The following is a 115343-nucleotide window of genomic DNA, read 5'->3' on the forward strand; positions in this document are numbered from 1 at the left end:
TCCAAGCCCTTGGCTACAGCGTCACTGTCGAACCCGCCAACTGACCACGCATCACCCCGAAACGCCCGACCCTGCTGGCGTTCGCTGCCGCTTGCCCACTGAACCACCGATTTTCGGATCAGCATCCCGGGCCGGTCCCCGGACACTCCCCGCGGGCCTGTGCGCTCCCGCCCGGTCCGTCAAACGGTATTTTTGGGCTCGTGACTGCTATTGATCCCACCTCGACCGGCGCGTTCGGCGTCGGGCTCGCGACCATCGCCGCCGACGGCACCGTCCTCGACACCTGGTTCCCCGCCCCCGAGCTGGGCGACGCGCCCACGACGGGCACCGAGCGGCTGTCCGCCGGCGAGGCTCCCGAGCTGGCCGAGCTCGCGGGTCCCGACGCGGCGCGGGGCGTGGAGGTGGTGGCGGTGCGCACCGGCATCGCCAAGCTCTCCGAGGCGCCGGTGGACGCGCACGACGTCTACCTGCGGCTGCACCTGATCTCGGCCCGGCTGGTCAGGCCGCACGGGGTGAACCTGGACGGCATCTTCGGCCTGCTCGCCAACGTCGTGTGGACGAACTTCGGGCCCTGCCCGGTGCCGGACTTCGAGCGGACGCGGCTGCGGCTGCGAGCGCGGGGCGCGGTGACGGTGTACGGGGTGGACAAGTTCCCGCGGATGGTGGACTACGTGCTGCCCTCCGGCGTGCGGATCGCCGACGCCGACCGCGTGCGCCTCGGCGCCCATCTGGCCACCGGCACCACGGTCATGCACGAGGGCTTCGTGAACTTCAACGCCGGCACGCTGGGCGCCTCCATGGTCGAGGGGCGCATCTCGGCCGGCGTGGTGGTCGGCGACGGCTCCGACGTGGGCGGCGGCGCCTCGATCATGGGTACGCTCTCGGGCGGCGGCAAGCAGGTCATCTCGATCGGCGAGCGCTGCCTGCTGGGCGCCAACGCGGGGATCGGCATCTCGCTGGGCGACGACTGCGTGGTGGAGGCGGGCCTCTACGTGACGGCCGGCACGAAGGTCGCCCTCCCGGACGGGACGGTGGTGAAGGCCGCCGAGCTGTCCGGCTCGAACGGCATCCTGCTGCGCCGCAACTCACAGTCGGGCGCGGTGGAGGCGGTGCCCCGCACGGGCGACGGCATCGAGCTCAACGCCGCCCTCCACTCCAACTGACCCACTCCCCCGGCCGCTCCCGGGACGGGCGGCACGTCGCCGCCCGTCTCCCGGTCCTGGGTTCCCCCGCCCTCTGGTGACCCTGGCGTGACGAGCGCCATTCGTGACAGGCCCACCCGGACACCACCGAACCGGCCGACGATTCGCCGTGACGGTGGTGCGGCGGTGAGGCGGGTGAGCGTCTCCCTGGAGGGCCCTCAGCCACGGTCGGCGGGTGGCGCCCACCGTGCGAAGCCGTACGACCCCTTGGTCTTAATGGGCGTGGGAGACCGCAGAGCCGATGGTGTGGACGCGGAGGGCGTTGGTGGAGCCCGGCGTGCCGGGAGGGGACCCGGCCACGATGACCACCTTGTCGCCCTTCTCCAGCCGCCCCGACGACAGCAGCGACGCCTCCACCTGCCGCACCATGTCGTCCGTGTGGTGCACGAACGGCACGTGGAACGTCTCCACCCCCCACGTCAGCGACAGCTGCCCCCGCACGTGCGGCGACGACGTGAAGGCCAGCAGCGGGATCGGCGAGCGGTAGCGGGCCAGGCGGCGGGCCGTCTCCCCCGACATCGTGAACGCGATCAGCGCCTTGGCCCCCACGATGGCGCCCACCTCGGCCGCGGCGCGCGCGATGGCGCCGCCGGTGGTCTCCGGCATGCGCTCCAGCGTGTGCGTGGCGTGCAGGGACGTCTCCTCGGAGGCGCAGGCGATGCGGTCCATCGTGGAGACGGCCTCGACCGGGTAGTTGCCGACCGAGGTCTCGCCGGACAGCATGACGGCGTCGGCGCCGTCCATGACCGCGTAGGCCACGTCGGAGGCCTCCGCGCGGGTGGGGCGCGGGGAGCTCATCATCGAGTCGAGCATCTGGGTGGCGACGATGACCGGGTGGGCCTTCTCGCGGCACAGCTCGATGATGCGCCGCTGCACGATCGGCACCTGCTCCAGCGGCAGCTCGACGCCGAGGTCGCCGCGGGCCACCATGACGCCGTCGAAGGCGTCGACGATCTCGGGGAGCCGGTCGACGGCCTGCGGCTTCTCGATCTTGGCGAGCAGGGGGAGGCGGACGGCCTCCTGCTCCATGATGTTGCGCACCACGTCGGCGTCGGACGGGCGGCGCACGAAGGACAGGGCGATCATGTCGAAGCCGGTGCGCAGCGCCCAGCGCAGGTCGGCCTCGTCCTTGTCGGTCAGGGCGGGGGCGCTGACGTTGACGCCGGGCAGGTTGAGGCCCTTGTTGTCGGAGATCATGCCGCCGATGACGACGCGGGTGATGATGCGGTCGCCCTCGACGCGGGTGGCCTCCAGCACGAGGCGGCCGTCGTCGACGAGGATCGTGTCTCCGGGGCGGACGTCGTTGGGCAGGCCCTTGTAGGTGGTGGAGACCTGCTCGCGGTCGCCGGGCACGTCCTCGGTGGTGATGGCGAAGACGTCGCCGAAGCCGAGCCGGACCGGGCCTTCCTCGAAGGTGCCGACGCGGATCTTGGGGCCCTGCAGGTCGGCGAGCACGCCTACACCGCGGCCGAGGTCGGCCGCCACCTCCCTGACCCGGTCGTAGATCTCTCTGTGCAGATCATGGGTGCCATGGCTGAGGTTGAACCGTGCCACGTCCATGCCGGCGGCGATCAACTCGCGCAGGCGTTCCTTGGACGATGTGGCGGGGCCTAGGGTGCAGACTATTTTCGCGCGACGAGTCACGAGTCCTACCTTAATTGGTACAGACCACTTGGCAGTCACTGACGACGGAGAACGTAACCGACGTAAGAGAACAGAACGAGAACAGCGACCCCCAGACGCGCCACGTTCGTGTATTCGCCCGGGTAGACGACACCCTCGATGTAGTTGTCGATGAACCCGCCGGGAGACAGCCCGTTCATCCCGGCGCGTCGGCGCGCCCAGTTCTCGAGCACCGTCAGCGGGCACTCGACCCCGCTGAGGATCGAGATCACGCCCCAGGCGGCGACGGCCAGGTGTGCCCCTATCGTACGCCGCCATCGCCACGCCACGAACCCGCCCACGGCGAGGTAGGCGAGAAACGCGAAGTGCAGCACCATCGCGGCGTCCGCGATGATGCGATACATCATGGTTCGACGGTAGCCGCGTTCCAGGCGTTGACGACACCGTGGCCGAAGAAGCCGTTGTCGTCCTGGCCGCCTTCGCAGTCCTGGGTCACGGTCTGGCCGTACGCCTTGTACACGTACTCGCGGGGTGACGGGCACGCCTTGCGGGTGGCCGTCTTGTACAGCAGCTCCTCGACGGTGGCGGGGGCGAGTTCGAGCCCGCCCTTGCCGGGCTTGCCGAAGCGGCTGACGAGGATGGCGGCCACGCCGGCGGCGTGCGGGGCGGCCATGGAGGTGCCGTCGAGGTACTGGTAGTAGGAGCAGGTGCCGCGGGTGCAGTCCTTGACGACGTCGGAGCCCTTGGGGTTGCCGTCGGCGTCGATCCGCCCTGCGGCGCGCAGCACGCGCTCGGGCGCGGCGGCCAGGATCGACCTGGTGGCCTTGGCCCCGGTGCCGTCCAGCGCGTCCCCGCCGGGCGCGGCGATGTCGGTCTGCTCGACCCCGTAGTCGCTGTAGATCGCCTTGCGGCCCGAGGGGCCGACCGCGGAGACGGAGATGACGCCGCCCGACTCGGCGGGCACGTCCACGCACGCGTTGTCGACCTGGCGGACCTTCTTCTCGCCCGGCGGGAAGCCGGGGCTCTCCTTGTCGACCTTGGGGTGGCCGAGGTCGGTGGAGCCGTTGCCGAGGGCGGAGATGAGCGTGACGCCGCGCTCGCGGGCGTAGTCGAGCGCCCGCTGCATGCCGGTGATGATGGCCCGCTGTTCGAGCTGCTGTTCCTTGGTGTCGGACTTGTTGGACTTGCAGTTGAACAGCCAGGGGTCGACGTAGTAGCTCATGTTCACGACGTCCACGCCGATGTCGGCGGCGTAGGTGAGGGCGTCGAGGCTCGGCTTGAGGAAGAAGTACCCGGAGTCCTGGCCGGCCCTGATGTTCACGATCTGCACGTCGGGTGCGACGCCGGCGACCCCGATGCCGTTGACGGGCGAGGCGATGGTGCTGGCCACGTGGGTGCCGTGGCCGTCGTCGTCCTCGTCCACGGGGTCCTTGCAGCCGGCGGCCTCGCAGGGGCCGTCGAGGGTGTCGCCGTTCTTGTCCTTGGGGATGTCGGTGACGAAGTTGCGGCTGAGCTCGCGGTTGAAGTTGGGGGCGATGTCGGGGTGCTTGCCGTCCACGCCGGTGTCGATGACGCCGACCAGCACCTTCCTGCTGCCGGGGGCCTTGGCGTGGGCGCGGTCGGCCCCGATCATCCGCATGTCCCACTGGCGGCCGGCCAGCGGCTCTCCTGCGCGTGGCCCGGTGAGCGACTCGGCGTCGGGGAAGGCGGCCGCGCTCGACGTAGATTCCGTACGGGTGCTCGACGTCGAGCCCGTACGGCGGGCGGCCGTCTCGGTGGTGGGGCCGGTCGTGGGGTCGGCGGCGGGGTCGGTGACGAAGCCGATGCTCCTGTCGGGGGACACCCCGACGATGGAGCCGTCCGCCCCCACCTTCTCCACGAACCCGTCGCCGCCCGAGGCCATCAGGTAGCCGAGCCTGGCGTCCTCCCCCACCATGGTGCCGCCGGCCGTGCGGACGGCCTCCCGTGCCTGGCGCTGCCGCCCGTCGGCGTAGAAGACGAGGTACGCGGGGCCCGCGGGGGCGGCGGAGCGCTGCGGTGCCGCGGCAGGGGTCGCCGGCGAGGCCGCGGGCGGGGCCGCCGGGGCCGAGCAGGCGGTGAACACGGCCATGGCGGCCAGCGCCATCCCCCCAGAGGCGACTCGCCGCATGCTTCCCCCATCCACCCAGTGCCGCAGAATATGCATGTTCCCGTCAGTAAACAGCCAATGCAGCTAAGCAGTGAAATTTCGGATGGGAAGTGGTGAAGCGGACCCCACCTGGGAGCCCGCCTCACCTGGCGTTCAGAGCGCATCACACGGGGGTGGATTCCCGCTCGGAGGCGGCCACGAGCTCGGGCGCGTGCGACAGCCGCAGGTCCTTCAGGAACGCCATCAGGATGGCCGCGGCCAGCAGGATCGGCCCCACCCACACGAACACCCCGGTGATCGCGTCGGAGAAGGCGAGCTGCGCGGCGTGCCGCGCGGCCCCGGGCAGCGCCTGGATCGTCTCGGGGGTGAGGGCGGCCTGCCCGGCGGCGAGCCGGCCGCTGAAGACGCCGCCCAGCACGGCCACGCCCACGGCCCCGCCGATGCCCCTGGCGAACGTGACGGCGGAGGTCGCCGCTCCCCTGTCGGCCGCCGGCGTGGTGGTCTGCACGGCGAGCATCACGTTCGGCAGGACCATGCCGAGCCCGGTCCCGAAGAGCACCATGTACGCGCCCGCTGGTCCCGAGGTCCATGGTGGCAAACAGCAGCCCGGCGATCCCGGCGAGCGCCGCCCCGATCACCATGAACCACTTGTACCGGCCGAACCGGTGCACGAGCTGCCCCACCAGCGTGGACGAGACGGCCATCCCGCCCATCAGCGGGAGCAGCAGCAGCCCGGAGTCCGCGGCGCTCGCCCCGCCGGCCAGCTGCAGGAACATGGGCAGGAACGTGGCCGCGCCGAGCATCGCGGTGGCCAGCAGCACGACGGCCGCCACGGGGATCGTGAACGTCCCGTCGCGGAAGAGCCGCAGCGGCAGCACCGGCTCGGCCGCCGCCCGTTCCACCAGCACGAACAGCACGGCCAGCAGCACCGACCCGGCGCCGAGCGCGAGGATGACCGGCGAGGACCAGGCGTGGACGGTGCCGCCCCAGGAGGCGAGCAGCGTCAGGCAGGTCAGCAGCCCGGAGATCAGCACGGCGCCGGACCAGTCGATCCGGTGCGGGGAGACCCGCTTGGGCAGCTTGAGCACGGCGAACGCGACGGCCAGCGCGATCGCGCCGAGCGGCAGGTTGATGTAGAAGATCCAGCGCCAGGAGACGTGCTCGGTGAGGTAGCCGCCGAGGATCGGCCCGGCGACCGTGGCCAGGGTGAAGACCGCGCCGAAGATGCCCTGGAACCTGGCGCGCTCGCGGGGCGTGACCAGGTCGCCGACGATCGTCATGTTGAGGACCATGAGGCCGCCCGCCCCGATGCCCTGCAGGGCGCGGAAGGCGACGAGCTGGCCCATCGACTGCGCGAGCCCGCACAGGGCCGACCCGGCGACGAACACGACGATGGCCGACAGGTAGAGGTTCTTGCGGCCGTACATGTCGCTGAGCTTGCCGTAGAGGGGCGTGGCGATGGCGGACGTCAGCGCGAACGCGGTGACCAGCCACGACACGCTGTCGAGGCCGTGCAGCTCGCCCACGATGGTCGGCATGGCGGTCGCCACGACCGTCTGGTCGATGGCGGCCAGGAACATGGTCAGGATGAGTGAGCCCATGCTCGCCCACAGTGACCCGCGGGATGGGGATAGCATTGAGTGATCTCCTTGCTTCTTTCGCGAGGGCAGGAGCGATCCGCGGCGATCGGGGGTGCCACCCCGGTCGCCGCTTCTCCCTGTGAGGTCAGAGTCCCTTTTCCAGCAGCGCGAACGCCTCGTCGAGCAGCCGTTCCACCGGCTCGCCCGACTCCTGTGACTCCTGGATGGCCGAGATCGTCGCGCCGAACGACGCGACGACGAGCACCCTGGCGTGGATCCTGCCGGTGACACCCGGACGGCTCCTGACGACCTCGAAGACCGTGTCCATGAGCTTGGTCTCGTCGGCCGCCCTGGCCTTGGCCGCCAGCTCTGGATGGCGGCTGCGCAGCTCGATGAACGGCTTCATGTCGCCCCAGATCCCGTTGATCCGGACGGCGAGATCGCGCGTCACGGCCCGCAGCGACTGGAAGGCCGGCTCGTCGGCGGGCCGTGCGGCGAGCAGGTCGATGAGCTCCTCGGGCCGCCAGAGCGGCTCCATGACGAGCGCCTCTTCCTTGGACGCGAAGTAGTTGAAGAAGGTGCGCGGCGAGATGTCGGCCGCCGCGCTGATCGCCTCCACGGTCGCGGCCTCGATCCCCTCGTCGAGCGCGATCCGCACGGCGGCCATCCTGATGGCCCGCCGCTTCTCGGCCCGGCGACGGTCTCGCCGCTGCTGGGGACTCTCCATGCCTTGCACTCTACGCAACACTTGCAGGCCGTGCAAGCTTTACAGACTGTGCAATTCCCCGGACATGCGAAAGCGCCCGCCGTACGGAGGGCGCTCTCTCGGAGAAGGGGTCAGGACCCCCAGGTCACACCAGCGGTCGCGCGGTCGGCAGGATCGGGTACGGCAGCGCCGTGTCCCCGCTCAGATACCGGTCCACGCCCGAGGCGGCGGCCCGCCCCTCGGCGATGGCCCACACGATGAGCGACTGCCCGCGCCCCATGTCTCCGGCCACGAAGACGCCGTCCACCCTGGACATGTACGTCTTGTCGCGCGAGACGTTGCCCCGGGCGTCGTAGAAGCCGTCACCGCCGGCCTCGGCCAGATCCTCCAGCAGCGCGCCCTTCTCGGGCCCGAGGAAGCCCATGGACAGCGTCACCAGCTCGGCCGGGATCTCCCGCTCGGAGCCCGGGATCGGCTTGAACCCGCTCTGCGGCCCCTCGACGTCGACCAGCCGCAGCGCCCGCAGGTTGCCGTCGGCGTCGCCGACGAACTCGGTGGTGGACACGGCGTAGACCCGCGCTCCTCCGCCGTCCTCGAGCTCCTCGTGGGCGCTCTCCATCTTGAACAGCATGGGGTACGTCGGCCAGGGCTGGCTGCCCGGCCTGGTCGCGGGCGGCCTGGGCATGATCTCCAGCTGGGTCACCGACGCGGCGCCCTGCCGGATGGCCGTGCCGATGCAGTCGGCGCCGGTGTCGCCGCCGCCGATCACCACGACGTGCTTGCCCTCGGCCGAGACGGGCGAGCGGTCGTAGTCGCCCTCCTGGACCTTGTTGGACAGCGGCAGGTATTCCATCGCCTGGTAGACGCCCTTGAGCTCGCGCCCGGCCACCGGCAGGTCGCGCCACTGGGTGGCCCCGCCGGCCAGCACCACGGCGTCGAACTGCTCGCGCAGCTCGGCCGCGGTGATGTCGACGCCGACGTTCACGCCGGTGCGGAACTCGGTGCCCTCGGCCCGCATCTGCTCCAGGCGGCGTTCGATGTGCCGCTTCTCCATCTTGAACTCGGGGATGCCGTAGCGCAGCAGCCCGCCGATCCTGTCGGCCCGCTCGAACACGACCACGTCGTGCCCGGCCCTGGTCAGCTGCTGCGCGGCGGCCAGCCCCGCCGGGCCCGAGCCGACGACCGCGACCTTCTTGCCGGTCCTGACGGACGGGGGCTGCGGGGTCACCCAGCCCTCGGCGAACGCCCGGTCGATGATCTCGACCTCAACCCGCTTGATCGCCACCGGGTCGGAGTTGATGCCGAGCACGCACGCCGCCTCGCACGGCGCCGGGCAGAGCCGGCCCGTGAACTCGGGGAAGTTGTTGGTGGCGTGCAGCCGCTCGATCGCCTCGCGCCAGTCGTGGCGGAAGACGAGGTCGTTCCACTCGGGGATGAGGTTCCCGAGCGGGCAGCCGTTGTGGCAGAACGGGATGCCGCAGTCCATGCAGCGCGACGCCTGCTTGGTCAGCTTCTCGCGCGAGAAGTCCTCGTAGACCTCGCGCCAGTCGCTGATGCGGACGTCCACGGGGCGGCGCGCCGGCAGCTCCCGGTCGTGCGTGAGAAAACCCTTGGGGTCAGCCATTCGGTACGCCTCCCTTAACCCTGAACAGCAGCCGCCATGACGGCCTCGTCGATGTCCCTGCCTTCGATGCGGGCGGCCTCGGCGGCGGCCAGCACCCGCTTGTAGTCGGTCGGCATGATCTTGCCGAACCGGCCGAGCGCCGCGTCCCAGTCGGCCAGCAGCTCCTTGGCGACCGGCGAGCCGGTCTCCGCGAAGTGCTTCTCGACCGTCTCCTTGAGGAACTCGCCGTCCTGCTCGGTGAGCGGCTCGATGGCGACCATCTCGCGGTTGACCCGCTCGGGCCTGAGGTCGAGCAGGTAGGCGATGCCGCCCGACATGCCGGCCGCGAAGTTGCGCCCGGTCGGGCCGAGCACGACGGCCCGGCCGCCGGTCATGTACTCGCAGCCGTGGTCGCCCACGCCCTCGACGACCGCCGTGGCGCCGGAGTTGCGCACGCAGAACCGCTCGCCGACGACGCCGCGGACGAACACCTCTCCGGACGTGGCGCCGTACAGGGCGACGTTTCCGGCGATGATCTGGCCGTCCAGCGGGGCCTCGTCGTGCGGCCGGACGGTGATCCGCCCGCCGGACAGGCCCTTGCCGAGGTAGTCGTTGGCGTCGCCGGTCAGCCGCAGCGTGATCCCGCGCGGCACGAACGCGCCGAACGAGTTGCCCGCCGAGCCGGTGAACGAGATGTCGATCGTGTTGTCGGGCAGGCCCTGGCCGCCGTAGCGCCTGGTCACCTGGTGGCCCAGCATGGTGCCGACCGTGCGGTTGACGTTGCGGATCGGCAGCTCCAGCGTCACCGGGGTGCCCTCGTTGAGCGCGCCCTCGGCGAGCTGGATCAGCGTGTTGTCCAGCGCGTGCCGCAGCCCGTGGTCCTGCTCGGCGGTCCTGCGCAGCGCGGTGCCCTCGGGCAGCTCGGGCCGGTGCAGGATCGGCGACAGGTCGAGCCCGCCGGCCTTCCAGTGGTTCTCGGCCGCCGTCATGTCGAGCATCTCGACGTGCCCGATCGCCTCGTCGAGCGAGCGGAAGCCCAGCTCGGCCAGGTATTCGCGGATCTCCTCGGCGATGAACTCGAAGAAGTTGACCACGAACTCCGGCTTGCCGGTGAAGCGCTTGCGCAGCTCAGGGTTCTGCGTGGCGACGCCCACGGGGCAGGTGTCGAGGTGGCAGACCCGCATCATGACGCAGCCGCTGACGACGAGGGGCGCGGTGGCGAAGCCGTACTCCTCGGCGCCGAGCAGCGCGGCGATGACGACGTCGCGGCCGGTCTTGAGCTGGCCGTCGACCTGGACGACGATGCGGTCGCGCAGGCCGTTGAGCAGGAGCGTCTGCTGGGTCTCGGCCAGGCCGAGCTCCCACGGCGCGCCCGCGTGCTTGAGCGATGTGAGCGGCGAGGCGCCGGTGCCGCCGTCGTGCCCGGAGATGAGCACCACGTCGGCGTGCGCCTTGGACACGCCCGCCGCGACCGTGCCGACGCCGACCTCGGCCACGAGCTTGACGTGCACGCGGGAGTCGGGGTTGGCGTTCTTCAGGTCGTGGATGAGCTGGGCGAGGTCCTCGATCGAGTAGATGTCGTGGTGCGGCGGCGGCGAGATGAGGCCGACGCCGGGCGTGGAGTGCCGGGTCTTGGCGATCCACGGGTAGACCTTGTGGCCGGGCAGCTGGCCGCCCTCGCCGGGCTTGGCGCCCTGGGCCATCTTGATCTGCAGGTCGGCCGCGTTCACCAGGTATTCGCTGGTGACGCCGAACCGGCCGCTGGCGACCTGCTTGATGGCACTGCGGCGCTGGGCGTCGTAGAGCCGCTCGGGGTCCTCGCCGCCCTCGCCGGTGTTGGACTTGCCGCCGAGCCGGTTCATCGCGATGGCGAGCGTCTCGTGCGCCTCCATCGAGATCGAGCCGTACGACATCGCGCCCGTCGAGAACCGCTTGACGATGCTCTCGACCGGTTCGACCTCCTCGATCGGGATCGGGTTGCCCGCGCGCAGCTTGAACAGGCCGCGCAGGGTCATCAGCCGCTCCGACTGGGAGTCGACGAGGTTCGTGTACTCCTTGAAGATCTCGTAGCGGCGGGTCCTGGTGGCGTGCTGCAGCTTGAAGACGGTCTCGGGGTTGAACAGGTGCGGCTCGCCCTCGCGCCGCCACTGGTACTCGCCGCCGACCCGGAGCCTGCGGTGGGCGTTCTCCGCGCGCGGGTAGGCGTGGCGGTGGCGCTGCCCGACCTCCTCGGCCAGCACGCCGAACCCGACGCCGCCGAGGCGCGAAGTGGTGCCGGCGAAGCAGGAGTCGATGACCTCCTGGCTCAGGCCGAGCGCCTCGAAGATCTGCGCGCCGGTGTAGGAGGCCACCGTGGACACGCCCATCTTGGACATGACCTTGATGACACCCTTGCCGTACGCCTTGATCAGGTTGCGCACGGCCTTGCGCTTGTCGAGCTGGAGCGCCCCGGTGTCGACGAGGTCCTCGATGGTCTCGATCGCGAGGTACGGGTTGATCGCGCCGGCGCCGTAGCCGATGAGCAGCGCCATGTGGTGGCACTCGCGGGCCTCGCCGGTCTCGATGACCAGGCCGATCTTGGTGCGGGTCTTCTCCTGGATCAGGTGGTGGTGCACCGCGCCGGTCAGCAGCAGCGACGGGATCGGCGCCAGCGTCTCGGACGAGCCGCGGTCGGTCAGCACGATGATCCGCGCGCCGCCCGCGATGGCCCTGGACGCCTCGGCCCTGATCTCCTCCAGGCGGCGCAGCATCGCCTCGCCGCCGCCGGCGACCTCGTAAAGGCCGCTGATGACGTACGGGTGGAAGCCCGGCAGGTCGTGCTCGTCGTTGATGTGGATGATCTTGGCGAGCTCGTCGTTGTCGATCACCGGGTACGGCAGCACGAGCTGGCGGCACGACGAGGGGCCCGGGTCGAGCAAGTTGCCCTCGGGGCCGATGGTGCTGGCCAGCGAGGTGACCAGCTCCTCGCGGATGGCGTCCAGCGGCGGGTTGGTGACCTGCGCGAACAGCTGCGTGAAGTAGTCGAACAGCAGCCGCGGCTTCTCGCTCAGCACGGCGACCGGCGTGTCGGTGCCCATGGAGCCGATCGGCTCCTGGCCCGCCCTCGCCATCGGCGACAGGATGACGCGCAGCTCCTCCTCGGTGTAGCCGAAGGTCTGCTGCCGCTTGACCAGCGCCTCGTGCGTGGGGATCTCGCGCTGCCGCGCGGGAAGCTCCTCGAAGCGGACGAGCCCCGCGTGCAGCCAGTCGGCGTACGGCAGCTCGGCGGCCAGCTCGGCCTTGATCTCGTCGTCCTCGATGATCTTGCCGCGGGCGGTGTCGATGAGGAACATGCGGCCGGGCTGCAGGCGGCCCTTCCTGACCACGTCCTCCGGCCTGAAGTCGAGCACGCCGGCCTCGGAGGCCAGCACGACCAGGCCGTCGGCGGTCACCCAGAAGCGGCCGGGGCGCAGGCCGTTGCGGTCGAGCACGGCGCCGGCCAGGGTGCCGTCGGTGAACGTGATCGACGCGGGGCCGTCCCAGGCCTCCATCATCGAGGAGTGGAACTCGTAGAAGGCCCGGCGCGCGGGGTCCATCTCGGTGTGGTTCTCCCACGCCTCCGGGATCATCATCAGCACGGCGTGGGGCAGGCTCCGGCCGCCGATGTGCAGCAGCTCCAGGACCTCGTCGAAGCTGGCGGTGTCGCTGCCATCCGGGTCACAGATGGGGAAAAGTCGCGAGATATCGCCCGGGATCTGGGCGGACTCCAGCATCGCCTCACGGGCCCGCATCCAGTTGCGGTTGCCCTTGACCGTGTTGATCTCGCCGTTGTGGGCGATGTAGCGGTAGGGGTGGGCCAGCGGCCAGCTCGGGAACGTGTTGGTGGAGAAGCGCGAGTGCACCAGCGCGATCGCCGTCTCGTAACGCTCGTCGCTCAGGTCGGGGAAGAACGGCTCGACCTGGTCGGGGGTGAGCATCCCCTTGTAGACGACCGTCCTGGCGGACAGCGACGGGAAGTAGACGTCGGCCTCGTGCTCGGCCCGCTTGCGCAGGCAGTAGGCCAGCCGGTCGAGCTCCACGCCCTCGCGGCCCTCGGGGTCGGCGACGAACAGCTGGGCGAAGTGCGGCATGACGGCCCTGGCGCTCGGCCCGGGCAGCGCGCGGTCGACCGGCAGCTCGCGCCAGCCGAGCACGGTCAGGCCCTCCTCGGCCGCGATCTCCTCGATCAGGCCGGTGGCGACGCCCCTGGCCTGCTCGTCGGACGGCAGGAAGGCGATGCCGGTCGCGTACGCGCCGGCGGCGGGAAGCGTGAACGGCACGCTCTCGCGGTAGAACCCGTCGGGAATCTGCGTCAGGATCCCGGCTCCGTCACCGGTGTCCGGCTCGCTACCCTTGGCCCCCCGATGATCAAGATTGCACAGCGCCGTCAGCGCCTTGACCACGATCCCGTGCCCCCGGCGCCCCGCGACGTCGGCGACCATGGCGACACCGCAGGCATCATGCTCGTTGGCGGGGTGGTACAGGCCCTGAGGCTCGGGGAACCCGAGGTGGGCAGCAGGCATTTAATCCCTCCCGTCGTCATCGTCTGTCATGAACTGCTCTACAGGCGGGGACGACGTTGGCCCTGCTGCATATCGTGGGTAGAGGTTACCGCAACCTGCCGGAATGGTGCCCGCCACGTCCGCATTGCGAACATTCGGCCTCGCCCGGCATCCGAACTCTCTATCCCAAACCCCGTATGAGGCCTGCGAAATTCCCCCTGGACAGGCTAGATTTCCGGCACGAAGTGCGAGCCCGCTCACCCCGCCCCGGACGGGGATCGGCGGGCCGCGAGCCCTCGATAAGGTTGCCTCCATGGAGCGTGACGGGGTGGAGCGCCTGCTCGACGAGGCCGGGGCCGACAGCAGGCGGCTGCGGCACGCCCTGGCCCTCGTGTGCGACGGCCAGTGGTGGACGCTGGCCGGCCTGGTCAGGGAGACCGCCACGTCCAGGCGTACCGTCGAGGCCCTGCTGCGGGAGCTCACGCTGGAGCGCAAGGGCGACGCCTTCCGCGTCCCCCTCACCCACACCCCCGACTACCAGCACCTCATCGCGCTGGCCCCGCCGCCCGAGGACCCGGTGGCCCACCTGCTCCCCCACTACGCGGCGGTGCTCGACCGGCTGGAGGGCCTGGTCGCCGGGGCGCCGCGCGCCCGCCACACGCTCGACCACGTCGCGGCCACGCCGGAGACGGTGCTGCGCCGGGCGCTGCTGCTGGGCGCCCGGTTCTGGCTGCCCGGCTCGCGGCTGCTGTGCGTGGGCGACCACGACCTGACCTCCCTGGCCGTCAAGCTGGTCCACCCCGAGACCGACGTCACGGTGGCCGACGTCGACGAGCGCATCCTGGCCTACATCGACGAGCAGGGGCTCGGCGTCCGCACCCACTGGGCGGACCTGCGCCTCGGCCTGCCCTCCTCCGTCCGCGACCACGACCTGGCGCTCACCGACCCGCCGTACACGCCGGAGGGGGTGGGCCTGTTCGTGGCGCGCGCCGCCGAGGCCGTCAAGGACGGCGGCCGCATCCTGCTCGCGTACGGCGCGGGCGAGCGCACCCCGATGCTGGCGCTCAAGGTGCAGCGGGCCCTGATGGACCTCAACCTCACGTACGAGGCCATCTATCCCGATTTCAACCGCTATTTCGGGGCAGAAGCCATCGGTTCGGCCGCCGACCTGTACATCCTCCGGCCCACCACCAAGACACGTCCGGCCGTCACGTCGCGCCTGAGCCGCCAGACGACCGCCATCTACACCCAGGGCCCGCAGTCGGTGGAAAGCGCTCAGAGCACGCCCTCGGCGCCGGTGGAGGCGCTCCAGGGGTTCGAGCCCGACCTGCTGGTGGGCGACTGGCCCAAGGAGCTCGGCCAGTCCAGGGTGCGGCTGTCCACCTGGCTGTCGAAGCCGTACGCCGCCGCGCCCGGCCGCGTGGCGATCGCCCTGTCGCCCGGCCTGGAGGCCGCCCTGCCGCGCGTCCTCCTGGCGACCCGCGCCTCCCACGTCCGCGTCGTGGGCTCCGGCCTGCCGCCCCTGCCCGGCGTGCTGGCCGCCGTCTACGAGCCGGGCGCCGGGGGCGACGTCCTGGACGCCGTACGCCTGCCCCAGCCGGACGGCGAGGCGGCCTCGGTGCTGCGCAGGATCCTGGACAACGGGCACGCCAAGCTGGCCAACACGTGGCGCGAGGCTCTGATCGCGGTGGCCCGGGAGCAGGGCACGACCCTGACCAAGAACGAGGCCCGCGCCCTGATCGCCGAGGCCGCGCCGTGGGCCGAGGGCCTGACCCCGCTGGACGCCCCGCTCCACCGCCTGTCCAGCCTCCCGGAGGCCGTCGCGCGAACGGTCACGTCCCTGACCACCACCACCTGACCGGCGCCACCATCCCGTCCCCAAGTTTCCGCAAGGATCGGGCCGGCGGCACGTACGATCTCGGCCGCGCAGACCAGAGGAACGGCCCACACCCGGACCAGGGGCCACCGACCCGTCGCGGAGCCCGCTGAACTCGGCTTTCGGCTGCGGGGTCGCGGGCTGGGTCAGAGCATGGGCTGAGGTCAAGTCGCAGGCTGGAGCCGGTCGCGAGGCGGAGTCAGGTCCCGAGAGGGCGCCAGGTCGCGAGACGGAGTCAGGTGCCGAGGCGGGGCCAGACCGCGAGGCGGAGTCAGGTCGCGAGACGGGGGTCAGGCCGGGAGACGGGGTCAGGCCGGGAGACGGGGTCAGGCCGGGAGGCGGGGTCAGGCCGGGAGGCGGAGTCAGGTCCCGAGGCGGAGTCAGCCTGGAAGGTGCCTGGAAGGTGGGGTCAGGTCGCGGCGACGAGGCGGCCCTGGACCACCCGTCCCAGCCCGTCGAGCGCCACGAGGGCGGCGACCATGTCCTGGGCGGGGGCCGTCCCGCCGACCCAGCTCACGGTCACGTAATGGCCCATGGCACGGGCCTGGGCCCGGCTGTGGGCGGCCTCGAAGGCGGCGTCCTGACGTACGAACCCGTCCTTGCCCAGCGCCGCCACCAGCGCGTCGGCCGCGCGCCCGTCGCCCAGGTTGAAGATCACGAACTGCCCCGCCATCCCACCGCCGGTGTAGATGGCCTGGAGCGCCTGCGTGCAGCCCGTGGCGGAGGTGCCCCAGAGGATCTCGTCGCAGTCGGCGAACTGCCGCGTGGAGCTCACCCGCATGCCGCCGAGAGTCTGGGTGGCAGGGGTGAAGACCTCGTCCGGGGTGAGGGGCGCGGCGTCGTTCTGGCGCGTGTCGATGGCGGCGTAGAAGGCGGAGGTGGGCTCGGCGTGGAAGCCGGCTGGCCTGGGCTCGTCGCCGCGCAACCACAACCAGCCGCCGACGGCGATGATCGCGCAGGCGACCACCGCGGAGAAGGCTACTCGGCGCGACCCCATCAGGACGGCGGTCCCGTGATCGAGACGACGCGGCGGTAGACCGCCTTCTCGGCGCCGCGCAGGGCGAGCGTCAGGGAGACGAAGTCCTCGCCGGGGCCAGGCTCCGCGCCGTCCGCCCGGCCGAGCCACACCAGGCCGACGTAGTGGCCGAGCGCGTAGCCGCCCGCCTCGGAGTAGCCGCCCGAGGGGAAGGCCGCCTTGGAGGATGCGAGGGGGCGCGTCCACCCGGCGCGGTAAAGAGTCTTCAACGACTCGACCAGGTCGGCGGCGGACCGGCCGTCCTTGAGGTTGAGCAGCGTGTACTGGCCGATGTAGCGGCCGTCGGAGCTGGCGTAGAGGCCGCGGGCGGCCTGGGTGCAGCCGGCGTCCGACACCTGGTCGAGCAGCTCCGTACCCCACAGGGCCGTGGCGCAGTCGGCGTCGAGCTTCTTGGCGACCAGCTTCAGCTTGAGCTTCTTGCTGACGGACAACTCGCTCTGGCCGAACACCTCCTTCTCGGTGAGCGCCCGCTTGTCCTTCGCCCTGTCCATGACGGCATCGAACAGCTTGGGAGAGCTCCAGCCCCTGAACTCGTGCGGCAGCGTCGTGTCGGGCGCGACCGCGGCGGCCTCGGCCCGGCGTTCCGGGGTGTAGTCGCCTATGGAGTTGATCGCGACGACCAGCCCTCCCATGCCCGCCAGGACCCCGACGACGGAGGCGATGACGACGATCAGGCGCTGCTGCTTCGGGCGCAGGCCCAGGCCGGTGAGGATGGGGAGCTGCCAGTCGGAACGCGGGGTCCGCCGCCGCTTACGCCCGAACCGCCCACCACCGTCCGTCTCGCCGGCGATCCGCCCGTCATCGACGCCAGGCCCGCCCTCACCCGCAGGCCCACCATCGAGGCCGAGCTCATCATCAGCGCCATACCAGTCATCGATGGCAGGCCCGCCCTCGGCGCCCCGCGCCGCAGCCTCGTCTGCCTGCCCGCGACCACGAGCCCCGGCCTCGGAACGGCCGCCGCCCTTCGCCCTGCCGGACGACCGCCGCCCGCGGGGCCGCTCAACCGCCTCGAACCCCCCGCTCACCACCGAGCGGTCTAACACTTCAGCGTCACTCACGAACGACCGGTCGAGCGGCCCGGCGTCGCCTCCCCCTGCACGGCCATGCGCCTCGCCGTCACCATCGAACCACCGGGCAAGCGCCTCCGGATCGCCGCCTACCGAGCGGTTACGTCCTTCGCGGCCCCCACTCGCCGATGCGCCGCGCGTGTCCGGGGCGACGTCATCCGCGCCCGCCGCCGCGCGCCCGCGACGCATGCGCGCCCTCCGCCCACCACGGGACCCGGCCGAACGCCCATCACCCTCGCTTCCGGCCGCCGACTGACCGCCGCCGGGCCCCTGAGCCGACCAACCACCACTCTCCAGACCCGACGCGGCATACCCACCCCCTTCCACGCCCGGCGCCGCGAAACCACCCCCGGCAACGCCCCCCGACAGGCCACCACCACCCGGCCCCTGAGCCGACCAACCACCACTCTCCAGACCCGAGGCGGCATACCCACCGCCATCCACGCCCGGCGCCGCGAAACCGCCCCCGGCAGCGCCGGACCCGGCACCACCGGTTGTGTCGCCGAAGCCACCCCTGCCGGCTCCAGGCCCGGCAATCCCGCCACCGCTGGGGCCGTAGCCGGGCCGCCCGTTACCACTCGAGCCGCCATCGGACCAGCCACCACCATCGGGGCCACGGTCGGACCAGCTGCCACCATCCGCGCCCTGGCCGGCCCAGCCACCATCATGACCTTGCCCGAACCAGCCGCCATCCGCCCCCGGTGCCGACCCGCGTCCGTCACCACCGTCGGCGGCGGCGTGGCGGCTACCCCGCGTGCGGCCCGGACTGTCCATCCCACGCATGCCGCCCGCAGCGTCCATGCCGCGCATGCCGTCCATAGCATCCGTGCCACGTGCACGGCCCGCGCCTTCTACGCCGCGCGTGCCGCCCATAACGTCCATGCCGTCCATGTCGCGTGCACGGCCCGCGCCCTCCACGCCTCGCGCGCGGCGCCTGCCGTCCATGCGGCCGGCGCCGTCGGCGCCTCGCACGCCGCGCCCGCCGTCCATGCGTTCGGGGCCGTCCGTACCTGGCGCGCCCCTCCTGCCTCGGGTGCGGCCCGTACTCTGCGTGTCACCGGAGCCCCGGCCGCCCGCTGTGCTGCCCCAAGCGTCGAAGCCGACTCCATCGTCGCCGCGCCCTCCGGCGTCAGCGAGGCCCCATGAGTCGATCTGGCCGCTTGCGTCGCCGCGCCCCATGAGGTCGCCGCGCCCTCTGGCGTCGGTACGGCCCCTGCTGTCGGTGCGGCCCCTGGCGTCGCCGCCCAGACCGTCGCTGCGGCCCCACGCGTCGGTGCTGCCCAGGCCCTCCGTTCCGCCCCGGCCCTCCGTTCCGCCCCGGTCCTCGGTTCTGCCTCGGCCCTCGGTACGGCCCCGGGCGTCGGTGCGGGCATCCGGGTCGGTGTGGGGTGAAGGGCGGCCGTGCGAGCCCGAGCCACCTCGTCTGCGGGCCATCACACTCCCGCCGCGCCGATCAGGTTGCCGACGCCGAACGTGACCGCCGCGGCGACCCCGCCCACCACCAGCTGCCGCAGCCCCGAGAACCACCAGGTGCGCGCCGTCACGGCGGAGACCAGCGCGCCCGCCGCGAACAGCGCCAGGCAGGACACCACCGCGGACGCCAGCAGGTCACGGGCGCCGAACAGGTACGGCAGCAGCGGCAGCACCGCCCCCACGCTGAACGACAGGAACGACGACACCGCGGCCACCAGCGGTGACGGCAGCTCGCCGGGCGCCACGCCCAGCTCGTTGCGGGCGTGCACCTCCAGCGCGCGGTCGGGGTTGCGGGAGATCTGGCCGGCCACCTCGGCGGCCAGGTCGGGCGACACGCCCTTGTCGACGAAGCTCTGCGCCAGCTCCGCCTGCTCGTCCTCGGGGTGGCGGGCCAGCTCGCGGCGCTCCACGGCGATCTCGGCCTGGGCCAGCTCGCGCTGGCTGGCCACCGACACGTATTCGCCGCCCGCCATGGACAGCGCCCCGGCCGCGAGCCCGGCGACGCCGCTCAGGGCGATGACCTTCGTGTCGGCCGTGCCGCCCGCGACACCGGCGATGAGCGCGAAGTTCGACACCAGGCCGTCCATCGCGCCGAACACCGATGGCCGCAACCAGCCTCCGGTGACGTCGCGGTGCTGGTGGTGCATCTCCGCGCGACCGCTCATCGAGGGTTCTTCCCCTTGGTCACGACCTCGCCCTCGGCGCCGGAGAGGTCGCTCTCGGAGGTGTCCGCGACGTCGCGCGCCTCGGCCTCGGAGGCCGTCTCCACCTCCGAAGTCGTCTCCGCCTCAGAGGCCCCCGCCTCGGACACCTCCGCTTCGGAGGTCTCCTCCTCGGAGGTTTCGGTGGCGGTGCTGGCCGAGGCGGGCTTGTCCGGGTCTCCCGGCCCGGTGGATGTCACGGAGCTCGCTGTGGAGCCCTCGGACTGGTCCGCGGCCGGCTCGGTGTCTCCCTCCCCGGCCGTCTCGGCGGCCGCGTCGGCCTGGTCGGCCTGGTGGGCCGGGTCGGCCGCGTCCGGTGGCAGCACGACCTCCACGCTGTCGCGCTTCCTGGCCAGCCAGAAGTACGCCAGCGCGCCGACGAACACCACGATCGACGTCCACTGGTTGAGCCGCAGCCCGAGGAAGGTCACCGCGTGGTCCACCCCGCCCACGGGGTCGATGCGCAGGCCCTCGATCCAGAAGCGGCCCAGGGTGTAGCCCGCGACGTAGAGGGCGAACAGCCGCCCGTGGTGCAGCAGCAGGCGCCGGCCTGCGAAGAGCAGCGCGAAGCCGAGCGCCAGGTCCCACACCGACTCGTACAGGAAGGTCGGGTGGTAGAGGACCCCCGGCTCGCCGCCGTGGTCGGCGTCGATCTCCAGGCCCCACGGCAGCGTGGTCGGCGAGCCGTAGAGCTCCTGGTTGAACCAGTTTCCCCAGCGGCCGATGGCCTGGGCGAAGGCGATGCCGGGCGCGACCGTGTCGGCGACGGCGCTCATGGAGATGCCGCGCCGGCGCACGGCCCACCAGACGCCGAGCGCGCCCAGCGCGATCGCGCCCCAGATGCCGAGGCCGCCCTCCCAGATGAACAGCGCCTGGATGGGCTCCTTGATCGCGCGGCTGCCGAAGTAGGTCTGCCAGTCGGTGATGACGTGGTAGAGGCGGCCGCCGATCAGCCCGAAGATGACCGCGGGGACGGCGATGTCGACGATCGTCCCCTTCTGGCCGCCACGGGCGCGCCAGCGCCGATCGCTCAGCCATACGGCGACGATGACGCCGAGCACGATGCATAGCGCATAAGCCCGGATCGGGATGATTCCGAGATACCAGACCCCCTGAGAAGGGCTGGGAATCGAGGCAAGGGGCATGTCAGGTGAGGGTAGCGGAAGTGAGGCTACTTGGCCGCCCCCGTAATCTCCTCTCGCAATTGCTGCGGGGTGAAGAGTACGGAATTGTCGATTTCCGTGCCGTTCAGTTTCACCGTCGGCGTATGCTCCAGCTTCTGCTCGTCAGCGATCTTCTTGCTGTACGAGAGCTGCGCGTCGGCGTTCTTCCCGCTGGTCACGCACTGGTCGAAGCCCGGCGAGGTCACCCCCGCGTCCTTGCCCCAGCTCTTCAGCTGGTCGGGCGTGAAGCCCGCCTCCGTCTCGGAGGGCTGGTTCTGGTAGAGCAGGTCGTGGAAGGCCATCCACTGCTTGCCGTCGGCCACGCAGCGGGCGGCGCTGCCCGCGCGTACGGAGTTGGACTTGGTCGGCTCCTGCGAGAAGATCGTGATCGGGTGGTAGACGACCTTCGCCTTGCCTTCGGCGGCGAGGTTCTTGAACGTCTGGCCGCTGACCCGTTCGAGCTCCTTGCAGGCCGGGCACTGGAAGTCCTCGTAGATGTCCACCACGGGCGAGGTGACGCCCTGCTTGGCCATCACGACCGAGCCGTCGGACTGCACGGTGATCGGTGCCAGCGAGCCGGAGGCCACCTCCGACTGGGACGCACTCGCCAGATACCACCAGCCGAACCCCACCGCCGCCACCGCGACCACGCCCGCGGTCGAGTAGGTGGCGATCCGCCTGCGCCTGTCACGGGCACGGGCGGCGGCCTGCTGTTCCTTGATCTTCTCGCGCGCCGTCTTGGTCTTGGTGCGCTCAGCTTTGCTCATCGTCGTACTCCCCCTCACTACGATTGTCGCCTCCGAGGCCGAGTGCACCGTCCAGCGCGTAACGGCCCGGCGGGAAACGCACCGCCCAGATTCCGAGCAGGGCGAGCCCGAAGTCCCGCAGGATGTCCAGCAGGTAGGTCGGCTCCTGCCCCACCCCGAGCTGGCCGCCGCCGCCGAAGCAGCCGCAGTCGATCCGCAGGCCGTGCGCCCACGCCCAGGCGATGCCGAACACGAAGGCGAGCATGAGCAGCCCGGCGATCACCGCCGCCACCCTGGTCAACAGGCCGACGACCAGCAGCAGACCGACGACGATCTCGAGGATCGGCAGGGCGTAGCCCACCGAGACCGCGACCGACTCGGGCAGCAGTTGGTACGCCTTGACCGCCAGGACCGAGTCGGCCGGGTTGCCGATCTTCAGCGCGCCCGCCGCGATCAGCACCCCACCCAGGACCAGCCGGGCGACCGTCGTCACCCAGGGTATCGCGGCGAAGGCCCTCGGTGACGATAGTGACGCGTCCACGGGTCATCTCCTCTTTCTCTGCGCCTGACGCGGGCCGGAAGCGCCCGCGACCGGCCGGGACCGGCTGGGAACGAACCAGGGCCGGTCGGGAACGGGCCGGGAATGGGCACAGTACCGGGAACCCATATGACCACGTGCCGGATAAGCGCCGGCTAAGCCGTGTCTCGCCCGGTCACGCCGCGGGCGCGCGACCGAAGGGGCTCGCGCGCACGGCGGCGAGCCCGGTGGCGTAAGGGCTGTTAGCGGCGCACGCCCTGGGCCATGTCGCCGGCCAGCTGGGCGATGGAGGCGCGGCCCGCGGCCTCGTCGGGCGCGTCGAGGATGCGGCGGATGAACGCCGACCCCACGATCACGCCGTCGGCGTAGCGCGCCACCTCGCCGGCCTGCGCTCCCGTGCCGACGCCCAGACCCACGCAGACCGGAAGGTCGGTGTGCTGCCGGGTCCGCTCGACCAGGCCCTCGGCGGCGACGTTGACCGTCTCCCTGGCGCCCGTGACGCCCATCAGGGAGGCCGCGTACACGAAGCCCGTGCAGCAGTCGACGACCGCCTTGATGCGGTGCTCCGTCGAGCTGGGCGCCACCAGGAACACCGTGTCGATGCCCGCCCCGGCGGAGGCGGCGCGCCACGGCTCGGACTCCTCCGGCGTCAGGTCGGGCGTGATCGTGCCCGTGCCGCCGGCGTTGGCCAGGTCGCGGGCGAACCGCTCGGCGCCGTACTTGTCGATCGGGTTCCAGTACGTCATGACGAGCGTGGCGGCACCGGTGGCGGCGACCCCCTCGACCGTGCGCAGCACGTCGGCGATGCGGGTGCCGTTGGTCAGCGACCTGTGCACCGCGTCCTGGATCGTCGGCCCGTCCATGAGCGGGTCGGAGTAGGGCAGGCCGATCTCGATGACGTCGCAGCCGGCCTCCACCAGGGCCGCGGCGGCGGCGACGTCACCGCCCTTGGAGGGGAAGCCCGCGGGCAGGTAGCCGACGAGCGCGGCCCGGTTGTCCGCCTTGGCCTTGGCGAAAACCGTCTGAAGAGTCGTCATGTCTGTCCGTTTCGAAGCTCGAGTCACGTCATGGTGTCCCCGCCACGCGGGGGTGGCGACTCGTCAGAGGTTGAAGTATTTCATCGCCGTGCCCATGTCTTTGTCGCCGCGGCCGGAGAGGTTGACCAGGATGGTCGCCTCCGGGCCGAGCTCGCGGCCCAGCTCCAGCGCGCCAGCGAGGGCGTGGGAGGACTCGATGGCCGGGATGATGCCCTCGGTCCTGGCCAGCAGCGAGAACGCGGTCATCGCCTGGTCGTCGGTGACGCCGTGGTAGGTGGCGCGGCCGGAGTCCTTCAGCCAGGCGTGCTCGGGGCCGACGCCGGGGTAGTCGAGCCCGGCCGAGATCGAGTGGGACTCGATGGTCTGGCCCTCGTCGTCCTGCAGCACGTACGTGCGCGAGCCGTGCAGCACGCCGACCGAGCCCGCCGTGAGCGTCAGCGCGTGCTCGCCGCTCTCCAGGCCGTGCCCGGCCGCTTCGTAGCCGTGCAGCTGGACGTCCTGGTCGCCGATGAAGGCGTGGAAGACGCCGATCGCGTTGCTGCCGCCGCCGACCGCCGCGCACACCGCGTCGGGCAGCCTGCCGGTCAGCTCCTGGATCTGGCGGCGGGCCTCGACGCCGATGATGCGGGCGAAGTCGCGCACGATCTCGGGGAACGGGTGGGGCCCCGCGACGGTGCCGAACAGGTAGTGGGTGGTGTCGACGTTGGTCACCCAGTCGCGGAACGCCTCGTTGATGGCGTCCTTCAGCGTCTGGGAGCCGTTGGTCACCGGCACCACGGTGGCGCCGAGCAGCTTCATCCGCGCGACGTTGAGCGCCTGGCGCTCGCAGTCGACCGCGCCCATGTAGATCACGCACTCGAGGCCGAGCAGGGCGGCCGCGGTGGCCGTGGCCACGCCGTGCTGGCCCGCGCCGGTCTCGGCGATCACGCGCTTCTTGCCGAGCCGCTTGGTCAGCAGCGCCTGGCCCAGCACGTTGTTGATCTTGTGGGCGCCGGTGTGGGTGAGGTCCTCCCGCTTGAGCACGATCCGCGCGCCGCCGGCGTGCTCGCTGAAGCGCGGCACGTCGGTGAGCGTGGTGGGCCGCCCCGCGTAGGTGCGCAGCAGGTGGTCGAACTCGCGCAGGAACTCCGCGTCGTTCTTGGCCTTCTCGTAGACCGCGGCCACCTCGTCGAGCGCCGGGATGAGCGCCTCGGGGACGAACCGGCCCCCGAAGATGCCGAACTTGCCGCGCACGTCGGGGTCGTCGCCGTGCGGGCCGTTGCCCGCCAGGTCGGCGGCGGTCAGGATGGAGCCTTCGTGTGCCACTGCTATCCCTCTGCTGAGTGGTCGGGGCGCGTCGATGGGTGAGCGCCGGCGGTCACCAGCGCCTCCACCGCCTTGCGCGGGTCCTTGCCGGTGACCAGGCTCTCCCCCACCAGGACGGCGTCGGCGCCGGCCCTGGCGTAGGCGAGCAGGTCGTGCGGGCCGCGCACGCCCGACTCGGCAATCTTGAGCACATTATCGGGGATCTTCGGCGCCAGCTTCGTGAAGACCTCGCGATCGACCTCGAGTGTCTTGAGGTTGCGGGCGTTGATCCCGATGACCCGGGCGCCGGCGGCGACCGCGCGGTCGAGCTCCTCCTCGGTGTGCACCTCGACCAGCGGGGTGAGCCCGATGGACTCGGCCCGCTCGATCAGCGACACGAGGGCCTCCTGCTCGAGGCAGACGACCATCAGCAGCGCCAGGTCGGCGCCGTGGGCCCTGGCCTCCCACAGCTGGTAGGAGGTCAGGATGAAGTCCTTGCGCAGGATCGGGATGTCGACGCGGGTGCGGACGGCCGCGAGATCCTCGAGGCTGCCGCCGAACTTGCGCCGCTCGGTCAGCACGCTGATGACGTGGGCGCCGCCCTCTTCGTAGTCGGCCGCCAGGCCCGCCGGGTCGGCGATCGCGGCCAGCGCCCCCTTGGAGGGGCTCGACCGCTTCACCTCCGCGATGACCGAGATCCTGTCGCCCCCGAGCGCGGCCATCGCGTCCCTGGGGGCCTGGGCCCGCTGCGCCTGCCGCTTGAGCTCGTCGATGGACACGGCCTGCTGACGTGCGGCGAGGTCGGCCCGCACTCCGTCGAGGATGCCGTCGAGGACACTCGGCCCTTCCGTCCGCTCAGTCACGCGCTTGAGGTCCCTCCGGTCGACAGTTGGGGGCGGCGGAGAGTTCGCATCGCGTCCGCTCTCTGCCTTGTCCTGCGATGGTATCGGCCTGGGTGGGGTCACCTCACCACAGGCCCCTGACTACGGAGCTAGGAACGCTCCGAAAGGCAGGTTTCGGACGACCCAGTAGACCATGACGACGCCGATGAACGCCCACAGCCACGCCGGATGGGCGAGCGTGGTGCGCCTGGGCCGGCCCTGCCAGGCGCGCACGACCCATCTGCCCCACCAGAAGAGCAGGAACGGGATCGTGACCACGGCCAGGGGGTTGAGCCCGAGCGCGGTGACCGGGTCGAAGTGCGCGAGGGCGTGGATGGTGCGCAGCGTGCCGCAGCCCGGGCAGAAGAGCCCCGGCCCGCCGCTGATCTCGGCGGTGATCCACAGGAACGGGCAGGTCGGATAGTGGCCGGGCTGGTTGGGGTCGACCAGGCCGACGAACGCGAACACGGCGCCGGTCGCGCCCGCAACACCGAGCGGCGCGAGCAGCCCCTTGAACCGGGTCGTGCCGCGCCACTCGGTGGTTGCCATGCTCATGCTTCCAGTATCCCTCTCCCGATCAGTACGACGAGCTCGGGACGCTGGACGCCAGGAGCACGAACACCACGACGTAGAAGAGAATGATCAGCACCCACCAGATGATGCCCGCGATCAGGGTCCGCTTCCACCAGGTCTTGGCCTCCTCCGAGGCCTGCACGGCGCCCTGGTAGTCGCCGATCTGCCACTTCGAGTTGACCTGCGAGGACTTGACGATCGCCACGATGCCGAGCGGCAGGCAGCAGAACAGCGTGGTCAGGATGGCCGGGACCAGGTGGTTGTCCGGCGGGTTGCCGCCGGGGGGCTGGCCGTAGCCGCCGCCGGGGGGCTGCTGGCCGTAACCGCCGTAGCCGCCGCCGGAGGGGGGCTGCTGCCCGTAGTCGCCGTAGCCGCCGCCGGAGGGAGGCTGCTGACCATAGCCGCCGCCGCTCGGGGGCTGCTGGCCGTAGCCACCACCGGAAGGAGGCTGCTGACCGTAACCGCCACCGCTCGGGGGCTGCTGGCCGTACCCGCCGCCACCGCTCGGGGGCTGCTGCCCGTACCCGCCGCCGGGCGGCTGCTGGCCGTAGCCGCCGCCGGGGGGCTGGGAGCCGTAGCCTCCGTCGCCCTGGTTTCCGTAAGTCATGCTAATGACCCCTCATGTCATCATCTGTACCGAGTTGCGCGTGGCAGCGTAGCGACAATGCGACATCTACGTTGAAAAACGACCACTTTGCGGACGATTCGTGATCGGACCGCAAGCGGCCCGTCACTGTCCGCCTACGGCGGCCGCTCCTATCACTCGTACGAGGACGCGGCGGCGCCGAAGGTGAGGACCGACAGCAGCATCCCGCCGAAGATCAACCAGCACAGCACCCAGATCACCACGGTGATGTACGACGTGACGAGGCCGCCGATGGCCATGCCCGAGCCCTCCTCGCCGGTCTTCTTGATCCGGTTGAGGGCGATGTGGCCGAGGATCACGCCGGGGATGCTGGTCAGGCCGCAGAAGACCAGCCCGATGATGCCCAGCACGAGCGAGGCCACCGCCATGCCGTTGGTGGACCTGGGCGGGGCGTAGCCGTAACCTGGCTGCCCGTACGCCTGGCCGTAGCCCTGCCCGTAGCCCTGCTGCGCGTAGCCGCCGTAGCTCGGCGGCTGCTGGCCGTAGCCTCCGGCGCTCGGCGGCTGCTGGCCGTAGCCGAGCGGCTGCTCCTGCGAATAGCCGGGCGGCTGCTCCCCGTATCCGCCCTGACCGTAGCCGCCGCCGCTCGGTGGCTGCTGCCCATAGCCCTCGGACGGCTGGCCCCCGTATCCCGCCCCGGACGGGGGCTGCTGGCCGTAGCCGCCGCCGGGTGGCTGCGCGCCGTACCCGCCGTTGCCGCCCTGATCCCCGTAGCTCATGCGCCTGGCTCCTCAACTGTTCGTGGCGAGTTGCAACGGCAGCTTATTGAGGAAACGATTGCCAAGCGGACAGAGGACTCAGAACAGTGAAGAAATCGTCATAGCCCGGAGGTCAGCGCCGATCCGTGGGGTCGTCTCCGCGGTCGAGCGCGTCCCACAGGGCCCGGTCCTCCGTGACCTGGGCGCGGGCCCTGTCACCGGCCCTGCCGCCGGCCCTGTCGTAGCGGGCCGACATGCCCGCCCACCTGCCGCCGCGCACGACGGCCAGGACACCGCCGGCGATCATGAGGACCGCTCCGGCGGCGGCGACGGCCGGCCACAGCGGCGCGGCCTCCCAGGGCAGACCGGTCGCGCCGTGCAGCACGTTGTGCTCGCCCAGCCAGCCGGCCACGGTGTCGTCGCCCAGCGCCGTCCACGTCCCGGCCGCCGCGCCGGCCCCGCACAGGGCGATCAGCGCTCCGACGGCGCGCCGCCCGAGGCCCTTGGTGGCGAGCACGGCGACGATCCCGGCCAGCCCGGCCAGGGCCACGGGCGTCAGCACCGGGCTGAGGTCGCCGCCGGTGGGCGCGGCCACGCCGGACGGCTCCTGCACGCGTACCCAGACCTGGCCACCGGCCAGCAGCACGAGCGCGCATCCCAGCGCGGTCGCCCCGACCCAGGCCCACAGCTCTCTGTGCCCCATGTGAACCGCTAACCCAGCGCGATCTCGAGCCGGTCGGCGTCGAAGCACGTGCGGTCACCGGTGTGGCAGGCGCCGCCGACCTGGTCGACCTTGACGAGGAGGGTGTCGCCGTCGCAGTCGAGCGCTACCGACTTGACGTGCTGGACGTGGCCCGAGGTGTCGCCCTTGACCCAGAGCTCGTCGCGGCTGCGCGACCAGTAGGTGGCCCTGCCGGTGGTGAGCGTGCGATGCAGCGCCTCGTCGTTCATCCACGCCAGCATGAGCACCTCACCGGTGTCGTGCTGCTGCACGATCGCGGCGACGAGGCCGTCGGGGTTGCGCTTCAGCCGCGCCGCCACCTTGGGATCGAGGGACATGCCTCCATTCAACCAGCCCGCCCCGCCGCCCCTGCCACCGCCGCACCGCCTCAGGCGAGGGCTTGGGAGAGGGTGTCGTAAATCGGGAACAACGGCGCCAGGTTCGTACGGCGCAGCCGCCGCAGCACCTGGCCGTCCGGCGCCACCAGGGCCATCGTGCCGTCACGGTCGCGCAGCGTGGCCAACTGGCGCACCAGGACCCCGAGCCCGGTCGTGTCGATGAAGGTCAGCCCCGTCAGATCGACCACCAGCCGCGGCCTGACCGCGGACGCCGCCTCGTCGAGGCACGCCCGGACCTGCGACACGTTGTCGACGTCGACCTCTCCCGCCAGGCTGACGACCACGAGATCGCCGTGCTGACGCCGCGTCATCCGCAGGATATCCACGCCCATGCTCCTCATGACCCCTCCCGTGGGCGGCCCCCGCCGAAAAGGTACACCGGTCTGCGGTGCGTCACGGTAGGTTTTGCTGAGAATGCGGTACGTGATGACGCCGGACGGAGTAGCTTCGGGGGCGCGACACGCGCAGGGAGGACACCATCGTGGTGCAGGGCTCCGTCCTCGATCCCGATCTGGGAGATCACGTGTGCCTGCCGTTCGACGGAGAGCGCGAGCGGATGGCGGCCACGAGGGCCTTCACGCTGAACGGGCTGCGCCGCCGCACCAGGGTGATCATCATCACGCACTCCGACAGCCCCGAGCGGACGCGGACGTGGCTGGCGCCGCTCGTGCCGGGGTTCGCCGACGCCGAGTCGGCGGGCCAGGTCGAGATCCTGGCCTGCGCCGACACCCACTTCACCGACGGCTGCCTCGACCCCGAGCGGGTCAGGTGCGGGCTGGCCAGCGCGCACGCGCGGGCCCGCAGGCACGGCCAGCACGGCGTGTACGCCCTGATCGACGCCTCGTGGGGGCTGCGCGACGCGCCCGCGCAGGCGGCGTTCGAGGCGGCGGTCAACGAGCTGTTCGGCGAGCGATGGCTGGCGGCGGTGTGCCAGTACGACCGCGCCCTGTTCCCGCGCGAGGCCATCGACCGGGCCACGTCCGTGCATCCGATCACGCCGGAGCAGGCGCTGCTGCGCTTCGCCACCGAGCCCGGCGGCCTGCGCCTGTGGGGCGACATCGACCTGACCAACCGGCCGGCGTTCGCGTCGCTGCTGGCGCGGCTGGAGAGGGACCCCGCCGAGGTGGTGATCGACGCGTCCGGGCTCGACTTCATCGACGCCGGCTCGGCGCAGCTGCTGACGGTCACCGCCATGGCCAGGCCGCGCGGGTCCACCGTGGTGGTGTGCGGCGAGTCCACGGCCAGGGTGCTGCGGCTGATCAGGGCGGACGAGTTCGTCACCGTCCGCCGGGTGGCCGATGGGTAGACAGGTGCTGCGCGCGAGCTTCGCGCGCGGGCGCATCACGCTGCTTCGCCGGGTGGTCGCCGAGCACGCCGCCCACGAAGGGCTGAGCGGCAGGCGGCTGGAGGACTTCGTGCTGGCGGTCAACGAGATCACCACCAACGCGGTCATCCACGGCGGGGGGTACGGCCGGCTGCGGCTGTGGTCGCACGACGGGCGGCTGTGGTGCGAGGTGACCGACGAGGGGCCGGGGCTGTCGCCGGGGTGGATGAGCGACATGCGCCCGCCCGCGGGGCTGGAGTTCCGCGGGCGGGGGCTGTGGCTGACCCGGATGCTGTGCGCCGACATCATGATCGTCTCGGGGCCGGGCGGCACGACGGTGACCTTCGCCGCCGTGGACCGCTGACCATGAACCGCCACCGACCGCTGACCATGAACCGCCGCCGACGGCTGACCATGAACCGCCGCGCACGGCTGATCAGGAGCCGCCGCGAACAGGCTGGTCAGGAGTGCGCGGCCGAGACCCAGGAGGCGTGCAGGTCGGCGTACACGCCTTCCTGCGTGACCAGCTCGGCATGCGGCCCGCGCTGCACCAGGCGGCCCGCGTCGAAGACCAGCACCTCGTCGGCGTTCTCCGCGGTCGACAGGCGGTGGGCGATCGAGATGGCCGTGCGTCCGCGCGTGACGCCCTCCAGCGCCCGCGCGATCCGTACCTCCGTGGCCGGGTCCACCGCGGAGGTGGCCTCGTCCAGCAGGAGCAGGTCGGGATCGGCGAGGTAGGCGCGGGCGAGCGCGACGAGCTGGCGCTCGCCCGCCGACAGCGACTCGCCGCGCTGGCCCACGGGCGTGTCGAGTGCGGCGGGCAGGCCCTCCAGCCAGTCGGCCAGGCCGAGCTCGGTCATCGCCAGCCCGATCTCCTCGGTGGTGGCCGACGGCTTGCCGTAGCGGATGTTCTCCTCCAGCGTCCCGTCGAACAGGAAGCCGTCCTGCGGCACCATGACGATCCGCTCGCGCAGCGAGGAGAAGCGCACGTCGCGCAGGTCGTGGCCGTCCACCGTGACCCGCCCCGAGACCGGGTCCATGAGGCGGGTCAGGAGCTTGGCGAACGTGGTCTTGCCCGATCCCGTCTCCCCCACCACGGCGACCCGGGAGCGCGGCGGGATCTCCAGCGTGATCTCGCGCAGCACGGGCGTGCCGCCGGGATAGGAGAAGTGGACGTCGTCGAAGGAGACCGAGATGGGGCCGCGGGGCAGCTCCACGCCATCGTCGCCGGGGTCGGCCACGTCGGGCGGGGTGTCGATCACGCCGAGGATGCGCCGCCAGCCCGCGACCGCGTTCTGCGCCTCGTTCAGCACCTCGGTGGCGGTCTGCAGCGGCGAGACGAACAGCGTGACCAGGAACAGGAACGCCACCAGCTCGCCCTGCGTGATCTCGCCCGACAGGCCGAGCCGCACGCCGAGCAGCACGATCCCGGCGATGGCGAGGGCGGCCACGATCTCGGTCAGCGGGAAGACGAAGCCGACGATGGTCTGGGCCCTGACCTGGGCGCTGCGGTTGGCGTTCACGGCCTTGTCGATGCGCTCGGCGGTGCGGCGCTCGGAGGCGTACGCCCTGATGACGGCGGCCCCGACGACGGACTCGCTGACCGCCGCCAGCATGTCGCCGGTGCGCTCGCGCACCACCGTGTACGCCCGGGACAGCAGCCGCTGGAAGCGCGGCAGAGCGATGATCAGCGGGACGAAGCAGGCCCAGACCAGCAGGGTGAGCTGCCAGGAGTAGACGAACATCAGGACGGTGGCCACGAACAGCTGGCCGAACGCCACGATGATCATCAGCCCGCCCCATTGCATGAAGTTGCTGATCTGGTCGATGTCGTTGGTGACCCGCGAGACCAGGGCGCCGCGCCGCTCGCTGTTCTGGGTGAGCACCGACAGGTCGTGCACGTGGCGGAAGCCGCGCACGCGCAGGGTCGCCAGGGACGACTCGGTCGCCTTGTAGAGGCGCACGTTCATGATGTACGCGGCCAGCGCCGTCAGCACCACGGCGGCGGCGCACACCAGGACGGCCCGGGTGATGTACGGGATGTCCGGGGAGCCGCCCTTGAGCCCGGTGTCGATCGTCTGCTGCACCGCGATCGGCACGATGATCTTGCCGGCGGTGGCGACGACGGCCAGCGCCAGCGTGCCCGCGAGCCCCTTGCGGAACTCGGGGGTCAGCGCGAGCCCCCGCTTGATCGTGGCCAGCGCGGAGCGCTCCGCGTTGGTCTGGATGCCCTGCGCCTGGATGCCCTGCGCCGTCACGCGCTGACCCCTTCCTCTTCCACCGGCAGCTCCATGGCGGCCCGCTCGGCCTCCTCGCGCTCGTAGGCGGTCACCAGGTTGCGGTAGCCGGCGCAGCGCAGGAGGAGTTCGTCGTGCGTGCCGCGGTCCACGATGCGGCCGTGGTCGAGGTAGACGACCTCGTCGGCCAGGGCGATCGTGGCCATCCGGTAGGCGACGACCACGACGGTCGACGCCTCGGCGGCGTCCCGCAGCCCGTACAGGATCTTGGCCTCGACCTGCGGGTCCACGCTGGAGGTGGCGTCGTCGAGGATGAGCAGGCGCGGCCGGCGCACGACCGCGCGGGCCAGCGCGAGCCGCTGGCGCTGGCCGCCGGACAGCGACGCGCCGCGCTCGCCGACCCGGGTGTCGAGCCCGTCGGCGAGCCGGGCGACGAAGCCCTCCGCCTGCGCCAGGCGCAGCGCGGCCCACACATCCTCGTCGGCGGCGTCCAGCCCGAGCGCGATGTTGCCGCGCACGCTGTCGTCGAACAGGAACGTCTGCTGCGGCACGAGCGCCACCGACTCGGCGATGCCGCCGTAGGCCAGCTCGCGCAGGTCCACGCCGTCGAGCAGCACCTGCCCCGCGTCGGGGTCCACGAGCCGGACCAGCAGCTGCACGAGCGTGGACTTGCCCGATCCGGTGGGGCCCACCAGGGCGACGGTACGGCCGGCGGGCACGTCGAAGGTGACGTCGTGCAGCACTTCCGCCTCGCCGTACGCGTACGAGACGCCGCTGACCTCCAGCGCGGCGGGGGTGGTCGAGCCGGCCGAGGCGCGGCCGTACTCCATCGAGCCGGTCGCGTCCAGCACGGCCTGCACCCGCTGCCAGCCGACGACGCTGCGCGGCAGCTCGGCCAGCACCCAGCCGAGCGCCCTGATGGGGAAGGCCAGCAACGTGAACAGGTACGCCACCTGCACCAGGTCGCCGGAGTCGATGGAGCCGCCCGACAGCCGCATCGCGCCGACGGCGAGCACCGCGAGCACGCCGATCGTGGGCAGCGCCTCCAGCAGCGGGTCGAACAGCCCGCGCACGCGCCCGACGGCGATGTTGGCGTCGCGCAGCTCGTGGGCGCGCCGCCGGAACCGGTCGGTCTCCAGCTCCTCCCTGCCGAGGGTCTTGACGACGAGCGCGCCGTCGAAGCTCTCGTGGGCGATCTCGCTGACCTCGGCGCGCAGCTGCTGGGCGCGGGTGGCGAGCGGGCTGAGCTTGCGCTGATAGATCAGGTTAAGTACGGCGATCGCCGGAAAAATCAGGAAACCCACCAGGGCGAGCACGAGGTCCGTGAACAGCATCGCGACCGCCGCGGTGACCAGCATGACGATGACGCCCACGGCCATCGGCAGCGGCGCGAGCGGCGCCCAGGCGGCCTCGGCGTCGGCGCTGGCGTTCGACAGCAGCTGCCCGGTGGGGTGCTGGTGGTGCCACGACAGCGGCAGCCGCAGGTACTGCTTGGTCACGTCCCTGCGCGACCTGGCCTGCATGCGGTACTGGATGACGCCGGCCAGGATGCGCCGCCCCGCCACGCCGAAAGCCTTGAGCAGGGCCGCGCCGAGGATGAGGAACGTTCCCGTCCACATCGCCCCCGAGGCGACGTCGCCCTGGGCGAACGCGGGCTGCACCACGTACTGCGTGGCCCAGCCGAGCGCCCAGGCGGACGCCACGGTCATGCCGCCGTAGACGGCGCTGGCGAGCACCGCCAGCGTGAACACGGCCTTCTCCGTGCGAACGGCCACCCCAAGGACGCGGAGCCCTTGACGCATCACGGCCGAGGTGACCTTGGTCGCCACGCGGATATGATCCCTTCAATCTGCCATATCTACCTAAGTCCCTATCACTCCAGATCCTGCCGTTATTCCCGCGGGTAGGGTTGCCCATGTGACTCATGCTCGTGACGAACGCTCCGCGCTCTGCGACCTGTTCGACCGGCTCGGCCCCGACGCGCCGACCCTGTGCACGGGCTGGAGCACCTACGACCTGGCCGCGCACCTGGTGCTGCGCGAGCGCCGGCCCGACGCCATGCCCGGCATCGCCGTCAAGGCCCTGGCCGGCCACACCGCCTCCGTGCAGAACGCGCTCAAGGCCCGGCACCCCTACCCCGAGCTGGTCGGGCTCGTACGCCGGCCGGGCGGCGTCTACGGGCTGCTGCCCTTCCTCGACGACGCCGTCAACACGATGGAGTTCTTCGTCCACCACGAGGACGTCCGCCGCGCCCAGCCCGGCTGGTCGCCCCGGGAGCTGCCGGCGGACCTGGAACGGATCATCTGGAAGAGGGTCGCCTCCGGCGCCCGGCTGATGCTGCGCAAGGCTCCGGTGGGCGTGGTGCTGCGCCGCTCCGGCGGCGGCGTGGCGCTCGGAGGCCCCCGGGGAGGCGCCCGGGTGGAGGTCACGGGACCCGCCGCCGAGCTGCTGATGTTCTGCTTCGGCCGGCAGCGGCACGCCCGGGTGGAGCTGACCGGCGACCCCGAGGCCGCCGAGCGGCTGCGCGGCGCCCCGCTGGGGATGTAGCCCTGATCTAGAGAAATCCCGGTGTCATAGGGGCTCGCGGCCGACGTCTAGCCCTTACCATGGCAGAGGAAAGAAGCCCCCCGGTTATGATCATGAACATCTTCACAGAAGATGCCGATGATCGCCCAGATCCGGGTATATACGGCTGGGAATGGACTGCAGGAGGCCCCCATGCAGGTCAAGAAGGTGATCACCTACGTGGCTGTCGCGTTCGTGGTGTTCTACCTGTTCACCAAGCCGGCAGAGGCCGCGTCGGCGGTCAACGGAGTGTTTGATGGAATTCTCCAGGGAGCCAATCAACTGGCTGTCTTCTTTACCAATGTTCTGACCTGATGTGAGGCTTCTGTCTGCGCCAGGTGCTTCCCCGGGCTCCCGGATCGTGTTACGCAGGCAGAATGAGAGATCGCCCGAGCGGCACCAAGATCAATCAGCTCGATCCTCACGCGCGGCGGATCCTCGAGCGAGCCGAGCTCGAGGGCATCGAGCTGATCCGTTTTCTCTACGCCGACCACGGTGGCGTGATCCGGGGTAAGGCGGCGTCCCGGTCCCGGTTGGCCGAACGGCTCACCACGGGCATCGGGCACACGGTGGCCATGATGGCGATGAACATGCTCGACCAGCTCCAGGACGTCGAGCACATGGGTCCGGTGGGCGAGGTGCGCATCCTTCCCGACCCCACCACCTACGTGCCGCTCCCCCACGCGCCAGGGGCCGCCGCGATGCTGTCGGACCTGGTCCGGCCGGACGGCACGCCGTGGGCGGCCTGCCCGCGCACCTTCCTCAAGGACGCGGTCGCCGAGCTCGCCGCCGAGGGCTACACGCTGCTGGCGGCCTTCGAGCCCGAGTTCACGCTCGGCCGCCGCCTGCCCGACCCGGCCGGCGGCCCCGACCGGCTCGTGCCGCTCGACGACTCGCTCTGCTACGCCAACGCCGGGTTCGACACCGCCCACGACTACACGATCAAGCTCATCCGCGCCCTCGAACAGCAGGGGCTGCGGGTCGAGCACTACCACCCCGAGCTGGGGCCGGGGCAGCAGGAGCTGTCCGTACGCCACGCGCCCGCGCTGCGCGCCGCCGACAACCACGTCCTCTACCGCGAGACCGTGCGCGGGGTCGCCCACCGCATGCAGCTGTGGGCCACGCTCGCCCCCAAGCCCCTGGCCGACCAGGCCGGCAACGGCGCCCACCTGCATCTGTCGCTGTGGAGCGACGGCCGCAACCTGTTCGCCGAGGACGGCGGCGTGCGCGACGCCTTCATCGGCGGCCTGCTCGCCCACCTGCCCGCCCTGACCGCGCTGACCTGCGGCAGCGTCAACGGTTTCCGGCGGCTGGCGCCCCGCACGTGGGCAAGCGCGTACGCCGTCTACGGGCCCGACAACCGCGAGGCGGCGGTACGGGTGTGTTCCCCGCTCGGCGAGACCGGCGAGCCCAACCTGGAGTTCAAGCCCTCCGATTCGGCGGCCAACCCGTACCTGTCGCTCGGGGCCGTCATCCACGCCGGCCTGGACGGCGTCCGGCGCCGGCTCGACCCCGGCGCCGCCGTGGACGTCGACCCGGACACTAGGCCCGGCCGGTATCCGCGCCTGCCGGCGTCCCTGGACGAGGCGCTGGACGCGCTGGAGTCGGACGAGCTGCTGATGGAGGCGCTCGGGCCGCTGCGGCGCACGGCGTATCTGGCGGTGAAGCGCTCGGAGGCGACGGCGTTCGCCGGCAAGGACGTCGCCTACGAGCTCTTCCACCACCTGCGGGTCTTCTGACCGCCGGCCGCCCGCGAACTCGCGCGGGCAGCCGTGTGGGCAACCGTGCGGATCAGCGGACCGGGTGGCCGGCCAGGCGGAGGGTGTCCTTCACCTCGGCGATCTTGAGCGTGCCGAAGTGGAACACCGAGGCCGCGAGCACCGCGTCGGCGCCCGCCGCCACCGCGGGCGGGAAGTCCTCCAGGCGCCCGGCGCCGCCGCTGGCGATCACCGGGACCCGGACCGCGGCTCGCACCGCGCGCAGCATCTCGAGGTCGTAGCCGTCGAGCGTGCCGTCGCCGTCCATCGAGTTGAGCAGGATCTCGCCGACACCGAGCTCCTCGCCGCGCGCCGCCCACGCGACGGCGTCGATCCCGGTGCCGCGCCGCCCGCCGTGCGTGGTCACCTCGAACCCGCTGGGGGTGCCGGGCGCGCGGCGGGCGTCCACGGACAGCACGACGCACTGGGCGCCGAAGCGCCGGGACGCCTCGGTGAGCAGTTCGGGACGGGCGATGGCGGCGGTGTTGAGCGCCACCTTGTCGGCCCCGGCCCGCAGCAGCCGGTCGACGTCCTCGACGGCGCGCACGCCGCCGCCGACGGTGAGCGGGATGAAGACCTGCTCGGCCGTCCGGCGCACGACGTCGAGCATGGTCTCGCGCTCGCCGGACGAGGCGGTGATGTCGAGGAAGGTCAGCTCGTCGGCGCCCTCCTCGTCGTAGCGCCTGGCCAGCTCGACGGGGTCGCCGGCGTCGCGCAGGTTCTCGAAGTTGACGCCCTTGACCACGCGCCCGGCGTCGACGTCGAGACAGGGGATGACTCTCACTGCAACGGTCATGCTCGGTGTGCCTCGATTTCGATCTCGACCAGCATTCTCGGATCGACCAGGCCGGCCACCCGGACGCCCGTGCAGGCGGGGCGCACCTTGCCGAAGACCTCGCCGATGGCGCGGCCGACGACGTCGAAGTGGCGCTGCTCCACCACATAGTAACGGACCATGACCACGTCATCGCAGGTCAGGCCGCCTGTCACGACGGCCTCCAGCGCGATGTCCATCGCGGTCAGGCTCTGCTTGTAGGCGTCGCCGACGTGGCGCACCTCTCCGTCGACCGTGGCTGTGCAGCCGGACACGATCACTCGGTCTCCTGCGATGACGGCGCGGGCGTAGCCGTACCTCTCCTCCCAGACGCCGCCGGAAAACACCCTTCGCCCGGTGCTTTCCATGCCGAAGATGCCAACGCTCATCTCGCCCCCTCCCGGCAAGAACTACACGCGTACCGCGGCAAGCGCGTTTTCCAGTGTGAACGCGTGAGCGTAGAGGGCACTGCCCACGATGGCGCCCTCCAGTCCGCTCGGCACCAGCGAGGCGAGTGCGACCAGGTCATCCAGGGAGGACACGCCGCCGCTGGCGACCACGGGCCGGTCGGTACGGGCCAGGATCCGGCGGTAGAGATCGAGGTTCGGCCCCTTCAGCATGCCGTCCTTGGTCACGTCGGTGACGACGTAGCGGGGGCAGCCGTCGGCCTCCAGCCGGTCGAGCACCTCCCACAGGTCTCCGCCCTCCTCGGTCCAGCCGCGGGCGGCCAGCGTGGTGCCGCGCACGTCGAGCCCGACCGCGATCCTGTCGCCGTGCTCGGCGATGACCTTGCGGCACCAGTCGGGCTTCTCCAGCGCGGCGGTGCCGATGTTGACCCGGCGGCAGCCGGTGGCCAGCGCGGCGGCCAGCGACTCGTCGTCACGAATGCCGCCGGACAGCTCCACGTTCACGTCGAGGCGCCCGATGACGCCGGCGATCAGCTCGCGGTTGCCGCCCCGGCCGAACGCCGCGTCGAGGTCGACCATGTGGATCCACTCGGCACCCGCCTCCTGCCAGGCCAGCGCGGCGGCGAGCGGCTCGCCGTACCCCTTCTCGGTGCCGGCCACCCCCTGCACCAGTTGCACGGCCTGGCCGTCGATGATGTCGACGGCGGGCAGCAATACGAGCGACATTCAGGTCCTCCGGTCGAAAGCGAGGGTCACGACAACAGGCGCGAGCAGCAGCGAGAAGACGAACACGCCGAAGCTGAGGAACAGCGAGCCCCACAGCATCCAGACGATCGCCTGGACGATGACGAAGCCCAGCGCGACCGCGAGGTTCTGGGCGCGGCGGCGGCGGGCGATCAGGCCGCCCTGGCGGTAGAAGCGCACCGGGCGCGGGACCAGCCCGGCCAGGAGGGCGCGGCGGCGCGATCGGCGGGCCTGCCGCTCCTCGTTGGCCTGGATCGCGCGCGCCCGCTCGGCCTCCCGCTCGGCTCTGCGGCGCGCGCGCTCCTTGCTCACGGGGCCCCGGACCGGGCGGTCGAGGCCGTCACAGCGTGCCGAGCCAGTTCGTCAGGAGGGCGGATCCGGCGTCGCCGGACTTCTCCGGGTGGAACTGGGTGGCCATGAGCGGGCCGTTCTCCACGGCGGCCACGAACGGCACGCCGTGCTCGGCCCAGGTGACGAGCGGCTGCCTGAACCCCTCGCCGGCCTGCAGCTCCCACTCGCGCACGCCGTAGGAGTGCACGAAGTAGAAGCGGGTCGCGGCGTCGAGCCCGGCGAACAGCACGCTCTCGGCGGGCGCCTTGACCGTGTTCCAGCCCATGTGGGGCAGCACGGGCGCGTCGAGCCGCTCGACCGTGCCGGGCCACTCGCCGCAGCCCTCGGTCTCCACGCCGTGCTCGACGCCCCTGGCGAACAGGATCTGCATGCCGACGCAGATGCCCAGCACCGGGCGGCCGCCGGCCAGGCGGCGGCCGATGATCTGCTCGCCGCGGACGCTCCTGAGCCCCGTCATGCACGCCGCGAACGCCCCGACCCCCGGCACCACGAGCCCGTCGGCGGCGAGCGCGGCGTCGAAGTCGGGCGTGACGGTCACGTCGGCGCCGGCCCTGGCCAGCGCCCGCTCGGCCGAGCGCAGGTTGCCCGAGCCGTAGTCGAGAACGACGATGTTCGGCTTCACCACCACAGCACCCCCGCCGTGATCGCCATCGCGGCGCCCACCGCGCAGAGGGCCGCTCCGATCTTGATGCCCTGCTTGGCCAGGGAGAACACGCCGCCGATGAGGAAGAGCCCGAGGAAGACCATCACCCCGGCGATGAGGTTGTCGGTCATAGGACGCCCTTGGTGCTGGGCACCCCGGTGGCGCGCGGGTCGAGCTCTGACGCCTCGCGCAGCGCCCTGGCCAGGGCCTTGAACTGGGCCTCCACGATGTGGTGGGCGTTGCGCCCGTACGGGACGTGGACGTGCAGGCAGATCGCGGCCTGCGCGACGAGCGACTCGAGGATGTGGCGGGTCATCGTGGTGTCGTAGTCGGGGCCGATCATCGGCGCCATGCCCTCGGGCTCGGTGTGCACGAGGTAGGGGCGGCCGGACAGGTCGACCGTAACCTGGGCCAGCGACTCGTCCAGCGGGCACGACGCGCTGCCGAACCGCCGGATGCCCGACTTGTCGCCCAACGCCTCGCGGAACGCGGCACCGAGCGCCAGCGCGGTGTCCTCGATCGTGTGGTGGGAGTCGATGTGCAGGTCGCCCTCGGTCTTGACCGTCAGGTCGAACAGCCCGTGCTTGCCGAGCTGGGCCAGCATGTGGTCGAAGAAGCCGACCCCGGTCGACACCTCGACCCGTCCGGTGCCGTCGAGGCCGACCTCCACCAGGACCGAGGTCTCCTTCGTGACGCGCTCGACGCGGCCTACGCGACTCACAGGACTCCTTCCAGGGCGGCGCGGAAGGCCGCCATCTCCTCACCGGTGCCGATCGACACCCGCAGCCATTGTGGCGGGCCCACCTCGCGGATGAGCACCCCTCGCTCCAGCAGCCCCTCCCACACGGCGCGCCGGTCGGGGAAGCGCCCGAACAGCACGAAGTTCGCGTCGGAGTCGGCCACCGCCAGCCCCTTGGAACGCAGCCACGCGACCGTGTCGTCACGCTCGCGCCGCAGCGCGTCGACCGTGCCCAGCAGCTCGGCGCGGTGCCGCAGCGCCACGCGCGCCGCCGCCTGGGTGAGCGTCGACAGATGGTACGGCAGCCGCACCAGCAGCAGCGCCTCCACCACGGCCGGGTGGGCGGCGAGGTAGCCGAGCCGGGTGCCCGCCATGGCGAACGCCTTGGACATCGTCCTCGTGACGATCAGCCTCGGGTGCGCCGGCAGCAGGGTGAGCGCCGAAGGCGTGCCCTGCCGGGCGAACTCGGCGTAGGCCTCGTCGACCACGACCATGCCGCGCGCGGCGGCCAGCACGGCCTCGATGGTCTCGATCGGCTGGGCGGTGCCGGTCGGGTTGTTGGGCGAGGCCAGGAACACGATGTCGGGCTGGTGCTCCTCGATGGCCGCCGTCGCCTTGCCGGGGTCGATCGAGAAGTCGTCCTCGCGGCTCGCCGCGATCCACTCGGTGCTGGTGCCGCTGGTGATGATCGGGTGCATCGAGTAGGACGGCTCGAACCCGATGGCCGTGCGGCCGTGGCCGCCGAACGCCTGCAGGATCTGCTGGAGCACCTCGTTGGAGCCGTTGGCGGCCCACACCTGTTCGGTGGTCAGGCCGTGGCCGAGATAGGCGGCCAGGTCGGCGCGCAGCGCCGTGGCGTCCCTGTCGGGATAGCGGTTGAGCTCCCCGGCGCTCGCCCGGACCGCCTCGGCCAGGTCGGCGACCAGCTCAGGCGAGGGCGGGTAGGGGTTCTCGTTGGTGTTGAGCCGGACGGGGACGTCGATCTGGGGCGCGCCGTACGGCGACTTACCCCGCAGATCGTCCCTGATGGGCAGGTCGTCGAGGTTCACGCGCCCTCCGAGGAAACGTTCGAGGGAACCTGCCAGTCGAACCGGGCACGGACGGCGGCGCCGTGGGCCGGCAGGTCTTCGGCGTCGGCCAGGACCGACACGTGGGCCGCCGCGCCCGCGAGCGCGTCGCGGGAGTAGTCGACGACGTGGATGCCGCGCAGGAACGACTGCACCGACAGGCCGCTGGAGTGGCAGGCACAGCCGCCCGTGGGCAGCACGTGGTTGGAGCCGGCGAGGTAGTCGCCGAGCGAGACCGGGGCGTAGGGGCCCACGAAGATCGCCCCGGCGTTGCGGATCCTCCCGGCGACCTCCGCGGCGTCCGCGGTGTGGATCTCCAGGTGCTCGGCGGCGTAGGCGTCGACGACCTTGACGCCGTCGTCGAGCGAGTCGACCAGCACGATGCCCGACTGTCGCCCGCCCAGGGCCTCGGCGATGCGCTCGGAGTGGCGGGTGGCCGAGACCTGCCCGGGCAGCTCCTTCTCGACCGCGTCGGCCAGTTCGGCGCTGGTGGTCACCAGCACGGCGGCGGCGATCACGTCGTGCTCGGCCTGGCTGATCAGGTCGGCGGCCACGTGGACCGGGTCGGCCGTCTCGTCGGCCAGGATGGCGATCTCGGTGGGGCCCGCCTCGGAGTCGATGCCGACGCGGCCCTTGAGCAGCCGCTTGGCCGCCGCCACCCAGATGTTGCCGGGGCCGGTCACCATCGTGGCGGGCGGGCACTCCTCCGTGCCGTAGGCGAACATGGCCACCGCCTGCGCCCCGCCCACCGAGTAGACCTCGTCGACGCCGAGCAGCGCGCACGCGGCCAGGATCGTGGGGTGCGGGAGCCCGCCGTGCTCCTTCTGCGCCGGGCTGGTCACGGCCAGCGACCCGACGCCGGCCTCCTGCGCCGGCACGACGTTCATCACCACGCTGGACGGGTAGACCGCGCGGCCGCCGGGGACGTAGAGGCCCACCCGATCGACCGGCACCCACCGCTCGGTCACGGTGCCGCCGGGCACGACCTGGGTGGTGACGTCGGCGCGCCGCTGGTCGCGGTGGACCAGCCTGGCCCGCCTGATCGACTCCTCCAGCGCCGCCCTGACCTCGGGGCCGAGCTCGCGCAGGGCCTTCTCCAGGGCCTCGGCGGGCACGCGGGCGGTGGCGATCTCGACGCCGTCGAACCTGGCGGTCAGCTCCCGTACGGCTGCCGCCCCGCGATGGCGCACGTCGTCGCAGATGGGCCGCACCTTCTCCAGGGCGGCCTCGACGTCGAGCTCGGCGCGGGGCAGCACGTCGCGCAGGTTCGCCGGCAGGGAACCGCGCAAGTCGATACGGGAAATCACCCTGACAGTCTACGGAGTCCGCCTGCTGAATCCGGTTCTGTCCACTATCCGGGACGCCGCGCCGGGAGCCGGCCGCGCGGAGAAGGGCCCCTCGAAGATGAGGCGGCCGTGGGCGACGCTCGCCGACGTCGTTGCCCACGGCCGCCGCGACCCCGGACCGGGCCTGCCGGGGCAGCCGCCGTGACCGTTACGGGGGTACGGCCACGGCCGGGAAAGCTCCGAGGCAACTCCACTGCCCATGGACGGCCGCCCCTAACGCGTAACACCAGAAAAACACCAAGTTCTTTTTGCCCGCCGGGCGGGGACGCGTGTCGCCGCCGGCCATCACCACCCGGCCATCGATGGCATCTGAGTTACTTTCACATTACGTGTCCATTATGTCCGGCCCCTTACTCTTGCCGGGTGGGACAGTGGCGGGGCCCTGACGGCATCCTCGTGGAGGCGATCATCTTGGACGATCGCCCCGTGCTGCGTGTCTCCCACCAGGTCAACGGCAGGACGTACCTGCGCGGCTACTGCGCCACCGTCTCCGAGCTGTCCACCCACGGCGTGGACCTGGCCGAGCTCGTCGAAGACAGCGCCCTTGACCATCTGTAGACCCCGTCCCGCCACTGTCGATCAACCGGGCGGGGTACGGCCAGCACCATGGCCAGGCTGCCCGCCTACACGCCGATGCTGGCCCAGCTCGGCTCCCTCGCCTCCGTCCAGGGCGCGGACTGGGCCGTCGAGATGAAGTGGGACGGCGTGCGCGCCCTCGCCTACGTGCAGGAGGGCACCGTCCGCCTGATGTCGCGCAACAACAAGGACGTCACCCCCGCCTACCCCGAGCTCCAGCTCATGGCGGGCGCCGCCGGCGGGCACGCGGCCGTGATCGACGGGGAGATCGTGGCCTTCGACGAGGCGGGGCGGCCCAGCTTCGAGCAGCTGCAGGCCCGGATGCACCAGCGCAACCAGGCGGCGATCGCGCAGCTGACCCGATCGGTGCCGGTGACGTTCATGGCGTTCGACATCCTGCACCTCGACGACGACAGCACCGTCTCCCGGTCGTACCTCGAACGCAGGGAGCTGCTGGAGACCACCTTCACGCCCGGCTACCGGTGGGAGGTGCCGGTCTGGTTCGCCGACAACGCCGAACTCGCCCTCGACTCCTCCAGGCAGCTGGGGCTCGAAGGGATCATGTGCAAGCGGACCCGCTCCCCCTACCGGCCGGGGCGGCGCAGCTCCGACTGGACGAAGGTCAAGAACGTGCGCACCGTCGAGGTCGTGGTCGGCGGGTGGAAGCCCGGGGGCGGGCGGCGCTCGGGGATGATCGGGTCGCTCCTGCTCGGCGCCCACGACCCGCGCGGGCGGCTGCGGTACGTCGGCCACGTCGGCACCGGCTTCTCCGAGGCCGTGCTGCGCGACCTGGGCGAGCGCCTGGCGCCGCTGGAGCGCCCTGACCCGCCGTTCGACGAGGCGGTGCCGCGCGAGCACCTCAGGGACGCGCGCTGGGTGGAGCCGTGCCTGGTCGGAGAGGTGCAGTACGCCGAGGTCACCGGCGACGGACGGCTGCGCCACCCCTCGTGGCGCGGGCTGCGGCCCGACCGCGAGCCGTACGAGGTCACCACGGCGGAGATCCTCCCTGACCACGGCACCGCGACCGGCTGATCCCCGCCCATGGGCGACACGCAACGCCAAACTACACTAGGTCTCTATATCGTGACTTAGAGTGATCGAGAAGCTGTCGATCCGCGCAAAGGGGACACCGTGTCGAAGGCTCTGGTCACCACCCTCACCACGCTGGCCGGCGTCGTGCTGACGGCGCCGGCCTCCGCCGTCGAGCCGCCGCGGCCCGCGGCGCCCGTCGCGGACGAGGACTGGGGTGCCGAGTCGTCCCCCCTGATGCACCCGGCCCGCGCCGTGCGCTACTGGACCGCCGGCAAGCAGGCCAAGGCCAGCACCGCGGAGCTGCCGGAGATCCGGCTCCAGCCCGTCATGGGCGCCGGGCGGCGCAGCGTGCCCACCAGCAAGCGGATCACCCCGGGCGGGGACGCCAACGGCTACGCCCGGGTGCGCCGCCCGTACACCGGCGCCGCGACCAGCAGGATCACCGGCCGGCTCTTCTACGTCAACGCGAGTGGGCGCGACGACTCCTGCAGCGCCTCCGTCGTCCGCTCCGCCGCCGAACTGCTCGTCGTCACCGCCGCCCACTGCGTGTACGGGGTGCCGCCCGGCTCCGCGACCGGCCAGTGGCACACCAACTTCGCCTTCGTCCCCGCCTACGACGGGCGGGCCGACACCGTGCGGCAGCGCGAGCCGTACGGACGGTGGGGCGCCCGGCGCGCGTGGAAGCCCGACGGCTACACCGGCCTGAGCGGCGGCGACTGGAACTCCCCCTACGACATCGCCCTCATCGAGGTCGGCAAGAAGAACGACCGCACGCTCCAGGACGCCGTCGGCGCCTTCACCCCCATGCTCAACGAAGGCGGCCGGCACACCATCACCACCACGGGCTACCCCGGCATCGCCGGTCGGACCCCGTACGACGGCAGGGACCAGCTCTGGTGCCTCGGCCACACCGAACCCGCCGGCGGGCTCATGGAGATCGGCGGACTGCAGTCCTCCGGCCTCCGCGCCACGTCGAGCGGCGGCCGGATGGAGACCCACAACTGCCACCTGTTCAAAGGGCACAGCGGCGGCCCGTGGCTGCTCAAGGACACCCATGACCTGGTCGGCGTACTGTCGGCCGGCACCGAGGACGGCATCGAGGTCGGCTACTCCGTCGCCACCGCCCTCAACGCCGAGGGCTACGGCGCCATCGTCGCGCACGCTGACCCGCGCGGCGTCTACGACGCGCTGTCCGTCAAGGCCGCGGGCCCGAGGCGCGCGGTCAAGCGCGGCGGCACGGCCACCGTCACCGCCACCGTGACCATGCGCGGGCTGATGTCCGCGGCGCAGGTGCCCGTCACGTTCACCCTGCCGGAGGGGACGAGCCTGACGTCCGTCCACGGGGCGCCCTGCAAGCGCACGTCCAGGCAGGCCACCTGCACGATCGCCGCCGTCCGCCCGGGACGCCCGGTGCGGCTCACGGCGCGGGTCCGCGTGGGGCGCGGCGCCGGGCGCTCACCGCGCGTCACCGCGCACGTCGACTCCACCCGCCTCGACCCGTCCCCGTCCGACAACACCAGCGCCGTCCGCCTCCCCACCCGATGAGCGCCCCTCGCGGGTGACTGTCCTTTTCGTGTTTTACGGCGCATTCATCTTTACGGCGAAGCACGGGAGGGCGCCTCCCGCCGCCGTCACGACCGGCCCTCACTTCAACGCCACCCGGCCGCGCGGGCGCGGACCGTGACGTCGCACCCTTGACCGACCGGGTGGTGAAAAGCGCGCCGGCCCGTCCGGGTGGCGGACCCGTCACGCGGGCTCCAGAGCGGGCTCCTTCAGCGTCCGCACCAGCAGCCAGGCCAGGGCCGGGAAGGCGATCAGGAACGCCAGCGCCGTCCTCAGCGTCATGGCCTCCGCCAGCGCGCCCACCACCGGGCTGGTCAGTCCGCCCACGCTCACCGCCAGCCCCAGCGTCACGCCCCCGGCCGTGCCCACCCGCGTGGGCAGGAAGTCCTGCCCCAGCGTGACGTGCAGCGAGAACGGGATGTACAGCGCGATCGACGAGGCCGCGACGAAGACGTACGCGAGCGGGCCGGAGACCAGCACCACGCCCGCGACCGCCACGATCGCCAGCGCGTACGCCACCCGCATCGTGCGCACCCGCCCCCACCGGACCGCCAGCCTGCCGCCCAGCACCGTCCCCACCGCGCCGCCACCGAACAGCACGAACAGCGCCACCGCGCCGGCCGCCCCGCCGCCCATCAGCAGGGCCACGAACGTGCTCAGCCCGACGTACACGACCGAGCGGAAGACGATCACCATCGTCAGCCTGAGGAACGACGGCCAGTCGTCCCGGCCGGACACCGGCGCCGCGGCCCGCGCCGTGCCCTTTCCCCCGGCCAGCGCCAGGACCGTCGGCAGCGTCACCACCGCCCCCAGCACGGCCGGCACCGCCAGGAACGGCGAGGCGTCCAGGCCCCAGCGCGCCAGCAGCGGCGTCACCAGCACGGGCGCCGACGCGAACCCCAGCGTCCCGCCCAGCGAGAACCAGCTCATCCGCACATGCCCGCCCTCGCTCGCGATCCTCGCCAGCCGCGCGGACTCCGGATGGTAGGCCGCGACCCCCAGCCCGGACAGCGCCATGGCCAGCCAGGTCAGCACGTAGGAGTCCGTCACGCCCCCGAGCGCCACCCCGGCGCCCGCCACGACCATGCTCAACGGGATCAGCCACGGCATCCGCCACCGGTCGGTCAGCAGGCCGAACAGCGGCTGCACGATCGACGACAGCAACGTCGCGGCCAGCACGATGCCGGAGACCGCGACGTACCCGTAGCCGCGCCCGGTCACCAGGAACGGCACGAGCGCGGGCACGGCGCCCTGGTAGAAGTCCACGGCCGCGTGACCGGCCGCGAGCATGGGGATCCTCTTCACGCACCGATCATCGCCCGGCGGCGGGCTGGCTCGCTTCCGATAAAATGCCAACCCATGCCGGAAATCCGCCACGTCCCCGACGCCCCCACCGGGCGCCGGCCGCTCGCCCCCGGCGCCGGCATCGACGCGCACCGGCACGAGACCCACCAGATCGTGTACGCCTGCCGCGGAGTGGTGTCCGTCACCACCCGCGCGGGCACCTGGGTGGCGCCGGCGAACCGGGCCATCTGGATCCCGGCCGGCACCGTCCACGAGCACCGCGCCCACGGCGACACCGACCTGCGCCTGGTGGGCCTGAGGGACAATCCCCTGGGCCTCGGCCGCCCCGCCGTCCTCGCCGTCGGCCCCCTGCTGCGCGAGCTGATCATCGCCTACACGGCCGACGACCCCGGCCACCTCCCGGCCGAGCGGTGGGAGGCGGGCGACGGGGGCGAGCGGGCGCGGTTGTGGGCGGTGCTGCTCGACCGGCTCAGGCGGGCGCCCCAGCAGCAGCTCCACCTGCCCACCGCCGGGGATCCCCGGCTGGCCGCCGTCTGCGCGATCCTGCACCGCGACCCCGCCGACGGCAGGACGCTCGCCCAGCTGGCCGTCGAAGCGGGCACCAGCGACCGTACGCTCGCCCGGTTGTGCCGTCGCGAGCTCGGCATGAGCTTCCCGCAGTGGCGCACGCAGCTGCGCCTGCACCACGCGCTCCTGATGCTCGCCGACGGCGTCCCCGTGACCACGGTCGCCCACAGGTGCGGGTGGGCGTCGGCGAGCGCGTTCATCGACGTGTTCGGGCGGGCGTTCGGGTACACCCCGGGCAAGGCCTTTACAATGTAGATTCGCTACAATGGGCTCCCGTGAGCAAATCGAAAGGCAAGGAAGGCAAGGGCGGCGGCACTCCGGCCACAGTGGCGCTGACCAGGGCCAAGGCCGACTTCACGCTCCACCCCTACGAGCACGACGCCTCCGCGCAGGCCTACGGTGAGGAGGCGGCGGACGCGCTCGGCGTGCCGTACGAACGGATCTTCAAGACGCTGGTGGCCGAGGTGGAGAGCGGCCTCGCGGTCGCGGTCGTGCCCGTGGCGGGCAAGCTCGACCTCAAGGCCCTGGCGGGGGCGCTCGACAGCAAGCGGGCCGCGATGGCCGACGCGGCCAAGGTCGAGCGGGTGACCGGCTATGTCGTGGGCGGCATCAGCCCGCTGGGCCAGCGCAAGCAGCTGCCCACCGTGGTCGACTCCTCGGCGCTCGACTTCGAGACGATCTACTTCTCGGCCGGCAAGCGCGGGCTGCAGATCGAGACCGCGCCCGACAACCTCATCACCCTCACCAGAGCCGTCACCGCCCCCATCGGCCGCCGGGACTCGTAGCAGGCACGGGTCCGGCGGGTCTCGTCAGTTCCGGTGGCGGTGGCGGCGATGCTGGCGGCCGAAGGGCTGGTCCAGAGGCGACTGGCCCAGCAGCCACTCGAACAGGCGCCGGTGCCGGCGCAGGAACGGGCGGTCGCCGCGGCGGCCGTGGCGGCCCTGGAGGGCCTCGCGCCGCTTCTCCTTCTCCAGCGCCTTCTCCAGCCCGGGCGTGTGCCCGCCGCCGAAGCGCGCCATGTCGGGCCCGGGGAAGCCCCTGGGCTCGACGCGCCGCAGCGCGGGACCCATCGAGTCCACCCAGATCGGCCCCGGCAGCGACGCGCCCTGCACCGACCCGTAGTACTGGTCGCCGATCTGCACGTCCTGCAGCGGGAACTTGTACGACCCCCGGATGTCCCCGACGCTGACGGCCGCCGCGAGCGCGGGCGTGTAACCGGCGAACCAGGCCGAGGTGTAGCCGTTGTTGGTGCCGGTCTTCCCGGCGGCCGGCCGGTCGATGCCCTGGCCGCGCATGGTGCCCTGGGTGAAGACGCCCTCCAGCACGTAGTTGACCGCGTCCGCGACCTCCTCCTCCAGGGCCCGCTCGCACGACGGCGGCACGTGGGTGCGCCGCCCGTCCCGGCCGACGATCTCCACGATGGCCAGCGGCCGGCAGTACATCCCCCTGGCCGCGAACGTCGCGAAGGCCGCCGCCACCGTCACCGGGTCCATCTCGTTGACGCCCAGCGTGAAGGTGGGCACCTCCTTCAGCGGCTTGCCGTCGGCACGGGCGATGCCGAGCGCCTTGGCGGTGCGCACCACGTTGCAGAGCCCGACCTTGCGCTCCAGCATCATGTAGAAGATGTTCACCGACTTCCAGGTGCCGGTCTCGATGCTGTGCGGGCCGCCCTCGCCCTCGCCGCTGGCGTTGAGTATGCGGGTGCCGGGGTCGTTGACGGGTTTGCCGGAGCAGTCGCGGTAGCCCTGCGCGGGCACGAGCGCCCCCGGCGTGTTGAAGCCGTCGTTGAAGCGCCAGCCCTGTTTGAGCGCGGTGGCCAGGGTGAACGCCTTGAACGTCGACCCGGCCTGGAAGCCCTGGCCGCCTCCGTGCGCGACGTCCGCTGCCAGGTTGAAGGTGGTCTTGGGGCCGTTCTTCTTGTTGCCGGGGTTGCGGCCGAAGCGCTTGCTGGCGGCCATCGCCCTGATCCGGCCGGTCCGCGGCTCGACCATGGCCTCGGCGGCGACCTCGGTGTCCTGCGGGGAGACGTGGCTGCGGATGGCCCGCTCGGCGGCGCGCTGCGCGATCGGGTCGAGGCTCGTCCTGATCGTCAGGCCGCCCCTCGCCATCCGGGTCCGCCGCTCGGCCTCGGTGTTGCCGAAGACCGGGTTGGAGAGCAGCTCGCGCTGCACGTACAGGCAGTAGAACGGGAACTCGCTCTGCTCGCAGCCGCCGGGCTCGGGCCGCAGCCGGATCCCGAGCGGCGCCGCCTTGGCGCTCGACGCCCGCTGCTGGGTGATCATCTTCAGCCCGGCCATGCGGTCCAGTACGAGGTCGCGCCGCTCCTTCAGGCGCGCCCGGTGGGCCTTGCCGAGCGAGGGGTCGGTCGAGTACGGCATGCGCACCGCCCCCGCCAGCGTGGCCGCCTGGCCGAGCGTCAGCTTGGCGGCCGAGGTGGAGAAGAAGCGCCGGGCCGCCGCCTCGACGCCGTGGGCGCCGGCGCCGAAGTAGGCGATGTTCAGGTAGCGCTCGAGGATCTCGTCCTTGCGGTACTTCTTCTCCAGGGCCAGCGCGAGCCGCAGCTCGGTGATCTTGCGGGCCAGGTTCGGGGCGCGGGCCCGGTCGCGTTCGGCCTCGGTACGCGCGCTCTCGACCAGGATGTTCTTGACGAGCTGCTGCGTCAGGGACGAGCCGCCCTGCCTGATGCCGCCGGCCTGGGTGTTGGCCAGCAGCGCCCGGAAGGTGCCGCGCACGTCGAGGCCGCCGTGCTCGTAGAAGCGGGCGTCCTCGATGGCCACGATCGCCTTGCGCATCATCGGCGCGACGGCGCGGAGCGGGACGGCTGTCCTGTTCGCCTCGTAGAACTGGGCGAACGTCCGGCCGTCCTTGTCCAGCAGCCTGGTCACCTGCGCGAGCGGTTCCTCGCGCGGCGCGGGCGGCAGGTCGGTGAACGTGTGGGCGACGTTCTTGGCGGCCAGGCCGCCGCCGCTCACCAGGGGCGCGGCCAGAGCCGCGATCAGCACCCCGCTGAGCGCCCCCGCCAGCCCGAGCCCGCCGACGGATCTGAGTACGGTCACGTCACTTGATCTGCGACGTCCTGATCCGTGCCAAACGCCCGCTTGTCACCTGTTTACCGTTGCCTGCGGCGACTCTTACCGCTGGCGGCGGATGTGCAACCCGAGCGAGGCGAACTGCTCGAACGGCCGGTGGTAGCCGCGTTCGATGTGGTGCACGCCGCGCAGCGTGGACGTGCCGTCGGCGACCGCCGCCGCCAGCACGGCCGAGAACCCCGCCCTGATGTCGGGCAGCGTCACGTCGGCGCCCTTGAGCTGGGACACGCCGCGCACGACGGCCGAGTGCCTGGCGTTGGTGTCGTGGTAGCGGCAGGCCGGGCCGCCCAGGCACTGGTCGAACACCTCGATCTCGCAGCCCATCTTCTGCAGCGCCGGCACGTACACCAGGCGGTTCTCGAAGACGGTTTCGTGCAGCACCGACATGCCCTGGCTCTGCGTGAACAGCACCATGAGCGGCGTCTGCCAGTCCGTCATGAACCCGGGATGGGTGTCGGTCTGCACGGCCGCCGCGCGCAGCCCCTCGGGCGGCGCGGTGGCGCACAGGTACTCGTCGTTGATGTCGAACCGGGCGCCCATCCTGGCCAGCGTGGTGATCGCGGTGACCAGGCGGTCCTGCGGGCACCCGTGCACCCGCACCTCTCCCCCGGTGACCAGCCCTGCCGCCAGGTACGAGAACGCCTCGATGCGGTCGCCGGTCAGCCAGGTGGAGGCGCCGCGCAGCCGGTCGACGCCCTCGATGACGATCCTGCGGTCGGGCGAGAGCTCGATCCTGGCGCCCATGCGCTGCAGGAACAGCGCCAGCTCCACCACCTCGGGCTCCATCGCGGCGTTCTTCAGCACCGTCTTGCCCTCGGCCAGCACCGCCGACATCAGGACCGTCTCCGTGGCGCCCACGCTGGGGTAGGGCAGCTCGATCCGGGTGCCGGTCAGCCGGCCCGCCTTGGCGAAGATGCCCGTGTCGCCCACCTCGACCTCGGCGCCCATCGCCCGCAGGGCCTCGACGTGGAAGTTCACCGGCCGCCGGCCGATCGGGTCGCCGCCGACCAGCGGGACGAACGCCTCCCCCGCCAGGTGCAGCAGCGGGCCCAGCATGAGGATGGGGATGCGGTTCAGGCCGGTGAACGCGTCGGGCACCCTCGGCTCGATGGCCGGCCCGCGCTCGATCCTGATCTCCGTACGGGAGATCTCGACGTCGATCCCCAGCGCCCGCAGCATGGCGGCCGTGATCTCCACCTCGCCCACCTCGGGCGCGTTGTGGATGCTGCTCTCGCCGTCGCCCAGCATGGCGGCGACCATGTGCTTGGAGACCCCGTTCTTGGACCCGCGGACCTCGACGTCACCCCGGAGCGGGCCGGAGGGTTCTATCAGCCACACCTCTTCTGCAATCACGAAGCGAGCCTAGCCGGGGGATACCATCGAGCTGGTTCGGACATACATGTGAGGGGGAGTGGCGTGACGAGGGAAGTACGCGCTTTTGCGGTAACTGTCCTCACACTCGCCACTCTCGGAGCCGCCGCCGGGCTGCTCTGGTCGGGCCTGACGCCCCGCGCTCCGTACCAGGTCACCGCGCAGGGCGCGGTGCTGGCCGACCCGACCACGCAGGCGCTGATCGCGGCCGACGGCTGGTTCGCGGTGATCACCGGCGGCCTGGGCCTGGCGTGCGGCGGCGTCGGCTGGTTCGTGGGGCGGCGCTGGATGCTGCCGGTGGTGCTCGGGCTCTGCGCGGGCGGGGTGCTGGCCGCGATGCTGACCCTGTGGGTCGGCTCGACGGTCACCATCGGCGGGGTCGTCGTGGAGGCCGCCGCGCCGCCCGGGGTCACGATCGTGCCCGGGGCGCTGAAGCTGACCGCCTCGGGGGTGCTGGTGGCCTGGCCGCTGCTCTCCGTCGGCTTCTTCGGGCTGCTGGAGGGCATGCACGGCTACCGTGAGTCGCCGCTGCGCCACCCGTACGGCGAGCCGGCCGACCCGCTCTGACCGGCACCGATGTTCGCTCCGGCCCCGGCGCTCAGAGCGGCGGGCGGCGCAGGCCGTGGCCGGTGGCCTGCTCGAACGCGCGGGCCACGCGCAGCACCCTGGCGTCCTCGAACGGCCGGCCCACGATCTGCACCCCCACCGGCAGCCCGTCGGAGGTGAACCCGGCGGGCACGGACGCGGCCGGGGCGTGCAGCACGCTGATCCAGTAGGCCGAGCGCATCCAGGACAGGTAGTCGGGCAGCCTCTCCCCGTTGATCTCGTCGACGTAGCGCTGCTCGATCGGGAACGGCGGCACCTGGCTGACGGGCGCGATCAGCACGTCGTAGGTGTCGAAGAACGCCGCCATCCGCTGGTAGAGGCGGCTGCGCGCCCGCTCGGCCCTGGCCAGGTCGGCGCCGGTCACCTTGCGGCCCTGCTCGACGTTCCAGGCGGTGTTGGGTCCTAGCCCGTCGATGTCGTCGAAGGACAGCGCGTAGTTCCACGCCCGGTAGGTCCTGAACGCGTCGTCCGCCCCCTCCAGGTCCAGCTCCACCTGCTCGACGCGGGCACCCAGCCGCTCGAACACCGGCGGCGCCGTCGCGGTGACCTCCGCCGTGCGCGGGTCCACCGGCAGCCCGCCCAGGTCGGGGCTCCACGCCACGCGCAGCCCCGCCACGCCCTCCTCGGGCTCGGGGGCGAACACCTCCTTGATCGAGTACGGGGAGCGCCGGTCGAACCCGGCGATGACCCCGAACATCAGCGTGACGTCCTCGACCGTCCGCGCCATCGGCCCCGAGACCCCGAGGGTGTACCAGGCGTTGGTGTCGGAGATCTCGGGGACCCGCCCGGGCGTGGGGCGCAGGCCGACCACGTTGCAGAACGAGGCGGGGTTGCGCAGCGAGCCGCCCATGTCGGAGCCGTCGGCCAGCGGCACCATCCCGGTCGCCAGGGCCACCGCCGCGCCGCCGCTGCTGCCCCCGGCGGACTTGGACGGGTCGTAGGGGTTCCTGGTGGCGCCGAACACCTCGTTGACCGTGTGGGAGCCGGTGCCGAACTCCGGGGTGTTGGTCTTGCCCACGGTGATGGCCCCCGCCGCGCGCAGCCGCCGCACGATCAGGGCGTCCTCGTCCGGGACGTGGTGGGCGAACAGCGGCGAGCCGTACGTCGTGCGGATGCCGGCGGTGTCGACGAGGTCCTTGTGCGCGACGGGCAGACCGTGCAGCGGCCCGTCCGGCTCCCGCGCGTCGGCCGCCTCGGCGGCGTCGAGCGCCTGCTCGGCGACCAGCGTCACGATGGCGTTGACGTGCGGGTTGACCTGCTCGATGCGGTCGAGATGGGCCTGGACGACCTCGACGGCGCTCACCTGCCGGGCTCTGATCAGCCGGGCCAGCTCGGTCGCGCTCAGATGGTGGAGTTCGCTCACCCTTGCGATCCTGCCCCACGAGCCGCGGCCCGGCGACGGCGAGGGTCGCCCAACCACCCGGACGGCCCACTGTGCGCGCGTCACGGCGGCCCGCCGGAGCCGCCCGGTGAGCGTCGCCCTGGACGGGGCCCGGCCACGTGCGGCGGGTGGGGCCGCCCGTGCGGAGCCGTAAGAAATGAAGAGCGGAGAGCCCGCGGCGCCGGCGGGTCAGGCGCCGAGGCAGGCGGGGCCGAGGAGCTGTTTCAGGTCGCCCATCAGCGCCGGGGACGGCGTGACGCGCAGCCGGTCGCCCACCCGCATGACCGTCGTCCTCGGCCCGTTGTGGACCTGCAGGTGCACCTCCGAGGTGCCCGGATGCGTGCGGAGGATCTCCTTGAGCCGCGCCACCACCGGCGGCGTGCAGCGGGTCAGCGGCAGGCTCACCAGCAGCGGCCCGCCCGCCTCCTGCGTCAGGTCGGGCGCCGTCACCTCCATGGCGATGATCTTCGCTACGTCCTCCCGCTTGTCGACGCGCCCCTTGACGAACACGATCGCGTCCTCGGCCAGGATCGTCGAGCACAGCTGGTAGGCCGACGGGAAGATCATCACCTCGATCGAGCCCGCGAGGTCCTCCAGCTGGGTCAGCACCCAGGTGTCGCCCTTCTTGGTGACCTTGCGCTGCACCCCGCTCAGGATGCCGCCCACGGTCACCACCTGCCCGTCGGGCCGGCTCTCGTCCTGGACGGCCGCGATCGAGCAGTCGGCGCCCGCCGCCAGGATGTGCTCGACGCCGAACAGCGGGTGGTCGGACACGTAGAGGCCGAGCATCTCCCGCTCGAACTGCAGCAGCGTGTTCTTGTCCCACTCCCCCAGCGGGATCTGCACGTCGAAGGTCTGGTCCTCGCCGCCGTCGATCGCCCCGAACAGGGAGTCCTGGCCGATGGCCTCGTTCCGCTTGATGTCGATGATCGCGTCCACGGCCTGCTCGTGCACCATCACCAGGCCCTTGCGGACGTGGCCGAGGGAGTCGAACGCGCCCGCCTTGATCAGCGACTCGATCACGCGCTTGTTGCAGACGACGGCGGGCACCTTGCGCAGGAAGTCCTTGAAGTCGCCGAAGCGGCCCTTCTCCTTGCGTGCCTTGAGGATGCCGGCGACGACGTTGCCGCCGACGTTGCGGACGGCCGACAGGCCGAAGCGGATGTCGGTGCCGCGCGGCGTGAAGTCGAAGTCGGAGTCGTTGACGTCCGGCGGGAACACCTTGATGCCCATGCGGCGGCACTCGTTGAGGTAGAGGGCCGACTTGTCCTTGTCGTCCTTGACGCTGGACAGCAGCGCGGCCATGTAGGCGGCCGGGTGGTTGGCCTTGAGGTAGGCGGTCCAGTAGGCGATGAGGCCGTAGGCGGCGGTGTGGGCCTTGTTGAAGGCGTAGTCGGAGAACGGCAGCAGGATGTCCCACAGCGCCTTGACGGCCTCGGGCGGGTAGCCCCTGTCGAGCATGCCCTGCTCGAAGCCGGCGTACTGCTTGTCCAGCTCGGCCTTCTTCTTCTTGCCCATCGCGCGGCGCAGCAGGTCGGCGGCGCCGAGGGTGAAGCCGGCCACCTTCTGCGCGATGGCCATGACCTGCTCCTGGTAGATGATCAGGCCGTAGGTCGTGTCGAGGATGTCCTTGAGCGGCTCCGCCAGCGACGGGTGGATCGGCGTGATCTCCTGCTGGCCGTTCTTGCGCAGCGCGTAGTTGGTGTGGGAGTTGGCGCCCATCGGGCCGGGACGGTAGAGCGCGAGGGCCGCGGAGATGTCCTCGAAGTTGTCGGGGCGCATGAGGCGCAGCAGCGAGCGCATGCCGCCGCCGTCGAGCTGGAACACGCCCAGCGTGTCGCCCTTGGCCAGCAGCTCGTACGACTTCCGGTCGTCGAGCGGCAGCGAGAGCAGGTCGACCCTCTCCCCCGTGGTCGCCTCGATCATCTTGAGGCAGTCGTCCATGATGGTGAGGTTGCGCAGGCCCAGGAAGTCCATCTTGAGCAGGCCGAGCGTCTCGCAGGTCGGGTAGTCGAACTGCGTGATGATGGCGCCGTCGGAGTCGCGCCGCATGATCGGGACGTGGTCGGTCAGCACCTCGGCCGACATGATCACGCCGGCGGCGTGCACGCCGGTCTGCCTGATCAGGCCCTCCAGGCCCCTGCCGAGGTCCATCGTCGCCTTGACGTCGGCGTCCTCCTCGTAGAGCCTGCGCAGATCGCCCGCCTCGTTGTAGCGCGGGTGGTCCTTGTCGAAGATGCCGGCGAGCGGGATGTCCTTGCCCATGACGGCGGGCGGGAACGCCTTGGAGACCCGGTCGCCGAGCGCGTAGGGGTAGCCCAGGACGCGGCCGGCGTCCTTGATGGCGGCCTTCGCCTTGATGGTGCCGAACGTGGCGATCATGGCGACCTTGTCGGCGCCCCACTTCTCGGTCACGTAGCGGATCACGTCACCGCGCCTGCGCTCGTCGAAGTCGATGTCGACGTCGGGCATGGAGACGCGCTCGGGGTTGAGGAACCGCTCGAAGATCAGGCCGTGCGTGATCGGGTCGAGGTCGGTGATGCCCATCGCGTACGCCACCAGCGACCCCGCCGCCGAGCCGCGCCCGGGGCCGACCGGGATGCCGTTCTGCTTGGCCCACATGATGAAGTCGGCGACCACGAGGAAGTAGCTCGGGAAGCCCATCTGCTCGATGATCCCGATCTCGTACTCGGCCTGCTTCCTGTGCTGCTCGTCGTAGCCCTCCGGCCAGCGCCGGTCCATGCCCTCCCAGACGGTCTTGCGGAAGAACTCGCTCTCCGTCATGCCGCCGGGGATGGGGTAGGTCGGCATGAGGTTCTTGAACTCGAAGAACCCGGCCGGGTCGACCTTCTCCGCCACCAGCAGGGTGTTGCGGCAGCCCTCGGCCCACAGGCCGGAGGAGTCGACCGCGCGCATCTCGTCGGCGGTCTTGATGTAGTAGCCGCTGCCGTCGAAGCGGAAGCGGTCGGGGTCGGACAGCTGCTTGCCGGTCTGGATGCACAGCAGGGCGTCGTGGGAGGCGGCGTCGGACTCGTAGGTGTAGTGGGAGTCGTTGGTGACCAGCGGCGGGATGCCGAGCTCCCTGCTGATCGCGACCAGCCCGTCGCGGACGCGGCGCTCGATGTCGAGGCCGTGGTCCATGATCTCCAGGTAGAAGTCGTCCTTGCCGAAGATCTCCTGGTATTTCGCGGCGGCCTTGAGCGCCTCGTCGTACTGGCCGAGCCGCAGCCGGGTCTGCACCTCGCCCGACGGGCAGCCGGTGGTGGCCATCAGGCCGTCGGCGTGCTCGGCCAGGAGCTCGGCGTCCATTCGCGGCCATTTGCGGACGAAACCCTCGGTGTAGGCGCGCGAGGACAGGCGCATCAGGTTGTGCAGGCCCGTCTTGTTACGCGCCCAGATCGTCATATGGGTGTAGTGGCCGCCCGCCGAGACGTCGTCCCTCCTCTGGTGCGGCTCGCCCCAGAGCACCGGCTTCTTGTTGTGGCGCAGGTCCGGCGCGACATAGGCCTCGATGCCGATGACCGGCTTGACGCCGGCGGCCGTGGCCTGCCTGTAGAAGTCGTACGCGCCGTGCATGTTGCCGTGGTCGGTGATCGCGATCGCCGGCATGCCCAGCTCGCCGACCTTCGTGAACATCTGCCTGAGGCGGGCCGCGCCGTCCAGCATCGAGTATTCGGTGTGCACGTGCAGGTGGACGAACGACTCGCCGGACGGCATGGGGCGGCACCTCCCGGTCTCGGTGCGGTTGTGCGCTCCGACTCTAGTGCGCCCCACCGACATCTCCGGGCCCCGGGCGGGCGGCGCGACGACCGGCGTGCCGGGGTCCGCGCGGTGGTCGGCACCGATATCGTCGTAACTACTTTACGTAGTTGAGGAGACACTCGGTGCGCACGCAGACCGACGAGGGCTACCGGCACGCGCTCGGCAATCGCCAGGTCCAGATGATCGCCATCGGCGGGGCGATCGGGGTCGGGTTGTTCCTCGGTTCGGGAGGCCGGCTGGCCGCCACGGGGCCCGCCCTGGTGCTCTCCTACGCCGCCGCCGGGGTGGCCGCGTTCTTCGTCATGCGGGCGCTCGGCGAGCTGGTGCTCTACCGCCCGGCGTCGGGGTCGTTCGTCGAGTACGCGGGCGAGTTCATCGGCCCGTGGGCGGCGTTCGCCAGCGGCTGGATGTACTGGATCAACTGGGCCTTCACCGGCATCGCCGAGCTGACCGCCATCGCCGCCTACATCCATTACTGGGCGCCGGCGTTCCCGCAGTGGCTCACGGCGCTCATCGCCCTCGGCTTCGTCCTGTCGGTCAACCTGCTGTCGGTGCGGCTGTTCGGCGAGCTGGAGTTCTGGTTCGCGCTGCTCAAGGTGCTGGCGATCACGGTCTTCCTGGTGATCGCGCTGGCCCTGGTGGTCCTCACGGTCGGCCAGGCGGGGCCGCAGAACCTGGTGTCCCACGGCGGTTTCATGCCGAAGGGCTTCCCGATGGTGCTGATGAGCCTGCAGTCGGTGGTGTTCGCGTACTCGGCGATCGAGATGGTCGGCATCGCGGCGGGCGAGACGGCCCGGCCGCACCAGGTCATGCCGAAGGCGATCAACGGCGTGGTGTGGCGCATCGCGATCTTCTACGTGGGCTCGGTGATCCTGCTGGCGATGGTCCTGCCCTGGACCGCCTACCGCGCGGACATCTCGCCGTTCGTGACGTTCTTCTCCGGCCTCGGCGTCCCGTGGGCCGCCGACGCCATGAACCTCGTCGTGATCACCGCCGCGCTCTCGTCCTGCAACTCCGGCCTGTACGCCACGGGCCGCATCCTGCGCTCGATGGCGACCAAGCACGAGGCGCCCCGGTTCGCGGGCACCCTCAGCTCCCGGCACGTCCCGATGGGCGGCATCCTCTTCACCGCGATCATGTTCCTGGCCGGGGTGGCGCTCTTCTACTACCTGCCCGAGCGCGCCTTCAACATCGCCACCGCCGTCGCCTCGCTGGGCGTGATCACGACCTGGGGCACGCTGGTCCTCTGCCAGCTGCGGCTGCGCCGCTCGGGGCATCTGTCGACGTTCCCGATGCCCGGCTCTCCCTACACGAACTGGCTCACGCTGGCGTTCCTGGTGCTCGTCGTGCTGCTGATGCCGTTCGCCGACCGCGATCAGCGGGTGGCGTTCTTCCTCATCCCGGCGCTGGTCGCGGCCATCGCGCTCGGCTGGCGCCTGGTCAGCCGCCGCCGCACGCGCGGTCGCGGTGACCCGACGATCAGCTGACTGGGTAGTCTCGATGTCGCCAGCACGCAGCAGCAGCCGCCGGGGAGGCCGCACTGGACGAGGCGACACGACAGGCACCGAAGCAGACGACGCGCGCCTCCGGGGCCCCACGCGGCCTCTGGCCCTTCCGCTCCTTCCGGACGCGGCACGGCACACGGTCGACGCATGACGCCCAGGCCGCACAGGGCACGTCGGCCACGCCGGACCTTGAGGTCACGCAAGGCGTACCGCCCACGCGGGACCATGAGGTCACGCCAGGCACGCCACCCACGCCGGACCTTCCGGGCCTGAAGGCCGGGCAAGGCACGCCTGCCACATCCGATCTAGAGGCGGCCACGAAAGGCACCTCGGCAACGCCCGATTCCTGGGTGGGGGGCGACGATCCGGGGGAACGCGGCGCTCAAGGAGCTCGCGACACCCGGGTGGCGCGCCACCGTGCCAGGGTCGCCGTGGCGGCCGCCGTCGGCATCGCGCTCGCTCTGGCGTGCGTGCCCCTCGGCGTCATCCCGAAGCTGGCCTGCGCCGCGCTGGACGCCGGCTGCCCGGTCACCGGGGAGCCGGGCGGGCGGCTGCCGCAGGCGGTCCGCCTGACGCCCGTACAGGTGGCCCAGAGCGGCGCGTACGTGGCGCTCGGCGACTCCTACTCCTCGGGCGAGGGCGTCTACGACCTGGACCGGCAGCCGGTCAACGACGGCGCCGACCGCTGCCACCGGGCCTCGGGCTCGTACGTGCCGCTGGTGTCGGGAGCCTTCCACTTCGGCGGCGGCACCGCCTTCTACGCCTGCAGCGGCGCCACCACGGCCCAGCTCCTGTCGGGCCAGCACGGCCAGCAGCCCCAGATCTCCCGCGTCGGCCCGTCCGCCAGCCTCGTGACGCTGAGCATCGGCGGCAACGACGCCGGCTTCACGAAGGTGCTCACGGGGTGCATCGTCAAGCTGCCGTGGTCGTCCGCCTGCGTCGAGCAGGACGCCGCCGTCGAGCGCCGCATCCAGCAGTTACGGCCCAGCATGCTGAAGGTGCTGCGCGAGCTGCGCACCCGGGCGCCCGACGCGCGCGTCATCGTCCTCGGCTACCCCCGCCCGTTCCCGGAGCCGCCCACCGACGGCGTCGACAACCTCAGCGTGGCGGACCAGAGGTGGCTCAACGCGGTGACGCGGCGGCTCAACGACACGGTGGCGTCGGTGGTGGCCGACTTCGACCGGGCGATCGCGGCGTTCGGGGCGCCGGGGAGCATGGAGTACGTGGACGCGTACGAGGCGTTCGCGGGGCACGAGGTGGGGCGGCCGCAACCGTACCTGAACGGGCTGGAGGTGGACGTGGAGGATCTGACGGTCAACGCCCGCAGCTTCCACCCGACGGCCGACGGCTACCGCCGCTTCGCGGAGCTCATCACCCAGCAGATCGCCGCCGGCCCGGGCCGCCCCATGAACAATTTCCACCTCTCCGCTTCCTGACCGGCCGTGGGGCTGGCGGCGTCCCCCGGCTCGCCTGCCCGCCGGCCGCCGCTCTCGGCCAGGACCCGACGAACCGTCGAGGAGGTGGCCGGCCCTTCAGCGCATCGGCATGGCCGGCGCCGCATCCTGCGCCGCTGCCCGGACATGCCGGATCCGGCCCGCAGCGTGGACCGGACGCATGCCGGGGTTAGCGGGCCGCGCGTTCCTCGGCCAGATGGAGGCCCGCCTCGATGACGGCGTTCATGATGGGCGCGAGGCGTGCCTCGCCCAGCGACGGCGCGCGCAACGCCATCCGGGCCACGAGCGCGCGCTCCCGTGCGAGGTCGCGCCCCGCGAACCCGCCCACCGGCTTGATGCGCTGCACGATCCCCGCCAGCGCCGCCCGCCGTTCGAGCAGCGTGGCCAGCGCGGCGTCCACCCGGTCGATCGCCTGCCTGCACTCCGGCAACGTGGCGGGCGCCTCGGGCCTGAGCAGCGCCCCGACGACCGTCACGGCCTCCTCCGCCACCCGAAGCGCCGCCGCCCCCGACAACGCCCTGGCCGCCGCTCCGGACGCCGCCCCGGATGCCGCGCCCGGCGCCTTCCCAGGCCCGTCATCCGCCGCTCTGCCCGGAAGCACGCCAGGAACGGCCTCCGGCGCGAGCCCGGCCTCCCCGCCCGCAGCCGGCCCCGCGGGCGTCTTGCGATCGTCGCGCCCTTCCGGGCGTGACTCCTCACGGCTTTCGGTCCCGGCGGCGACGAACTCCAGGACCCCCTCCTTGGTGAGGTCCACCACCTTGGCGCCCTTGTACGTCCCCAGTTTGGCCCCAGCTCCCGACGCGTCGAGGACGAGGCCGTCCGCGCCCGCGGCCACCGCCGCGGCCGACAGCCCCACGTCGCCCGACACGTCGGCCAGCACGGGCCGCCCCGAGGCGGCGCGGGCGGCGCGCATGAGCCCCAGGTCCAGGCGCCCCCTCTCGCACAGGAGAACCCGCCCGTCCCCCTCCGCGGCGCAGTAGTCGGCCAGCCCCAGCCACTCCTCCATGGAGGCCGACGGCCGCCGCTCCACCACGACGGGCAGCCCGAGCCCGGCCGCCGCGCGGACGAGCGGGATGTCGCGCGTCCACGACGACCCCACCACCACGGCGTCCGCGCGGGCGGCGATCGCCGGCAGGTCGGCGGCGGAGTGCGGCTCCACCAGCGTGGCGTGCTCCCCCAGCACCTCGTGCGCGTCGGCCTGCCCGTGGTAGGCGCGCAGGTCGACCCGGCCGCCGATCACCACGGCGGGTCCCTCGCCCACGAGCAGCCCGCCCACCGCCACGGCGTGCCGTTCCAACGTCGATGACATCCTCGACTCCCCAACTCGGGCCGGCCCCGAAGCCGGCGGGAAAACAAAAAGGCAGAGACGGGTGTCTCTGCCTCGTGCCGGCTCCAGGTGGTCGCTAGCTGACGACCGGCTCTCCCGGAGCCGGCTCGGTAAACGCGTAGCGACAAGTCATGTCCGAAACCCTACACCCTGCTCCCACCTGCTGCGCGGCACCCCGCGCAGGACGGAGTGGCCTTCAGGCGAGTCGCCGTTGATCCCTCGCTATGGGAGTATTTCTTGGCCTAGAGGAGGGTTTGAGGCCGTTGATGTCGGATCGCAAGCAGGACGGACGCCGCATCGCCGGCCGGTACCAGCTGCAGGAACCCATCGGCAGGGGCGGTATGGGCATCGTGTGGCGCGCCCACGACGAGCTCCTCGACCGCACGGTCGCGGTCAAGGAGGTCAGGTACGCCGCCGCCCTGGGCGAGGAGGTGCAGCTGCTGAACCGGCGCACGATGCGCGAGGCGAGGGCCGCGGCCAGGTTCGAGCATCCCAACGTGATCGTCGTGCACGACGTGATCGAGGAGGATGACCGGCCGTGGATCGTCATGCAACTCGTCCCGTCGCGCTCCCTGGGCGCCGTGATCAAGCAGGACGGGCCGCTGCCGCCCAAGAGGGTGGCCGAGATCGGCCTGGCCGTGCTGGACGCTCTGCACCGCGCCCACGAGGCGGGTGTCCTGCACCGCGACGTCAAACCCGAGAACGTGCTGCTGGCCGACGACGGCCGGGTGGTGCTCACCGACTTCGGCATCGCCACGCTGGAGACCGAGACGCAGCTCACCGTGACGGGCCTGGCGGGCACGCCGGCGTTCATCGCGCCGGAACGCCTCAAGGGGCTGCCGGCGCGGCGCGAGTCGGACCTGTGGTCGTTAGGAGCCACGCTCTACACGGCCGTGGAGGGGCGCTCCCCGCACGAGCGGGGGATGGCCCTGGCGACCATGCACGCGGTCCTCACGGACGAGCCCGACCCCATGCCGCACGCGGGCCCGCTCGCCGGCGTGATCAGCGGGCTGCTGAACAAGGAGCCGGTGCAGCGGCTCACCTATGAGGAGGCGCAGCGGCTGCTGCGCCAGGTCATCGCGCAGGCGAGCGCGCCCCCGACGGCGCAGTTCCCCGCGACCCGGCCGCTGCCCGCCTCGTCGCCCGCGCGGCCGCCCGCCGCGCCGCCCCGCCAGTCGCCCGCCGGGCCGTCCGGCCACGACCCGGCGGAGATCCAGGGCCGGTTCCGGCCGCTGAGGAAGGCGCGTCCCGCTCCCGCGGTGGACGACACGCCGACCGACCCGAACCTCGTCCCTGCGCCGGTCCCCGGCCCGTCCCTGCCCGAGACCGGCGCGCGGATCACCCCCGCGCCGACGGCCGACCCGGCGCCCGCCGCCGAGTCCACGGTGGACGCGGCCAGGACGGACCAGCGGCGGACCGGGCCCGTCGTCGCGGCGGCGCTCGCGGTCGTCCTCGTCGCCGGGATCGGCGGCTACCTGGGCCTGCGCTCGGCTCCGGATGACACTCCAACCGACCGCACCTCGGGGGCAGCGGCCGCCACGACGAGCCCCTCCCAGGACTCCTCCGATCCGAAGGCGTCCGAGTCGGGCACGTCCGAGCCGAGCGCCTCCGCGTCGCCCTCGCCCACGGAGTCGGCGAGCGAGAGCCCGAGCCCCAGCCCGACGCCCGAGAAGACGGAGAACCCTCTCCCGGCGGGCTGGAAGATGTACAAGGACAAGAAGCTGGGCTTCTCCATCGGCCTGCCCAAGGGCTGGGACGTGTGGGACCGCGGCGGCATGCAGGTGAAGTTCAAGGGTCCCGGCGCGGCCTCCAACGCGTACCTCATGATCGAGGAGGCGGCGAAGCCCGGCAAGGACCCGTACAAGGACTGGAAGCGGCAGGAGCCGATCCTCAAGCACAACTTCGGCGGGTACCACAAGCTCGACATCAAGCGGGTCGACTACCAGAAGGCCGCGGCCGACTGGGACTTCACCTGGAACACCAACACCGGCAAGACGCGCGTGCGCAACAGGGGCTTCATCACCGACAACGGGCGGGCGTACGCGATCTACTGGCACACCCTGAACAGCCACTGGAAGGACGACTACCACTTCTTCGAGGGGTTCTGCGCGACGTTCAAACCGGCGAAGTAGGCTTCGCTGCGTGGAAAGCCAGGTCAGCAACCGCTACCGCCTCATCGAGCCTCTCGGCGAGGGCGGCATGGGCGTGGTCTGGCGGGCCTATGACGAGCTGCTCGACCGTACGGTGGCCATCAAGGAGGTCCGCTACACGGGCGTCGGCGACGCCAAGCGGGCCGAGCTCAACCGCAGGACGATCAGGGAGGCCAGGGCGGCGGGCCGGCTCGACCACCCGTCGGTGATCGTCATCCACGACGTCGTCGAGCAGGACGGCCGGCCGTGGATCGTGATGCAGCTGGTGCGCTCGCGCTCGCTGGCGGAGGTGCTGCGCGAGCGGGGGCCGCTGGCGGTGGAGCAGGCCGCCGCGATCGGCGGGCGGGTGCTCGACGCGCTGCGCGCCGCGCACGCCACCGGGGTGCTGCACCGCGACGTGAAGCCGGAGAACGTCCTGCTGGCCGACGACGGCAGGGTCGTGCTGACCGACTTCGGCATCGCCTCGCTGGAGGCCGAGGCGGGGCTGACGGCGACCGGCGGGCTGGTGGGCACGCCCGCGTACATGCCTCCCGAGCGGCTGAACGGCGAGCCCGCCACGCCCGAGTCCGACCTGTGGTCCCTGGGCGCGACGCTGTACGCGGCGGTCGAGGGCGAGCCGCCGTTCCAGCGCGGTTCGTGGGCGGCGACGGTGGCGGCGGTGCTGCGCGACGAGCCCAGGCGGCCCGCGCGGGCGGGCGCGCTCGAGCCGGTGATCATGGGCCTGCTGCGCAGGGACCCGGCCGAGCGGATGCCCGCCGCCGAGGCCGCCGCCCTGCTGGGCCGCATCGCCGCCGCCCCTCCGGCGGCCGGCACCGGCCACGCGACCGCCTGGCGGTCCACGGGCGAGACTTCGCATGACACGGTTCCGAGGAGGCGCGGCAGGGCGCTGTGGCTCGGGCTGCCCGTCGCGGTGGCCGCAGTCGTGCTGCTCGGCGCCGGCGGCCTGCTGCTGGTCCACTTCTCGACGCGTACGCAGGACCCCGCCCCCACCCCCACAGCCGCACCCACCACGACGGCAGAGCCCACCGCGACGGCAGGGCCCACCCGGACCGGCGAGCCCACGCGAAGCGGGGAGCCGACCGAGACCGCCGAGCCCACCAGGAGCGGCGAGCCGACCGCCACGGCGCGGCCCGTACCGGCCGGGTGGCGGCCGTTCACCAGCGCGGCGGGCCGCTTCTCGATCGCGATGCCCCAGGGCTGGCGGGCCGCCAAGAACCCGACCAGGGACAGCATCAGTTTCAAGGGCCCCGGCAGCTCGGGAGCGATGATCGTCGAGTGGACGGTTCCCGACATCGTCTGGAAGGACCCGGTCCGGCACTGGCAGGCGCTGGAGAAGGAGATCCTCTCCAAGGGCGAGTTCGAGGGCTACGACCGCATCGGCATCACCCCCACCACCTACCTCGGCCGTGACGCCGCCGACTGGGAGTTCACCAGGATGCGCCGGGGCGTGCTGATCCACGTGGTCAACCGCGGCTTCCGCACCGCCGACGGCCGCCCGTACGCCCTCTACTGGGAGACCCCCGACTCCCGCTGGGCCGCCGACCGGCACTTCTTCGAGACGTTCGTCAAGACCTTCAGGCCCCGATGAGCGACGCTGCGAAGGAGCGGGCGCACTTCTGGCGGCACCCGGCGGTGCCGGGCACCGACCTGCTCAGGGCCCGCTACGTCACCCACCGCTTCACCCGGCACGTGCACGACGGGTACGCCATCGGGGTGATCGTCAGGGGCGTCGAGGAGTTCGACTACCGCGGCACGCTGCTGCGGGCCGGCGCGGGCGAGCTGGTGCTGGTCAATCCCGACGCCTCGCACACCGGCCAGGCAGGGACGCCCGACGGCTGGTCGTACCGCATGCTCTACCCGTCGATCGACGCGCTGGCCGGGGTCGCCGCCGAGCTGGGCGTCCCCTACTCGACGCCGCACTTCCCCGAGCAGGTGGTGCGCGACACCGAGGTGGCGGCGCTGCTGTGCAGGGCGCACCTGGCGGCCGAGCGCGGCGACGCGCTGGCGGCCTCCACGCTGAGCCGCACGCTGTTCGCCCGGCTGGTGACCCGGCACGCGACCCCCCGCCCGGCGGCCGTCCTGCCCGCCGAGGGCCGCCGCGCCGTGCGGGATGCGCTCGACCTGCTGCACGGCAGCCTCGTCGACCCGCCGACGCTCGACGACCTGGCCGGCGCGGTGGGTGCGCGGCCGTTCGCGCTGCTGCGGGCCTTCAAGGCCGCGACGGGGCTGCCGCCGCACGCCTACCTCACCTCGCTGCGGGTCCGCCAGGCGCGCCACCTCCTGCTGTCCGGGGTACGCCCGGCGCAGGTGGCCGCCGAGGTCGGCTTCACGGACCAGGCCCACCTGAACCGGCATTTCAAGCGCATCGTGGGCGTGCCGCCTGCCGCGTACCAGCGGGCCGCAGGAACGTACAAGACGGGCGCTTCCAACGCCTCTTAGCCTCTTGCGGCATGGAACAGACAACTCACCGTTCCGCCGCCATCCGGGACGGTCTCGGCGTGGGCGTGGCCGTGGGGCTGTCGGGCGTCGCGTTCGGCGCCGCGGCGATCACCGCGGGCCTCAGCGTGCCGCAGGCGTGCGTGCTCAGCCTGCTGACGTTCACCGGCGCCTCGCAGTTCGCGCTGACCGGCGCGGTGGGCGCGGGCGGCGACCTGGTGGCCGCCACGCTGGGCGCGCTGCTGCTGGGCGGCCGCAACACGCTGTACGGCCTGCGCCTGGCCGACCTGCTACGAGTACGCGGGCCGCGCCGGCTGCTGGCCGCCCACGGCGTGATCGACGAGTCCACCGCCGTCACGCTGGCCCAGCCGACCCCCGAGGCGGCGCGCACGGGCTTCACCACCACGTTCGCCAGCCTCTACCTCACCTGGAACCTGACCACGCTGGCGGGCGCGTACGGCGCGTCGGCCCTGGGCGACCCCGGCGTCTTCGGACTCGACGTGGTGGGTCCGGCCGCGTTCCTCGCCATCCTGTGGCCGCGCCTGGCGGCCAGTGCCGAGCTGCGCCGGCTGGCCGTGGCCGGCGCGGCGGTCGCGCTGTGCGCCACCCCGTTCCTGCCGTCCGGCGTCCCCGTGCTGCTGGCCGCCGGCGCCGTGCTGGTGGTGATGGTCCGATGACGTTGTGGTGGGCCATCGCGGCGCTCTGCGCGGGCTGCTACGCGCTCAAGCTGGCCGGTCTGGCGGCGCCGCGGCGGGTGCTGGAGCATCCGGTGGTGAGCCGGTTCGCCGAGCTGGTGCCGGTGGCGCTGCTGGCGGCGCTGATCGCGGTGCAGGTGTTCACGGAGGAGGGCGCGCTGCGCTTCGACCCGGCCCGTACGGCGGGACTCGGCGCCGCCGTGGTCGCGCTGCTGCTGCGGGCCCCCTTCCTGGTCACTTTGGCGGCGGCGGCCGTCGTGACCGCGCTTGTCCGGTATTTTCTGGGGTAGTCGCCGTGCATGTCCGATTCAGCGGTGATGGTCGGCGGGCGCTACCGGCTGCTCAGGACGATCGGCCGGGGCGGCATGGGCACGGTCTGGCAGGCACACGACGAGGTCCTGGGCAGGGACGTGGCCGTCAAGCAGGTCCTGCCGCCACCTGACCTGACCGATCCCGAGCGCGACGGATTCGCCGTGCGGACCTTCAGGGAGGCCCGGGCGGCCGGCCGGGTGGCGCACCCGGGCGTGGCCGCCGTGTACGACGTCCTGGAGGAGCGCGGCCATCCCTGGATCGTCATGCAGCTCGTGCACTCGCGCACCTTAGGCGAGCTGATCCGCGACGACGGGCCGATGACCCCGGTGGAGGCCGCCGGCATCGGGCTGCAGCTCCTCTCGGCGCTGCGGGCCGCGCACGCGGCGGGCGTGCTGCACCGCGACGTGAAGCCGGACAACGTGCTGCTCGCCGAGGACGGCAGGGCGGTGCTCACCGACTTCGGCATCGCCACCACCGAGGACGACGCGCCGCTGACCCGTACCGGCGTCCTGATCGGCACCCCCGCCTTCATGGCGCCGGAACGCGCGGCGGGCGGCCAGGCAAGGCCCGCCTCGGACCTGTGGTCCCTCGGCGTGACGCTCTACCTGGCCGTCGAGGGCCGCTCCCCCTTCCAGCGGGACAACCCGCTGGCCACGCTGGGCGCGGTCATGCACGCCGAGCCCGAGCCGCTGTCCCGGGCGGGCGTGCTCGGCCCCGTGCTGCTCGGGCTGCTGCGCAAGAACCCGGGCGAGCGCATGTCGCTGGAGGAGGCCGAGTGGCGGCTGGCGGCGATCACCTCGGGCGGCGCGCCCGAGCCGACCGGCCCCGTCCCTCTGCCGTCCGCCGCGCCTCCCTCGACCGCATCTTCCGGGCCCCCGCTCCCGACGGGACCGTCGCCCGCGTCCCCGCCGCCGTCGCGGCGGCGCGCGCTGCCGCTGGCCGCCGTCGCCGCGGCCACGGTGGTCGTCGGGGTGGTCACGGGCGGCGCGGCCTGGTGGTCCAGCCAGGGCGGTCAGGTGCCCGGTCCGCCAAGCCAGGTCCCGTCCGTCGTGACGGTCACCCCGTCCGCCTCCCCGTCCCCGGAGAACACCGCGTCCGGCCCTCCGCGTGATGAGAGCTCGCCGCCCCGCTCGGACGACGGGCCCGGCACGCCGTACGGCGAGCGCCGCGCCGAACAGGCCCCGTCCCGGCAGCGGCCGTCCGACGACCGGCCGTCCGGTGAACGCTCGCCGGACCGGCGCCCCTCACGGGAGCCGACGCCCCGCGAGACCGGCCAGGGCAAGGACAAGCAGGACGAGAAGCGCGGAAACAAGGACCAGGCGCCCTCGCACACCCCCGGCGCGGTGGAGCCGTCAGGCGGGGCCAAGGGGAGCCAGGGCAGGAAGAAGCCCAAGGCACGCCACTGACCGCCCCGGGCCCGGCGTGGTCAGGACTCGTCGCGTACGGTGTCCAGCGCCTTCTGCAGGTCCTCCGGGTAGTCGGTGCTGAACGACATCCACTCCCCGCCGGTCGGATGCTCGAACCCGAGCGCCACCGCGTGCAGCCACTGCCGGGTCACCCCCAGGCGGGCCGCGAGCGTGGGGTCGGCGCCGTACAGCATGTCGCCGACGCAGGGGTGGCGCAGGGCCGCCATGTGCACCCTGATCTGGTGCGTACGCCCGGTCTCCAGCTTGATGTCCAGCAGCGAGGCCGCCCGGAACGCCTCGACGGTGTCGTAGTGGGTGACCGACGGCTTGCCCCCCGCCACCACCGCGAACCGCCCGTCGCCCGACGGGTGCCGGTCGATGGGCGCGTCGACCGTGCCCCTGAACGGGTCGGGATGCCCCTGCACCAGCGCGTGGTAGCGCTTGTCGACCGTGCGCTCCTTGAAGGCCCGCTTGAGCCGGGAGTAGGCCACCTCGCTCTTGGCCACCACCATCGCGCCCGTGGTGTTGGCGTCGAGCCGGTGCACGATGCCCTGCCGCTCGGCCGCCCCGCTGGTGGCGATCGTGTGGCCGGCGCCCAGCAGCCCGCCGATCACGGTGGGGCCCGTCCAGCCGACGGTCGGGTGGGCGGCCACCCCGATCGGCTTGTTGACCACGATGATGTCGTCGTCCTCGTAGACGATCGTCATGCCCGGAACCGGCTCGGCGACCGGCATCGGCGTGGTGACGGGCGGCGGCATGGTCACGTCGAGCCAGGCGCCCGCGCGTACGCGGTCGGACTTGGCGGGCTGCCGGCCGTCCACCAGCACCTCGCCCGCGCCGATCAGCTCGGCGGCGCGGGTGCGGGAGAAGCCGAACAGCCGCGAGAGCGCGGCGTCCAGCCGCTCGCCCTCCAGCCCGTCGGGAACGGGCAGGCTGCGCTGGTCAGGCATCCTGGCCGCCCTCCTTGGCGGGCCTCGACCCGTCGATCTGCACGTTGCGCCAGGCCAGGAGCACCGCGAGGATGCCGCCGCAGACGATGGCCGAGTCGGCGACGTTGAACACGGGGAAGTAGTCGATCACGGGGAAATGCCCGGGGAGGACCTCGATGAAGTCGACGACGTGACCCTGGAGCTGGGTGGGGCGGCCGATTCCCGAGGGATAGCGCAGCAGCCGGTCGGTGAGGTTGCCGAGCGCCCCGCCGAGCAGCAGGCCCAGCGTGACGGCCCAGGCCCGGCTGCCGAGCTTGCGGGCGGTGCGCACGATGGCGACGACGACGCCCGCGGCGATGAGCGTGAAGATGAAGGTCATTCCGGTGCCGATGCTGAACGCGGCACCGGAGTTGAAGATCACCCGGAACTGCAGGACGTCCGGGATGACGATGAGCGGTCCCTTGCCCTCAAGTGTTCTCAGCATCACCGTCTTGGTGATGAGGTCGGCCGCGTAGATCACGGCCGCCAGCACGACGAGGGCGGCGAAGAGCCGCCCGCGGGCCCTGCCCGCGGGCGCCGCTACCGGCGCTCCTCCTTCTGCTTGCAGGCCACGCACAGCGTCGCCCTCGGGAACGCTTGAAGGCGTTCCTTGCCGATCGGCTTGTGGCACGATTCGCACACTCCATAGGTCCCTGCGTCGATCCGGGCGATCGCACGTTCGTTCTGCGCGACCAGATCGCGCGCATTCAGGGTAAGGGCGATCTCGCGTTCGCGCTCGTACGTCTTGGCGCCGGCGTCCGCCTGGTCGTCGCCGGCTCCCTGGGTGACGTCTCCAGAGGCTATCTCCGACTCGTGGCGGTGAATGTCCGCGTTGAGCTCGTCGATCTCGCTCTGCAGCCTGCCGCGTACCTCGGCCAGCTCTTCTTCCGACCACATCGACGGTGTGGCTGTGGTCTGCGTGACTGCCGCCATGGCTGCCTCCATTGCTGATCAAGGCCGTGAATGGTGCGGGCAGCTTAGGATCCTGATAACGGAACGGCAAACGACCCGCCGGACGGTTTACCTCCCCCGTACTATCCCGCCTCGCGCATTCAACTCCTCCGCAGGCGTGTCCATTCCCACAACTTTGTCCGTTGCGTACCGATGCGCTCTCGGTGCCTCGGAAACCAGGAAGCCTTTGCCTCCACTCTGCGTTATGGTTTGGTACTGCAAGGCGTTGATGGGGCCCGACTGTGAGGGATATCACCCCGGAGCCGCCGGAAGAACGGCTCATCCGAGCTCATTAGACCCGGCAGCAGACATAAAGAAGAGGGTCCCGCTCCGAGCGGGATCAAGAAGGGTGGTACCGCGGAGCCGTACGGCTTCGTCCCTTCACGCAAGCCCTACCGGCCGATGAAGCGTGGAGGTCACGCCCGAGATGTCTTCCCCATCATTCCGCTCTCTTCCCGCGCAGGTCGACCTGCCCGCGCTCGAGCGTGAGGTCTTGGACCGCTGGCGGGACGGGAAGATCTTCGAGCGCTCCGTGGAGCAGAACTCCGGCAACGCCTCCTGGGTCTTCTACGAGGGTCCGCCCACCGCGAACGGCCTGCCGGGCGTGCACCACGTCGAGGCGCGGGTGTTCAAGGACCTGTTCCCCCGCTACAAGTCCATGCGCGGGTTCAGCGTTCCGCGTAAGGCCGGCTGGGACTGCCACGGCCTGCCGGTCGAGGTCGGCGTCGAGCGCGAGCTGGGCCTGACCGGCAAGAAGGACATCGAGGACTACGGCATCGCCGAGTTCAACGCCAAGTGCCGCGAGTCCGTGCTGCGCCACGTCGACGCGTTCGAGCAGATGACCGAGCGCATGGGCTACTGGATCGACCTGTCCCAGGCGTACCGCACGATGGACCCGTCCTACGTCGAGTCGGTGTGGTGGTCGCTGAAGGTCGTGTGGGACAAGGGGCTGCTGTTCCGCGACTTCCGCATCACCCCCTACTGCCCGCGCTGCGGCACAGGGCTGTCCGACCACGAGCTCGGCCAGCCGGGCGGCTACGAGAACGTCTCCAGCCCGTCGGTCTACGTCCGCATGCCGGTGACGTCCGGGCCGCTGGCCGAGCTGGGCGCAGCGCTGCTCATCTGGACGACCACGCCGTGGACCCTGGTCTCCAACACGGCGGTCGCCGTGCACCCCGACGTGACGTACGTCGCGGCCCGCACGGCCGGCGGCGAGGTCCTCGTCGTCGCCGAGCCGCTGCTGTCCGTCCTCGGCGAGGGCGCGACCGAGGTCGCCCGCTACACCGGGCGCGAGCTGGAGCACATCACCTACTCCCGCCCGTTCGACCTGGTCGACATCCCGGACGCCCACTACGTCGTGCTCGGCGACTACGTCACGGTCGAGGACGGCACCGGCCTGGTCCACCAGGCCCCCGCCTTCGGCGCGGACGACCTGGCCGTGATCAAGCGCTACGACATGCCCGTCGTCAACCCGATCGGCCCGGACGGCCGCTTCCTCGACGACGTCCCCATGGTCGGCGGGCGGTTCTTCAAGGACGCCGACGAGGAGCTGACCGACGACCTGCGCGCCCGCGGGCTGCTCTACCGCGGCGGCCACTTCGAGCACGCCTACCCCCACTGCTGGCGCTGCCACACGCCGCTGCTCTACTACGCCCTCCCGTCGTGGTACATCCGCACCACCGCGGTCAAGGACCAGATGCTGGCCGAGAACGCCGGCACCAACTGGTACCCCGAGACGATCAAGTGGGGCCGCTTCGGCGAGTGGCTGCGCAACAACGTCGACTGGTCGCTGTCGCGCTCGCGCTACTGGGGCACGCCGCTGCCGCTGTGGGTGTGCGCCGAGGACGAGTCCCACGTGACGTGCGTCGGCTCGCTGGAGGAGCTGGGCACCCTCGCGGGCCGCGACGTCTCCGCGCTCGACCCGCACCGCCCCTACGTCGACGACGTGACCTTCGACTGCCCCTCGTGCGGCGGCCTGGCCCGCCGCGTGCCCGACGTCATCGACGCCTGGTACGACTCCGGCTCCATGCCGTTCGCCCAGTGGGGCGAGCGCGGCAAGCCGGAGGGCGTCTACCCGGCGCAGTTCATCTGCGAGGCCACCGACCAGACGCGCGGCTGGTTCTACTCGCTGATGGCCGTCGGCACGCTCGTCTTCGGCCAGTCCTCCTACGAGAACGTGCTCTGCCTCGGCCTCATCCTGGCCGAGGACGGCCGCAAGATGAGCAAGCACCTGGGCAACATCCTGGAGCCGATCCCGCTGATGGACCAGCACGGCGCCGACGCGCTGCGCTGGTTCATGGCCTGCTCAGGCTCGCCCTGGGCGGCGCGCCGGGTGGGGCACAACGCGCTGGAGGAGATCGTCCGCAAGGTGCTCCTGACGCTCTGGAACACCACGTCGTTCTTCACCCTCTACGCCAACGCCGAGTCCTGGTCGCCGGCCATGCTCGCCGAGGCCACGCCGGCGGCCGAGCGCCCGCTGCTCGACCGCTGGGCGCTGGCCGAGCTGCACCGCACGGTGGCCGAGGTCACGGCGTCCCTCGACGAGTACGACACGCAGCGCGCCGGCCGCCGCCTGGCCGACTTCCTCGACGACCTGTCCAACTGGTACGTCCGCCGCTCGCGCCGCCGGTTCTGGCAGGGGTCGCGGGAGGCGTTCGCGACGCTGTACGAGTGCCTGGAGACGGTGATGCGGCTGATGGCGCCCATCACGCCGTTCGTCACCGACTACCTGTGGGACGTCCTGCGCTCCCCTGAGGCGCCCTCCTCGGTGCACCTGGCCTCCTGGCCCGCGGTGCGGGAGGACCTCCTCGACCCGGCGCTGTCCGACCAGATGGCGCTGGTGCGGCGGCTGGTGGAGCTGGGCCGCTCGGCCCGCGCCTCCTCGGGCGTCAAGACCCGCCAGCCGCTGGGCCGTGCCCTGGTGGGCGCGCACGGCTGGCCGTCCCTGCCGGAGGAGCTGCGCGGCCTGGTTGCCGACGAGCTCAACGTCCACGCGCTCGAGGACATGTCCGGGTTCAGCGCCGACCTCGTGTCCTACTCCGTCAAGCCCAACTTCCGGGCCCTGGGCAAGCGGTTCGGTCCCCGTACGAAGCTGGTGGCCGCCGCGGTGACCGCCGCCGACCCCACCCGCGTGGCCCGCGCCCTGCGCTCCGGCTCCACGGTCATGGTCGAGGCGGACGAACTGGGCGAGATCACGCTCGGGCCCGACGACGTGATCGTCAACGAGCAGCCCCGGGCGGGCTGGGCCGTCGAGACCGGCGCCATCGGCACCGGCACCGGCGAGACCGTCGCCCTGGACCTCCAGCTCACCGACGACCTGCGCCGCGCCGGCCTGCTGCGCGAGGTGATCCGCCTGGTCCAGGACGCCCGCAAGTCGACCGGCCTGTCCATCACCGACCGGATCGACCTGTGGTGGACCACCTCCTCGGCCGACCTCGCCGCGGCGCTGCGCGCCGACGGGCATGTGGTGGCGGAGGAAGTGCTGGCCGCCACGGTCACGGAGGGCACGGCGGCGGACCTCCCGTCCCACACGGACGAGGACCTGGCCCTGACCTTCCAGCTCCGCCGCGCCTGACGCTCGCACGGCGGTGGGCCGGGCTTCCCAACGCCCGGCCCACCGGTTCGACGAGCACCATCCCGCATCGACCGAGCGGGATGGCTTCCCGGTAACCCGCCCTCCACCGAACGGGGCCGGGGCCACGGAAACCCGGGCCGACGTACCGAGGCTCGGCGCGACCCACGAGGCTGGCCCTGACCACGAGGCTCGGCCCGACCATACGGCCAGCCGTAACCATGGGGCTCAGCCCGAGCGTATGGGCGGGCCCTAACGACGAGCCTCGGTCTGAATCAAGAGCCTCAAGCTGATCACCGGCCTCGACTGATCAAGAGCATCAGCCTGATCACGAGCCTCGACCTCATCACGAGACTCGGCCTGATCACGAGGCTCGGCTAGATCACGAGGCTCGGCTAGATCACGAGGGTGAGCCTGATCGCGAAGTGAGCCTGATCACGAGGCTGCATTGCCTTGGCTCTTGGCCATGGGCCCGTCTCGCGATGGCGTCTCGCGATGGCCTAGGTGGCCGCCTCGCGATCGTGCTGGCAGACCGAGCAACTCGTCAGACCGGCGGCCTCGGCTTCGGCCTGCGTCATCGTCTCGACGCCCGTCTCCCCCGCACCTCTGATCAGCGGGCAGGCGGTGCTGTGGTAGCGGCGGGTGCCGACGATCACCTTCACCGTGCCCTTGCCACCGGTGGGCTTGCCACCGCCCCCGACGGATCCGCTCTCCCCCGCCTTGGAGCCGCCACCCTTGGAACCGCCGGCCTCAGCCTTGGAGGCACCGTCACCGGGCTTGGAGGCTCCTGTCTTGGGGGCTTCATCGCCCCCGGACTTGGACGTGGCACCGGGCCTGGACGTGGACGCGGGCCTGGGGGCAGCGCCGGAGCCTGGTGCCGCGCTGGCGGTGGGTGCGGCGGCGGCGCTGGACTTCTCGCCGGTGCCCTGTCCCCTGGGAGCGTCTCCCTTGCCGGGCGCGTCTTCTCCCTTGGGAGCCGTCGCAGGGGCAGCCGGCCTGGTGCCACCGGTCCCGGACGGGCTGCCGGCTGCGGCCGGGCGGCCAGTCCCCGTGGCGGGGCGACCTTCAGACCCAGGTGCCGGTGAGCGGCCAGTCCCCGCGGCGGACGGGCGTTCGGAGCCGGTGGCCGGTGGGCGGTCAGGGCCGGTCTTGCCGGGTGCCGACGGTCCGGCGCCCGAACCCGTACCGGAGGGACGTCCCTCGGGTGACCTGGTGACCGCGCCAGGAGGCAACGGCCCCTTGGGCTTGGCCTCCGACTCGGCCGAGGAGGCGGGCCGCTCGGGCACCGCCGACGCGGGTGTCTTGGAGGCCCCGGAAGGACGTTGTGACGGCCCCGCGGCACCACCGGAAGGGCCGCCCGGGCGGGACGGGGTCACCGACGAGGGCACGCGCGGTTGCGGTGCCGTGGCAGGCCCCGAGGAGTCGTCGTCGGTGTCGGCTGCGGGCCGGCCCGGCTTCGGCTCGGACGTGCCACCCGGTTGGCCGGCCTTCGTACCGGAAGGCCGGGTTGCGCCGGAAGGCTGAGGCGCTCCGGAAGGCTGAGGCGTTCCGGAGGACTGACGTGCGCCAGAGGGCTGGGAGGCGCCGGAGCGCTGCGGGGCGCCGGAGGGCTGGCCGGTGGCGCCGGAGGGCTGGCCGGTCTTGCCTGCGGGCTGCTCCGGCGTCGCGGCGCGCTGCGACGGCTTGCCCGTCGGCGCTTCCGTCTTGCCCCGATCAGGCGCGCCCGGCGTGGCCCTGTCCGGAGATGGCGCACCCGCGCCCGGCCTGCCAGACGGCTGCGTGCCCGGTGACTGCGTGCCCGGCCTGGCCGAGGGCGACGTGCCTGAGGGCGGCGTGCTCTTGGAAGGGGCGGCAGGGGAGGCGGCGCTGGAAGAAGGGGGTGCGCTCTTGGCGGGGCCGCCCGGTGTGGAGGGCCCGGATGCGGGGCGGGGCGGCGGGGAGTCGGGCCTGCGCGTGGACGGCGGCCGGAAGTAGGAAGTCTGCGTGTCCGCCTGATCATCGTCCGGGTCGGAGGAGGCGGCGGAGGAGGCGGGGGAACGGCCGAACCACCCGGTGGCGCCTTCCTCATGGGCGGCGGCGGGCTCCGGGGTGGGGGTGGAAGCCTTCGTGTCGGGCTTCGGCGGGGCGACCGGCGGACGTACGTCGCGGGTCTCCGCGGAGTTCTCCGCCCGGCTCTCCGTCGTGACGGTGGGGCCGGGTGCGACGGCGGGCTCGGGGTCGGCGGCAGGCGGCAGCTGCCGTCCGCCGAGCGCGGCGTCAGGCAGGCACGTCGTGCAGGGCGTGAAGCCCTCCTCGCGTGCCTCCTCGTACGTGAGCTCCTCGCTGTTCCGACCGCTCAGCTGTCGGCAGCCGGACACGTGGTAGCGCTTGCGTCCGGGGATCACCAGCACGATCGCATCCGGCGCGATGCCGCGGGCCGCGGGGCGGCGCGAAGCGGCGGCGGGAACGGTCGCCGTCCGCTGCGGCGTCTGCGGATGCGGTTGGGGTCGTGGCGGTGGCTGCCGGTGAACCGTGGGGCCGGTCTGGGTGTGCGGCAAGCCCGGCGGCATGAGCCCTTTCGGTGGGGTGGCCGGCGCAGCGGCCTGCCCGCCACCGGGAAAAAGCTCGTTTCGCCGCAGGAACGCCCCGATCACGAGGAACAGCGCGGAGAGAACGCTGACCACGATGGACCACATGATCAGGAACGGCTTAGCCAGTACGAAGCCCGCGATCAGCAGCACGACCGCCGCGAGCACCAAACCAGCACTGATAAGGATCACAGGGAGCTCTTTCGAGTGACAGGTCCTAGCGACCCGCTACTTTACCGGCGGTCGTTGTGGGGACCGTCACCGCCGGGGAAAGCGCCCTGCGGAGCCTCGCCGCCGAACGGGTTGGGGCCGCCGGGAAGGGGCTGCTGGCCGCTCTGCGACACCGCGTGGGACATGGCGGGAGCCTGAGCCTGGGGACCACCCGACATCACCGGGAATCCGCCACTGCCCTCGGCGGAGACGTTGAGCTCGGCGAGCTGGTTCTCCAGGTAGAGCTTGAGCCTGCTGCGGTATTCGCGCTCGAAGCTGCGCAGCTCCTCGACCTTGCGCTCGAGCTCGTCGCGGGTCTGCACCAGCGAGCCCATGGCCTGGCGGTGGCGCTCCTGCGCGTCGCGCTCGAGCGTCTCGGCGCGGGCGCGGGCGTCGCCGATGACCTGCTCGGCCTGGCGGCGGGCCTTGTTGAGGATCTCGTCGGCCTCGCGCCTGGCGCGGGTGACCGTCTCGTCCGCCTCCCGGCGGGCGTCGGAGATCGCCTGGTCGGCCGTCTGCTGGGCGAGCGCGAGAACGCGGGCCGCGGTGTCCATGTTGTCCTCGGCGGGAGGCATGTTCATGGCCACGGGGACCGGCTGCTGCTGCACGGGCGGCGGCTCCGGGGCCCGCATGGGCTCGGGCTGCGGCGGTGCCATCATCTCGGGCTTGGGCTGCTCCTGCACGGGGGCGGAAGCCATGGGCATGTTCATGCCGCCCGGCACCTTCCCGCGCAGGCACTCCGCCAGCTTCGCACGGAGCTCTTCGTTCTCTTGGATCAGACGGTCGAGCTCAGCCTCCACCTCGTCGAGGAAGGCGTCGACCTCTTCCTCGTCGTAGCCCGGCCGCAGCCGGGTGGTACTGAACTGCTTGTTCCGCACATCAGCGGGCGTCAGCGGCATTTTTTGGTCTCCTTGGCGCGCTTTGGAGTCTGTCCGGAGGGGACGGTAACCCGAATCACTTCAGCGCGGACACGAGTTGGATCACGACCGGCGCCACTCCGGCCCGGTCATCGCAGCATCCCGACTATGTTGATCAACAGCAGGACGACGATGAACAGGACAGTGAAGCTTAGGTCAAAGGCCACCGTACCCAACCGGAGCGGGGGAATGAAACGGCGGAGGAACTTGAGTGGTGGGTCGGTTGCGGTGTAAGTGGCCTCGGCCAGCACCAGGATGACACCCGACGGGTGCCAATGACGGGCGAAGGCCTGCACCGTCTCAAAGATCATCCTGCCGATGAGCAACACCAGGTAGAGAGACAGGACTACGACCAAGATCTGACTGACGATCCCCACGGCCCGGCCGCCCCTCCACTTCTCGTGTGCCCTCCCGGTCTCGGCGAGACCCGGTTGGGTGCGATAGACATACAGAGACTCTAACTCTGATTGAAGAACCCGCGTTCCGCGATTCGGGCCTTGTCCTCGGCGGTCACCTCGACATTGGCAGGGGACAACAGGAACACCTTGTTGGTAACACGTTCAATGCTGCCATGTAGGCCAAAGACCAGACCTGCCGCGAAATCAACAAGGCGCTTTGCGTCGCTGTCGACCATCTCGGTCAGGTTCATGATGACCGGGGTGCCGTCCCGGAAGTGCTCTCCAATGGTACGCGCCTCGTTGTACGTGCGCGGATGGAGGGTCGTGATGCGCGCCAGATCGGTCGTGCGGCGCTCCAGGATGGTCGTGGCGGGCCTGGGTGCGGGCACGCCCGCGTCGGGCTCCTCGTCGCGGTCCTGGACCGCCACGGGCCGCTCCTCGCCGGTCCGCTGAGGCTCGTCCTCGTACGCGTACTCGTCCGGGTAGCTCTCATACCTCTCGTAGCGGTCGTCCTCCACGAGACCGAGGTAGACCGCCATCTTGCGCATCGCGCCGGCCATCGCTCCGTCGTCCTCCTGCTCATGGTCGCACTCGCTCGGGCCCGTCGCCGGCGCCCGAGGCGGTAGCCGTACCCCCGTGGAACTCACCGCTGATCGACCTCTATCTGATCGTGAGCCTGAAGACCCACTTGAGGGGACATTACCTGACGAAGGGCTTGCGACGACCGAGCAACGCCGTACCGACGCGCACGTGTGTCGCGCCGTACGCGACGGCCTCGGCGAGGTCTTCGCTCATACCGGCCGAAATCATCCTGGCGCGGGGGTGCTGCTCCTCCAGGCGGGTGGCCACGTCGCGCAGCGTGGCGAACGCCTTGGCCGGCTCCTCCCCCAGCGGCGCCACCGCCATGACCCCGCCCAGCCACAGGCCCTCGGCCAGGGCCACCTCGTCGGCCAGCTCCAGCACGTCGGCGGGCCGGGCGCCGCCCCTGCCAGGGTCGTCGTCGAGCGCGACCTGGATCAGGCAGCCGATCCTGCGGCCCTGCCGCACCGCCTCCCTGCTGATCGCCTCGACCAGGCGCAGGCGGTCGACGGAGTGGATCACGTCGGCGTACGAGACGACGGAGCGCACCTTGTTGGTCTGCAGCTGGCCGACGAAGTGCCAGGTCAGCGACAGGTCGGCGAGCTCGCTCGCCTTGGCGGCGGCCTCCTGGTCGCGGTTCTCGCCGATGTCGCGCACGCCCAGCTCGGCCAGGATCCGCACGTCCTCGGCCGGACGGGTCTTGGTGACGGCGATCAGCGTGACCTCGCCCCGGTCGCGGCCCACCGCGCGGCAGGCCGCCCCGATGCGCGCGTCGACCTCGGCGAGCCCGGCCGCGATCTCGTCCCTTCTCACGTCACTCTCCCTTTCACTCCGGACCGGCTCAGGGTACGCCGTCGCGCACACGACGGCGCCGCTCCCGGATCCCTTCCGGGGAGCGGCGTCGGGCAAGCTGGGGTGTCGGGCCGGGCTATTTGAGGAAGTCGGGGACGTCGAGCTCCTCCTCCTGCTCCTCGAAGACCACCCTGGGACGTTTGGCGGGCTCCGGCATGCGGGAGGTGATGGGCGTGGGCGGGTTGGCGGGCTCGGGCGTGGGCCGAGGGATCGAGACGGGGCCGGACGGCTCGTCGGCGGCGGCCTCGTCGACCGCGGGCTCGGGCGCCGGCTCCACCGGCCGCACCGGTTCGGGTCGCAGCGCCTCGGGGCGGGGCTCGGGCCGGGGGTCGGGGCGCGCTTCCGGACGGGGCTCGGCCCTGAACTCGGCACGGGGCTCGGGGCGCGACTCGGCCCTGAAGTCCCCGCGCGGCTCGGGGCGCGGCTCCGGCCTGAACTCCGCGCGCGGCTCGGGACGGAACTCCGTCCGAGGCTCCGGGCGAAACTCGGCGCGCGATTCGGGCCTGAAGTCCCCGCGCGGCTCGGGGCGCGTCTCGGCGCGCGGCTCAGGGCGCGGCGGGGGCGGCTCCGACTTCACGCTCGGGGAGGCGACGCTCGGCCGCACGGGCGCGGACGCCGGCGGCTGGGCCGCGGGACGGCCGGCCGGGCGGGGCGCCTGCTTCTCCGCCACCGTGGGCACGTCGTCGAACCCGGCCGCGATCACCGTCACCCGCACCTCGTCGCCGAGCGCGTCGTCGATGACCGTGCCGAAGATGATGTTGGCGTCGGGGGCGGCCGCCATGGACACGAGCTGCGCCGCCTCGTTGATCTCGAACAGGCCCAGGTCGGAGCCGCCCGCGATCGACAGCAGCACGCCGTGGGCGCCGTCGATGCTGGCCTCCAGCAGCGGGCTGGAGACCGCCATCTCGGCCGCGGCCACCGAACGGTCGTCGCCGCGGGCGTGGCCGATGCCCATGAGCGCGGAGCCGGCGCCCGACATGACCGACTTGACGTCGGCGAAGTCGAGGTTGATCAGGCCGGGAGTGGTGATCAGGTCGGTGATGCCCTGGACACCCGACAGGAGCACCTGGTCGGCCGCCTTGAAGGCGTCGAGCACGCTCACCTGCCGGTCGGAGATCGACAGCAGCCGGTCGTTGGGGATCACGATCAGCGTGTCGACCTCGTCGCGCAGCGTCTCGATGCCGGCCTCGGCCTGCATGGCCCTGCGCCGGCCCTCGAAACTGAACGGCCGGGTCACGACACCGATGGTGAGCGCGCCGAGCGACCTCGCGATGTTGGCCACGACGGGCGCGCCGCCCGTGCCGGTGCCGCCGCCCTCCCCTGCCGTGACGAAGACCATGTCGGCCCCCTTGAGGACCTCCTCGATCTCCTCCCGGTGGTCCTCGGCCGCCTTGCGCCCCACGTCGGGGTTGGCGCCCGCGCCCAGACCGCGCGTGAGCTCCCGGCCCACGTCGAGTTTCACATCGGCGTCACTCATCAGCAGCGCCTGGGCGTCGGTGTTTATCGCGATGAACTCGACGCCCTTGAGTCCCTCCTCGATCATCCGGTTGACGGCGTTGACTCCGCCGCCGCCGATGCCGACGACCTTGATGACCGCGAGGTAGTTCTGCGGTGCTGCCACGACGAGGGGCCTTTCCGCTCGTTGACTTGCCATTTCGGTGCGGATTGTCTCCGCTTTTTGTCACTTCGGATAACTCTCAACCTCAGGTTGAGATTTAGATTTATGTCAACCTGAGGATTGATACGGACAGTAGGAGTCCCCTACCTGGCGGGTCAACTAACCGCGCCGCAAGCACGTCCGGCGTGTCGCGGGCTGTCCGTTTCGCTCCGAAGTCGCGCCTGGTCGGGGACTCCACTGCCCGACGTACGACTTAAGGCTCTCACGCCGCGGCCCCCACCTCGCACAGGCTCGGCGATGCCCTTGCCGCGGACTTGCCCACTCTTGATCACTTCAACGTCACCACGTCAGGAGAGCTGACGTCGTAGACGCCGGCCCTCTCGTGTTTGAGCAGCGAGGTGAGGATGCGCGCCTTCTCCTTGGGCCGGTCGGCGCCGCCCCAGACGACGGTACGGCCGTCGGACAGCTCCAAGGTCACCGCCTCGGCCGTGTCGGCGCGCACCTGCCTGATCTTGGGCGCCAGCGCGTCGGGGACCGCGTCGATGACCTTGAGCGCGGCCATCATGGCCGGATCGCCCTGCGCCGGGTTGCCGACCTTGAGCACCGGCAGCATGGCCGGCGCCGCGGGCTTGATCTCGATCACCACGCCCTGCTTGTCGACGATCGCGAACTTGCCGCCCGCGGGGATCGCCGCGACCGGCTCGCGCTCGACCACCTCGATCTTGAGCGTGCCGGGCCACACGCGGTCCACCTTGGCGGTGGCGAGCTGTCTGATGCCGAGGACGCGGCTCTCGACGTCAGCGAGGTTCACGGTGGCGAGCGGATGCAGCTCGGCCACCCCGGCCTGCTGTTTGATGTGCTCGCTGGGCACTGTGAGATTTCCCACGATCTCGATCGAGCGCACGCCGAGGACCGGCGAGAAGAACACCAGCCAGGCGGCCGAGCCGACCACTCCCGCCGTCAGCAGGACCAGGAACGCCGTGCGAGCCTTCATCGCCAGCCCTCCGGCCGTCAGGAGAGGCGGGCCACGATCTGCGGGCCGAGCTCCGTCACGTCTCCCGCCCCCATGGTGAGCACGATGTCGCCGGGCCGCGCCCGCTCGGCCACCAGCGCGGGCACCGCGGCCCGGTCGGGCGCGTAGGCCACCCGCTCCGGCGGCAGCGGCACCCGCCCGGCCACCATCGCGCCGGAGACGCCCGGCTCGGGGTCCTCGCGGGCTCCGTAGACGTCGAGCACGATGGCCTCGTCGGCCAGCCCGAGCGCCGCGCCGAACTCGTCGGCGAAGAACCGGGTGCGGGAGTAGAGGTGCGGCTGGAAGACCGCGATGACCCGGCCGCTGCCGGAGTAGGAGGCGACCACGTCGCGGGCGGCCTTGAGGTCGGCGGTCAGCTCGGTCGGGTGGTGGGCGTAGCTGTCGAAGACGGCGATGCCGCCGGCCTCGCCCTTGGCCTCGAAGCGCCGCTTGGCCCCCGTGAAGGCCCCGAGGCCCTGCCTGATCTCCTCGAACGGCAGGCCCAGCTCGTCGGCCACGGCGATCACCGCAGTGGCGTTGAGCGCGTTGTGGGCCCCGGGGACGGCCAGCCGGACGTCGCCCCTGCCCTCGATGTCGAAGACCGTGCCGAACCCGTCGGGCCTGACCCCTCTCACGTGGTAGTCGTCGCCCTGGAGCCCGTACGTCCTGACCCGGATGCCGCGCTCGCGGGCCCGGCGCGCCACCTCGGCCGCGCCCGGGTCGTCGGCGCAGGCGATGAGCAGCGAGCCGACCCGGTCGGCGAACCTGGCGAAGCTGTCGTGGACGGCGCGCGGGTCGCCGTAGTTGTCGAGGTGGTCGGCCTCGACGTTGGTCACCACGGCGATGTCGGGCGCCAGCATGAGGAAGGACCCGTCGCTCTCATCGGCCTCGGCCACGAACACCTGCCCCTGGCCGTCGTCGGCGCCGAGCCCGGTGGTGACGAGCTGCCCGCCCACGCAGTAGGACGGGTCGGCCCCGCACTTCTGCAGGGCCACGGTCAGCATCGAGGTGGTGGTGGTCTTGCCGTGGGTGCCCGCGATGGCCACGGCGGTGCGGCCGGCCATGACGGAGGCCAGCGCGGCGGCCCGCGGGATGATCCGCAGCCCCTGCTTGAGCGCCTCGCCCAGCTCGGGGTTGGAGTCGCGGATGGCGGTGGAGACGACCACGGTGTCGACGTCTCTCACGTGGGAGGCGGCGTGGCCGATGTGGATGGTGGCGCCCAGCTCGCGCAGCTCGGTGATCAGCTCGGAGCTGCGCGCGTCGCTGCCCGTCACGCGCACGCCGCGTTTGAGCAGGATGCGGGCGATGCCCGACATGCCCGCGCCGCCGATGCCGATGAAGTGCACCCGCCCCAGGTCGGCTACGGCTACGGGATCGACCAGCTTGACGAGACTCATCGGGCTATCTCCAACACTTTCCTGGCAAGGATGATATCGGCGTCCTTCCGCCCCAGGACGGAGGCGGCCTCCGACATGGCGGCGACCCGCTCGGGGTCGCGGAGGATGGGCAGCACGTTGTGGATGATCCAATCGGGTGACAGGTCGGCGTCGTCGACCATCAGCCCGCCGCCGCCCCCGGCGATGCGCGTGGCGTTGATCGCCTGCTCGCCGTTGCCGTGCGGCAGCGGGACGTACGCGGCCGGCAGCCCCACCGCGGTCAGCTCCGCGCACGTGAGCGCGCCGGAGCGGCACAGCGCGAAGTCGGCGGCCGCGTAGGCGAGGTCCATGCGGTCGACGTAGGGCAGCAGGACGTACTGCGGGTCGCCGGGCGGGGGCTCGTGGTCGACGGTGTTCTTCGGGCCGATCACGTGCAGCACCTGCACCCCCGCCGCGCGCAGCACGGGCGCGGCGGCGAGCGCGGCCTGGTTGAGCGACCTGGCACCCTGCGAGCCGCCGAAGACCAGCAGCGTCGGCCGGTCGCCCTCCAGCCCGAACCAGGAGCGCGCCTTGTCGCCCATGGACAGGCGGTCGAGGTTGACGATGTCGCGCCGGATCGGGGTGCCGATGTATTCGCCCTTGGGCAGCCCGGCGTCGGGGAAGCCGGTGAAGACGTGGTCGGTGAGCCGGGCGCCGAGCCGGTTGGCCAGCCCGGGGCGCGGGTTGGCCTCGTGGACGACGATCGGCACGCCGCGCCGCTTGGCCGCGAGGTAGGCGGGGGTGGCGACGTAGCCGCCGAAGCCGACGAGGATGTCGGCCTGGACCCGGTCGAGGATGGCGGCCGACGCGTTGATCGCCCCCGCCAGCCTGCCGGGCACGGTGAGCAGGCTCGGGGTGATGGCCCGTGGCAACGGCACCGCCGGCACCAGCTCCAGCTCGTAGCCCCTGGCCGGGACGAGCCGCGTCTCCAGGCCGCGCTCCGTGCCCATGCACGTGATGCCGACGCCCCGGTCAAGATGGCGCAGCGCGTCCGCAAGGGCGAGCGCGGGCTCGATGTGCCCGGCCGTCCCGCCACCGGCGAGGACCACCCTCATCTCGGTCACTCCCTAACGTGTCACTCTGCGTCTGGTCGTGCTGCCCAGGCCAAGCCAGCTTAGGGCCCGGGCGGCCGGCCCGGGGCCACGAGCCGCCAAGGCCTCTCGCGCGCCGGGCTCGCGTTTCGCGAACGACACCAGCATGCCGAGCGCGACCAGCGTGGGCAGCAGCGAGGAGCCGCCGTACGAGACCAGCGGCAGGGGGATGCCGGTGATCGGCAGCACGCCGAGCACGGCTCCCATGTTGACGGTCGCCTGGCCGACGATCCAGGCCACCATGGCGGCGGCGGACAGCCTGATGAAGGGGTCGTTGACGCGGACGGCGACCCGCAGCCCGGCGTAGCCGAGCAACCCGAACAGCGCCACCACCATCAGCGTGCCCATCAGCCCGAGCTCCTCGCCGAGGATGGCGAAGATGAAGTCGCTCTCGCCGTGGGGCAGCCAGCTCCACTTCTGGCGGCTGCTGCCGAGCCCGAGCCCGAACCAGCCGCCGGAGCCCATCGCGATCTGCCCCTGCACGGCCTGGTAGCCGGCGCCCTGCGCGTCGGCCCACGGGTCCCAGAAGGCCCCGATGCGCGCCATCCGGTACGGCTCCACCTTGATCATGATGACCGCGGCGAGCACCGCCAGCCCCATGATGCCGCCGAACAGCTTGACCGGCGCCCCCACCACCCACAGCAGCGCCAGGAAGATCATGAACAGCACCAGCGTGGTGCCCAGGTCGCGGCCGAGCATGACCATGACGGCCAGGATCGCGGTGCCGGGCATGAGCGGGATCAGCAGCTGCCGCCACTCGATGCGGCCCTGCCGCGCCCGCCTGGCCAGCAGGTCGGCCCCCCACAGCACGAGCCCGAGCTTGGCCGGCTCGGACGGCTGGATGGTGAACGAGCCGACGTAGATCCACCGCTGCGCGCCCAGCTCCGCCGAGCCAATGAACAGCACCATGACCAGCGCCAGGATCGACAGCGCCATCGCCGGGTAGCCGGCCCAGCGGAAGAACTTCACCGGCAGCCGCGAGCAGATCCACATCAGGGGCACGCCCACCGCGGTCGACACCGACTGCTTGATGAACCACGAGAACGGGCTGCCGGTCTTCTGCAGCGCCTCGATGCTGGAGGCCGACAGCACCATCATCAGGCCGAGCGCGAGCAGCAGCGCGCTGCACATGATGATCAGGTAGTAGGTGGTCAGCGGCTTGTCGAGCAGTTCCTTGAGCGCGCCGAGCTGCTCGCGCGCCCAGCCTCCCGGCCCCTCGACGGCGCGCGGCTCCTCAGCGCTCGCGCTCACGTCGCAGCCTCAGCCCGCGTACGGCGCGCGCGAAGGCCTCCCCCCGCGCCGGGTAGTTGGCGAACATGTCAAGGGAGGCCCCCGCCGGGGAGAGCAGCACGGTGTCCCCGGGCGAGGCCAGCCGGGCGGCTTCGGTGACGACTCTTTCCATCGCACCAGTGTCCCGATCGGCGATGTCCACGACGGGGACATTCGGCGCGTGTCGCGCGATGGCTTCCGCGATCTGCGCGCGGTCGGTGCCCAGCAGCACCGCGCCGCGCAGCCTCGGCGCCGCCTGGCGCACCAGGTCGTCGACGTCGGCGCCCTTGAGCAGCCCGCCCGCCACCCACACGATCGACGGGTACGAGGCCAGCGCCGCGGCGGCGGCGTGCGGGTTGGTCGCCTTGGAGTCGTCGACGTAGTCGACGTCGCCCACCCGGTCGACGTGGGCCAGGCGGTGGGGGTCGGGCACGAAGTCGCGCAGGCCCTGGCGCACCGCCTCGGACGGCACGCCGAGCGAGCGGGCCAGGGCGGCCGCGGCCAGCGCGTTGGCCACGTTGTGCGGCGCGAACGGCCGTACGTCCTCCAGCGTCGCCAGCTCCTCGGCCGCCGCCACGGGGTCCGCCACGAACGCCCGGTCGACCAGCAGGTCCTCCACCACGCCGAGCTGCCTGGGACCTGGCACCCGCAAGGTGAACCCGACCGCTCCCGGATAGGGCGCGGCCAGCCGGGCGGCCTCGGGGTCGTCGGCGTTGTAGATCACGTGCCGGGCCCGCTCGAAGATGCGTCCCTTGGCGGCGGCGTACTCCTCCATGGAGCCGTGCCAGTCGAGGTGGTCGGGCGCCACGTTCAGGACGGCCGCGGCGTGCGGGGCCAGCGTGCCCGACCAGTGCAGCTGGAAGCTGGACAGCTCGACGGCCAGCACGTCGTACGGCTCGGCGACGGCCCGCACCACGGGCACGCCCACGTTCCCGACGGCCAGCGCCTTGCGGCCGGCGGCGAGCAGGATCGCGGTGAGCATGCGCACGGCGGTGGTCTTGCCGTTGGTGCCGGTCAGCGCGAGCCAGGGAGCCGCCTGCGCGGGGCGCAGCCGCCAGGCCAGCTCCACCTCCCCCACGACCTCGACGCCCGCTTCGAGCGCGGCGGCGATCAGCGGGTGGTGCGGCGCCCAGCCGGTGGTGACGAGCCGGGTCGCGCCGCGCGGCACCTCCATGGCTCCGAAACGGGTCTCCACGCCCACGGCGGCCAGCTCGGCGGCGGCGGCGAGCTGGCGCTCCCCCTCCACCGCCTCCACGACCACGACCCGCTCGCCGCGCTCGGCCAGCGTCCTCGCCACGGCGGTGCCGGAAACGCCGAGCCCGGCCACGCAGGTCACGCTCATGGTCTCGGCATCCACTCGACGTAGAACAGCCCGAGCCCGAGCGCCGCGCAGAGCATCGCGATCAGCCAGAACCTGACCACGATGGTGGTCTCCGCCCAGCCCTTCAGCTCGAAGTGGTGCTGCAGCGGCGCCATCCTGAACACCCGTTTACCGGTCATCTTGAACGACCCGACCTGGATGATCACCGACAGCGTGATGATCACGCACAGGCCGGCCAGGATGACCAGCAGCAGCTGGGTGCGGGTGGCGATGGCCAGCCCCGCCAGCACGCCGCCCAGCGCCAGCGAGCCGGTGTCGCCCATGAAGATGCGGGCGGGCGGGGCGTTCCACCACAGGAACCCGATCAGCGCCCCCAGCACGGCGGCGGCGACCACGGCCAGGTCCAGCGGATCTCGTACCCAGTAGCAGTTGGGGCCCAGCTGGTCGATGCAGTTGTTGCGCAGCTGCCAGTTGCCGATCAGCACGTACGCCGCGAGCACGACGCCGGTCGCGCCGCTCGCCAGCCCGTCGAGGCCGTCGGTGAGGTTCACCGCGTTGGAGAACCCGACGATCATGAAGAGCACCCAGATGGTGAAGCCGATGATGCCGATGTTGGGGCCGATGTCACGGAGGAACGACACGCGGGTCTCGGCGGGGGTGATGCCGTAGACGTTCGGCTGGCGGACCACCAGGAACGCGAAGACGGCGCCGACGATGAGCTGGCCGAGCGCCTTGGCGCCGCTGCGGAGGCCGAGGCTGCGCTGCTTGTAGATCTTGATGAAGTCGTCGAGGAAGCCGACCGCGCCGAGCCCCGTCATGAGGAAGAGCACGAGCATGCCGGACACGGTGGGGGGAGCCAGGGTGGCCAGGTGGGAGGCGCCGTAGGCGAGCAGGGCGGCCAGCACGAACACCGTGCCGCCCATGGTGGGGGTGCCTCGCTTGCTGCTGTGGCCGCCCTGCTGCAGCTCCTCCCGGACCTCCTGGCCGTAGCCGCGCCGCGAGAACAGCCGGATCGCCAGCGGGGTGCCCAGCATCGAGAGGATCAGGCCCACCGCGCCGGCGATGATGATGTTGGTCACTGAGCGGCACCCCTGGGCTTACGGGTGGGGTCCGCCTCGCCCTGCGTCCCGGGGCCCGTGCCGCCCCTCGCTGCGCCTGGTACGGCTCCCTCCCCCAGCAGCAGCTCGGCCGTCCTTTCGAGTCCCATGGCTCTCGGTCCCTTCACCAGCACGGCGTCTCCGGGACGCAGCCAGCCGGCCAGTTCGGCCGCGGCCGCCTCGGCGTCGGGCACGTGCACAATTCGCATCGACTGCGCAGGATACGCCGCTCCGACACCCGCCGGTGCCCCCGGAGCTCCCACGGGCGGCCGCCCGGCTCCAGGACCGCCCACCGGCCCGTGCCCGGGCCCGCCCATCGGCGGCTGCCCCGGCACGGGACCACCCGCCGGGAACCCGCCCGGCACCGGACCGGGCTGACCCGGCTGGGGACCACTCGGCTGGGGCCCGGCCGCGGACTGCCGGCCCTGCGGGGCGCCGCCGGCCTCGGGTGCCTGCCACCCCGGCGCGGGGTTGCCGCCGTCCGGTGCCTGCCAGGTCTGCGGGCCGCCGTCCGGCGCCTGCCACATCGCGACCGCGCTGCCCGGCGCCTCCTGCTCGGGTACGGGCCCGTGCCACCCCTGCGGCGCGCCCGGATGAGGAGCACCACCCTGAGGTCCCGGGTGCGGCCCGGAGTGCGGCGCCGCCTGAGGTCCGGCCTGAGGCCCGGTCTGAGGTCCGTCCTGTGGCCCTGGCTGCGGCCCCGGCTGCGATCTGTGTGGCGCGGGTGGCGCGGCTAGGGGCAGGGGACCGGGTGGCGGTGCGGCCAGCGGTGGCGGGCCGGGTGGCGGCGCGGCGTGGGGCTGGCCCGGCGCGGTGTATGGCTGGGCCGGTACGCCGAGGGCCTGGGCTTCGGACGCGGCCGCGTGGGCGCCTTCCAGCACCGGCCCCGCCTCGGGACCCGCCACGATCAGCCCGGCCAGCCCGGAACCGCCGGCCAGCCGCCCCAGCTCGGCGTTGAGCGCCGGCCCGTCCTCCCCCAGCTCACGCAGCGCCGCGATGACGGCGAAGCGCCGGCGCCCCCGCCCCAGCACCGCGAACGCCTCGAAAGCCGCGCGCATCGAGTCGGGATTGGCGTTGTACGCGTCGTTGACGACCGTCACCCCGTCGGCCCGGTCCGTGACCTCCATGCGCCACCGGCTGCGCGGCATGGCGCGCGACAGCTCGTCGGCGATGGTGGCCACCGGCAGGCCCAGCTCGTAGCCTGCGGCCGCGGCGGCCAGAGCGTTCTCGACCGCGTGCTCCCCGTACAGCTGGAGTGACACGGACGCGGACCCGGACGGCGTGCACAGCGTGAACGAGGCCCGCCCCCGCGCGTCGACCACGACGTCGTCGGCCCGGATGGAGGCGGACTCGGCGCGCCCGAAGTAGGTGACGCGGGCGTCGGTGCGGGAGGCCATGGCCCGCACCAGCGGGTCGTCGGCGTTCAGCACGGCCACGCCGGTGCGCGGCAGCGACTCCACCAGCTCGCCCTTGGCCTTGGCGATGGCCTCCTTGCCGCCGAACACGCCGAGGTGCGCCGTGCCGACGTTGAGCACCACGCCGATCTGCGGCGGCGCGATGCGGGTCAGGTCCTTGATGTGGCCGAGGTTGCGCGCGGCCAGCTCCAGCACCATGTAGCGGGTCTCGGGGTCGGCCCGCAGCACGGTCAGCGGGTGGCCGAGCTCGTTGTTGAAGCTTCCGACGGGCGCGATCGTGGGCCCGATCCGGCTGGTGATCCCGGCCAGGAGGTCCTTGGTCGTGGTCTTTCCCGCCGAGCCGGTCACGCCGATCACGGTGACCTTGGGCAGCGCGGCCACCTGCGCCGCGGCCAGCTCGGCCAGCGCGGCGGCGGCGTCCGGCACGATCACGGCGGGCGCGTCGACCGGCCTGGTGGCCAGCACGGCCACGGCTCCGGCCCGGATCGCCTGCGCGGCGTAGTCGTGGCCGTCGACCCGCGCTCCCCTGAAGGCGACGAACAGCGATCCCGGTTCTACGGCCCGCGAGTCGATCACGACGGGCCCGCGGACCACCGCGCGGGGATCGGCCATGCCCGACAGGGCGCCCGAGGTTATCTCGGCGATCCTGGCCAGAGGCAACGGGATCATCAGTGCTTCCTGCTTTCCGTGCTTTCCTTGCGAGCGGCGATCGACTCGGCGACCACCTCGCGGTCGTCGAAGGGGATCACCTCGCCTGAGACGTACTGGCCCTGCTCGTGACCCTTGCCGGCCACGACGATCACGTCGCCGCGCCCGGCCCGGGCGATCGCCAGGCCGATGGCGGCCGCGCGGTCGGGCTCAATGATCACATGAGCGCGGTCGTGCTGCGGAACGCGGAGCGCTCCCTCCATCATCGTCGCGAGGATGGCGAGCGGATCCTCCGAGCGCGGATTGTCGCTCGTGAAGACCGCCACATCCGCCAGCCCGGCGGCGAGTTCGCCCATGATAGGGCGTTTGCCTTTGTCGCGGTCGCCGCCGCAGCCGAGCACGATGGTGAGCCTGCCGGTCGTGACGGACCGCAGCGAGCGCAGCACCGACTCCACGGCGCCCGGCTTGTGGGAGTAGTCCACGATGGCCTGGAAGTCGTCGCCGGCGGCCGTGACGCGCTGCATGCGCCCGGGGACCCCGGTGAGCGTGCCGACGCCGTGCACGGCGCTCTGCAGCGGCACTCCGGCCTCGACGAGCGTGACGATGGCGCCGAGCGCGTTGGCGACGTTGAACGGGCCCGGCAGCGAGACCCGCGCCTCCGCCTCGACCCCGCCGGGGCCGACCACCCTGAACGCGCTGCCGTCGGCGCCGAGCCTGGTGTCAAGCGCCCGCCACTCGGCCTCCGGGTCACCGGTCGCCGAGAACGTGGTCATCGGCACCTTGGCCAGGTCGAGCAGCTCCCGGCCGTAGCGGTCGTCGATGTTGGTCACGCCGGCCCGGCTCAGCTCCGGCTGGAACAGCCGCGTCTTGGTCGCGAAGTAGTCGTCGAAGTCCTTGTGGAAGTCGAGGTGGTCCTGGGAGAGGTTGGTGAACAGGGCGACGTCGTAGAAGATGCCGTCGACCCTGCCCAGCGCGAGGGCATGGCTGGAGACCTCCATGACGGCGGCGCTGACGCCCTCCTCGCGCATCAGGGCGAACAGGCCGTGCAGCTCCGAGGCCTCCGGCGTGGTGAGCGTCGGCTGGAAGCGCACGCCGCCCGCGTGGATCTCGACGCCGCCCACCAGGCCGGCCGTGTGGCCGGCGGCCCGCAGGCCCGCCTCGATCATGAACGTGGTGGTGGACTTGCCGCTGGTGCCGGTCACGCCGAGGATCTGGATGTCGTGGGCCGGCTGGCCGTACACCCAGGAGGAGATCTGCCCGAGCAGGGCGCGCGGGTCGGGCACGATCAGCACGGGCAGCCCGGTCGCGACGGCCGCGCCGCGGCCGGCCCGGTCGGTGAGCACCGCCACGGCGCCCTTGGCCATCGCGTCCGCGGCGAACGCGGCGCCGTGGGCCTGGTGGCCGGGCAGCGCCACGTAGAGATCTCCGCGCCGGACGTTGCGGGAGTCGATGGTGACGCCGGTCAGGGCGGCGTGGGGCGACCTCGACGTGCCGGAGTCGGCGTCGAGCATGGTCGCGAGCCCGGTCAGCGGACGGGGCGGGCTGGTCGTGGGACGCATAGACGACGGGGGACGCACGGCGAGAGCGTACCTTCCCTGCTCACTGTCCCGCGCGCGTCCGCACGGGCGGCGCGTCGGAGCCTGTGGGAGGTATCTTCCTGCTCTTGATGGCGAACGTCATCACATCCTTGAACACCGGGGCCGCGAGCTGCCCGCCGAAGTGGCCGTTCTTCGGGTTCTGCAGCATCGCGAGCACCACCAGCCGGGGCTGGTCGGCGGGCGCGAACCCGACGAACGACGCGGTGTAGCCGTCGTAACGGCCCAGTTTCGCATCGTAGCGGTTCGCCGTACCCGTCTTGCCCGCCACCCGGTAGCCGGGGATGGCCGCCAGCTCTCCCGTGCCCTCTTCGCCGACCGCGCTCTCCAGCATCGTCGTGATCTCCTTGGCAGTCTCCTCGCTCACCACCCTGGTCTGCTTACCTGCAGGAGCGGGAACGAACCTGCCATTCTCATCCGTCGTGCCGGCGACGATCTGCGGCTCCACCTTGACGCCGCCGTTGGCGATGGTCTGGTAGACGCTGGTCATCTGCAGCGCGGTCACCGACACGCCCTGCCCGTACGCGACTGTGCACTGCTGGCTGCCCGACCAGTCCTGGTAGTGGGGCAGCAGCCCGGCCTCCGCGCCCGGCACGCCGCCGCCCGGCCTGGAGCCGAACCCGAACGCCTTCAGCATGTTGTACAGGCCCTCGCTGCCGACCTTGCGCGCGGCCATGATCGTGGCCACGTTGCTGGACTCGGCCACGGCCTGGCGGAACGTCATCGACTCGACCTTGTGCGTGTGGGCGTCGTTCAGCACCCGGTCGGCGCACTTGATCTGGTCGGGCACCTGGAACACCGTGTCGGGCGACACCGCGCCGGCCTCGATCGCGGCGGCCGCCGTGATCACCTTGTTGGTGCTGCCCGGCTCGAACACGTCGGACGCGGCCTTGTTGATGTAGGAGGCGGCGGGGGCCTTGCGCCAGTTGTTCAGGTCGAGCTCCGGGGCGTTGGCCATGGCGACGATCTGGCCCGTCCTGACGTCCATGACGATCACGGCGCCGCTGTCGGCGCCGGACTTCTTGACCTGCTCGGCGATCGACTCCTGGGCGGCCCACTGGATGTCGCGGTCGACGGTCAGCCGCACGTCCCGCCCGTTGACGGGGGGCGTGCGCTGGGTGCTGGTCATGGGGATGCGCAGGCCGTCGCGACCCGTCTCGACGCGCTGCTCGCCGTCGCGGCCGGCCAGCACGGAGTTCTGGGTCTGCTCCATGCCGCCGAGGCCGTCGCCCTCGTCGCCGACGAACCCGATCAGGCTGCCCGCCAGGTCGCCCGCCGGATAGAGCCTGCGGTACGTCTTCTCCGCCGTCAGCGCGGGCACGCGGGCCTGCAGCAGGCGGCTGGCCACCACCGGGTCGACGTCCGTGGCCAGGCGCTGGTAGCGGGTGTTGGTCCTGGCCAGCTTCGCGGTGATGTCCTCCTGGCTCTTGCCGAGCTGCTGCGCCAGGATCGCGGCCCACTTCGCGCGCGACTCGGCGGGCACCTTGGACGGGTCGATCGACAGCTCGCGCGCCTCGACGGTGACGGCCAGCGCGTGGCCGTTGACGTCGGTGATCGAGCCGCGCTTGGCCGGGATCTCCTCGGTGTGCAGGCGCTGGTCCACGGCGGCGGCCTCGTACACCTTGGAGTCGAGCCCCTGCATCTGGACCAGCCGGCCCGCGAAGATCGACAGGATGAACGTCATGCCGATCAGCCCGATGTTGATGCGGCGGCGCGGGTTGCCCAGCCGCAGCACCATCGGCGGCCTGGGCGGTCTGGGCGGGGGCGGCGGGCGCCGGGGCCCTCTCGGCGGCGGCACGTCCGCACCGCGCCGCGCCGACGCCGCCCGGTCGTGTCCCCGCGCGCTGTCCTGCCGGGGCTGCGGCCTCGGCCCGCCCGCCTGGGTACGCCGCAGCGACCCTTCGTCCCTGCCCCGGCCCCGCGCCTCGTCGTCCGCCCTGCCGCGGCGGGAGACCTCGTCGTCGTACGCGTCGCGGCGCGCGCGGGCGTCGTCGTGCCTGCCGCGCGCGCGGTCGTCGTGGCCCTGGACGCGCCCTCGGAGCCGGTCGCCGTCATCGCGTCCCCGGGGGGCGTGCCCCCTGGGGCGGTCGTCCTCGTCGTGCGTGCGCCTGCGGGTGCCGCCGGCGGCGTCCCGGCGCGCGCTTCCGCTCCCGCGCTCGGGGCCGCCCTGGCGCGACGCCCGGCCGGTGGCGCCCTCACGCGCGCCCCGTTCCGCGCCGCCCTGGCGAGAGGCCCGCTCGGGGCCGCGCGGTGTGCGGCCGGTGCCGCCCTGGCGCGTGCCGCCGGACCGGCCGGCCCCGGTGCGGCGTGACCCGCCCGACGGGCCACCGCGGCGGGGGTCATCGGGGTCGGCGTCGTCAAGGCCGCCGGGCTCGTCCCGGCGCGAGCGTCCTGGCGCACCGTCACCGGCGTCACGGCGCGCCCGCCGCCGTGGCGGGTCGTCGCCGGGATCGCGCGGAGAGCGCCCCCGGGGCGCGTCATCGCCGGAGTCACGGCGCGTCCGCCTGCGCGGCGCGTCGTCACCGGAATCGCGCGGCCCACGACCCCCCAGCGGCTCATCGTCGGAAGCGCGGGGTGCGCGGCCCCGCGGTTCATCGTCGGAATCGCGCGGAGAGCGCCCTCGTGGCGGGTCGTCGGTGTCGAACGGCAGGTCCAGCGGGTCCGGTGGGCGCTTGCGCGGCTGGCGGGGCGGGTTCTCCGGCGACGCCGGGCGGCCCGCCCCCTCCGAACGGGCCGAGCCCTGGCGCCCCGCCCGCCCCGGACCGCCCGGCGTACGACGAGCGGCGCCGGGCCCTCCCTGAGAGCCGGCGCCGCCAGCGCCGCGGCCGGGACCCTGCCCCCTGCCGCCTGAACTGCTCACCGCTCGCTGTCCACCCGGTTCGCCGGACCGTCAGCGGTCCAGCCGTTGACGTTGCCCCAGTCGCGGCGCTGCCCCTGCTCCTCGGCCATCTTGGCGATCTCCTCGGGCTGCGTCTTGAGCTGGTAGCGCTGCTCGATCTGCTCCTTCTCCTGCCGCGCCACCGCGATCTCGTCGCGCAGGTTGGCGTCGGTGATGGCGTCCTTGGCGAGCATGGTGTTGAGCAGCAGCAGGCTGACCAGGCCGCCGCAGAGCAGCCCGACGACCAGCAGCACGAACGGCGCGCGCTGCCGCCGGGCCGGGCGCCGTCGCGGCACGGGGCGCCTGGACGAGGTCTCCGCCTGGTCGGGCCGCGCGCCGGGTGCGGGACGCGTCCGCTCGGCGGGCCGCGATCCGGGGCGCGGGCGCTCCGGGCCGTCGGGACGGGCGGGACCGCCGGGGCGCGCCGGGCGGTCGGTTCGCGCCGGGGCGTCGGTCCGCGCGCGGGTGGCGCCGTCCGTACGCGTCCGCCCGGAGCTCTGGCGTGGCTCGTCGAGCCCGAGCCGGGCTCGCTCGGCCGCCGACAGTTTGCTTTCGACGTCAGGACGGGGCCGCGGTTTGGACTGGTGTGGCGCACCGAGCCGGCGCGTGCCCGTCTTGGGCTTCGGCGTCGGCACGGCACGGCGGACGGGCGCGCCCCGCCCGGTCTCCTGCTCAGTCGTCAACACGGATCCTCTCTGCCGCCCGTAGCCGGGCCGAGGCCGCCCGCGGATTGCGGGCGAGCTCTTCTTCGCTTGGGAGCTCGGCTCCCCTCGTCAGCAGGCGGAACCTCGGCTGGTGTGCCGGCAGCGGGACGGGCAGCCCGGGGGGGCTGGTGTCCCTGGTTCGCGCCGTGAGGGCCTGCTTGGTGAGCCGGTCCTCGAGTGAGTGGTAGGAGAGCACGACGACTCGCCCACCCAGCGCCAGTGCGTCGAGTGCCGCGGGCAGCGCCGCCTCCAGGGCGGACAGCTCCGCGTTCACCTCGATGCGCAGCGCCTGGAAAGTCCTCTTGGCTGGGTTGCCCCCAGTGCGCCGGGTCGCGGCGGGAATCGCTTCACGCACGATGTCCGCAAGCCGCTTAGTCGAGGTTATTGCCTCTTTGGCCCGTTCCTTGATGATCAGGCCCGCGACACGCGGGGCGAATCGTTCTTCGCCGTAGTCGCGCAGGATGCGGGTCAGCTCCCCCGCGGAGTAGGTGTTGACCACCTGCTCCGCCGTCAGCTCCTGCTCGGTGTCCATCCGCATGTCGAGGGGCGCGTCGTAGGAGTAGGCGAACCCGCGCTCCGCCTCGTCGAGCTGCGGCGAGGAGACCCCCAGGTCGAACAGCGCTCCGTCGATCGTGGTGCGGCCCGCTCGGGCGAGCACCTCGGCGAGGTCGCCGGAGGAGGCGTGGACCAGGGTGGTCCTGTCAGAGTACGGGCTCAGCCTGCGCGTCGAGTGCTCGATCGCGAAAGGGTCGCGGTCGATCCCGATCAGGTGCAGCGCCGGATGGGCCGCGAGCAGGGCCTCCGAGTGGCCGCCGAGGCCGAGGTTGGCGTCGACGACGACCGGCGCGGGGCCGGACAGCGCGGGAGCGAGCAGCTCCAGTACGCGTTCGAGCATCACCGGAACGTGACCGCCCGTGCCGACGTCGTCATGCATCCCCAACCCCCCTCTCGCGTCCTTGCTCGCGGATGACGCGTGTCGATCGATCGCCGGTCATCTCTGGGTCCCCACCCGGTGCCGCCCGGCCAGGTCCCCATCCGCACCCTCTTCGTGGATGCCTGTCATCTGACACCGGGGAAGGTGCATCAGCTGACAGGCAGTGGTTGCGGGTGGAGACCTCGCCGAACGACAGCACCGACGGATCGAACGTGGTCACTACAAGATCCCTGGCAGCACCTCCTCCGAGAGATCGGCGAACGTCTGCTCCTGCTCACTGAGATAGGTGTCCCAGGCCGTCGCGTCCCAGATCTCCAGCCGGGTGTTGGCCCCGATGACCACACACTCACGCTCCAGGCCGGCGTACTGACGCAGGCTCTGCGGGATCGTGATGCGGCCCTGCTTGTCCGGTTTCTCGTCGGACGCGCTGGCGAAGAAGACGCGGCTGTAGTCACGCACCGCCTTGGCGGTGACCGGGGCGGTGCTGAGAGCCTCGGTAATGCGCTGGAACTCCTCCACGGGAAAGACGTAGAGGCATCGCTCCTGGCCTTTGGTGATCACAAGACCCTCCGCCAGCTCCTCACGGTACTTAGCCGGCAGGAACAGCCGTCCCTTGTCGTCCAGACGCGGTTGATGGGTGCCGAGGAACACCGGCCCCACCTCCCGTGCCTCGTGAAGCGCTCAGCGCTGGCGCACCGGCCCTCCACTGCGCACCACCATACTCCACTTCTCCCCACCGTCAACTGATTCAGACCGTCTTCATCAGCGGTTTCCGATGCGTTACCGCAGGTCAGAGCGGTGGAGCGGAGTGGAGGGGGGTGACCGGGGGGTCAACCCTCACGGGCGTGTCGAGGGTTTGAAAGAGACCGGAAATAGGCCGGCCGCCCCTTCACCAAGGCGATGGAAGGGGCGCATGAAGGTGCGCGTGGGGGAAAGTGGAGCCGTCCCTGGCCGGGCATGTCACGGGATTCGCACTGCTATGGGACAAGAACAGGAACATCACCACGGTTCCCTGGAATATCCACAAATGTCGCCCGAGAACCCACAGCGTCGTAGGGTCGTACACACAATGGAAAAGGAATGGCATGGCTCCCGCAATGGCACCGTACGGGACAGCCGTCGCACTTGTCTCATGGAGGCCTGGTGGCAGTAACCCATGATGTCCCTCCCCAGCTCGACGAACTGGTCACCACGGCTCATCGGATCCGCAGTGCCATCGAATCGGTGGTCGAGGGCAAGAGCGACGCCGTCCGCCTCACGCTCACCGTCCTGCTCGCCGAGGGGCACCTCCTGATCGAGGACGTGCCAGGGGTCGGCAAGACCATGCTGGCCAAGGCGCTCGCCCGGTCCATCGACTGCCCCGTGCGCCGCGTGCAGTTCACCCCCGACCTGCTGCCCAGCGACATCACCGGGGTGAGCGCGTACAACCAGCAGACCAGGGAGTTCGAGTTCAAGCCCGGCCCGGTGTTCGCCAACATCGTGGTGGGCGACGAGATCAACCGCGCCTCCCCCAAGACGCAGTCCGCGCTGCTGGAGTGCATGGAGGAGCGCCAGGTGACCGTGGACGGCGTGACGTACCGGCTGGACTCCCCGTTCATGGTGATCGCCACCCAGAACCCCATCGAGATGGAGGGCACCTACCCCCTGCCCGAGGCGCAGCGCGACCGCTTCACCGCGCGCATCGCGATGGGCTACCCCGAGCCGCACGCCGAGCTGGAGATGCTCGACGTGCACGGCGGCGCCTCGCCGCTGGACAAGCTGGAGCCGGTCGCGACGACGTCCGAGGTGCGCGCCCTGGTCGAGGCCGTCCGCGGCGTGTACGTCTCGCAGGCGGTCAAGAAGTACGCCATCGATCTGGTCGTCGCCACCCGCCACTCCCCCGACCTGCGGCTGGGCGCCTCGCCCCGGTCCACGCTGCAGCTCGTACGCGCCGCCAGGGCGCATGCCGCGCTGGCGGGACGCGACTACGTCATCCCCGACGACCTGCAGGACCTGGCCGTCCCGGTCCTCGCGCACCGGCTGCTGCCCAGCGTCGAGGCCCAGGGCCAGCGCCGCCTGCCCGAGCAGGTGGTGACCGATCTGATCAGGCGCGTGCCGGTGCCGGAGACGCGAGCGTCGTGAGAGCAGGACTGCGGGCGCTGACCTCCCGGGGCAGGTCGTTCCTCGCCTCCGGGATCGCCTCGCTGCTGATGGCGGTCTTCCTGGGCGAGAACGACCTGTTCAGGATCGGGGTCCTGGTGACGGCGCTGCCGCTGCTGGCCGCGATGGTGGTGGCGCGCACGCGCTACCGGCTCAGCTGTGCCAGGCGCCTGGACCCGCCGCGGGCCGAGGTGGGCGGCGAGGCCACCGTGACCCTGCGGCTGGAGAACGTCACCAGGCTGCCGACCGGCCTGCTGCTCATCGAGGACACCGTTCCGTACGCGCTGGGCGTGCGGCCCAGGTTCGTGCTGGACCGGGTCGAGTCGCGGGGCGTGCGGGAGATCGACTACCGGGTGCGCTCGGACCTGCGCGGCCGCTACACCATCGGCCCGCTGTCGGTCCGCATCGCCGACCCGTTCGGCCTGGTGGAGCTGACCCGGTCGTTCACGATCAGCGACACGCTCGTGGTGACGCCGCACGTGGCGGCCTTGCCGCACGTCCGGCTGTCGGGCGAGTGGACGGGCGGCGGCGACAGCCGTACGAGGAGTGTGGCGGCGGCCGGCGACGACGACGTGGCGCCGCGCGAATACCGGCAGGGCGACGACCTGCGGCGGGTGCACTGGCGCTCGACGGCCCGCCACGGCGAGCTGATGGTGCGCCGCGAGGAGCAGCAGTGGCAGAGCCGCGGCGCGCTCCTGCTGGACACCCGCAGGTACGCCCACCGCGGCGAGGGACCGCGCTCGTCGTTCGAGATCGGGGTCTCGGCCGCCGCCTCGATCGGCGTGCACCTCGCCCGCGAGGGGCTCGGCCTGCGACTGGTGACCGACCAGGGCGCCGAGCACCTGACGGACACCGGGCTGAGCTGGTCGCTGCTCGACACCCTCGCCGTGATCCGGCACAGCCCGGTCCGCTCGCTGGAGATGGGCGTCTCGGCGCTGCGCCAGGGCGGCGGCGACGGGCTGATCGTGGCCGTGCTCGGCGACCTCGATCCTGAGGAGGCGAGAGAGCTGGCCAGGCTGAGGCACAGCGGCATCACCGCGGTGGCGGTCCTGCTCGACGTGAGCACGTGGGACGGCGGCGGCGACCGGGCGGCCGCGGAGAACCACCAGGCCGTCCAGGGAGTCCTGGCCGGGTACGGCTGGCGCATCGTACGGCTGCCCGCGGGCACCTCGATCGCCTCCGTCTGGGGAGAGGCCGCCAACCGCGGCCGGTACGCGCTCAACCCGGCGGGAGGCGCCGCATGAGGCTGACGATCGCCTCCGGGGTGGCCGCGTTCGCCGCCGCGATCCTGCTCTACCCGCTCTTCCAGGGCGGCGCCTGGTTCTGGACGTCGCTCGGCGCCGTGCTCGCCGTGGTGGTCGCCGGCCTGGTGAGCAGCCGGCTGTCGCTGCCCGCGTGGGCGGCGCCGGCGGTCGCGCTGGTCGCGACGTGGGTCTACCTGACCGCGGTGTTCGCCTCCGACGAGGCGTGGGCGCTGGTGGTGCCGACCAAGGAGTCGGTGGTCGAGCTGGCCAGGGTGCTGGCCACCGGCTGGGCCGACATCCTGCGCTTCGCCGCTCCCGTGCCACCGACCGAGGGCATCACGATGCTGGCGGCCGGCGGCGTGGCACTGATCGCGATCGTCGTCGACCTGGTGGCCGCCCGGCTGCGCAGGGCGGCGCTGGCCGGGCTGCCGCTGCTGGCGCTGGTCATGGTGCCGGCGACGATCCTGCCCGACCCGATCAGCTGGCCGGCGTTCATCCTGGCCGCGCTCGGGTTCGTCTCGCTGCTGATCGCCGACGGCCGCGAGCGGATCGGGCACTGGGGCCGGGCCGTGCTGGTACGGCGCACGCGGGCGGCCACCGCGCAGCCCCTCCCGACCGGCGGGGCCGACACCAGCGGGCTGCGGCTGTCGGGCAAGCGCATCGGGTTCGCCGCGATCGCGCTGGCCGTGCTGGTGGGAGCGCTGCTGCCGGCGATGGAGCCGGTGTCGTTCTTCACGTTCGGCGTGGGCGGCACGGGCAAGGGCAGGGGCAACTCGATCAGCATCCCCAACCCGATCGCGAACCTGAAGGGCCAGCTGGAGCTGCCCGAACGCCGGATCGTCCTCACCTACGCCAACAACGACGACAAACCCCGCTACCTGCGGATCTACTCGCTCGACACGTTCGACGGCCAGCAGTTCGGCATGACCGAGCCGAAGGGCGCGCCGCAGAACAGGACGGACAACGGCCCGCTCCCCGAGCCGCCCGGCCTGGGCACCCGGCCGAAGATCAACAACGTGGTCACGGACATCCAGATCAGCGACGAGATCGCCAAGCTGCAGTTCCTGCCGCTGCCGTACCCGCCCAGGCAGATCCGGGTGGACGGCGACTGGCGGGCGGACGTGGACACGCTGATGGTCTTCTCCACCCGTGACGAGGCGGCCGGTCTCGAATACCAGGTGAGCACGAGCGAGCCGGCGCCGACCGCGGACCTGCTGGACTCGCTGAGCTCCGACCGGGCGAACACCGACGCCCGCTACCTGCGGTTGCCGGACAACCTGCCGCCCGAGATCGCCGAGCTGGCGACCTCGATCACGGCGGACGCCAAGAACGACTACGAGGCGGCGGTGCAGCTGCAGCAGTTCTTCACCAAGGACGGCGGCTTCACCTACAACCTGCGCACGCAGGGGCACAGCAACTCGGCGCTGCGCGACTTCCTGCTGCGCGACCGGGCGGGTTACTGCGAGCAGTTCGCCGCGTCGATGGCGGTGCTGGCCAGGGTGATCGGCATCCCGTCGCGGGTGGCGATCGGCTACACCGGCGGCACGAAGATCGGCGACCGCTGGCAGGTCGGCACGAACGACTCCCACTCCTGGCCCGAGCTGTACTTCGAGGGCGTGGGCTGGCTGCCGTTCGAGCCCACCCCCGCCGGGTCCCTGGGCCAGGGCAGCGCGCGGGTGCCCGACTACGCGCAGCCCCGGCCGGAGACGACCGGCGAGTCCTCCACGCCGACGTCCCAGGCGACCAGCTCGGCCGCGGACGAGCCGCTCGACCCGGGCGCCCGGCGCAACCCGCGCGCGCTGGACCGCGAGGGCGTGGTCTCCACCGGCGGGCTGCCGCCGGACGACTCCATGCCGCTGATCGGCAAGATCGGCATCGGCGGAGTGGTGCTGCTGCTGATCCTGCTGATCCCGGCCGGGCTGCGGCTGATCACCAGGAACCGGCGCGTGCGCACCCTGGGCTGGAAGGTCTCGGCGCCCGCCGACGAGCTGACGGCCGCGATGGTGTCGGAGGGGGCGGGCCGCCACCCGGCGGTGGCCCCGTCCGTGGCCGCCGCGTGGGCGGAGCTGGACGACGTGCTGTACGACTACGGCATGGCCCGCGAGACCAGCGAGACCCCGCGGGCGCTGGCCCGGCGGCTGACCCAGCAGTACGAGTTCGACGCCGACTCGGCGGCGGCCCTCACGGCCATCGCCTCGGCCGTGGAGCGGGTGCTGTTCGCCCGGGATCCCGGGCGGATCGGGCCCCTGCGCAAGGACCTGCGCAAGGTGCGCCAGGCCCTGGCGGCCACGGTGTCGCGGGGGCGGCGGGTGCGGGCGGTGCTGCTGCCGCCCTCGACCTTGCGGCGGCTGCGCGGCATGGGAGAGCGGCTGCTGGACGGGTTCGACCTGCTGGAGAACATCAGGTTGCGGCGGGCGGCGGGCCAGAAGAGCCCCTGACCGGCTGATCGGCGCGACCGGCCGTCACGGGCGGCCGGCCCGCCGGGCCCGGAGAGGGCTCGCGCCCGCCGGCCGGCACGGGCGATGACCCCGGAGGAGCGCAAGGACCGCAGGACGGCGTGGGCGGCCGTTCCCCTGGAGGAGAGGGGAACGGCCGGACCGTCCGTGAACACGACGACCGCCCGGCCATGTGCCGGGCGGCTGTGCCGGATCAGCGGTCAGCGATCGTCGTGACGACGGCGCCAGCGCTCTTCCATGCGCTCCATGAACGTGCCCCGCTGGCGGCGAGCCTGCTTGCCCTGCGGGGTGGGCGTGCCGGAGGCGGGAGGGGAGTCACCGAACCCGTTCATGCGTTTCCAACTGGACAGACCCCACAGACACGCGGCGAGCATGACCACGAAACCGCCGACACCGAGCGGGATCAGGGCACCGCCACTCATCACCACGCCGACCATCATGACGACGACGCCTACGGCGAAGCCGATGACGGCCTTGACCAGGCGACGCTTGTAATGGCTGCGCGGATCACTGATCCTTACGGTGTTGGCCCACTTCGGGTCCTCGGCGTAGAGGGCCTGCTCGATCTGGTCGAGCAAGCGCTGCTCGTGCTCAGAGAGCGGCACGGCGCCTCCCAAGGACAGCCCCAGGACGGGGAAGACGGCAACGGACGACACGGGGTGTCCGAACCTCGCGGTCGGTTATCCCCAGAATACGAGGCTGTAGACGTAGGCGAAAGCAAACGTCCAACGCAGACCAAACCGGAGGTGTCGTCATGGCTCCATTGTGGCCCATCTCGCCTCCCTTCCCCCATAACGGCGACACTGACGCCCCATCAAATCCGGACATCGACGTCATGTCTCTGCATCATCAAGCTTGCCACGTACGAGCGACGCCGGGAGCACCGCATCGGGACCGAATCTCCGAATCGCCCGATCCATCGCCTGCTCGGCCTCGCGCCAGCCGGTCTCCCGCTCGCCGAGACCGAGCTGCCGGGTCGCCTCGCCGGCCGGCCGGAGGTTCTCCATCCTGACCCCCACCAGGCGCAACCGGACGCGCTGGAGGCCGGCCGCCTCGAACAGCTCGCAGGCCGTGGCGTAGATCACCTGGGCCACGTCGGTCGGCTCGCGCAGGGTGCGGGAGCGGTTGATCGTCGTGAAATCGGCTCGGCGTAGCTTCACACTTACAGTCCTTCCCACGTGGCCGCCCTTACGCATCCTGGCCGCCACTCGCTCGGAAAGGCGCAGCAGCTCCCGCCTGATCACCTCGGGGTCGTCCACGTCGGCCGCGAACGTCTCCTCGTTGCCGATGCTCTTGTCGGGCACGTGGGAGCTGACCGCCCGCTCGTCGCGCCCCCAGGCCAGCGCCGCCAGGTGGCCGCCCACGGCCGGGCCGAGCTCGCGCTGGAGGGTGGCGACCGGCACCCTGGCCAGATCTCCGACGGTGCGGATGCCGAGGCGTACGAGGGACTGCTCGGTGCGCTCGCCGACCCCCCACAGCGCCGACACCGGCAGCGGGTGGAGGAAGTCGACCACCTGATCGGCGGGCACCACCAGCAGCCCGTCGGGCTTGCACTGCTTGGATGCCAGTTTTGCGACGAATTTGTTGGCCGCCACGCCGACCGAGCACGTGATGCCGTAGCGGTCGAGGACCTGCTCCCTGATCATGGCGGCGATGGCGGCGGGCGGGCCGAGACGGCGCCTGGCGCCCCCGACGTCGAGGAACGCCTCGTCGGACGCGATGGGCTCGACCAGCGGGGTGATCGTGTGGAAGATCTCCATGACGCCCTTGGAGACCTCGGAGTATTTGCCGTGGGTGGGCGGGATGATCGTGGCCTGCGGGCAGAGCCTGCGCGCCCTGCTCATCGGCATCGCGGAGTGCACGCCGTGGGCCCTGGCCTCGTAGGTGGCGCTGAGCACGACGCCGCGCCCGGCCGGCGAGCCCACGATCACCGGGCGGCCGCGCAGCTCGGGACGGTCGAGCAGCTCGACGCTGGCGAAGAAGGCGTCCATGTCGACGTGGAGGATCGGGCAGCCGCTGTCATCGGCCCCGGTGCGGGGAGCGGGGCCGATGCCGGTGATCTGCTTGCGAGACACGCCGCCGATTCTATCCGAACACGCGTTCTACAGCCTATGGCCGAGCACGTGCAGCTGTGTGGCGATGTCCCTCAGGACGGGGTGGGCGGCGGCGACCTGCTCCAGCGCGACGAGCGCCTCGGTCGCGCCCGCCTCGCCGTCGAGGAGCCTGCTCGGCACCAGGTCGGCGAAGACCCGCACGCCGTGGACGGCGCCGACCGAGAACCCGGTGGCGGTCAGCAGCTCGGCGAGCGTCGCGGCGGCGAAGCGCCGCGGCGTGGGGTCGCGGTCGCCCCACGTGCCCCGGGGGTCGCCGAGCACGGCCCGCGCCTCGTCGAACTGGCCGGCCAGCGCCCGGTGGATGGCGCTGGCGACGGGGTTGGCGGCCAGCACGCTCACCGCGCCGCCCCTGCGCAGCACGCCCGCGACGGCGGTCAGCGCGCTGATCGGGTCTTCGACGTATTCGAGCACGCTGTGGCACAGCACCAGGTCGGCGCTGTCGCGGTCGAGCAGCTCGCCGAGGTCGGCGGCGTCGCCCTGCAGGGAGCGCACGCCGACGCCCTTCTCCTTGGCCCGGCGTTCGAGCGCGGCCAGCGAGTCGGGGCTCGGGTCGACGACGGTGACGGTGTGGCCGAGCGCGGCCAGCGGCACGGCGAACCCGCCGGTGCCGCCCCCGGCGTCCACGATGTCGAGCGCGCGGCGGCCGGTCGCGGCCGCCCGCTCGGCCAGCGCGGATCGCAGCGCGTCCCAGACGACGGCGGTCCTGGCCGCCGCCGGGGTCTTCGTGGCGCCTTCAGCACGCAACGCCGGCTCGCCTCCCTCTCCCCTCGGAAGGGGCCTCGCGACGGGGGGCCGGTGACGGCCTCGCGCCCGTCACGAACGTGCACCCCGCGAACTGCCGATCCGCGGACTGCCCGCCGCGGCCTGCTTCTCACTGGATGGGGCCCAGCCTACGCCGTACGGCGGCCCCGCCGCTCCCCCGGCGGCCCGCACGAGGCAGGGGGTCAGGCGTCGAAGGCGGCCGCCAGCCGCTTCGGCGCGCGCAGCCGCCAGGCGTCCGTCAGCAGCTCGCCCATCTCCTCGGCGCCCACCGCCCCGAAGCGCACCAGCACCGTGGCGTGTCCGTCGTAGTGGGCCGTCGTGAAGAACGTCTCCGGCTCGGCCGCGATGAGCCCGGCCTTCTCCTCCTCGGAGCCCACCGGCAGCACCAGCACGTCGCCCTCCTCGCGGATCCGGGCGAACCATCTGCCGCGGACGTAGAAGGCGGGCGTGCCGTACATGGGCTTCTCGAGGGTCTCGGGCAGCGTCAGCGCGAGTGCGCGCACGTCGTCCTCGGTCACCATGCCCACACGATACGCGGCGGCAAGGGGCGCGTCGCGGCTGGTGACGCGCCACTTGTCCGTCCACATGTGAACGCCGCACGGCCGGCGGCTGGCCTCACCGTACAGCCCCTGTGGTCGAAACGTACCCCGAACGCGCGTTCCTGACGGTGTCTAAAGGGTGAGGCTTGGCTTGAGCTGCTTGAAACGGGCCAGCAGGCCGTTGACGAACTGCGGCGACTCGTCGGTGGACAGCTCGCCCGCCAGGTGCACCCACTCGCTGATCACCACGCCCTCGGGCACGTCGGGCATCCACAGCAGCTCGTACGTGCCGCCGCGCAGCAGGTTGCGGTCGACGGCGGGCATCCGGTCGAGGGTCCAGCCCTCGGCGTAGGTGGTGATGAGCTCGTCGATGCGCGCGTGGTGCCTGGCGACGCCCTCGACGATGGCCGAGGTGTACTCGTTCACCGGGGGCTCCTGCCGCTCCACCCGCTCGGCGAGGATCTTCAGCGGGTCCTCGTCGCGCAGCTCGGCCTCGAAGAGGATGTCCAGTGCCCGCCTGCGTGCTTTGCCGCGTGCCGACACCTCAGGCCCGGCCGAGGTATTCGCCGCTGCGGGTGTCGACCTTGACCTTCTCGCCCGTGGTGATGAACAGCGGGACCTTGATCTCGGCGCCGGTCTCCAGCGTGGCGGGCTTGGTGCCGCCGGTGGAGCGGTCGCCCTGCAGGCCGGGCTCGGTGTTGGAGATGGTCAGCTCGACGGCGGCGGGCAGGTCGACGTAGAGGGCCGAGCCCTCGTTGAACGCGACCGTGGCCAGGGTGTTCTCCAGCATGTAGTTGGCGGCGGTGCCGACGGTGCCGCTGGGGACGTTGACCATGTCGTAGGTCTCGGTGTCCATGAAGACGAAGTCGTCGCCGTCCTTGTACGAGTACTGCATCTCGCGCTTGTCGACGTTGGCCACCTCGACCTTCACCCCGGCGTTGAAGGTCTTGTCGACGACCTTGCCCGAGAGGACGTTCTTGAGCTTGGTGCGCACGAACGCGCCGCCCTTGCCCGGCTTGACGTGCTGGAACTCGACAACGCTCCAGAGCTCACCGCCCTCGAGCTTCAGCACGATGCCGTTCTTGAGGTCGTTGGTCGTCGCCACTCGTTCTTCTCCCGCGTGCGGCCGCTCTAAAGGACGAGCAGCTCCTTGGTCGTCTTCGTGAAAAGTTCCGGCCCGCCCTCACGTGTCACGAGGGTGTCCTCGATGCGAACCCCGCCCCGGCCAGGGAGGTAGACCCCGGGCTCGACGGTGATCGGAACTCGATCCTCTAGTCTACCGGTACGCGACGGGCCGAGGAACGGCTCCTCGTGGATCTCCAGGCCCACACCGTGGCCCAGGCCGTGCCTGAAGTGCTCGCCGTGGCCGGCGTCCTCGATGACGGAACGCGCCGCTGCGTCCACCTCCGCGGCCCCCGCGCCGGGGGCGAGCGCGTGCCGGCCGGCCCGTTGCGCCTCGGCGACCAGCTCGTGGATCTCGCGCTGCCACCCGGCGGGTCGGCCCAGGCAGACCGTCCTCGTCATGTCGGCGTGGTAGCCCTGGTAGCGCGCGCCGAAGTCCATCGTGACCAGGTCACCGGCGCGCAGCTCCCGGTCGGAGGGGGCGTGGTGCGGGACGGCGCCGTTCTCGCCGGCGGCGACGATGGTGTCGAACGCGGGCTTGTCGGCCCCGAGCTCGGCCATGCGGTGGTCGAGGAGGCGGGCGAGCTCGCGTTCGGTGACACCGGGGGCGATCTTCCCCGACACGTCGGCGAACGCCTGGTCGGTGATGGCGCAGGCGGTACGCAGGAGCTCCAGCTCGCCGTCGTCCTTGACCGCCCGCAGCAGCTCCACCACCGGCTCCAGCGGCACGAGCCCCTCGCCCAGCCGCCGGTACGTCGCCACGCTCATCCACGCCGCCTCGATGCCGACACCCGGCTCCGCCAGCCGCTCCGCCACGTCGTACGTCTCGGTGGAGGGGACGTCGAGCGTGCGGGCCACGTCGATGTAACGGTTGTCGGTCGCCAGCAGCGCCGTGCCGTCGGCCCTGACCAGGACGGCCGCGTTGGAGCTGGCCAGCCCGGTGAGGTAGCGGACGTTCACGGGGGAGGTGACGAGCAGGGCGTGGACCTCACGGGCGGGCAGCAGCTCGGCGAGGCGCGCGCGGCGTGCCACGTAGTCGACGGTCATGGCGCCAATGTACGTGTTCCTACCCTGGCGTCACCATCGCCCGGCCCGCCGGTGCATCGGACGGGCGGACACCGGGGCCGCGTGATCGCCGGCCGGACCGCCGCCGATCCCGCGCGATCACCCTGCGGGCAGCCGCCGACCCTCCGCGATCACCGCGCGGGCAGCCGCCAGTCCTGCATGAACTGCCCAAGGGGGCCGGACGGGTCCATGTCGCCCTTCTCCGCGGCCCGCGTCAGGTCGTGGTAGACGCCGGCGATGTGGTTCACCGTGGAGTCGACGTGGCCCTCGTCGAACTTCCGCGCCGCCTTCCTGATCTTCTCCCTGGCCTTGGCCGCCACCCGGGGGTCGATCCCGTTCGCGGCCTGCTGCGCCATCAGGGCGTTGTCGAACTCCGACAGCCACTTGCGCCACCCGCCCGGCGGGATCGCCTCGCCCAGGGTCGCCTTGGGCGGGGCCGTCCCGACCAGCACGGTCGGATCCTTCGTGGGTCCCACGGTGCGCACCAGGCTGGACGGGTCGGGGGTGGGCGTCCGCGTGAGCAGATCGGTGGGGATGGCGGTGGGCGGGGCGAACGTGCTGGGCGCGGTCGTCGGGGTGACCTGGGCCACCGGCTCCTCGCGGGTGCCCGCCCACGAGACCATGAACACGGTCACCACCGCGATGACGAGCACGGCGGCGCCGAGCTGGATGAGCAGCTTGCGGTTGCCGGACGGCGGCTCGGGCGGCAGGTCGCCCGCCTGGAAGACGGCGGTGTCGCCGGCCCTGGGGGTGCCGTCGTGGCCCGCGGCCTGGAAGATCTCGGTGGCCCCCTGCCTGCCCCCTGGACCCGTACCGGCACCGGCGCTGGCGCCGAGGCCCGCTCCGCGCACCGCGCCGGGCGCCGTCGGCGGCAGGCCGCCGTCGCGCAGGGAGACGCCTGTCACGGGCGGGGCGGCGGGGTTGGAGCGCGGCCTGGCGATGGTCGCCAGGGCCCGCCGGATCGCCTCGCCGCTGGAGGGCCGCCTGGCGGGCTCCTCGGCGAGCATGGCCAGCACCAGCCGGTCCAGCTCGGCGGGCACCTCCGCCCTGAACGCGCTCGGCGGGGCCGGCTCGCCCCGCGCGCCCGGCTCGAAGGGGGCGCGGCCGCACAGCAGTTCGTAGCAGACGCACCCGAGCGCGTACAGATCGCCGGGGGCGGCCGGCGGCTCCCCGGCGACGCGCTCGGGCGCCAGGTACCGCTCCGAGTCCGGCAGCCGGTCGTCCATCCCGAACCCGACGACCTTGAGCACCCCGCTCCCTGCCCGCCGGAAGCTGTCCGGCCCGACCCTGCCGTGCACCACCCCGGCCCGGTGTGCCGCGTCGAGCCCGGCGGCGGCCTGCCCGACCAGGTCGCAGACCTCGACGATCGTCAGCGACCCCCGCGCGGCCGCCTCCTCGCCGAGGCTGAGCCCGGTGAGGAACTCCATCACCAGGAACGGCGCGCCCTGGTGGTCGCCGACGTCCAGCACCATCGCCACGTTGGGGTGGATCACCCTGGCCACGGCCTGGGCGTGCTGCGTGAGCACCTCCCGCGTGGCGGCACCCGCCGCCCTCGCGGTGAGCACCTTCACGGCCACGACCCAGTCGGCCCGCGTGTCGTACCCCCGCCACACCTCGCCCATCGGCCCACTGTCGATGCGCTCGTCAAGCCGGTACCGGTCAGCGACCAAGGATGGCGTCGCGTCGGACATATCCCCGCCAAATACTCGAAAATCAGGATTTCCGACCAACCATAGGGCCACCGGGCCTTTCCCGCCCCATCATCGCCCCCGCCGCACCATGGCCGCCCGCCGCGCTGTCCCCACGCGGCGCGACCGTCATCACCCGCCGGGCCATCCCCACCCGCCGGGCCGTCCCGCGGACAGGCCCGGCGCGCCCCGGCGGGGACTCAGCCCGCGATGTCCTTGATCGTCTCGATCAGCCGCAGCCGCTCCTCGTGCGTCGCGGCCAGCGGGGTCACGTTGAGCGTGGTCACCCCCGACTCCTTGAGCGCCAGCACCCGGTCGCGCACGAACCCCTCGCTGCCGATCAGCGACATGTTCTCCAGCAGCTCGCCGGGGACCAGCGCGGCCGCCTCCTCCTTCTTGCCCTCCAGGTAGAGGTCCTGGATCTGCTCGGCCTCCTTCTCGTAGCCGTAGCGCCTGGCCAGGTCGTTGTAGAAGTTGCGGCCCTTGGCGCCCATGCCGCCGATGTACAGGGCCGCCATCGGCCGGCCGAACTCCAGCAGCCCGGCCACGTCGTCGCCGATCGCCAGGGACGCCTGCGCGATCACGTCCAGCTCGCCCAGCTCGGGGTCGCGCTTCGCCTTGCCGGCGGCCAGCGAGGGGCCCCACACGTCGGCGGCCTTCTCCGGCACGTAGAAGATCGGCTCCCAGCCCTCGGCCAGCTCGGCGGTCAGCTCGACGTTCTTGGGGCCGATGGCGGCGACCACGATGGGGATGCGGGGGCGTACCGGATGGTTGATGAGCTTGAGCGGCTTGCCGAGGCCCGTGCCCTGCTCGGGCGGGAGCGGCAGCGTGTAGTGGCGGCCGTCGTGCTCCAGGCGCTCGCGCCGCCACACCTTGCGGCAGATCTCGATGACCTCGCGGGTGCGCCCGAGCGGCGCGGTGTACGGCACCCCGTGGAAGCCCTCGATCACCTGCGGCCCCGAGGCGCCGATGCCCAGCGTGAAGCGTCCGTCGGAGACGTAGTCGAGGCCCGCGGCCGTCATGGCCATGAGCGTCGGGGTGCGCGAGTAGATCGGCAGGATGCCCGAGGCGATCTCCAGCCGCTCCGTCTTGGCCGCGATGTAGCCCATCTGGCTGACGGCGTCGAACGAGTACGCCTCGGCCACGAACACGATGTCGAGCCCGGCCCTCTCGTAGTCGGCCAGCTCGGCCACCATCTCCTTGAAGCCGCCCGAGTATTTGAGTGCCATTCCGATGCGCATGCCGGGCTCCCACTGAAACCGAATGATATTCCGTTGCGACGCGACCAGGCTATCGCGTCGGTGGTCCCGGCAGGGAGCCACTAGCCTGGATCACGTGCTGAGCCGGCTCGTCATCGTCGTGAGCGCCGTGGTCGCCGTGGCCCTGGCGGGGCACCGGCTGATCCCCGCGCTCGGCGGGTTCACGCCCGTGCTGGAGAGCCTGCTGCCCTGGCTGGGGCTGACCGTCCCGCTGCTGCTGCTCGGCGCCGCGGTGGCACGTTCCCGGGCGGCCGCGGTCGCCGCGCTGGCGCCGGCGGTGGTGTGGGCCGCCATGTTCGGCTCCACGCTCCTGCGCACGCCGCCCGGCGGCCCCAGCGACCTGGCCGTCGGCACGGTCAACGTGGGCGTCACCAACGACGCCTCCGGCGAGGCCGTGCGGGTGATCGCCAAGGATCTCGACCTGCTGGCCGCGCAGGAGCTGACCAGCGGCGGGCCGGCGGCCAAGCAGCTCAACAAGATGTTCAAGTACCACTATCCGGTCAGCACGGTCGGCCTGTGGAGCCGCTACCCGATCGTCGACACCAAACCGCTCGACGTCGGCATGGGCTGGCCGCGGGCGCTGCGCGCGGTGGTCGACACCCCCAAGGGCAAGGTGACCGTCTACGTCATGCACCTGGCCTCGGCCAGGCCGGGGGCCACCACCTCGCGCGACGCCTCGCTGGCACAGGCCCGCAAGCTCATCGACGCCGACGCCAGCAAGCGCATCCTGCTGCTCGGCGACCTCAACACCGCCACCACCGACCGGGGCATGAGCGGCCTGATCCCGCCGCTGACCGACGCGCAGAGCGCGGCGGGCGAGGGGTTCGGGTTCACCTGGCCGGCGGAGTTCCCCATCACCAGGCCCGACCACATCCTGTTCAAGGGCATGACGGCGACCAAGGCGGGCGTCGCCCCGGCCACCGGCAGCGACCACCGCGCCGCCATCGCCTCACTGCGGCTCTAGGGGCCTCCGTCCCACCGCCGCTCCGGCGGCCTCCGCCTCACTGCGGCTCCAGCAGCTTCAGGTCCCGTGGCGTGTCGATGTCCGCCGGGTCGCCGTGCTCGTCGCACGGCACCCCGGTCACCAGCCCGGGGTGGGCCTTCAGGTACGGTCTGGCCCCCACGTCCCCCACGGCCAGTTCCGCCACCCCGGCGAAGTGCTCGCGGGCGATCAGCACGGGATTGCGGCGTTCGCCCCCGTACGTGGCGACGGCCAGCCCGGCGCCCGAGGCGATGAGCGCGCGTACCGCACCCGGCCGGATGAGCGGCTGGTCGACCAGCGCGATCACCACGGACTCGGCCTCCTCCGGCAGCGCGGCGAGCCCGACCCGCAGCGACGATCCCATGCCGGAGGCCCAGTCGGGGTTGCGCACCGTCACCGCGCCCCGCACCTGCACGGTGGCCGCGCCGAGCACGACCACGACGGGGTGGCAGCCGCCCTCCTCCAGCAGCCGCACGCCCCGGTCGACCAGCCGCTCGCCCTCGAACTCCACCAGCGCCTTGGGCGTGCCCAGCCGGGCGCCCCGGCCCGCCGCCAGCAGCAGCCCCGCCACCCGGCCCGTCCTCATGGGGCCTCGTGGTGGATGCGGCCCCGCGTGCTGGACAGCGGGCTCCCGGAGCCGCCCCAGCGCAGCTGGATCAGCTCGGCGGCGATCGACACGGCGGTCTCCTCGGGGGTGCGCGCGCCGAGGTCGAGCCCGATCGGCGAGCGCAGCCTGGCCAGCTCGGCGTCGGTGAGCCCGGACTCGCGCAGCCGCGCCAGGCGGTCCTCGTGGGTGCGCCGCGAGCCCATGGCGCCGACGTACCCGGCGTCCGTCCGCAGGGCCACCTCCAGCAGCGGCACGTCGAACTTGGGGTCGTGGGTGAGCACGCAGATCACCGTGCGCTCGTCCACCTGGACGGACGACAGGTAGTCGTGCGGCCACTTGACCACGACCTCGTCGGCCTCGGGGAAGCGCTTGGAGGTGGCGAAGACCGGGCGGGCGTCGCAGACCGTGACGTGGTAGCCGAGGAACTTGCCCACCCGGGCCACGGCCGCCGCGAAGTCGATGGCCCCGAACACGAGCATGCGCGGCGGCGGCGCGAACGACTGGACGAACACCGCCAGGTCGTCCAGGCGCCGCTCCCCCTCCGCGCCGTAGCGCCTGACGCCGGTCAGGCCCTGGGCGAGCATGCCGCGCGCGTCGTCGTCCACGGCCTCGTCGAGCCGTTCGAGGCCGAGGGTGCCGCTCGAACGCTCCGGCCAGACCACACGGCGGGCACCCATCCGGCCGGGCCCGGAGATGATCGTGGCGACGGCGACGGGCTCGCGCGCCTCGACGGCCCGCGCGATCTCCCCCAGCTCGGGGAACGTCTCCTTCGAGATGGGCTCGACGAGGATGTCGATGATGCCGCCACAGGTGAGCCCGACGGCGAACGCGTCGTCGTCGCTCACGCCGTACCTCTGCAGGATCGGCTGCTCGGCCTCGGTGGCCAGCTCGAACACGGCGCCTTCGACACAGCCGCCGGAGACGCTGCCGACCACCTCCTCGCCGCGCACCGCCATGGCCGCGCCCGGTTGCCGGGGCGCGCTGCTGAACGTGCTGACCACCGTCGCCAGCCCGAACCCGGTCCCCGACCGCCACCACTGGGTGATCTCCGGCAGCACGTCACGCATGGGCCAGCCTTTCGCTCAGTTGCTCAAAAGCGGCCAGGCTGTGCCCGGCCACCAGGTCGTCGAGGTACGGGAGCGCGGCCCGCATGCCACCGGTGAGCGGCTGGTAGTCGTCGTACCCCTTGTGCGGGTTGACCCAGATCACCCGGTGCGCCTGCCTGGCCAGCCGGGCCATCTGCGTGCGCAGCAGGTCAGGATCGCCGCGTTCCCACCCGTCCGAGGCGATCACGACGATCGCCCCTCTCGCGCTGTAACGGGCGAGGAATTCCCGCAGTTCCTCGCCCAGGCGGGTCCCGCCGCTCCAGTCGGGGACAGCCTTCGACACCTCGTTGAGCGCGGTGCCGGGGTCGCGGTGGCGCAACTCGGCCGTGATGGAGGTGAGCCTGGTGCCGACCGAGTAGACCCTGGTGTGCCTGGGCTCGCTCCTGACCAGCGCGTGGGCGAAGCGCAGCAGGGTCTCGGCGTAGGGGGCCATCGAGCCGCTGACGTCCACGAACAGCACGACCGCTCGCGGCCGGGTGGTGTGGCGCCGGTGCCGGAGCCTCGCGATCTCGCCCTTCCGCAGCGCGTCGCGGATGGTGCGGCGCTGGTCGAGCGGCCCCCGGCGGGCGCTCTCGAAGCGGCGCGAGCGCCTGAGCGCCCGCCGCGCCCGCAACAGGGCCAGCATCCGGTGGACCTCGGCCCGCTCGGCGTCGGTCAGCCTGGCCACGTCGCGGTGGCGCAGCACCTCCACCGGGCTCGCCGTCGCGGGCGCCGCCGCCGCGTCCGTGCCGCCGTCGCCCTCGGGACCGGCCGCCAGGTGCCTGGTGACGGAGGTCGCGCCGGTACGGACGAGGGCCGCCTTGCGGCCGCCGAAGTACGCGGCGAAGCACCGGTCATAGCGGGGCAGGTCATCAGGTGTGGCGCAGAGCGTGAGCCGCCCGGCCCAGTAGACCTCGCGGGGCTCGGCCACGTCGAGGTGGTCGAGGGCCCTGAGCATGGTCTGGGTGCGCTCGTGATCGGCTCCGACCCCGGCCGCCCGCAGGGTTCTCGCGAACCCTGTCACGGTGGCGACCAGCTCATCCATGGGACAGCAGCCCGTTGGAGAGCACGGCGGAGACGTCCTCGCGGTATTTCAGCGCCGCCCCCAGGGTGGCCGCGGCGAGGCCCGGATCGAGTTCCTTGGCGCCCAGCGTCAGCAGCGCCTCGGTCCAGTCGAGCGTCTCGGCCACGCCGGGCGGCTTGACCAGGTCCGCCTGCCGCAGCCGCTCGGCCGCGTGCGCCACCTGCGTGGCCAGCGTCTCGGTGCAGCCGGGCAGCCGCCGCAGCAGGATGGCCACCTCCCGGTCGAAGGTGGGGTGCTCCAGCCAGTGGTAGAGGCAGCGCCGCTTGAGCGCGTCGTGCACCTCGCGCGTGCGGTTGGAGGTCACCACGACCACCGGCGGCGTCTCGGCCCTGACCGTGCCCAGCTCCGGGATGGAGATCGTGAAGTCGGAGAGCACCTCCAGCAGGAACGCCTCGAACTCGTCGTCGGCCCGGTCGATCTCGTCGACCAGCAGCACGCTCGGCTGCGTCTCGACGG

At 72.1% G+C, this 115343-nt stretch carries 99 protein-coding genes and 2 pseudogenes (1 of these 101 running past the window's edge); 27 read left to right on the forward strand and 74 right to left on the reverse strand.

All coding sequences use genetic code 11. The features are described 5' to 3' along the window. Positions 1 to 200 precede the first annotated feature (200 nt). Entirely contained in the window at positions 201 to 1163 is a 963-nt protein-coding gene (gene dapD / locus FH608_RS44610) for a 2,3,4,5-tetrahydropyridine-2,6-dicarboxylate N-succinyltransferase (RefSeq protein ID WP_139637244.1), read from the forward strand. A 252-nt stretch (positions 1164 to 1415) separates the two neighbouring features. Here the strand turns inward: dapD and pyk are convergent, their stop codons facing one another. The 8 genes and pseudogenes from pyk to gltB form a co-directional block, all read right to left on the reverse strand. Next, complete coding sequence (pyk, locus tag FH608_RS44615; protein WP_139637245.1) at positions 1416 to 2846, reverse strand: pyruvate kinase; 1431 nt, start codon at positions 2844 to 2846, stop codon at positions 1416 to 1418. A 35-nt stretch (positions 2847 to 2881) separates the two neighbouring features. Then, positions 2882 to 3232: a DUF2784 domain-containing protein gene (locus FH608_RS44620; RefSeq protein WP_139637246.1), complete on the reverse strand. Its 351-nt coding sequence runs from the start codon at positions 3230 to 3232 to the stop codon at positions 2882 to 2884. After that, positions 3229 to 4974, reverse strand: a complete 1746-nt coding sequence (locus tag FH608_RS44625) for a S8 family peptidase (RefSeq protein ID WP_139637247.1) — start codon at positions 4972 to 4974, stop codon at positions 3229 to 3231. The genes FH608_RS44620 and FH608_RS44625 overlap by 4 nt, the downstream gene beginning before the upstream one ends. A gap of 142 nt (positions 4975 to 5116) precedes the next feature. Then, a complete protein-coding gene (locus FH608_RS52105; RefSeq protein ID WP_193318988.1) occupies positions 5117 to 5515 on the reverse strand; it encodes a hypothetical protein in 399 nt (132 codons plus the stop codon). Positions 5516 to 5600: 85 nt separating this feature from the next. Beyond that, positions 5601 to 6590, reverse strand: a pseudogene (locus FH608_RS54595) (MFS transporter); the annotation flags it as partial. Between the two features lie 88 nt (positions 6591 to 6678). Further along, on the reverse strand, positions 6679 to 7260 hold the full coding sequence (locus tag FH608_RS44635) for a TetR/AcrR family transcriptional regulator (RefSeq protein WP_139637249.1): 582 nt from the start codon (positions 7258 to 7260) through the stop codon (positions 6679 to 6681). Between the two features lie 124 nt (positions 7261 to 7384). Then, entirely contained in the window at positions 7385 to 8863 is a 1479-nt protein-coding gene (locus FH608_RS44640; RefSeq protein ID WP_139637250.1) for a glutamate synthase subunit beta, read from the reverse strand. A gap of 14 nt (positions 8864 to 8877) precedes the next feature. Beyond that, positions 8878 to 13383 (reverse strand): glutamate synthase large subunit, encoded by a 4506-nt coding sequence (gltB, locus tag FH608_RS44645; RefSeq protein WP_193318976.1) that lies wholly within the window; start codon positions 13381 to 13383, stop codon positions 8878 to 8880. 292 nt (positions 13384 to 13675) lie between these two features. Between gltB and FH608_RS44650 the strand changes: the two genes are divergently transcribed. Next, positions 13676 to 15220, forward strand: a complete 1545-nt coding sequence (locus FH608_RS44650) for a bis-aminopropyl spermidine synthase family protein (RefSeq protein WP_226900467.1) — start codon at positions 13676 to 13678, stop codon at positions 15218 to 15220. Between the two features lie 427 nt (positions 15221 to 15647). Here the strand turns inward: FH608_RS44650 and FH608_RS44655 are convergent, their stop codons facing one another. The 15 genes from FH608_RS44655 to FH608_RS44725 form a co-directional block, all read right to left on the reverse strand. Further along, the gene (locus FH608_RS44655) at positions 15648 to 16205 is read right to left on the reverse strand and encodes a hypothetical protein (protein WP_139637251.1); all 558 of its coding nucleotides are present in this window, start codon (positions 16203 to 16205) and stop codon (positions 15648 to 15650) included. Between the two features lie 29 nt (positions 16206 to 16234). Continuing rightward, positions 16235 to 17299, reverse strand: a complete 1065-nt coding sequence (locus FH608_RS44660; RefSeq protein ID WP_139637252.1) for a hypothetical protein — start codon at positions 17297 to 17299, stop codon at positions 16235 to 16237. Positions 17300 to 18774: 1475 nt separating this feature from the next. After that, a complete protein-coding gene (locus FH608_RS44665; protein WP_139637253.1) occupies positions 18775 to 19479 on the reverse strand; it encodes a VIT1/CCC1 transporter family protein in 705 nt (234 codons plus the stop codon). Beyond that, complete coding sequence (gene lgt, locus FH608_RS44670) at positions 19476 to 20576, reverse strand: prolipoprotein diacylglyceryl transferase (protein ID WP_394367740.1); 1101 nt, start codon at positions 20574 to 20576, stop codon at positions 19476 to 19478. Before lgt ends, FH608_RS44665 begins: the two co-directional genes overlap by 4 nt. A gap of 110 nt (positions 20577 to 20686) precedes the next feature. Beyond that, positions 20687 to 21445 carry a DsbA family protein gene (locus tag FH608_RS44675; protein WP_139637254.1) on the reverse strand — a complete coding sequence of 253 codons (759 nt, stop codon included), beginning with the start codon at positions 21443 to 21445 and terminating at the stop codon, positions 20687 to 20689. After that, the gene (locus FH608_RS44680) at positions 21432 to 21917 is read right to left on the reverse strand and encodes a MauE/DoxX family redox-associated membrane protein (RefSeq protein ID WP_139637255.1); all 486 of its coding nucleotides are present in this window, start codon (positions 21915 to 21917) and stop codon (positions 21432 to 21434) included. Before FH608_RS44680 ends, FH608_RS44675 begins: the two co-directional genes overlap by 14 nt. A 287-nt stretch (positions 21918 to 22204) precedes the next feature. Next, positions 22205 to 22999, reverse strand: a complete 795-nt coding sequence (gene trpA / locus FH608_RS44685; protein WP_139637256.1) for a tryptophan synthase subunit alpha — start codon at positions 22997 to 22999, stop codon at positions 22205 to 22207. 63 nt (positions 23000 to 23062) lie between these two features. Beyond that, a complete protein-coding gene (gene trpB / locus FH608_RS44690) occupies positions 23063 to 24286 on the reverse strand; it encodes a tryptophan synthase subunit beta (RefSeq protein WP_394367745.1) in 1224 nt (407 codons plus the stop codon). Between the two features lie 20 nt (positions 24287 to 24306). Continuing rightward, a complete protein-coding gene (gene trpC, locus FH608_RS44695) occupies positions 24307 to 25146 on the reverse strand; it encodes an indole-3-glycerol phosphate synthase TrpC (protein ID WP_139637257.1) in 840 nt (279 codons plus the stop codon). A 120-nt stretch (positions 25147 to 25266) separates the two neighbouring features. Continuing rightward, on the reverse strand, positions 25267 to 25719 hold the full coding sequence (locus FH608_RS44700) for a DUF2752 domain-containing protein (RefSeq protein ID WP_139637258.1): 453 nt from the start codon (positions 25717 to 25719) through the stop codon (positions 25267 to 25269). A gap of 22 nt (positions 25720 to 25741) precedes the next feature. Next, positions 25742 to 26344 (reverse strand): CD225/dispanin family protein, encoded by a 603-nt coding sequence (locus FH608_RS44705; RefSeq protein WP_139637259.1) that lies wholly within the window; start codon positions 26342 to 26344, stop codon positions 25742 to 25744. A 152-nt stretch (positions 26345 to 26496) separates the two neighbouring features. After that, a complete protein-coding gene (locus FH608_RS44710) occupies positions 26497 to 27102 on the reverse strand; it encodes a DUF4190 domain-containing protein (protein WP_139637260.1) in 606 nt (201 codons plus the stop codon). Positions 27103 to 27214: 112 nt separating this feature from the next. Then, positions 27215 to 27784, reverse strand: coding sequence for a Trp biosynthesis-associated membrane protein (locus FH608_RS44715; protein WP_139637261.1), 570 nt, complete (start codon positions 27782 to 27784; stop codon positions 27215 to 27217). 8 nt (positions 27785 to 27792) lie between these two features. Then, positions 27793 to 28140, reverse strand: coding sequence for a phosphoribosyl-AMP cyclohydrolase (gene hisI, locus FH608_RS44720; protein ID WP_139637262.1), 348 nt, complete (start codon positions 28138 to 28140; stop codon positions 27793 to 27795). A gap of 50 nt (positions 28141 to 28190) precedes the next feature. Beyond that, entirely contained in the window at positions 28191 to 28526 is a 336-nt protein-coding gene (locus tag FH608_RS44725) for an STAS domain-containing protein (RefSeq protein WP_139637263.1), read from the reverse strand. Between the two features lie 155 nt (positions 28527 to 28681). On the opposite strand from FH608_RS44725, the gene FH608_RS44730 reads away from it, so the two are divergent. Together FH608_RS44730 and FH608_RS44735 are read left to right on the forward strand one after the other, a co-directional pair. Beyond that, positions 28682 to 29506, forward strand: a complete 825-nt coding sequence (locus FH608_RS44730) for an MEDS domain-containing protein (protein WP_139637264.1) — start codon at positions 28682 to 28684, stop codon at positions 29504 to 29506. Next, positions 29499 to 29888: an ATP-binding protein gene (locus tag FH608_RS44735; RefSeq protein WP_139637265.1), complete on the forward strand. Its 390-nt coding sequence runs from the start codon at positions 29499 to 29501 to the stop codon at positions 29886 to 29888. Before FH608_RS44730 ends, FH608_RS44735 begins: the two co-directional genes overlap by 8 nt. A 97-nt stretch (positions 29889 to 29985) precedes the next feature. On the opposite strand, the gene FH608_RS44740 is transcribed toward FH608_RS44735, so the two are convergent. Both FH608_RS44740 and FH608_RS44745 read right to left on the reverse strand, forming a co-directional pair. Continuing rightward, positions 29986 to 31782, reverse strand: coding sequence for an ABC transporter ATP-binding protein (locus FH608_RS44740; protein WP_226900469.1), 1797 nt, complete (start codon positions 31780 to 31782; stop codon positions 29986 to 29988). Then, complete coding sequence (locus tag FH608_RS44745; RefSeq protein WP_193318987.1) at positions 31779 to 33563, reverse strand: ABC transporter ATP-binding protein; 1785 nt, start codon at positions 33561 to 33563, stop codon at positions 31779 to 31781. The genes FH608_RS44740 and FH608_RS44745 overlap by 4 nt, the downstream gene beginning before the upstream one ends. A 115-nt stretch (positions 33564 to 33678) precedes the next feature. Between FH608_RS44745 and FH608_RS44750 the strand changes: the two genes are divergently transcribed. The 3 genes from FH608_RS44750 (at position 33679) to FH608_RS44760 (ending at position 36065) form a co-directional block, all read left to right on the forward strand. Next, complete coding sequence (locus FH608_RS44750; protein ID WP_139637267.1) at positions 33679 to 34308, forward strand: TIGR03085 family metal-binding protein; 630 nt, start codon at positions 33679 to 33681, stop codon at positions 34306 to 34308. A gap of 117 nt (positions 34309 to 34425) precedes the next feature. Continuing rightward, complete coding sequence (locus FH608_RS44755) at positions 34426 to 34641, forward strand: hypothetical protein (RefSeq protein ID WP_139637268.1); 216 nt, start codon at positions 34426 to 34428, stop codon at positions 34639 to 34641. A 62-nt stretch (positions 34642 to 34703) separates the two neighbouring features. Beyond that, complete coding sequence (locus FH608_RS44760) at positions 34704 to 36065, forward strand: glutamine synthetase family protein (RefSeq protein ID WP_139637269.1); 1362 nt, start codon at positions 34704 to 34706, stop codon at positions 36063 to 36065. 52 nt (positions 36066 to 36117) lie between these two features. Here the strand turns inward: FH608_RS44760 and hisF are convergent, their stop codons facing one another. From hisF to hisD, 9 genes are read right to left on the reverse strand one after another with little or no spacing between them, the layout of a single operon-like run. Continuing rightward, entirely contained in the window at positions 36118 to 36879 is a 762-nt protein-coding gene (hisF, locus tag FH608_RS44765; protein WP_139637270.1) for an imidazole glycerol phosphate synthase subunit HisF, read from the reverse strand. After that, a complete protein-coding gene (locus tag FH608_RS44770) occupies positions 36876 to 37286 on the reverse strand; it encodes a Rid family hydrolase (protein WP_139637271.1) in 411 nt (136 codons plus the stop codon). The genes hisF and FH608_RS44770 overlap by 4 nt, the downstream gene beginning before the upstream one ends. 21 nt (positions 37287 to 37307) lie before the next feature. Next, a complete protein-coding gene (gene priA / locus FH608_RS44775) occupies positions 37308 to 38030 on the reverse strand; it encodes a bifunctional 1-(5-phosphoribosyl)-5-((5-phosphoribosylamino)methylideneamino)imidazole-4-carboxamide isomerase/phosphoribosylanthranilate isomerase PriA (protein ID WP_139637272.1) in 723 nt (240 codons plus the stop codon). Next, a complete protein-coding gene (locus tag FH608_RS44780) occupies positions 38031 to 38360 on the reverse strand; it encodes a hypothetical protein (RefSeq protein ID WP_139637273.1) in 330 nt (109 codons plus the stop codon). It abuts the gene before it with no gap. Positions 38361 to 38388: 28 nt separating this feature from the next. Next, positions 38389 to 39021 (reverse strand): imidazole glycerol phosphate synthase subunit HisH, encoded by a 633-nt coding sequence (gene hisH / locus FH608_RS44785; protein WP_226900478.1) that lies wholly within the window; start codon positions 39019 to 39021, stop codon positions 38389 to 38391. Continuing rightward, positions 39018 to 39173: a hypothetical protein gene (locus tag FH608_RS52120; RefSeq protein WP_193318979.1), complete on the reverse strand. Its 156-nt coding sequence runs from the start codon at positions 39171 to 39173 to the stop codon at positions 39018 to 39020. Before FH608_RS52120 ends, hisH begins: the two co-directional genes overlap by 4 nt. Further along, positions 39170 to 39763 (reverse strand): imidazoleglycerol-phosphate dehydratase HisB, encoded by a 594-nt coding sequence (gene hisB / locus FH608_RS44790; RefSeq protein ID WP_139637275.1) that lies wholly within the window; start codon positions 39761 to 39763, stop codon positions 39170 to 39172. The genes FH608_RS52120 and hisB overlap by 4 nt, the downstream gene beginning before the upstream one ends. Next, positions 39760 to 40830, reverse strand: coding sequence for a histidinol-phosphate transaminase (locus FH608_RS44795; protein WP_139637276.1), 1071 nt, complete (start codon positions 40828 to 40830; stop codon positions 39760 to 39762). Before FH608_RS44795 ends, hisB begins: the two co-directional genes overlap by 4 nt. Then, positions 40827 to 42155, reverse strand: coding sequence for a histidinol dehydrogenase (hisD, locus tag FH608_RS44800; protein WP_139637277.1), 1329 nt, complete (start codon positions 42153 to 42155; stop codon positions 40827 to 40829). The genes FH608_RS44795 and hisD overlap by 4 nt, the downstream gene beginning before the upstream one ends. Positions 42156 to 42557: 402 nt before the next feature. Between hisD and FH608_RS44805 the strand changes: the two genes are divergently transcribed. The 3 genes from FH608_RS44805 to FH608_RS44815 all read left to right on the forward strand — a co-directional run bounded on the left by FH608_RS44805 (position 42558) and on the right by FH608_RS44815 (position 45347). Continuing rightward, positions 42558 to 42752, forward strand: a complete 195-nt coding sequence (locus FH608_RS44805) for a hypothetical protein (protein ID WP_139637278.1) — start codon at positions 42558 to 42560, stop codon at positions 42750 to 42752. Positions 42753 to 42800: 48 nt separating this feature from the next. After that, entirely contained in the window at positions 42801 to 43802 is a 1002-nt protein-coding gene (gene ligD, locus FH608_RS44810; protein ID WP_139637279.1) for a non-homologous end-joining DNA ligase, read from the forward strand. Positions 43803 to 43901: 99 nt separating this feature from the next. After that, positions 43902 to 45347, forward strand: a complete 1446-nt coding sequence (locus tag FH608_RS44815) for a trypsin-like serine peptidase (protein WP_139637280.1) — start codon at positions 43902 to 43904, stop codon at positions 45345 to 45347. A gap of 201 nt (positions 45348 to 45548) precedes the next feature. Here the strand turns inward: FH608_RS44815 and FH608_RS44820 are convergent, their stop codons facing one another. Continuing rightward, positions 45549 to 46670 carry an MFS transporter gene (locus FH608_RS44820; protein ID WP_226900470.1) on the reverse strand — a complete coding sequence of 374 codons (1122 nt, stop codon included), beginning with the start codon at positions 46668 to 46670 and terminating at the stop codon, positions 45549 to 45551. Between the two features lie 54 nt (positions 46671 to 46724). Here FH608_RS44820 and FH608_RS44825 point away from each other — a divergent pair, with 54 nt between their 5' ends. Then, entirely contained in the window at positions 46725 to 47492 is a 768-nt protein-coding gene (locus tag FH608_RS44825) for an AraC family transcriptional regulator (protein ID WP_139637281.1), read from the forward strand. Positions 47493 to 47512: 20 nt separating this feature from the next. Beyond that, positions 47513 to 48022 carry a Cys-tRNA(Pro) deacylase gene (ybaK, locus tag FH608_RS44830; RefSeq protein WP_139637282.1) on the forward strand — a complete coding sequence of 170 codons (510 nt, stop codon included), beginning with the start codon at positions 47513 to 47515 and terminating at the stop codon, positions 48020 to 48022. Between the two features lie 24 nt (positions 48023 to 48046). Here ybaK and FH608_RS44835 read toward each other — a convergent pair whose 3' ends face one another. Further along, positions 48047 to 50293, reverse strand: coding sequence for a transglycosylase domain-containing protein (locus tag FH608_RS44835; RefSeq protein ID WP_139637283.1), 2247 nt, complete (start codon positions 50291 to 50293; stop codon positions 48047 to 48049). Positions 50294 to 50368: 75 nt separating this feature from the next. After that, complete coding sequence (murA, locus tag FH608_RS44840) at positions 50369 to 51679, reverse strand: UDP-N-acetylglucosamine 1-carboxyvinyltransferase (RefSeq protein ID WP_226900471.1); 1311 nt, start codon at positions 51677 to 51679, stop codon at positions 50369 to 50371. Between the two features lie 63 nt (positions 51680 to 51742). On the opposite strand from murA, the gene FH608_RS44845 reads away from it, so the two are divergent. Then, positions 51743 to 52264, forward strand: coding sequence for a hypothetical protein (locus FH608_RS44845; RefSeq protein WP_139637284.1), 522 nt, complete (start codon positions 51743 to 51745; stop codon positions 52262 to 52264). A gap of 31 nt (positions 52265 to 52295) precedes the next feature. Here FH608_RS44845 and FH608_RS44850 read toward each other — a convergent pair whose 3' ends face one another. Both FH608_RS44850 and dnaE read right to left on the reverse strand, forming a co-directional pair. Then, entirely contained in the window at positions 52296 to 53666 is a 1371-nt protein-coding gene (locus FH608_RS44850) for an amidase (protein ID WP_139637285.1), read from the reverse strand. Between the two features lie 207 nt (positions 53667 to 53873). Continuing rightward, the gene (gene dnaE, locus FH608_RS44855; RefSeq protein WP_139637286.1) at positions 53874 to 57401 is read right to left on the reverse strand and encodes a DNA polymerase III subunit alpha; all 3528 of its coding nucleotides are present in this window, start codon (positions 57399 to 57401) and stop codon (positions 53874 to 53876) included. Between the two features lie 167 nt (positions 57402 to 57568). Here dnaE and FH608_RS44860 point away from each other — a divergent pair, with 167 nt between their 5' ends. Both FH608_RS44860 and FH608_RS44865 read left to right on the forward strand, forming a co-directional pair. Continuing rightward, complete coding sequence (locus tag FH608_RS44860) at positions 57569 to 58933, forward strand: amino acid permease (RefSeq protein WP_226900473.1); 1365 nt, start codon at positions 57569 to 57571, stop codon at positions 58931 to 58933. A 422-nt stretch (positions 58934 to 59355) separates the two neighbouring features. Continuing rightward, complete coding sequence (locus tag FH608_RS44865; protein ID WP_139637287.1) at positions 59356 to 60387, forward strand: SGNH/GDSL hydrolase family protein; 1032 nt, start codon at positions 59356 to 59358, stop codon at positions 60385 to 60387. A gap of 187 nt (positions 60388 to 60574) precedes the next feature. Here FH608_RS44865 and FH608_RS54600 read toward each other — a convergent pair whose 3' ends face one another. Then, the gene (locus tag FH608_RS54600) at positions 60575 to 61714 is read right to left on the reverse strand and encodes a chorismate mutase (RefSeq protein ID WP_394367741.1); all 1140 of its coding nucleotides are present in this window, start codon (positions 61712 to 61714) and stop codon (positions 60575 to 60577) included. Between the two features lie 284 nt (positions 61715 to 61998). Between FH608_RS54600 and FH608_RS44880 the strand changes: the two genes are divergently transcribed. The 6 genes from FH608_RS44880 to FH608_RS44905 are packed head-to-tail and all read left to right on the forward strand — an operon-like array spanning position 61999 to position 68731. After that, positions 61999 to 63864: a serine/threonine-protein kinase gene (locus FH608_RS44880; RefSeq protein ID WP_193318980.1), complete on the forward strand. Its 1866-nt coding sequence runs from the start codon at positions 61999 to 62001 to the stop codon at positions 63862 to 63864. 10 nt (positions 63865 to 63874) lie between these two features. Next, positions 63875 to 65470 carry a serine/threonine-protein kinase gene (locus tag FH608_RS44885; RefSeq protein ID WP_139637289.1) on the forward strand — a complete coding sequence of 532 codons (1596 nt, stop codon included), beginning with the start codon at positions 63875 to 63877 and terminating at the stop codon, positions 65468 to 65470. After that, a complete protein-coding gene (locus tag FH608_RS44890; protein WP_193318981.1) occupies positions 65467 to 66321 on the forward strand; it encodes an AraC family transcriptional regulator in 855 nt (284 codons plus the stop codon). Before FH608_RS44885 ends, FH608_RS44890 begins: the two co-directional genes overlap by 4 nt. A gap of 11 nt (positions 66322 to 66332) precedes the next feature. Further along, complete coding sequence (locus tag FH608_RS44895) at positions 66333 to 66995, forward strand: AzlC family ABC transporter permease (protein ID WP_139637290.1); 663 nt, start codon at positions 66333 to 66335, stop codon at positions 66993 to 66995. Beyond that, complete coding sequence (locus FH608_RS44900; protein WP_139637291.1) at positions 66992 to 67303, forward strand: AzlD domain-containing protein; 312 nt, start codon at positions 66992 to 66994, stop codon at positions 67301 to 67303. The genes FH608_RS44895 and FH608_RS44900 overlap by 4 nt, the downstream gene beginning before the upstream one ends. 9 nt (positions 67304 to 67312) lie before the next feature. After that, positions 67313 to 68731: a protein kinase domain-containing protein gene (locus FH608_RS44905; protein ID WP_139637292.1), complete on the forward strand. Its 1419-nt coding sequence runs from the start codon at positions 67313 to 67315 to the stop codon at positions 68729 to 68731. A 20-nt stretch (positions 68732 to 68751) separates the two neighbouring features. Here FH608_RS44905 and FH608_RS44910 read toward each other — a convergent pair whose 3' ends face one another. The 3 genes from FH608_RS44910 to FH608_RS44920 are packed head-to-tail and all read right to left on the reverse strand — an operon-like array spanning position 68752 to position 70644. Continuing rightward, entirely contained in the window at positions 68752 to 69681 is a 930-nt protein-coding gene (locus FH608_RS44910; RefSeq protein ID WP_139637293.1) for an RluA family pseudouridine synthase, read from the reverse strand. After that, positions 69674 to 70276, reverse strand: a complete 603-nt coding sequence (lspA, locus tag FH608_RS44915; protein WP_226900474.1) for a signal peptidase II — start codon at positions 70274 to 70276, stop codon at positions 69674 to 69676. Before lspA ends, FH608_RS44910 begins: the two co-directional genes overlap by 8 nt. Continuing rightward, positions 70240 to 70644, reverse strand: a complete 405-nt coding sequence (locus tag FH608_RS44920) for a TraR/DksA family transcriptional regulator (protein WP_394367742.1) — start codon at positions 70642 to 70644, stop codon at positions 70240 to 70242. Before FH608_RS44920 ends, lspA begins: the two co-directional genes overlap by 37 nt. Before the next feature lie 433 nt (positions 70645 to 71077). Here FH608_RS44920 and ileS point away from each other — a divergent pair, with 433 nt between their 5' ends. Continuing rightward, positions 71078 to 74224, forward strand: a complete 3147-nt coding sequence (gene ileS / locus FH608_RS44925) for an isoleucine--tRNA ligase (protein ID WP_139637295.1) — start codon at positions 71078 to 71080, stop codon at positions 74222 to 74224. Between the two features lie 497 nt (positions 74225 to 74721). On the opposite strand, the gene FH608_RS52125 is transcribed toward ileS, so the two are convergent. Next, positions 74722 to 74883: a hypothetical protein gene (locus FH608_RS52125; protein WP_153262342.1), complete on the reverse strand. Its 162-nt coding sequence runs from the start codon at positions 74881 to 74883 to the stop codon at positions 74722 to 74724. Positions 74884 to 75925: 1042 nt separating this feature from the next. Here FH608_RS52125 and FH608_RS44930 point away from each other — a divergent pair. Beyond that, positions 75926 to 76195 carry a hypothetical protein gene (locus FH608_RS44930; protein WP_139637296.1) on the forward strand — a complete coding sequence of 90 codons (270 nt, stop codon included), beginning with the start codon at positions 75926 to 75928 and terminating at the stop codon, positions 76193 to 76195. A gap of 826 nt (positions 76196 to 77021) precedes the next feature. Here FH608_RS44930 and FH608_RS44935 read toward each other — a convergent pair. From FH608_RS44935 to mraZ, 17 genes and pseudogenes are all read right to left on the reverse strand, one after another. Further along, positions 77022 to 77897 carry a DivIVA domain-containing protein gene (locus tag FH608_RS44935; RefSeq protein WP_139637297.1) on the reverse strand — a complete coding sequence of 292 codons (876 nt, stop codon included), beginning with the start codon at positions 77895 to 77897 and terminating at the stop codon, positions 77022 to 77024. A gap of 107 nt (positions 77898 to 78004) precedes the next feature. After that, positions 78005 to 78292: a YggT family protein gene (locus FH608_RS44940; RefSeq protein WP_139637298.1), complete on the reverse strand. Its 288-nt coding sequence runs from the start codon at positions 78290 to 78292 to the stop codon at positions 78005 to 78007. 80 nt (positions 78293 to 78372) lie between these two features. Further along, positions 78373 to 78873 (reverse strand): cell division protein SepF, encoded by a 501-nt coding sequence (locus FH608_RS44945; protein ID WP_139637299.1) that lies wholly within the window; start codon positions 78871 to 78873, stop codon positions 78373 to 78375. A gap of 139 nt (positions 78874 to 79012) precedes the next feature. Beyond that, a complete protein-coding gene (locus tag FH608_RS44950) occupies positions 79013 to 79705 on the reverse strand; it encodes a YggS family pyridoxal phosphate-dependent enzyme (protein WP_139637300.1) in 693 nt (230 codons plus the stop codon). Between the two features lie 115 nt (positions 79706 to 79820). Continuing rightward, entirely contained in the window at positions 79821 to 81365 is a 1545-nt protein-coding gene (ftsZ, locus tag FH608_RS44955) for a cell division protein FtsZ (RefSeq protein WP_139637301.1), read from the reverse strand. A gap of 325 nt (positions 81366 to 81690) precedes the next feature. Further along, complete coding sequence (locus FH608_RS44960; RefSeq protein ID WP_139637302.1) at positions 81691 to 82356, reverse strand: cell division protein FtsQ/DivIB; 666 nt, start codon at positions 82354 to 82356, stop codon at positions 81691 to 81693. 17 nt (positions 82357 to 82373) lie between these two features. Continuing rightward, the gene (murC, locus tag FH608_RS44965) at positions 82374 to 83771 is read right to left on the reverse strand and encodes a UDP-N-acetylmuramate--L-alanine ligase (RefSeq protein ID WP_139637303.1); all 1398 of its coding nucleotides are present in this window, start codon (positions 83769 to 83771) and stop codon (positions 82374 to 82376) included. After that, positions 83768 to 84844, reverse strand: coding sequence for an undecaprenyldiphospho-muramoylpentapeptide beta-N-acetylglucosaminyltransferase (gene murG, locus FH608_RS44970; protein ID WP_139637304.1), 1077 nt, complete (start codon positions 84842 to 84844; stop codon positions 83768 to 83770). The genes murC and murG overlap by 4 nt, the downstream gene beginning before the upstream one ends. Before the next feature lie 12 nt (positions 84845 to 84856). Continuing rightward, on the reverse strand, positions 84857 to 86131 hold the full coding sequence (gene ftsW, locus FH608_RS44975) for a putative lipid II flippase FtsW (RefSeq protein WP_193318982.1): 1275 nt from the start codon (positions 86129 to 86131) through the stop codon (positions 84857 to 84859). Next, positions 86115 to 87491 (reverse strand): UDP-N-acetylmuramoyl-L-alanine--D-glutamate ligase, encoded by a 1377-nt coding sequence (gene murD, locus FH608_RS44980; protein WP_139637305.1) that lies wholly within the window; start codon positions 87489 to 87491, stop codon positions 86115 to 86117. Before murD ends, ftsW begins: the two co-directional genes overlap by 17 nt. Then, positions 87488 to 88549: a phospho-N-acetylmuramoyl-pentapeptide-transferase gene (gene mraY, locus FH608_RS44985; protein WP_139637306.1), complete on the reverse strand. Its 1062-nt coding sequence runs from the start codon at positions 88547 to 88549 to the stop codon at positions 87488 to 87490. The genes murD and mraY overlap by 4 nt, the downstream gene beginning before the upstream one ends. An 875-nt stretch (positions 88550 to 89424) precedes the next feature. Further along, positions 89425 to 90651: pseudogene (locus FH608_RS54775) on the reverse strand (UDP-N-acetylmuramoyl-tripeptide--D-alanyl-D-alanine ligase); the annotation flags it as partial. Next, entirely contained in the window at positions 90651 to 92189 is a 1539-nt protein-coding gene (locus FH608_RS44995; RefSeq protein WP_139637307.1) for a UDP-N-acetylmuramoyl-L-alanyl-D-glutamate--2,6-diaminopimelate ligase, read from the reverse strand. The pseudogene FH608_RS54775 and the gene FH608_RS44995, both read right to left, overlap by 1 nt. A gap of 40 nt (positions 92190 to 92229) precedes the next feature. After that, complete coding sequence (locus tag FH608_RS54780) at positions 92230 to 93960, reverse strand: peptidoglycan D,D-transpeptidase FtsI family protein (protein WP_449867012.1); 1731 nt, start codon at positions 93958 to 93960, stop codon at positions 92230 to 92232. A 1121-nt stretch (positions 93961 to 95081) separates the two neighbouring features. Next, complete coding sequence (locus FH608_RS45005; protein ID WP_139637308.1) at positions 95082 to 95786, reverse strand: hypothetical protein; 705 nt, start codon at positions 95784 to 95786, stop codon at positions 95082 to 95084. Continuing rightward, complete coding sequence (gene rsmH / locus FH608_RS45010; RefSeq protein WP_139637309.1) at positions 95776 to 96741, reverse strand: 16S rRNA (cytosine(1402)-N(4))-methyltransferase RsmH; 966 nt, start codon at positions 96739 to 96741, stop codon at positions 95776 to 95778. Before rsmH ends, FH608_RS45005 begins: the two co-directional genes overlap by 11 nt. 219 nt (positions 96742 to 96960) lie before the next feature. Beyond that, complete coding sequence (gene mraZ, locus FH608_RS45015; protein WP_139637310.1) at positions 96961 to 97392, reverse strand: division/cell wall cluster transcriptional repressor MraZ; 432 nt, start codon at positions 97390 to 97392, stop codon at positions 96961 to 96963. A gap of 429 nt (positions 97393 to 97821) precedes the next feature. Here mraZ and FH608_RS45020 point away from each other — a divergent pair, with 429 nt between their 5' ends. Genes FH608_RS45020 through FH608_RS45030 form a run of 3 tightly spaced genes read left to right on the forward strand, consistent with a single transcriptional unit; the run spans position 97822 to position 102562 of the window. Beyond that, the gene (locus tag FH608_RS45020) at positions 97822 to 98862 is read left to right on the forward strand and encodes an AAA family ATPase (RefSeq protein WP_394367744.1); all 1041 of its coding nucleotides are present in this window, start codon (positions 97822 to 97824) and stop codon (positions 98860 to 98862) included. Further along, complete coding sequence (locus FH608_RS45025) at positions 98859 to 100124, forward strand: DUF58 domain-containing protein (RefSeq protein WP_139637312.1); 1266 nt, start codon at positions 98859 to 98861, stop codon at positions 100122 to 100124. Before FH608_RS45020 ends, FH608_RS45025 begins: the two co-directional genes overlap by 4 nt. Continuing rightward, entirely contained in the window at positions 100121 to 102562 is a 2442-nt protein-coding gene (locus FH608_RS45030; RefSeq protein ID WP_139637313.1) for a transglutaminase family protein, read from the forward strand. The genes FH608_RS45025 and FH608_RS45030 overlap by 4 nt, the downstream gene beginning before the upstream one ends. A gap of 218 nt (positions 102563 to 102780) precedes the next feature. Here FH608_RS45030 and FH608_RS45035 read toward each other — a convergent pair whose 3' ends face one another. From FH608_RS45035 to FH608_RS45075, 9 genes are all read right to left on the reverse strand, one after another. Further along, positions 102781 to 103185, reverse strand: a complete 405-nt coding sequence (locus FH608_RS45035; protein WP_139637314.1) for a DUF3040 domain-containing protein — start codon at positions 103183 to 103185, stop codon at positions 102781 to 102783. Between the two features lie 228 nt (positions 103186 to 103413). After that, the gene (dinB, locus tag FH608_RS45040) at positions 103414 to 104655 is read right to left on the reverse strand and encodes a DNA polymerase IV (protein ID WP_139637315.1); all 1242 of its coding nucleotides are present in this window, start codon (positions 104653 to 104655) and stop codon (positions 103414 to 103416) included. A gap of 27 nt (positions 104656 to 104682) precedes the next feature. Beyond that, positions 104683 to 105438, reverse strand: a complete 756-nt coding sequence (locus FH608_RS45045; RefSeq protein WP_139637316.1) for a methyltransferase domain-containing protein — start codon at positions 105436 to 105438, stop codon at positions 104683 to 104685. Between the two features lie 200 nt (positions 105439 to 105638). Next, a complete protein-coding gene (locus FH608_RS45050; RefSeq protein WP_139637317.1) occupies positions 105639 to 105977 on the reverse strand; it encodes an MmcQ/YjbR family DNA-binding protein in 339 nt (112 codons plus the stop codon). 150 nt (positions 105978 to 106127) lie between these two features. After that, the gene (gene nusB, locus FH608_RS45055) at positions 106128 to 106538 is read right to left on the reverse strand and encodes a transcription antitermination factor NusB (protein WP_139637318.1); all 411 of its coding nucleotides are present in this window, start codon (positions 106536 to 106538) and stop codon (positions 106128 to 106130) included. Between the two features lies 1 nt (position 106539). Continuing rightward, on the reverse strand, positions 106540 to 107100 hold the full coding sequence (gene efp / locus FH608_RS45060) for an elongation factor P (protein ID WP_139637319.1): 561 nt from the start codon (positions 107098 to 107100) through the stop codon (positions 106540 to 106542). A 26-nt stretch (positions 107101 to 107126) separates the two neighbouring features. After that, a complete protein-coding gene (locus tag FH608_RS45065) occupies positions 107127 to 108164 on the reverse strand; it encodes a M24 family metallopeptidase (protein WP_139637320.1) in 1038 nt (345 codons plus the stop codon). Between the two features lie 149 nt (positions 108165 to 108313). Next, positions 108314 to 109873 carry a serine/threonine protein kinase gene (locus tag FH608_RS45070; RefSeq protein ID WP_139637321.1) on the reverse strand — a complete coding sequence of 520 codons (1560 nt, stop codon included), beginning with the start codon at positions 109871 to 109873 and terminating at the stop codon, positions 108314 to 108316. A 197-nt stretch (positions 109874 to 110070) separates the two neighbouring features. Next, positions 110071 to 111111, reverse strand: a complete 1041-nt coding sequence (locus tag FH608_RS45075; protein WP_139637322.1) for an LLM class F420-dependent oxidoreductase — start codon at positions 111109 to 111111, stop codon at positions 110071 to 110073. 94 nt (positions 111112 to 111205) lie between these two features. On the opposite strand from FH608_RS45075, the gene FH608_RS45080 reads away from it, so the two are divergent. Beyond that, a complete protein-coding gene (locus tag FH608_RS45080; protein WP_226900476.1) occupies positions 111206 to 112093 on the forward strand; it encodes an endonuclease/exonuclease/phosphatase family protein in 888 nt (295 codons plus the stop codon). A gap of 37 nt (positions 112094 to 112130) precedes the next feature. Here FH608_RS45080 and FH608_RS45085 read toward each other — a convergent pair whose 3' ends face one another. The 4 genes in view from FH608_RS45085 to FH608_RS45100 are tightly spaced (each overlapping or abutting the next) and all read right to left on the reverse strand, a layout consistent with a single transcriptional unit that may run on beyond the window. Then, on the reverse strand, positions 112131 to 112697 hold the full coding sequence (locus FH608_RS45085; RefSeq protein WP_193318984.1) for a nucleotidyltransferase family protein: 567 nt from the start codon (positions 112695 to 112697) through the stop codon (positions 112131 to 112133). Continuing rightward, a complete protein-coding gene (locus tag FH608_RS45090; protein WP_139637323.1) occupies positions 112694 to 113785 on the reverse strand; it encodes an XdhC family protein in 1092 nt (363 codons plus the stop codon). The genes FH608_RS45085 and FH608_RS45090 overlap by 4 nt, the downstream gene beginning before the upstream one ends. Then, the gene (locus tag FH608_RS45095) at positions 113778 to 114848 is read right to left on the reverse strand and encodes a vWA domain-containing protein (protein WP_139637324.1); all 1071 of its coding nucleotides are present in this window, start codon (positions 114846 to 114848) and stop codon (positions 113778 to 113780) included. The genes FH608_RS45090 and FH608_RS45095 overlap by 8 nt, the downstream gene beginning before the upstream one ends. Continuing rightward, on the reverse strand, positions 114841 to 115343 hold the 3' portion of the coding sequence (locus FH608_RS45100) for an AAA family ATPase (RefSeq protein ID WP_139637325.1). The gene runs 388 nt beyond the window's last position; the window shows 503 of its 891 coding nt (coding positions 389–891); the start codon falls outside the window, past its right edge; it ends in the stop codon at positions 114841 to 114843. The genes FH608_RS45095 and FH608_RS45100 overlap by 8 nt, the downstream gene beginning before the upstream one ends.

Source organism: Nonomuraea phyllanthi (assembly GCF_006334985.2).
Taxonomy (GTDB): domain Bacteria; phylum Actinomycetota; class Actinomycetes; order Streptosporangiales; family Streptosporangiaceae; genus Nonomuraea; species Nonomuraea phyllanthi.

What these genes read in the sequence shown, in the direction of transcription:
- FH608_RS44620 (WP_139637246.1), bottom strand. Translation starts at nt 3,232, where the DNA reads ATGATGTATCGCATCATCGCGGACGCCGCGATGGTGCTGCACTTCGCG.
- FH608_RS44625 (WP_139637247.1), bottom strand. Translation starts at nt 4,974, where the DNA reads ATGCGGCGAGTCGCCTCTGGGGGGATGGCGCTGGCCGCCATGGCCGTG.
- FH608_RS52105 (WP_193318988.1), bottom strand. Translation starts at nt 5,515, where the DNA reads ATGGTGCTCTTCGGGACCGGGCTCGGCATGGTCCTGCCGAACGTGATG.
- FH608_RS44635 (WP_139637249.1), bottom strand. Translation starts at nt 7,260, where the DNA reads ATGGAGAGTCCCCAGCAGCGGCGAGACCGTCGCCGGGCCGAGAAGCGG.
- FH608_RS44640 (WP_139637250.1), bottom strand. Translation starts at nt 8,863, where the DNA reads ATGGCTGACCCCAAGGGTTTTCTCACGCACGACCGGGAGCTGCCGGCG.
- gltB (WP_193318976.1), bottom strand. Translation starts at nt 13,383, where the DNA reads ATGCCTGCTGCCCACCTCGGGTTCCCCGAGCCTCAGGGCCTGTACCAC.
- FH608_RS44650 (WP_226900467.1), top strand. Translation starts at nt 13,676, where the DNA reads ATGGAGCGTGACGGGGTGGAGCGCCTGCTCGACGAGGCCGGGGCCGAC.
- FH608_RS44665 (WP_139637253.1), bottom strand. Translation starts at nt 19,479, where the DNA reads ATGAGCGGTCGCGCGGAGATGCACCACCAGCACCGCGACGTCACCGGA.
- FH608_RS44675 (WP_139637254.1), bottom strand. Translation starts at nt 21,445, where the DNA reads ATGAGCAAAGCTGAGCGCACCAAGACCAAGACGGCGCGCGAGAAGATC.
- trpA (WP_139637256.1), bottom strand. Translation starts at nt 22,999, where the DNA reads ATGACGACTCTTCAGACGGTTTTCGCCAAGGCCAAGGCGGACAACCGG.
- FH608_RS44700 (WP_139637258.1), bottom strand. Translation starts at nt 25,719, where the DNA reads ATGAGCATGGCAACCACCGAGTGGCGCGGCACGACCCGGTTCAAGGGG.
- FH608_RS44705 (WP_139637259.1), bottom strand. Translation starts at nt 26,344, where the DNA reads ATGACTTACGGAAACCAGGGCGACGGAGGCTACGGCTCCCAGCCCCCC.
- FH608_RS44710 (WP_139637260.1), bottom strand. Translation starts at nt 27,102, where the DNA reads ATGAGCTACGGGGATCAGGGCGGCAACGGCGGGTACGGCGCGCAGCCA.
- FH608_RS44715 (WP_139637261.1), bottom strand. Translation starts at nt 27,784, where the DNA reads ATGGGGCACAGAGAGCTGTGGGCCTGGGTCGGGGCGACCGCGCTGGGA.
- hisI (WP_139637262.1), bottom strand. Translation starts at nt 28,140, where the DNA reads ATGTCCCTCGATCCCAAGGTGGCGGCGCGGCTGAAGCGCAACCCCGAC.
- FH608_RS44735 (WP_139637265.1), top strand. Translation starts at nt 29,499, where the DNA reads ATGGGTAGACAGGTGCTGCGCGCGAGCTTCGCGCGCGGGCGCATCACG.
- FH608_RS44745 (WP_193318987.1), bottom strand. Translation starts at nt 33,563, where the DNA reads ATGCGTCAAGGGCTCCGCGTCCTTGGGGTGGCCGTTCGCACGGAGAAG.
- FH608_RS44755 (WP_139637268.1), top strand. Translation starts at nt 34,426, where the DNA reads ATGATCGCCCAGATCCGGGTATATACGGCTGGGAATGGACTGCAGGAG.
- FH608_RS44760 (WP_139637269.1), top strand. Translation starts at nt 34,704, where the DNA reads ATGAGAGATCGCCCGAGCGGCACCAAGATCAATCAGCTCGATCCTCAC.
- hisF (WP_139637270.1), bottom strand. Translation starts at nt 36,879, where the DNA reads ATGACCGTTGCAGTGAGAGTCATCCCCTGTCTCGACGTCGACGCCGGG.
- FH608_RS44770 (WP_139637271.1), bottom strand. Translation starts at nt 37,286, where the DNA reads ATGAGCGTTGGCATCTTCGGCATGGAAAGCACCGGGCGAAGGGTGTTT.
- priA (WP_139637272.1), bottom strand. Translation starts at nt 38,030, where the DNA reads ATGTCGCTCGTATTGCTGCCCGCCGTCGACATCATCGACGGCCAGGCC.
- FH608_RS52120 (WP_193318979.1), bottom strand. Translation starts at nt 39,173, where the DNA reads ATGACCGACAACCTCATCGCCGGGGTGATGGTCTTCCTCGGGCTCTTC.
- ligD (WP_139637279.1), top strand. Translation starts at nt 42,801, where the DNA reads ATGGCCAGGCTGCCCGCCTACACGCCGATGCTGGCCCAGCTCGGCTCC.
- FH608_RS44825 (WP_139637281.1), top strand. Translation starts at nt 46,725, where the DNA reads ATGCCGGAAATCCGCCACGTCCCCGACGCCCCCACCGGGCGCCGGCCG.
- dnaE (WP_139637286.1), bottom strand. Translation starts at nt 57,401, where the DNA reads ATGCCGTCCGGCGAGTCGTTCGTCCACCTGCACGTGCACACCGAATAC.
- FH608_RS54600 (WP_394367741.1), bottom strand. Translation starts at nt 61,714, where the DNA reads ATGTCATCGACGTTGGAACGGCACGCCGTGGCGGTGGGCGGGCTGCTC.
- FH608_RS44880 (WP_193318980.1), top strand. Translation starts at nt 61,999, where the DNA reads ATGTCGGATCGCAAGCAGGACGGACGCCGCATCGCCGGCCGGTACCAG.
- FH608_RS44890 (WP_193318981.1), top strand. Translation starts at nt 65,467, where the DNA reads ATGAGCGACGCTGCGAAGGAGCGGGCGCACTTCTGGCGGCACCCGGCG.
- FH608_RS44895 (WP_139637290.1), top strand. Translation starts at nt 66,333, where the DNA reads ATGGAACAGACAACTCACCGTTCCGCCGCCATCCGGGACGGTCTCGGC.
- FH608_RS44900 (WP_139637291.1), top strand. Translation starts at nt 66,992, where the DNA reads ATGACGTTGTGGTGGGCCATCGCGGCGCTCTGCGCGGGCTGCTACGCG.
- FH608_RS44905 (WP_139637292.1), top strand. Translation starts at nt 67,313, where the DNA reads ATGTCCGATTCAGCGGTGATGGTCGGCGGGCGCTACCGGCTGCTCAGG.
- FH608_RS44910 (WP_139637293.1), bottom strand. Translation starts at nt 69,681, where the DNA reads ATGCCTGACCAGCGCAGCCTGCCCGTTCCCGACGGGCTGGAGGGCGAG.
- FH608_RS44920 (WP_394367742.1), bottom strand. Translation starts at nt 70,644, where the DNA reads ATGGAGGCAGCCATGGCGGCAGTCACGCAGACCACAGCCACACCGTCG.
- ileS (WP_139637295.1), top strand. Translation starts at nt 71,078, where the DNA reads ATGTCTTCCCCATCATTCCGCTCTCTTCCCGCGCAGGTCGACCTGCCC.
- FH608_RS44935 (WP_139637297.1), bottom strand. Translation starts at nt 77,897, where the DNA reads ATGCCGCTGACGCCCGCTGATGTGCGGAACAAGCAGTTCAGTACCACC.
- FH608_RS44945 (WP_139637299.1), bottom strand. Translation starts at nt 78,873, where the DNA reads ATGGCCGGCGCGATGCGCAAGATGGCGGTCTACCTCGGTCTCGTGGAG.
- FH608_RS44960 (WP_139637302.1), bottom strand. Translation starts at nt 82,356, where the DNA reads ATGAAGGCTCGCACGGCGTTCCTGGTCCTGCTGACGGCGGGAGTGGTC.
- murC (WP_139637303.1), bottom strand. Translation starts at nt 83,771, where the DNA reads ATGAGTCTCGTCAAGCTGGTCGATCCCGTAGCCGTAGCCGACCTGGGG.
- murG (WP_139637304.1), bottom strand. Translation starts at nt 84,844, where the DNA reads ATGAGGGTGGTCCTCGCCGGTGGCGGGACGGCCGGGCACATCGAGCCC.
- murD (WP_139637305.1), bottom strand. Translation starts at nt 87,491, where the DNA reads ATGAGCGTGACCTGCGTGGCCGGGCTCGGCGTTTCCGGCACCGCCGTG.
- FH608_RS44995 (WP_139637307.1), bottom strand. Translation starts at nt 92,189, where the DNA reads ATGCGTCCCACGACCAGCCCGCCCCGTCCGCTGACCGGGCTCGCGACC.
- rsmH (WP_139637309.1), bottom strand. Translation starts at nt 96,741, where the DNA reads ATGCATGACGACGTCGGCACGGGCGGTCACGTTCCGGTGATGCTCGAA.
- FH608_RS45020 (WP_394367744.1), top strand. Translation starts at nt 97,822, where the DNA reads ATGGCATGGCTCCCGCAATGGCACCGTACGGGACAGCCGTCGCACTTG.
- FH608_RS45030 (WP_139637313.1), top strand. Translation starts at nt 100,121, where the DNA reads ATGAGGCTGACGATCGCCTCCGGGGTGGCCGCGTTCGCCGCCGCGATC.
- FH608_RS45050 (WP_139637317.1), bottom strand. Translation starts at nt 105,977, where the DNA reads ATGGTGACCGAGGACGACGTGCGCGCACTCGCGCTGACGCTGCCCGAG.
- FH608_RS45065 (WP_139637320.1), bottom strand. Translation starts at nt 108,164, where the DNA reads ATGACCGTCGACTACGTGGCACGCCGCGCGCGCCTCGCCGAGCTGCTG.
- FH608_RS45070 (WP_139637321.1), bottom strand. Translation starts at nt 109,873, where the DNA reads ATGTCCGACGCGACGCCATCCTTGGTCGCTGACCGGTACCGGCTTGAC.
- FH608_RS45075 (WP_139637322.1), bottom strand. Translation starts at nt 111,111, where the DNA reads ATGCGCATCGGAATGGCACTCAAATACTCGGGCGGCTTCAAGGAGATG.
- FH608_RS45085 (WP_193318984.1), bottom strand. Translation starts at nt 112,697, where the DNA reads ATGAGGACGGGCCGGGTGGCGGGGCTGCTGCTGGCGGCGGGCCGGGGC.
- FH608_RS45090 (WP_139637323.1), bottom strand. Translation starts at nt 113,785, where the DNA reads ATGCGTGACGTGCTGCCGGAGATCACCCAGTGGTGGCGGTCGGGGACC.
- FH608_RS45095 (WP_139637324.1), bottom strand. Translation starts at nt 114,848, where the DNA reads ATGGATGAGCTGGTCGCCACCGTGACAGGGTTCGCGAGAACCCTGCGG.